Source organism: Agromyces badenianii (genome assembly GCF_003070885.1).
Taxonomy (GTDB): Bacteria; Actinomycetota; Actinomycetes; order Actinomycetales; family Microbacteriaceae; genus Agromyces; species Agromyces badenianii.
Genome location: NZ_CP028913.1, coordinates 2,615,136 through 2,728,432 on the forward strand (window position 1 = coordinate 2,615,136; position 113,297 = coordinate 2,728,432).

The following is a 113,297-nucleotide window of genomic DNA, read 5'->3' on the forward strand; positions in this document are numbered from 1 at the left end:
CTCGTCTCGTGCGTCGTCGATGAGGGGCTCGGCCGGGCGCGATCGGTGCAGCCGACGGATGAATCGGCGCCCGGGCCCGAACTCCTGAACGCGTCACTGCTGCACTCGGCGCACTCGGGTCTGAGCGCGGAAGTGCTCGATCCCGTGCTCGCCGAGCTTCGGCCGGCCGAGGAGACGCTGGAGCGAGCCCTCCGAGTGCTGCAGCCCGCCCTCGAGGCGAGCGGCGACCTGGAGCTCGTGCGCGACGGATTCGAGCGACTGCTGCGCGACGGCACGGGGGCCGCGCGCCAGCGCACTGCCTTCGCCGCGAACGGCCTGCCAGGCCTGCGAGCGTTGTACGAGCCGACCTTCGCCGCCTCGCGCTAGCAGCCGGGGCCCGACGGGTTGGCCTTGCAGTCGCCGTTGGTCAGCACCGTGTCGAACGTGCCGACGAGCACGCGTTGGGCCTCGCCAGCCACGGCGAGCGTGCCGGCGATCGACCGCCAGCCCGAGCCCGCGAACCGGTACTCGGCGCGCAGCACGACGTCGAGCGCGACGGTGTACTCGCCGGATTCCGCGTAGACGTGGCTCGTGTCGGTCGCGCTGAACTCGCGCTGCCCGAGCGCCGACCACGGAGCACCGGGGCCCCCACTTTCGACGAGGGCGCCGTCGCTGTGCGACCACCGGTAGCCGACGGGCGTGAACCGCACATCGGCGGGCTGGCCGAGCAGCGTGCCCGACACCACCTGCACGGATGCCGCCGCCACGAAGTTCGCCGGGAGGTCTTCGACCGCCCAACCGCCCGGCTCCATGCCGTTGCCGGGCTTCGCTGGCACGAACGACGCGATGTCGCGAAGAGTCACGACGACCGCCGGAGCGGGTGCCGTCGGCTCCGGCTCCGCCGCCGGCAGCCCTGCACACAACGCCCAATTCAGCGGGCTGCAGTTCTCCGATATCGTCCGCTGCGGCGCGTCGTCACGCGAACTGACCTCATTCGTGGTCGCCTCGTCGCTCGACCCAATCGGGGAAGATTCGCCTGGACTGCCCGGCTCGGAGTTTTCAAGTTCCGCGTAAAGCTCTGTATGACTACCTTCATTGGAGCCCCCGCACGCCCCAGCCATCGCTTCCCAGTCTTCACAACCGGCGCTGGTAGCTACCGCGCCATACGACGACAGGAGCGCTGCAACTATCAGCAGCCGTCCGAGTTGTCCCATAGCTCCGTCGAATCTACGAGAAGGCGCTTCGATCCCTCAGACTCACCGACGAGGCGAACGAGCGATCTGGTTAGCGGCTGGCGGCCCTCAGGAGTAACGAACTGTCCTGATGAATTCACGATCCCTGATTGTGAGTAGTCGACACACACGTACATCTGGACATCAGCAACGGGCCCAGGAGTCTCTGCGCTCTGTGCCAGCTCGAAGTCGCGCCGCTCGATTGTTCCTGTCGTCCTCAGCCCCGCGGCGTGGAACTCAGCGAGCGAGGCAATGAAGTCTGGTGCGTAACGAGGAGTGGTGACCGACTCGATCGCCGAGGAGTCGGCAGTAGGATTCGCGCTTAGTCCGTCTGACACGAGCGCGAAGTCTTCATACGCCTCGACCGCAGCCGCGAGGGCCTCCTCGTCGGAGGCGAAGATCGGCTCCGCAGCGTCAGGCGAAGACGTCTGCGACGGCGCCGGATCGCCGCTCGTGCACCCGCTCAACAGCAGCGCGAGGGCCCCGGCTGCGGCGAGCGCGGCGACGGTGCTGCGACCGTGCCGGGTCGCGGAGCGAGAGAGGGACATGGCGAATACCCTAGGCGAGCCGGCCCGCCGCTCGAGGGGTTATCCACAGCCTGCATCGCGCGCAGGCAGACGCACTCCGGCGCCCATTCCCGCCGTTCATCGCCCTGACGCAACGAACGCGCGCCAAAGCGCCGGTCGTCGAGGATTTCGCCCTCGGTGAACGCAGGCGATGGATGCCCCGTGGCGCTTGCGTCTCATCGCGCCCCATGTGAGGCTGAATCGCTGCGATGTCGTACGGGGGTGCGATGCTGCAGGTCGAGCGAGGGGCGCGGCTGCCCTGGCCGATACCGCGCGTGCAAGAACGCGCCGCGGGTGCCGGTGTCCGCTCGATTTCCCTGAGTCCTCGCGATGGAGACGCCATGCTCGGAAAAATCCTCGTCCGATACCTGAAACCTTACAAATGGCTCCTGCTCGGTGTGCTGGTGTTCCAGTTCATCTCGGCGCTGGCCAGCCTCTACCTGCCGAGCCTGAACGCCGACATCATCGACCAGGGCGTCTCGAAGGGCGACACGGCGTACATCTGGTCGACCGGCACGTTCATGCTCGCGATCTCGCTCGCGCAGATCGTCGCCGCGATCATCGCCACCTACTTCGCGGCGAAGGCCGCGATGCGCGTCGGTCGCGACATCCGCAATGACATCTTCGACAAGGTCAGCGCCTTCTCGGAGCGCGAGGTGTCGCACTTCGGCCCGGGCTCGCTCATCACCCGCAACACGAACGATGTGCAGCAGGTGCAGATGCTGGCCATGACCGGCGCCACCATGCTCGTGAGCGCGCCGCTGCTCGCGATCGGCGGCATCATCATGGCGCTGCGGCAAGACCTCGGACTCAGCTGGCTGATCTGGACGGCGGTGCTCATCATCCTCGTCGTCGCCGTCTTCGTGATCAGCCGCATGGTGCCGCTGTTCCGCAGCTTCCAGGCCAAGCTCGACGCGGTGAACCGGGTGCTGCGCGAGCAGCTCACCGGCATCCGCGTGGTGCGGGCATTCGTGCGCGAGAACATCGAAGAGGAGCGCTTCCGCGGGGCGAACACCGACATCATGGACGTCGGCCGTCGTGTGGGCACGCTCTTCATCACGCTGTTCCCGCTCTTCATGCTCGTGCTCAACGTCACGGTCATCGGCGTGATCTGGTTCGGCGCGGTCGAGGTCGACGAGGGCAACGTGCAGATCGGCACGCTCTTCGCGTTCATGCAGTACGTCGGCATCATCCTCGGCGGCGTGCTCATGGCCGCGTTCACGACGATCATGATCCCGCGCGCCGCGGTGTCGGGCGAGCGCATCGGCGAGGTGCTCGCGAGCGAGTCCACGCTCACGCGGCCCGCCGATCCGGTGACGCAGTTCTCGGCGCCCGGCACGGTCGAGTACCGCGACGTCGAGTTCGCCTACCCCGGCGCTCAGCACCCCGTGCTCGCGGGCATCTCGTTCCGCGCCGACCGCGGTGAGACCGTCGCGATCGTCGGCTCGACGGGCGCAGGCAAGACGACGCTCGTCTCGCTCATCCCGCGCCTCTTCGACGCGACCGGCGGCTCCGTGCTCGTCAACGGCGTCGACGTGCGCGACGCCGACCTCGACCGGCTCTGGGCGACGATCGGCCTCGTGCCGCAGCGTCCCTTCCTGTTCGCCGGCACCGTGGCATCCAACCTGCGATTCGGTCGTGAGGATGCCACGGACGAAGAGCTCTGGAAGGCGCTCGAGATCGCGCAGGGTCGCGACTTCGTCGCCGAGATGGAGGGCGGCCTGAACGCCCGCATCGCGCAGGGCGGCACCAACGTGTCGGGCGGCCAGCGCCAGCGGCTCGCGATCGCGCGAGCGATCGTGCACAACCCCGGCATCCTCGTCTTCGACGACTCGTTCTCGGCGCTCGACCTCACGACCGACGCGAGACTGCGGCAAGCGCTCTGGCGGGAGCTGCCGGAGGTGACGAAGATCGTCGTGGCACAGCGCGTGTCGACGATCACCGACGCAGACCGCATCATCGTGCTCGACGACGGAGGCATGGTCGGCATCGGCACGCACGACGAGCTCCTCGGAACGTGCGAGACGTACCGCCAGATCGTCGAATCGCAGCTCGGAGTGGAGGCACAGGCATGAGCACCGACACCAACGACCGGAAGCCCCGCCGCGAGCGCGGGTCGGGCCGCGGGGCCGGCAAGGCCGGCACCCGTGACGCCGTCGGCACCGCCGAGCCGAAGGAGATGACCGAAGAGGAGCGCATCGAGTTCGAGCTCGCCGAGCAGGCGCGCCTGAACTCGGGCGACTGGGACAGCGTCGCGCCGGGCAAGGCGTCGAACTTCGGCGCGAGCTTCCGCCGCATGCTGGGGCTGCTGGCCCCCTGGAAGTGGTCGTTCGCGTTCGTCTCGCTGCTCGGTGCCATCGGCGTCGTGCTCACGGTCATCGCACCGAAGCTGCTCGGTGAGGCGACGAACATCATCTTCGAGGGCTTCATCTCGCTGCAGCTGCCGGCGGGCGTCTCCCAGGAGCAGATCGTCGAGCAGCTGCGGGCGTCGGGGCAAGACGACCTCGCGAACATCGTGGGCGCGGCGACCCTGACCCCGGGCGAGGGCATCGACTTCGTGGCACTCAGCCAGGTCGTGATCCTGGTGCTCGTGCTGTATCTCGTGGCCTCGGTGCTCTCGTGGGTGCAGGGCTACGTCATCAACGTCATCATGGTGCGGGCGATGTGGCGCCTGCGCGAAGACGTCGAGGCCAAGGTGCACCGCCTGCCGCTCAGCTACTTCGACAAGACGCAGCGGGGCGAGCTCATCTCGCGGGTCACGAACGACATCGACAACATCACGCAGACGATGCAGCAGTCGCTCTCGAGCGCGCTCACGAGCGTGCTGACCGTGATCGGCGTGCTCGTCATGATGTTCTCGATCTCATGGCAGCTCGCCCTCGTGACTCTCGTCTCGTTGCCGCTCATGGCCGTCATCTTCGGCGTCATCGGGCCGAAGTCGCAGGCCGCGTTCGGGGTGCAGTGGAAGAAGGTCGGCCGACTGAACGCGCGCGTCGAGGAGTCGTTCTCGGGGCACGCGCTCGTCAAGGTGTTCGGCCGCGAGCGCGACGCGAGCGAGAAGTTCCGCGCCGAGAACGAGGAGCTCTACGACGCCGCGTTCAAGGCTCAATTCCTCTCGGGCACGATCATGCCCGGCATGATGTTCATCGGAAACCTGACCTACGTGGGCATCGCGGTGCTCGGAGGCCTCATGGTCGCGAGCGGCCAGCTCCGCCTCGGCGACGTGCAGGCGTTCATCCAGTACTCGCAGCAGTTCACGCAGCCGCTCTCGCAGCTCGGCGGCATGGCGGCGGTCGTGCAATCGGGCACCGCCTCGGCCGAGCGCGTCTTCGAGTTGCTCGACGCCGACGAGCAGGAGCCCGACGCGGCCAACGCGCCGGCGCCGGTCGACGGCGACGGCACGATCGAGTTCGTGAACGTCTCGTTCTCGTACACGCCGGAGCGTCCGCTCATCCGCGACCTGTCGTTCCGGGTCGAGCCCGGGCAGACGGTCGCGATCGTCGGCCCGACGGGCGCCGGCAAGACGACGCTCGTCAACCTCATCATGCGGTTCTACGAGCTCGACGGCGGGCGCATCCTGCTCGACGGCCAGGACATCGCCGAGCTGACCCGGCACGACGTGCGGGCCCGCACCGGCATGGTGCTGCAGGACCCGTGGCTGTTCGCGGGCACGATTCGCGAGAACATCCGGTACGGGCGCCAATCGGCGACCGACGACGAGATTCTCGAGGCCGCCCAGGCGACCTACGTCGACCGCTTCGTGCACTCGCTGCCCGACGGCTACGACACGGTGCTCGACGAGGAGGCGTCGAACGTCTCCGCCGGTGAGAAGCAGCTCATCACGATCGCGCGAGCGTTCGTGGCGCGGCCCTCGGTGCTCATCCTCGACGAGGCGACCTCGTCGGTCGACACCCGCACCGAACTGCTGCTGCAGCACGCGATGGCCGCACTGCGCGAGGGTCGCACCTCGTTCGTCATCGCGCACCGCCTGTCGACGATCCGCGACGCCGACCTCATCCTCGTGATGGAGCACGGCGACATCGTCGAGAAGGGCACCCACGAGGAGCTCATCGCCGCGAAGGGCGCGTACTACCGCCTCTACAACTCGCAGTTCGAGCAGGCGGCGACCGACCTCGACGCCGAGCTCGGCGAGCTGCAGGAGGCCAATACGACGCGACCGGCACCTCGCCCCCTCGAGGAGGTCGTCGAGGAGGCGGCCGAGGCCGAGTTCGAGCTGTAGTCGCACTGCCACGCAGGTGAACGAGCGGATGTCCCGGGGTCGGGGCATCCGCTCGTTCGTTGTGTCGGCGCCGCGACAGGCTGCCCCGCCCGGTCGGCGGTGCGCCCGCGCCGGGAGAGGATGGAGGGGTGACGATCGCGCCCCAGCCCGTGCACCCCTGGCGTCTCTGGTTGGTGTGGGGCGTCGGCGTCGCCGCCTACATGCTGTCGGTGACGAATCGCACCTCGCTCTCGGCGGTGGGCGTCGACGCCGCGGTGCGATTCGATGCGGATGCCTCGACCCTGTCGATGTTCGCCGTCATCCAGCTCTTCGTCTACGGGGCGATGCAGATTCCCGTGGGCATCCTGCTCGACCGCTTCGGCGCGCGGCCGATCATCACGGCGGGCATGTTCCTCATGGCGGTCGGGCAGCTCGTGATGGCGTTCGCGCCCGACGTCGGCACCGCCATCCTCGCCCGCATGCTGCTCGGCGCGGGCGACGCGGCGATCTTCCCGAGCGTGCTGCGCGTGGTGGCCGTCTGGTTCCCCGAGCGGCAGGCGCCGTTCATGGTGCAGCTCACCGGCATCGTCGGGCAGGCCGGGCAGCTGCTCGCGATCCTGCCGATGGCGGCCCTGCTGCACGCGACGAGCTGGACCGTCGCGTTCGGCAGCCTCGCCGGGCTGGGCGTGCTCTTCAGTGTGCTGACCTTCGCCGTGATCCGGAACCGCCCGCCCGGCCGCGACCGCGACGTGTCGGTCGACACCGCCACCGGCGCCATGCACGTCGTCACGTCATCGGCCGACCTCCGCCAGGGCTTCCGCGAGTCGTGGGCGCACCCGGCGACGCGCCTCGCGTTCTGGTCGCACTTCACCACGCCGTTCTCGGGCACCGCCTTCATCCTGCTGTGGGGGTTCCCGTTCCTGACGGTCGGCGAGGGCCTCTCCCCCGCGATGGCGTCGCTCATCTTCAGCGTCTACGTCATCGCCGGCATGCTGATCGGGCCGGTCATCGGTGCGCTCTCGAGCCGCCATCCGATGCGGCGATCGAGCATGCTCGTGCTGCCGATCGTCGCCCTCCAGGTGGTCGCGTGGCTCGCGGTCATCCTGTGGCCCGGCACGTCGCCGCTGTGGCTGCTCTTCGTGCTCGCCCTCGCCCTCAGCACGGGCGGCCCGGCCTCGATGATCGGCTTCGACCACGCGCGCACCTTCAACCCGAGCCACCGGCTCAGCACGGCGACGGGCATTGTGAACGTCGGCGGGTTCCTCGCCGCGCTGCTCGCCATCCTGCTGATCGGCATGGCGATGGACGCGCAGGGCGCCGGCACTCCCGAGACCTACAGCCTCGAGGCGTTCCGCCTCGCGTTCCTCACCCAGGTGCCGCTCTGGGCGATCGGCGCGGCGTTCATCGTCTTCGAGCGCAAGCGCACCCGCGTGCACCTCGGGCTCGACGAGCCGCGCAAGCGCCGCCGCGAGCCTCCCGAGAGCTGAGCGGCGAGCCACCGCAGAGCTGAGCACGAGACGACGACAGACGGATGCCGCGTCGCGATCACTTCGCGACGCGGCATCCGTCTGCTCACGACTCGGGGGCGGCGCTGACGCCGCCGCCGGTCACTCGCCCTTCGGGTAGCTGTAGAAGCCCTCGCCCGTGGCGACGCCGAGCTTGCCCTGGTCGATGTAGCGCTCCTTGATGAGCGCGGCGAACGCCTGCTGCTTCGGGCCGCCCATCATCGAGATGTTGTAGGCGGTCGTGAGGCCGACGATGTCGTAGATCTGGAACGGGCCCATGGGCGCGCCGGTGCCGATGCGCCAGGTCTTGTCGATCGCCTCGGGTTCGGCGATGCCGTCGACGAGCAGCTCGCCGCCCGCCTGCAGGAACGGCACGAGCAGGGAGTTCAGCAGGTAGCCCGCCTTCTCCTTCTTGATCTCGATCGGCACCATGCCGATCTGCTCTGCGAAGCGGACGACGGCCTGGTAGACCTCGGGGCTCGTGGCCTCGGTGCCCATGATCTCGGCGGTGTTGTGCGCCCAGACCCGGTTCGCAAAGTGCAGCGCGAGGAACCGGTCGGCGCGGCCGGTGAACGACGCGAGGTCGCTCGGCAGCAGGGTCGAGGAGTTGGTGGCGAAGATCGTGTGCTCGGGCGCGAGCGTGGCGAGCTTCTCGTACGTGTCGCGCTTCAGCTCGAGGTTCTCGGGGATCGCCTCGATCACGAGGTCGGCGTTCGCGACGGCTTCGCCGAGGTCGGCCGAGAGGGTGATGCGGGCGAGGGCCTCTTGGGCCTTGCCGTCGGCGGCGCCCTCGACGCCCTCCGTCACGTAGGTGCCGGCGAGACCGTCGAAGCGCTGCTTCGCGGTCGCGAGGGCCGCGTCGTCGATGTCGTAGGCGACGACGTCGAACCCGCGATAGGCGGTCTGGTACGCGATCTGCGAGCCGAGCACTCCGGTGCCGAGCACGGTGATGTTGCGCAGTTCGGTCATTGCTGTTCCTTCTTTCCTTCTGTCCCTTGTGGGGCGTTTCCTGCTGCGCCTTGTGGGGCGTCGCGGTTGAAGCGCTGCAGGTCGTGCGCGAAGCGCGCGACCTCGGCGTCGGTCCAGCCGTCGAGGTGCTCGTCGACGACGCCCTGCAAGACGCCGATGGCCTCGTCGTAGGCGGCCCACCCCGGGTCGGTGAGTTCGAGCGGGCGGCCGCGGCCCGCGGCATCCGTCGCCTCGCGCACGACGCCGAGCTGCATGAGCTCGGCGAGCTGGCGCGAGACGGTCGAGCGGTTCAGGCGGAACGCCTGCGCGATGTCTACCGAGCGGCTGCCGGGATGGTCGACGATGTAGCCGAGGATCGACTGGTCGGTCATGCTCAGGCTGAGGTTCGCGATGCGGGCGTCGGCGACGCCGCGACGGCTGATGACGATGAGGGCGCGCAGGATGCCGGCCGCATCGGCCGGCCGCTGCGCACGACCCGGCACGGGCTGGTCTCGCATGGTCATCCCCTCATCGTTCTGTTGCTTAATGCAACGCTACGACCCCGTGTTGCATTCCGCAACACCGCATCGAACTCGCAATCGGGAGGTTCGCCGGGTCGCGGAGGCCGCTCGATTCCGACGCGGCGCGCCCCCCTTGACGCCCCGGGACCCGACGAGAAAGATGAGGAAGGTTCATTCGCGTACGAGGGAGTTCGCCGTGTTCCGTGTCAGCATCGCCCGTCAGCTCGCCGCAGCCACCGCCGCGGCCCTGATCCTCACGGCCGTCAGCGCCGCGCCGGCCGTCGCGAAACCCGCGCCGCCGACGGGCGACGACCATCTCGCGGTGTATTCGGGCACCGTCGATGCCGACGGGCTCGCAGCGATCGTCGACCTCGGCGTCGACCGCCGTGACATCGTCGCAGCACCGAGCGACGGCGACCCGAACCAGCTCGCCGTCGAGGTGATCATCTCGGGCGAGCAGGCCGAGGAACTCGCCGAGATGGGCACCGAACTGGAGCAGAAGGCGCCGGATGCCTCGCAGCGCTCGTTGCAGGCCGACCCCACCGTGTTCCGGCGCTATTCGGGCGCGGGCGGGCTGCAGGAGGAACTGCAGGCGCAGGCCGCGGCGCATCCGACCATCGCCGAGCTCGAGGTGATCGGCCAGACCGTCAACGGGCAGGACATCAACGCCGTGCGGGTGACGAAGAACCCCGCACGCGCGAAGGACGGCAAGCTGCCGACGACGGTGTTTGTCGCCGCGCAGCACGCTCGCGAGTGGATCACGCCCGAGATGGTGCGGCGACTGCTCGACCAGGTGCTGAACTCCTACGGATCCGACCCGCGCATCACGCAGCTCGTCAACACGACCGAGATGTGGTTCATCCCGGTGGCGAACCCCGACGGCTACGACTTCACCTTCGAGGAGGACCAGCGGCTCTGGCGCAAGAACCTGCGCGACAACAACGGCGACGGCGTCATCACGGTCGGCGACGGCGTCGACCTGAACCGCAACTACCCGACTCGATGGGGCTACGACAACGAGGGCTCGTCGCCGAACCCGGCGAGTGAGACCTACCGCGGCCCCGCGCCGGCCTCCGAGCCCGAGACGCAGGCGCTCGACTCGCTGTTCGCGCGCATCACGCCCGAGTTCTTCGTGAACTACCACTCGGCCGCCGAGCTGCTGCTGCACGGCCTCGGCTGGCAGGTCGCGACCCCGTCGCCCGACGACGTGATCTACGAGGCGATGGTCGGCGACGACGCGAACCCGGCCGTGCCGGGCTACGACCCCGACATCTCGGCCGAGCTCTACGTGACGAACGGCGACACCGACGGGCACATGCAGGAGGCGTACGGCTCCCTCGGCTTCACGCCCGAGATGGCGACGTGCGAATCGGCGTCGGAGTCGATCCCCGACGACCAGTGGGAGGCCGACGACTGCGAGAGCGGCTTCAACTTCCCCGACGACGAGGGGCTGATCCAGGCCGAGTTCGAGAAGAACGTGCCCTTCGCGCTCTCGGTGGCGGAGTCGGCGCTCGACCCGAACGACCCGGTCTCGGTCGTCGATCGCGAGGCGGCCGACTTCACGGTCGACTCGTTCGACGTCTCGTACGGCGACTCGCAGCCCGTGGCCGTCGTCGCCAAGCGCGACCTGATCGCGAAGTTCATGAACTACCGCATCAACGGCGGTCGCAGCCAGCTCGCGCTCGTGAAGGAGTGGCAGGGCGGCGAACGCTACGGCGACGAGAACGACGACTACCTCGCCGAGTACCGCGGTACCGTACGGGGCGCGAGCCCGGGCGACTCCGTCGAGGTCTGGTTCTCGGCGTTCCCGCCGATTCGCGACGTGCTGAAGGGCGAGAAGTTCCGCAAGATCGAGAGCGAGCACTTCACGTACACGCTCGCGCAAGACACCGGCAACGAGGTGCTCGTGATCGCCAACGAGGACTACACGGGCGTGAACCCGACGTACCCGGCCGGCACGACCGCGCCGAAGTACCTCGACGAGCACGTCGCCGCCCTTGAGGCGAACGGCGTGACCCCCGATGTCTGGGATGTCGACGCCCAAGGCGTGCCGCACGACCTCGCGGTGCTCAGCCACTACGACACCGTGCTCTGGTACCTCGGCGACAACCGATTGACCCAGGATCCGGAGGACGAACTCACCGAGGTCGGCAGCGGCGCGCTGCCCGACCTGTCGGTGGCCGAGCGCACGCAATACCTCACGATCGCGGTGCGCGACTTCCTCAACGAGGGCGGCAAGCTCGCGTACACGGGCGAGACCACCGGCTACTACGGAGTGCTCGCCGGCACGCTCGGCGGTCTGTACTACGGCCTGAACGGAGCGCCCGAGCAGCCGTGCGCCGTCACCGAAGACCTCTTCAGCGACTGCCTGCTGTACGCCGACGACTTCACGCAGTACTGGCTCGGCGCCTACAACCGCACGTCGCTCGCGGCGGGCGGCGTGCTCGGCACCGCTCTTCCGCTCGACGGGTTCGAGTCGCTCTTCGGCGGGCCCGCGACAGCCGACAACGCCGTGGATGAGGCGGGTGCGCTCGCCCCGACGAGCGAGGTGCTGCCCGTCGACGAGTTCCCGCAGTTCGAGAGCGCGGCGATCGCCGACTACCTCGACCCGCAGGGGCCGTTCATCGCGATCGAGGGCGAGTGGGCGATGGCCGCCTCGCACATCGACGACGGCTACCAGCGTCTCGGCCGAACCTTCGACCTCACGGGCGTGACGGCGGCGGATGTCCCGGCATTCGAGGCCCAGATCTCGTTCTCGACCGAGGAGGCGTACGACCACGTGATCGTCGAGGCGCGCCAGGTGGGCACGGATGCCTGGACGACGCTGCCCGACGCGAACGGCGGCACGACGTCCGACCTGCCGGCCGAGTGCGAGGTGGGCTTCCTCGTCGACGAGCATCCGCAGCTCGAGCACTACCTGACGGTCGCCGACCCGTGCCTGCCGACCGGCACGACCGGCGAGTGGAACTCGTTCACGACGACGTCGGATGGCTGGGTGCCGGTGTCGTTCGATCTCAGCGCCTTCGCCGGTCAAGAGGTCGAGATCGTCGTGAGCTACGTGACCGACCCGTCGACGGGCGAGACCGGGCTCATCGTCGATGACACGCGGCTCGTCGTCGCCGGCGCACCGACCGAGGCCGAGGGCTTCGAGGCCGGGCTCGGCGCCTGGACGGTGCTCGGAGCTCCCGAGACGAGCCCGGGCAACGTGACCGACTTCGAGCGCACGCGCGGCCTCGGCGGGATCGTCTCGGCCGTGCGCGCGGCCGACTCGATCATGCTCGGCTTCGGACTCGAACAGCTCGAGTCCGATGCCGCACGGGCCGACGCGGTCGGGCGGATCCTGGCGTACCTGCAGGACTGACCGCACCGAGAGGCCGCGTGGATGCCGCGTGGATGCCGCGTCGCGAGGTTGATCGCGACGCGGCATCCGCTCTGTCGCCCCGCGCGCTGTCGCGCTGTCGCTCTGTCGCTCCGGTAGGTCGGTACTTCGGTACCGGCCCGGCGCGCACGTCAGCGGTCGCGACCGCTGAGCACTGATCACCGGCGTCGCTTCCGACACATCGCGTCTGCACGCCATGTCGTCTCGTAGTCTCGGTCTGACAGAACGACGACGACGCGATGACGACCTCGGAAGGAGCGCAATGGCCGACGCCACGCTGCTCACGCTCGACCCCTCGAACGACGTGCACACCCGCGCGATCGCGCGCCTCGAACGCGAGCGCATCGCCTGGTTCACGAGCACGAGCCGAAGCGGGTTTCCGCACGCCGTGCCCGTCTGGTACCTCTGGCACGAGGGTGCCGTGGTCGTGCTGAGCGAGCCCGCCGCGGTGAAGGTCGCGAACGCGAAGCGCGACCCGCAGGTGCTCGTGCACCTCGAGTCGGGCGCCGACGAAGAGCAGCTCACCGTGCTGCAGGGCACCGTCGAGGTGCTCGACGGCGCCGCATCCGAGTGGATCACCCGCATCGGCGAGGCCTACCTCGCGAAGTACGCCGCCGACCTGCCGCCGCTCGACCTCACCCTCGAGTCGATGGCCCGGCGCTACAGCACCGTGCTTCGAGTGACGCCGGTGAAGCTCATCGCCTGGTGAGCGCGGGCCGCTACTGCGTGGCCCAGACCCCGAGCTCATTGCCGCTCGGATCGGTGAAGTGGAAGCGCCGGCCGCCGGGGAACTCGTAGGGGCCGTTGACCACCTCGCCGCCCGCGGCGGTGACGGCCGCGACCGTGGCGTCGAGATCGTCGCTGAAGAGCAGCACGAGCGGGCCGCCCCTCGTGACCTCTGCGGCGAGCGCGAGGCCGCCGGCCTCTTCGCCGTCGGCTTCGGCGGTCGTGCGGATGCCCGCGTACTCGGCGCCGTACGAGGTGAACTGCCAGCCGAAGGCCGCGCCGTAGAACGCCTGCGCGGCGGCCATGTCGGTGACCGGGATCTCGATGTAATCGATGCTCAGCGGAATGAGATGCTCATGCGTTGCCATGCGCGCAGGTTCCCACCGACCACCGACAGTGCCGGCTCCGACAGCGCGGGCTACCGACAGCGCGCTCCAACGACGTTTCGCTAGCATTCACGGATGCAGGTCACACGCCTCCGGGTCTATCCGGTGAAGTCCTTCGCCGGATACGACGTCGATTCGGCCGAGGTGCTGCCGTGGGGTCTCGCCGGCGACCGGCGCTGGGGTGTCGTCGATGCATCCGGTGCCCCCGTGACGGCTCGCGAGCGGAACGGGCTGCTCTCCCTGACGGCCGAGCCGCTCGCCGACGGCGGCCTCCTGCTCGGTGAACGCAGGCCCGGCGCCGGCGACCCGCTTCGCGTCGACCGGCCGACGGATGCCGAACCGATCATCGTCGGTCATTCGCGCCAGGGCACGGCCCTGCCCGCGGGCGCCGAAGCCGATGCGTGGCTGAGCGCACGGCTCGGCATCGACGCGCGACTCGTGTGGCAGCCCGACCCCCGCGAGCGCACGGTCAACCCGCGCAACGGCGGCCTGCCCGACGATCGGCTGTCGCTGGCGGATGCCGGCCCGGTGCTGCTCGCGAGCGAGGCATCCCTCGCCCAGCTCGACGCCTGGACCGACGAGTCGACGTCGCCGCTCGACATGCTGCGGTTCCGGCCGAACATCGTGATCGACGGCGATGAGCCGTTCGCCGAAGACGCCTGGCCGTTCGTCGAGCTCGGCGAGGTGCGGTTCCGCATCACGAAGGTGTGCGATCGCTGCGTGATGACCCTCATCGACCCCGAGACGCTCGCGCGCGGCAAGGAGCCGATTCGCACGCTCGCGAAGCATCGCCGCTGGAGCGGCCAGACCTGGTTCGGCGTGCTCATGGTGCCGGTGTCGGGAGGCTCGATCGCCGTCGGCGACGCGGTGCAGCCGGACTAGCCGCGGTGCGTCCGCGACGACCGTTCGGCAGAACCGACAGCGCCGAGTTTGCGGCTAGAAGAGCCTCGCCTGCGCGACGACCGGCGCACCCTCGAGTTCGAGCAGGAATCGCTTGCGTTCGAGACCGCCGGCGTAGCCGGTGAGCGACCCGTCGGCCCCGACGACCCGGTGGCACGGCACGATGATGCTGAGCGGGTTGCGCCCGACGGCACTGCCGACCCGGCGGGCGAGGTTGCGGTCGCCGAGACGGGCCGCGAGCTCGCCGTAACTCGTCGTCGCGCCGTGCGGGATGTCGCGGAGCATCGCCCACACCGCGTGCTGGAACTCATCGCCAGTGGGCGCCGTCGGCACGTCGAACGTCGTGCGCCCGCCCGCGAGGTACTCGTCGAGCTCGACCCCGAGTCGCGTGATGAGCTCGTCATCGCGGGCGACGACCTCGACCCCGATCGAGCCCGCGACCGGCGGATGCCAGTGCTCGGGGAAGTAGATGCCGACGAGCGCGTCGCCGTCTGCGACGACCAGCAGATCGCCGAGTGGCGTCGTCAGGGTCGCGTGGCGTCGGGACATGGCTCCATCATCGCCCCGATCGCCGCGGGCGACGACCGTGTCGAGCGCGGGAATCGGACTTCGTCGTCGAGAGGAGCCTCGCGGCCCCGTCACCGCCGCGCGCGACCCGTCAGCGCCGCTCGGTTCGCCTCGTACTTCGGCTTGCCGATCAGGCGCCAGATGAGCCGCACCGGGCCGGGCAGGTGCGCGCGCTGCCACTCGACGCCGCCATCGGGCTGTGCGGCGAGGATCGCACCGAGTTGCTCGAAGGTCTTGCCCTTCGGCGTCGCCTTGCGCCCGTGTTCGGAAAGCGCATCGATCTCTTTCGGCGTGAGCGTCACCTCCATGACCGGCACGATGTTCGCCTCTTCATCGGGCAGGTGCGCGGCGAGCGCGGCCGTGATGCCGTCGAGTGCGAAGAGCACGCCCGCGGCATCCGCAGATCGGCCGCTCGCGCGCCACGCGGGAAGTGCCGCGTCGAGCTCGTTGAGGTGCACGAGCAGCGCGGCATGCTGCTCCTTCATGCGGGCGACGTGCACGGCGCACGACGGCGCCCGGGTCTCGAGCGTGCCCCACAGCATGGTGTCTTCGCCCTCGTGGTGGGCGTGCAAGCCGACCGAGAGCAGCTCGAGGTGGTCGCCGACGACGTCGGCGTGCGCGGCATCCGACTCGGCGACACCCTCGACGAGCGCCCGGCTCTCACCGAACCCGGCGCGGAAGAACCGGTGGATCTCGGCCATGCCGCTCGCGTCGCAGGTCTTCGCCGTGCCGGGCGCCGGGCCAGGTGTGCCGGGCGTGCGGCCGGGCTCGCGGCCGGGCGCGCGACCGGGCGTGCGGCCGGGCTCATCGCCGCTCGAGGGAAGCGCAGTGGCGGGCATGTCGACTCCGATCATCGATGAATGGAGCAGTCGCACGCGACCCTACGACTTGACGGATGCCGCGGCAAGACCCCGCCCGAGTGGCCGATCCCATCACGCGGCGCGCGGAGTCGCGACGTCGTGCCGGTCGGCGAGCCTCGTCGGCGACTTGGTGACGACACGCCAGCCTCCGCCGGGATCGAGCCACGCGGGTGGCCTCACGTGCGGCACCCCGCGGATCATACGGATGCCCCAGCCCGAGGTGTCGATCGTGCGGTGGTGGAACCAGCAGAGCAGGGCGCCGTTGTCGGGATGCGTCGGGCCGCCTTCGGCGTCGGGCACGACGTGGTGGATCTCGCACCAGGCGGCGGGCACGGTGCATCCCGGAATCAGGCAACCGCCGTCGCGCAGCGTGATCGCCCGCCGTTGGTGCGCGGTGAAACAGCGCTCGGGCGAGCCGAGCTGCATGATGCTGCCCGCGTCGTCGAGCACGACGGTCTGCACGCCGCCGGTGCACATCATGTGCCGCGCGGCACGCAGCGAGATCGGCACGTCGAGACCGTCGGCATGCGCAGCGCCGCGACCGGCCTCGAGGTCGCGCGCCCGCACGCTCACGAGCACGGTCGGCGCGGCGCCCCCGATCGACGGATGCTCGCCCGAGCGCGCCGCGGTGTCGATCACCGCGGCGAGCACGTCGTGGCGTTGCTGCTCGCCGGTGCGGGTCTCGGCCTGCACGGCGAGGTCGGCACGCTGGGCATCGGTGAGAAAGCCGCCGCCCGAACGCGGCGACAGGTGCGCGTCGAAGAGGCGCACGAGCTTGGCCGCGACCTCTGGCATGAGCTCGCCGGTCAGCGGAACGAGCCCGTCGCGCGGGCGGCCGAGCCGCACTCCGCGGCGACGCATGGCGCGCTCGTCGTCGGGCTCGGGCCCGTCTTGGTCGAGAAAGGTCGCCCACGCCCGCGCCTGCACGAGCAGCTCGTCGGCGGTGCACCGCACCGGGGCACCGTCACCCCGGCCGGTGGCCTCGGCGACGAGCGCGCGTTCGGCCGCATCGACCGCGGCGGGGTCGGCGACGCTGCGACCGCGCTCGAGTTCGCGGGCCGTCGTGCTTGCCGCATCGACCCCGAGATCGCCCGCGGCGAGGGCGGCCGCCACATGCGGAAACCGCGGCTCGAGCACCTCACCGGTGAACCCCTGGCGCGGCCGAGTCGCGGCCCCCAAAGCGAGTCGACGCCGGGCCTCGGCGCTCGAGACCTGGGTGACCCGCTCGACGAGCTCTGCCGCGGAACGGCACCCTTTGCGCGACGACAACCGCTCGCTGCCCAGCTCGACGCGCGACCGCTCGCCGATCTCACCGGCGTAGGCCACCCGGCGCGCATCGACGAGCCGGCCGAGGCGTTCGATCACGCCGGTAATCGTCAGCAATTCGTCGTCGGAGCAGCGCACGGCATCATCGAATCGCCGCGCGTCGACGAGCGTCGAGCAGAGCTGCTCGAGCAGGGCGCGGGTTTCGTTCATGCATTGATTCTCGTGCCACCCACCGACATCCGCTGCGCTCGGAAACCCCAGATCAGCCTGTGGAAAACCCGCGCTTAAGTGCGCCTGTGGAGGACGAGTCGAAGCCGCAGAGAACCGGCCGACAAGATCCCCTTCCCAGCTTCGACCCATTCGGCAACCATGGAACCATCCGCTCGCAGGAACACGCAGGAACACGCAGGAACTCGCAGTGAAGGGGCACGAACATGCGCAAGATCTCCGTGACGAACAACATCTCGCTCGACGGCGTCATGCAGGCGCCCTTGTCTGCCGACGAAGACACCCGCGGCGGCTTCACCCTCGGCGGCTGGGCGCTCGGTGGCAGCAGCGACCCCGAGCTCGGCGCCGAGATGGCCGAGGGCATGGCGAACACCGGCGCCATGCTCTTCGGCCACCGCACCTACGACCACATGGAGGCCTTCTGGCCCCACCAGACCGACGGCAACCCCTTCACCGAGCACCTCAACACCACCGAGAAGTTCGTCGTGACCCGCGACCCCTCACTCGAACTCGGTTGGCAGAACTCCACCGTCGTCGCGGGCGACGCCGTCGAGACGGTCGCCGAGCTCAAGGCGGGGGATGCCGGTGACCTCTCGATCCTCGGCAGCGGCGAGCTCGTGCGCGCTCTCGCGTCGGCGAGGCTCATCGACGAGTACGTGCTGATCATCCATCCGGTGCTGCTCGGCAGCGGCCAGCGCATGTTCGAGGGAGTGCACCAGCAGCTGCGACTCGTGAGCAGTCTCGCGACGTCGACGGGCATCACGCTGGCCCGGTACGCGCCCGCGAACTGAGCGCCGCGGCGCGGCCGCGGGTAGCATCGCGGCATGCGTATCCGCTTCACCGCCGAGATCTACGAATGGTCGGCGCGCAGGAACTGGTTCTTCGTCGACGTTCCGCCCGAGCCGAGCGCCGACATCTCAGACCGGCCGCGGATGCCTCGTGGCTTCGGCTCCGTGCGCGTGATCGCGACGATCGGCGGCACGACGTGGAGCACCTCGATCTTTCCCAGCGGCGACACCTACGCGCTGCCGATCAAGAAGGCGGTGCTGAAGGCCGAGGGCGTCGGTCAGGGCGACGAGATCACGGTCGACCTCGACGCGCTCGACGGGTAGGGCGGCGACGCGGCGACGCAGTGACGCGGCGAGCCAGCGACCCGGCGCGCAGCGCCGCGGCGCGCAGCGCCGCGGCGACAACACCCCCTACCCCCGCGCACCCCGACCTCCTAGGCTGACCCCATGGCCGGCCAACTGCGGGACCCGGTTCGTCACATGCTCGAGTCGGTGCTCGACGATGTGCGAGCGCTGAGCACCGGCGCGGTCGCCTCCTACATCCCCGAGCTCGCGATGGTCGACCCCGAGCGGCTCGGCGCAGCGCTCGTCAGCACCCACGGCGTGGTGCACGAAACCGGCGACAGCGACGCCGAGTTCACGATCCAGTCGGTGTCGAAGCCCTTCGTGTTCGCGCTCGCGGTCGACGCGCTCGGTCTCGCCGAGGTGACCCGGCATGTCGGCCTCGAGCCGAGCGGCGAGCCGTTCAACGCCATCAGTCTCGAAGCGACATCCGGCCGCCCCCTGAACCCGATGATCAATGCCGGCGCGATCGTGACGACCTCCCTCATGCGCGGCGATACGGCCGAGGAGAAGTTCGCCCTGGTGCGCGCGGGACTCGAGCGCTTCGCGGGCCGCGACCTCACGGTCGACGACGACGTGTTCACCTCCGAGGCATCCACCGGCGACCGCAACCGGGCGCTCGCCTACCTGACCCGCTCGGCGGGCACGCTCGCGTCGACGGCCGAGGTGGCGACGACCGCCTACTTCCGCCAGTGCTCGCTCACCGTGAACGCCCGCGACCTCGCGATCATGGCCGCGACGCTCGCGACCGGCGGCGTGAACCCGGTGACGGGCGAACGCGTGATCAGCGAAGACGCCGCCCGCTGGACCATGGCCGTCATGACGAGCTGCGGCATGTACGACGCGTCGGGCGACTGGCTCGTGCGCGTCGGACTGCCGGCGAAGAGCGGCGTCGGCGGCGGCATCGTGGCGGTGCAGCCCGGGCAGTTCGGCATCGGCACGTTCAGCCCCCGCCTCGACGAGCGCGGCAACAGCGTGCGCGGCGTCGCGACGCTCGAACTGCTGTCGGAACGCCACGGCCTGCACATGCTGCAGCACCACGGCGCACCCCTCTCGCCGATCGCGTCGCTCAAGCGCGACGGCGCCGACACCGTGGCCATGCTGCGCGGCGAGATCTTCTTCGCCGGCGCCGAGGAGGTGCTCACCCGTCTCTCCCCCTTCGTGAGCGACGAGGGATGCCTCGTGCTCGACTTCTCGGGCGTGACCCGGGTCGGCGACGGGTCGAAGCCCGTGTTCGCGACGGCGCCGACGCTCGTGGGGCTGGCGCCCGACGGGCACGCGCGCGTGGTCGTGCGCGATCCCGAGGGCGTGCTCGGCGAGTGAATCGAGCGGATGCCGCGGGCCGCCGCGGCATCGCACCGCACCTGCCTGCCTGCCTGCCTGCCTGCCTGCCTGCCTGCCGCACTGTGCCGGCACTGTCGGAGGCACCCGCTACCGTCGCTGCATGACTGCAGTGCAGCGGTTCGAACTCCACGTTTCCGATGAAGTCGTCGACGATCTGCGCGCCCGCCTCGCTCGCACCCGCTTGCTCGACGACTCGCCGCGCAAGCCGCCCTCGGGCATGAGCTCGGCATACCTGCGCGAGCTCATCGACGAGTGGATCGACTGGGACTGGCGCGCCCGCGAGTCGTGGCTCAACGGGCATCCGCAGTTCATCGCGCAGATCGACGACGCGGCCGTGCACTTCGTGCACCGGCGATCAGGGCGAGCGGATGCCCCGGCGGTGCTCATCATGCACGGCTGGCCGCACACCTTCGCACTGCAGCTCGAGTTCGCCGACCGCCTGCCCGACTTCGATGTCGTGGTCGCGAGCCTGCCGGGCTTCGCATTCTCGTCGCCCTACGCCGAGGGCCCGATGTCGGAGCGACGGCTCGCCGCGACGATGCACGCACTCATGACCGAGGTGCTCGGCTACGAGCGATACATCACTTACGGCGAAGACGTCACGGCCAACGTGAGCGACCTCATCGCGGCGAGCTACCCCGGCCACGTCGCCGGCATCGTCGCCACGCACGCGCACTTTCCCACGAGCGACGAGCGCGCCGCCCTCACTGAATCGGGCGAAGTCGCGTTCTTCGCCGGGCTCGCCGAGCGGCACGAGACCGACGGCGCCTACGGGCACGTGCAGGCGACCCGGCCCGACACGCTCGCCACGGCGCTCAACGACTCCCCCGCCGGGCTGCTCGCCTGGCTGGCCGAGAAGCTCGTGGAGTGGAGCGACACGCCGCCGGGCGATCCGCGCGCGGTCGAGCGGCGCATCTCGCGCGAGCAGATCCTCACTGAGGCGATGATCTACTGGGTCACCCAGACGATCGGGTCGTCGTTCCGCCCGTACTTCGAGGGCGCCGACCAGCCCGACCCGATTCCGCCGACCTCGGTGCCCGCGGCGGTGTTCATCCAGCGGCACGAGGCGGCGTATCCCGAGTCGCTCGCTCGCCGGCACTACCTCGACCTGCGCGTGTTCGACCGCCTGCCGCAGGGCGGCCACTTCACGGCCGCCGAGGTGCCCGACGAACTCGCGGCACGCCTGCGCGAGTTCGTTGGGTCCCTGGGCTGACGGGGTTCACCTCCCCGAGTCACTTGCCGGTCGTCGGCGACAGGTCGTCGTCGACCACCTCGGTTTCGGTGCAGAGCCCTTCGGGAGCCCGGTCGCGGATGTACGCGGGCAGGTGGCACACCTCCGTCGACGACATCTTCACCTGGGTCGATCCGGCGCCGGCACCCGCGCCGCCGTCGGTCTGGCCGCATCCGGCCAGCACGCCCACGGCCAGAACGGCCGGGACGACGAGGAACGCGCGAACGTTCATGATCCTTGTCCTTCCGTGATGCGGGCTCCTGAACGAGCGCCGCTGGCCTCACGGTAGAAAGGGCGCGAGCGCGCCACATGACGAGGGCCGCCCATCTTCGCGCGTACGCGGGCGTAGTCAATTCGGGTCATCGCCGCGCGCACGGGCTCGCACTATCGTGAGGGGATGCGGGAATGGTCCGCCCCGGCGCTGCCGGCGGGTTGGACGACCTCCGGCCAGCCACCGTTCGTCGCTCGACACGAAGAGGTCGCCGCGCTCGACGCGGCGTGGACCGATGCGCTCGCGGGCGCCGGCCGCGCGGTCTTCGTGAGCGGCGAGGCGGGCTCTGGCAAGTCGCGGCTCGTGAGCGAGGTCTGCACCCGGCTGAGCGCCGACGGCGCGGCGGTGCTCACGGGCTCGTGCATCCAGGAGTTCGGGGCGCCGTTCGAGCCGTTCGACGAGCCCCTGCGCGTGCTGCTGCCCGCGTACCGAGAGGATGCCGCCGAGGCATCCGCTGTCGAAACGGTCGAGTTGCTCGAACGCGTGCTCGAACGCACCGGTCAGGATGCCGCGGACCGCTCGATCGGCCAGGAGCGCGTGTTCGCCGCGGTGGTCGAGGTGCTGCGCGCGGCCGCGACGAGCCGCCCGCTCGTGCTGGCGCTCGACGACCTGCACTGGGCGGGGCCGGCGGCGGTGCAGCTGCTCGGCCGGGTCGTCGAGGGCACGACCGATGCCCGCGTGCTGCTGCTCGGCACCCTGCGCAACTCGCCCCCCGACCGCTCCGACACGCTCGCCGATTCCCTTGCACCGCTCACCCGACTGACCGGGGTGCACCGCGTCGAACTCGTTCCCTTCACCGTTGAGGAGATCGCCGACTACGTCGAGATCCGCGCCGGCATCTCGCGCGCCGGCGCTCGCGAGTCGGCCGAGGTGCTGCGCGAGCTCACGGGCGGCAACCCGTTCCTGCTGCGGGCGATGTGGCGCCCGGTCGTCGAGGCCGAGCGGCAGGGCAGCCGCCGCGTCATCGAGCTGCCCGACTCCGCCGGCGATCTGGTGAGATCGCGCATCGCGCTGCTCGACCCCGCGCAGCGAACGGTGCTGCAGCTCGCGGCCGTGCTCGGCCAGGAGGTCGATGCGGGCGAGATGATCGGCATCAGCGAGACATCCGTCGATGTCACGCTCGAGGCGCTGGATGCGGCGGCGCGCGCCGGCCTGATCGAGGCGCCGCGCGAGGCGGGCGACCGCTACCGGTTCCCGCACGCGATCGCGCGCCAGGCGGTCATCGAGCTCATCCCGAACGCGCTGGTGCTGCGCACGCACGCCCGGATCGCGCAAGTGCTCGAGGCGGACTTCCCGACCGCGCCCCGGTTGATCCAGAGGCTCGCCTACCACTACACCGCCGCGCGGGCCCTGGGGTTCGGCGACCGTGCCGTCACCTACCTCACCCGGGCCGCCGAACTCGCCGAGGGCCGCTTCGCCTACGAGGACTCCGGTCGCCTGTTCGAGCACGCGGCCGAGATCTCGCCCGACACCGACGAGCGAGCCGAGCTGCTGCTGCGGGCGGCCGACAATTGGGATCTCGCGGCCGACACCGCGAGATCGCGCGCGATCTGCGAGCAGGTGCTCGCCGCGGGCACGCCGCGGCTGCGTCTTCGTGCGGCGATCAGGTTCGAGGATGCCTCGTGGCGGCCGGGCCTGCCAGGCCATCGCGCGCTCGACCTGCTGTCGTCGGCACTCGCGGGGATTCCGCACGACGACGGCGATCCGCTGTACATCGAGGCACTCGGCTCGCTCGCGCGCGCGACCGCATTCACCGGCGCGGTCGACGAGGGTGAGCGCATCGGCGACCGAGCAGTCGCCCTCGCCCGCGGCCACGGCGACGCCCAGGTGCTCGCCGCGAACCTCCGCGCGACGGCGACACTGACGCTCCGACCTCGTGAGCTCACGAAGCGGCTCGCGCGCACGACAGAGCTGACCCGACTGGTTCGACCGGTCGGCACGGAGTGGCTCGGCGCCGCGGCCCTGTGGCGCGCGGGGCTCTCGTACCTAACCGGTGATCGCGCCGGAATGGACGAGTCGGAGCGCGATCTCGTCGAGGTCAACCGGCGTTGGGGGCGGCACTGGGAGTACTGGGACGCGTGCCTGCGCTACGCGAGGGCATTCGTCGCGGGCCGCCTCGACGAGGCTGCAACCGCGTGCCGGCGCGCGCAGCGTCAGGAGACCGCGTTCCGGGGCGATGCGACCTCCACGGCGAGCGCGGTGCAGAGCTACATGGTGCGCCGCGAGTCGGGCGGGCTCGAGCGCTTGCGCGGCCTCATCACCGGCGAGGAGTCACCGGCCGACCGCTGGGCGCCCGGACTGCTCGCGATCTACACCGAGCTCGAACTCGACAGCCCCGCACAGCGCCTGCTCGATTGGATGCTCGAGCACAGCGGCCCCGACGCGGCCGACTCGAGCGACTGGCCCGCGCGTCTCGCGTTCATGGCCGAGGCCGCGCTTCGGCTCGGCGACCGCGCGGCGGCCGAGCGCCTGCATCCGTGGCTCGAGGAGTATGCCGGGCTGAACCTCATGTCGGGCATGTTCGTCGCCCTCTTCGGCGGCGCCGACTGCTATCTCGGCGAGATCGAGTCGCTCTGCGGCACCGGTTCGCCGATCGAGCGCTTCGACGCAGCCCTCGACCTCGCCGAGCGCGCCGAGGCACCGCTGCACGTCGCGGAGGCGCTCGCGGCGAAGGCCGCTCACCTACGCCGGTCCGATCCCGCCTCGCCCGCCGCGCAGGCGCTCGCGAGCCGCGCACTGGCGATCGCCGAGCCCGCTGGCCTGGTGCGAGTGATGCGATCACTCGGCGTCGGCGGGGCGGCATCCGCTCGCCTTGCCGGCGGGCTCACCGATCGGGAACGGGAGGTCATCGGGCTCATCGCCGAGGGGCGCAGCAATCGCGACATCGCCGCGGCGCTCGTGATCAGCGAGCACACGGCGGCGAACCACGTGCGCAACATCCTCACGAAGACCGGTGCGGTCAATCGCACGCAGGCGGCGATGTTCGCGCGCGAGCACGGGCTCGCGGGCGGCGGGCTCGCGGGCGGTTAGCTCACCGCGGCGAGGTTGCCGGTCGGCATCATGCGACCGTCGACTTCGGTGATGACGTCGGCGGGCATGCCGGCGCGCACGGCCGCCGCGCGGATCGCCTCCATCGACGCCGCCTCGTAGAGGCAGTAGCTCTTGCGACGGTCGACCGACAGGAAGGAGTAGAGCCACCGCACGTCTTCTTCATCGTTGATGAGGTTGATGTCGGCGGCGGCCTCGAGCGGCACCGGAACGTCTTCGGCGTAGTTGCGCTCGATGATGAAGTACGGCATCGGTGTTCCCCCTTTGCGCGTGTGGGGCACAGGCTACTCCTGATGCGGCGTGGCGGCTCCCCCTGCCGTTGCCGGCTCAGCTGCGGGCTCAGCCGCCACCACCACCACCGTCGCCACCGAACCCGCCGCCGTCGAAGCCGCCGCTGAAACCACCACCGCCATCGAAGCCGCCACCGCCGTCGACGAAGCCGCCGCCGCCCCCGTCGCCGAACGCGGTCGCACCGCCGCCTGCGAGATATCCCCCGCCCCACCCCCCGTGGTCGAAGAGCAGCGGCACCCCGAATCGGGAGTCGTCGCGCCGCTGCAGCAGCCCGCCGCCCACCCTGATCGGCTGCGCCAGCTCGCGGGCGACGATCGCGAGGCACGACGCGAGGCGCTCCGCCGAGATCGGCGCGGTCGAGCGGTACCAGGCCGGTGCGGTGCCAGTCTTCGCCGCGACCTCGGCGAAACGGTGAATCACGGATGCCTCGTCGAACAGCACCGCCCACGGCAGCAGCTGCTCCCCCGCGGCGAGCGTCGAGAAGTCCGCGTTCGCCACGGACTCGCGCCGCCGATTCGCCCGATCGCGCAGCTCGAGTCCGGCCGCATTCAGCGGGATCAACCGGGGCAGGAGCATCCGGAACCCGAGCGCAACGGCGCCGATGACGATCGCGCTCCAGGCGATCGATTTCGAGGGGTCGTCGGGAAGCCCGAGGCTGACGAAGCCCAGCACGATTCCGACTCCGCCCCCGAACGTGGCCGCACGGAAGCGCGCGGCCGGGCGCCGCTCGCGGTACCAGTCGGCCGCGTCGCGGAACCCGTCTCGCGTGACGGCGAGCAGCTGCCCGTTGTTCTGCACGACCCGGTCGACGTCGACGCTCGCGCCGCGCTCGAGCCTGCGCGAGCCGCTCGAGAGCCCGGGCGAGAGCAGCGCGTTCACCGTGCCGTCGGCGCCCTCGGAGTCGACGTCGGCGCGAGCGGCCAGCGGATACTCGCCGTCGAAGACGAGGTGGAGGTCTTCGGCGCTGCCCACGTCGCCGTCGCGCAGGTCGGCGGGGTCGCGTTGCGCGCGGATGTCGCGGCGGTCGTGAATCGCGATGACGCCGTTGACGGCGAGCTGCATGACCGTCGCCGGCAGCCACCGGCTCGATGCCGTGCCCGATACGAACCCGACGGGCAGCAGCCCCGCGACTTCGGGATCGACGACCGCCAGCGCGCTGCCCGGCTCGGGCCTGCGCAGCCACGCGACGATGAGCGTGCCGACGCAGACCGCGGCGATCAGCGATGCGGCGAGCGCGATGATCGGCAGCACGGCCGTGCTGAGGCCAGTGCTCGCGGATGCCGCGAGTGGGTCAGCGCCGGCGCCGGTCAGGTCGACGACGAGCTGCGGGAATGCCGAAACGATGGGGGTTCGCCACATGGGTGGAGGTTACTCCGGTTGAGGCGTCTCGGGCATTAGTCCGGCGAAGCGGCCTCAGCTGCGGGCCGTTCAGTCGTTGCGCGGCGTGCGGTGGCCGCCACCCGTGTCGAGGTCATCCCCGCCCTCGAGATCGGGGCCGTCGCTCTCGGTGATGTTCGCCCCCTCGAAGAACGGATCGACGCCGAGCTCGCGTGCGTGCTCGGCGCGCAAGCGCTGCTGCTCGTTCGCGTCGTCGGCGAAGTCCCGGTCGTCGCGGCCCGTGGTGTCGCGGCCCGTGGTGTCGCTCATGGTCGTCCCCTCGATCGATGCGTTCAGGCTAGTTCGCCCTCCGCGCCGCCGCACGGGGTTGCGCTCCGGGTGTCGGCGAGCCACCCGCACCTGCCCGGCGCATGGGCCATAGCCTGAGCTGGTGACTCGACTGACCGCTCGAACCGGCCGCGTGGGCGACGACGACCCGCCGACGCTCACACTCGAGCCCGGGGCATCCGTCGCCGCTGCCCTGACCGCCGTGAACATCGACCCCGACGGCGGCCCGCTCGACGACTGCCCTGTCGTGCAGGGCAGCGACTACCTCGTGTACCCGCCGCACAGCTTCACGGGCGTCACTGTGTCGACCGGCGAGCCGGTGCCGGCCTGCGAGAGCTCGGCGGAGTTCCTGCATGTGGGGCCGGTGCAGCAGCAGGGCTGAGCCTTGCATTGCTTCGCATCCCGGTACGGGTTTCCGCAAGAGGGCAGCACAGCACGTCAGTGCGAAAGCGGCGGCGACGCCGGAAGCCGCGCGCCATCGCCGAGGCCATCGAGCAGCTCCCGCAGCGCCGCGGTCGAACTGTGGCGGGGCTCCCACCCGAGCACCGAGCGCGCCCGCTCGGTCGACATCACCGGCACGTTCGTGGCGATGTCGATCCAGCCCGGGTCGGATGCCTGCAGGCGGAGCTTCCACGTCACCCACATGATCGACCGAAGCACCGCGAGGCGCAGCGGGATGACCTTCCGAGCGCCGAGCACCCCCGCGAGTGCCTCGGGATCGAGCACCGGCTCGCCCGCGATGTTGAACGCCCCGCCGGCGAGCCGCTCGATGATGCGCGCGAACGCGTCGGCGAGGTCGTCGGCGTGCACCGCTTGCGACACCACCTGCACGGGAACCGGCAGCACGGGCGTTCGAATCCGCCCGAGCCACCGCGTCGGGAAGTGCGCGCCGAGGAACAGCCGCCCGACCTCGCTCGCCGCGCCGCGCTGGAAGACGAGCCCCGGCCGCACGCGAGACACCACGATCTGCGGATGCCTCGCCTCGAACTCGTCGAGCGCCCGTTCGTTGGCGGCCTTATGCCGGCTGTAGTGCGAGGTGTGCACGCCGCCCGTCGGCCAGTCCTCGCCGACGCGCGACCCCTTCGGCCCGCGACTGTACGCACCCACTGAGGAGGACACGATCACGTGCGGCACGCCGGCGGATGCCGCGGCGGCCAGCACGTTGCGCAGTCCGACGACGTTGGTCGCCCACATCACGCGTTCACGGTGGTTCGGCTGCAGCAGCCAGGCGAGGTGCACGACGGCATCGGCGCCGGTGAGGATGCCGGCGAGGCGTTCAATGGCGTCGGGCGCGGAGACATCCGCTTCGTGCCAGTCGACGCCTGCGTAGGGTGTGACCGTCTCGTCAGGGCGGCGGCGCGCGACGCCGACGAGCTCGTGGGCGTCGGCGGCCGCTCCTGGGCCGGCGATGTCGCTGCCTAACGTGTGGCGGCCCTGACTTTCGCCGCCTTGGTGCAGTCGCCGCAGGATCGCGGTGCCGATGTTGCCGGTCGCTCCGACGATGACGATGCGCATGGATGCCTCCGTTCGCGTAGACGGCACGCTACGTCACGGGGCGGCAGCGTGCGCGGGGTTGACGAGTGGGCACGCACCCGTCTTGGAGCGGATGCCGCGTGGCTTGCGCGCCGGGGTAGAGCTCGTCGAGTAGCCCGAGCGCGCGCACATCATGTACATCTTTGTGTACATGATGAACTATTCTTGGTCTCATGACCAAGACCGCACCGACCAGTGCCGAGGTCGTGCCGGTAGCTGAGGCGCGCGCCGCACTCTCGGGTGTCCTTCGCGAGTTCCGCGATCGCGGGGCGGATGCCGCCCCGGTGATCATCGGCTCGCACCGCCGACCCGAGGCGGTGCTCGTGCCCTACGAGCGATTCGTAGCAGACCTGCTCGGCGTCGAGCGTGCCTCATCAGCTGAGTTCGAGCGAGGAGAAGGCCACCTGCTCGACGATCTCCGTCGCCGCCGATCGCTCGTCGAACGCCTCGCGCGCGCCAACCGCATCGCGTCAGTCCGAGTCTTCGGTTCAGTCGCACGTGGCGACGAGACGTCGTCGAGTGACGTCGATCTCCTGGTCGAGCCGCAAGATGACGCGTCGCTGTTCGATCTCGCTCAGTTCGAACTCGACATGGAGTCACTGTTCGAACGGCCGGTTGACGTGGTCTCCCGCCGCTCGCTCGACGCCGTCCGTGATCGAGCCATATTCGACGAAGCGATCGCTCTGTGAGACGCGCCGATCGCGTCGACCGCTGGCTCGCCGACTTGAACGCCACGCTCGACGCCGCGGCCGATTTGGTCGCCCGGGGACGCGAGGAGTTCGACGGTGACCCCGCTCTGCCGCTCGCTTTCGAGGCGCTCTCCAACCGAGTCGGCGACCTTTCGAAGCGCCTGACCGCCGCCGACCCAGCACGTTTCGACGATCCGATGTGGCCCCAGGCGGCCCGCAGCCGCGATTTTGTCGTGCACCACTACGACCGTGTCGACGCGCACACGCTCTGGATCACGGTGTCGCGGAGCTTCCCCGAGCTGCGCCGACTCCTCGAGCGCCTGTCGCTTTCGCCGTGATACGCCTCTGACCCGCCGTCGGTTCCGTGTCGGTGTCCAAGTGCCCCCAGAACAGGGGCACTTTGCTCATCAAGGTCGGGCGCTCGCCGTATGCTCCTCATGCGCGAGCAAAGCGCGTCTACCGAGGAGAGCTGTGGAAGCGATTGCCGTTGTCATATCGACGTTGAGCCTTACCCTCACCGTTGTCGTACTCATCGTTGTCTTGCGTAAGCAGCGCGTCACGAGCTCAAACGCCGACCTGGAGATCCTTTCCGCACTGCGCGAGGAGGCCCGCGTTGGATGGAACGACATCCGACCGGAGTTCACGAACCAGCGCACCGAACTCCGCCAGCTCTTCACCGAGCTCGATGGGCGAATGGCGACCGCGTCAACGGCTCAATCCACCGAGTTCGCCCGAGAGCGTGAATCCCGTCTGCAGTCCAGCAATGACCTGCGAACTGCCGTCCACGCGGGTCTCGGTGACCTGGGCGAGAAGTTCAATGCCTCCTCACATGAAGCACTCCTCGCACAGGGAGCACTGAAAGCCACCGTTGAGGAGCGATTCGAAATACTCCGTGCTGCAAACGAGGCCAAGCTCGAACAGGTACGGGTGACCGTTGAAAAGCTGAAGACTTCGCTCGATGAGGCACTGCGCCAAAACGCAGAACGGATCCAGGCGCTCTCCGCATCGAACGTCGAGAAGCACACCGAGCTGCAGGCGTCGATGCGCCAGGAACTCGACAAGCTTCGCGCTGGCAATGAGACGAAGCTCGAGCAGATGCGAGCGACCGTCGACGAGAAGCTGCAGGGAACTCTCGAAAAGAGACTGGGCGAATCGTTCGAGCTCGTCAGCCAGCGTCTCGAACAGGTTCAGAGCGGGCTCGGAGAGATGAAGAGTCTCGCCACCGATGTGGGCGGCTTGAAGCGCGTACTCACCAATGTGAAGAGTCGAGGAACGTGGGGTGAAGTGCAGCTCGCACGACAGCTCGAGGACCTGCTGACACCCGAACAGTACGAGCAGAACGTCACGATTCGACCCGACTCCCGAGACAATGTGGAGTTTGCCATCAAGATGCCCGGTCGTAACGATGACGATCGTGCCATCTATTTGGCGATCGACTCGAAGTTTCCGCAAGAGGACTACGAACGATTGTTGGATGCCCACGACGTGGGAGACAAGGTCGAAATCGAAACCTCAGCGAAGGCGCTCGAGCGCGCAATCCTGTCACAGGCAAAATCAATCGCGTCCAAGTACATCGAGCCGCCGTTCAGCACCGACTTCGCAATCATGTACTTGCCAACTGAGGGCCTGTTCGCGGAAGTGGCGCGACGCCCTGGCCTCGCGACAAAACTGCAGAACGAGCTCCACGTCTTGGTAACTGGCCCAACAACGCTCGCTTCTCTCCTCAATAGTCTGCAGATGGGCTTCCGGACCTTGGCGATCGAGAAGCGAAGTTCTGAGGTATGGCAGGTTCTCGGAGCCGCAAAGGCCGAATTCCAGAAGTATGGGTTGGTCTGGTCGAGGCTCGAGAAGCAACTTCAGACCGCGCAGAACACCGTCGCTGACGCGGGACGCCGAACTCGAGCGGTGGAGCGAAAGCTGCGCAACGTCGAGACGATCGAGCTCAGCTCTGGCGGGCAGACTCAGCTGATCGATGGGATCTTCCCGGATGGAGACGATGACGAATTCGGACTCGACGAGGCGAGCTGATCGGGATAATCTGCACTCCGCGCAACCTCGTGTTCCGGGGCCGGAAGCGCTCGATGTGAACCGGACCTTGCGCGTCGAGATCCTCGCCGCGCCGACGTCGCGCCCGAGTAGCGTGCGCGAGAGCGTCGTCTTGCCCGCCTTGGTGTGCGAGATGAGCGAGAGCGAGACGGTGCCGGCATCGAGGCCCAGGATGTCGGTGCGGTCGCGCTGCGATTGCATCACGCCGTCGGGCCGAGCGGATGCCGCGTGCTCGCTCACCCGTTAAGGGGCAGCGCAAAGAGGCGCCGGAGGGGTGAATCCGGCTGTGACGTTGGCTTGGCTACACCGACTTCGGAGCCGGTGCGACGGAGGCAGCGACGCTGAATCCGACGCGGCGCTCAGCCCTCGAGGTTGGGAAGCACCGACTTCCGCGCTGGCGCCGCAATCACGCCACGCTTGGTACGGCGGTCTCCTTGATATGGCGCAGTGTGCCCACGATGACCTCGATGTCGCTGCTGGGGAATACGTAGTCCGGGCCGGTCGGAGCGTGGTCGGTGTAAGGAGACTCGAAGAGGCGGCCTGGTTCCATGACGCCGTTCTTCGTCAGTTCGTCGACTATGAGGCTCACGAAGCGGACCTGATCGGCCGTGAACCGCGTGCTGTCCAGGTAGCCCTCGAACGCCTCGATGGCAGTGGAGCGGTCGAGTCCAACCAACTGTCGGACGAATAGCCCGAGCCCGCCCTGCTCGGTGGCCCAGACGATGTCTACCGGCTGGCCGCCGGAAGCGACCAGCATCCCCTCCAACTCGGTGAGGTCGTCGGGTGTAAGTTGCCTGTTGCGTCGAAGGCGCTGCAGCGCGACATTGTCGAGGTGTTCGCGGAGATAGGCCTCGGCCTTGGAGCGGAAGCGTTCGAAATTCGTGCCAGGTGTCACCCGAGGCAGTACCACCTCGACACCTTCGCCGAGGGTGTCTTCGAAGTCGGTGTACACGGGGTTGCGGACGGTCTTCTCGATGAAGCGCACCAATCCGCGGACGCGCAGGCGCGCGAGCTCGAGCAGTGGGAGGGTGACGTCGATCCACCAATCGTCGCCTGCCACCGATTCCAGCAGCACCGCTTGTTCGGCAACGGACGGGATTGTCGTCTTGCCAACGAGAGTGGATGCGATCTGCTGGATGGTCTCTCGCACCCGTTCCGCGATCACGGCGTCGCCCTCAAGTTGCGCGAGCTGGCGGCGCAGGATCAGCAGGTCGAACCGCTTGGCGTCCTCATCGTTGTCTCGAACAGTGGACGGGAGGCCGGCCAGGGTCAACAGCGCGCCCGAGTCCTCACGAGTCGCGGATGTCCATGCCTTGGCGTCTGAGTACTTCTCGACGGTCCGTCGATGCGGACGCACCATGAAATTGTCGAGGGTCATGCCGGCGACGATCTCGTGCAACGTGGACACAGTCGACACGCGAAGCTCCGGGTCCGATTCCCCGAGGGTGGTGACGAGCCCGAGGCGTGCTTCGAAGATCCGCTGAGACAGGGACTTCTGTGTCTGGCCTTGCGAGCCGGGAAAATCCTGGCTGAAGTACTCGAGATTGCCGCAGAAGTCGAAGACGAGGAAATCCTGCTTGTCCTGGCCCGGATCGAACACGTCGGGGCACAGCCTGGTGCCGCGACCGATCATCTGCCAGAACTTCGACTTCGAGTGGACTGTCTTGAAGAACACGAGGTTGAGCACCTCAGGGACATCGATGCCGGTGTCGAGCATGTCGACGCTAATCGCAATGTGCGGGGCCTTGTCCTTGATTGAGAAGTCGTCGATGAGGGATTGCGCGTAGGGGGTGCCGTGGGTGATCACGCGGGCGAAGCGTCCGGCAAGTTCGGGGAAGGCGATGTCGAATCGCTTCTGAATGAACTCGGCGTGCTTCTGATTCTTCGCGAAGATGATCGTCTTGCCCAGCCGGTCGTTGCCGGCAACCTTGTACCCCTGTGTCATAAGGGTCTCGAGCACCTTATCGACGGTGTCTTCGTTGAAGAGGAATCGGTTGAGTTCCTCAGCGCCGATCTCCTCGGGCGCGCCGTCCTCGCCCCAGTCGAGGGCGTCCCACTCGTACTTCTCCTCTTCGCTGAGTTCGTTGTACCGGATGCCGGAGCGGAGGAACTTGGTGCCGACGCTGATTCCCTTCGGCGGGACGAGGTAGCCAGCGTCGACGGCTTCGTCGAGGGAGTAGTTATCGGTTGGGATTCCGTCTTCAAGGTGGAACAGACGGTAGGTGTTGTGGTCGACCTCGTCTTTCGGCGTCGCTGTCAGCCCCACGAGCATGGCGTCGAAGAAGTCGAAGATCGCGCCGTACTTCGCGTATACGGATCGGTGAGCCTCGTCGATCACGATGAGGTCGAAGTGTCCCGGTCCGAACCGCCGTTTTCCCTCGCCGTCCGCGTTGATGAGGTTCATCATCGTCGGATAGGTCGAGACGTAGACGCGTCCCTCGGCGGCCTTTTCGGTGACGAGATTCACGGTGGTGGACCCGGGCAGATTCTCCTTTAATGCGTTGGCGGCTTGCCTAACGAGCGCGGTGCGATCGGCAAGGAACAGCACCCGTTTGACCCAGTTCGCCTTCTGCAGCAGGTCGACGAGCGCGATGGTGGTGCGCGTCTTGCCCGACCCGGTCGCCATGACCAACAGCGCCTCCCGCTGCCTACGATCGAAGACGTCTCCAACGGCCTTGATGGCGCGCACCTGATACGGGCGGCCCGCGATATCCGTGTTTACCTCTGCCATGGACAGCGCCGATTTCGTCTGCCGGCGCTGGATGAGAAGCTCAAGTTCGTCGGAGGTATAGAAGCCCTGGGTCTCCCGGGGAGGGTAACCTCCAGCATCATCCCAGATCCGGTGCTCGTACCCGTTAGTGAAGAAGATCACCGGGCGGCGACCGAACTGCGCCTCGAGACGATCGGCATACAACTTCGCCTGCTGCTGACCGATCTCTGGCGACTTCGATGTGCGCTTGGCCTCCACGACCGCCAGCGGCAGGCCGTCAGCCCCCCACAGTACGTAGTCGACAAATCCCGAGCCGCCGGCGTTGGGCATGCCGGTGACTTCGTACTCACGGTCACGATCCTGGTCCAGTGGCCAGCCTGCTTCATGGAGCAAGACGTCGATGAAGAGATCGCGCGCGGCAGCTTCGTCGTACTCGCGAGTGTCGGGGGCGACAGATGCCTGGGCGGCTGCGATCCGCTCCTGCAGCTCCGTGATCTGTGCCTCGTGCGCGGCGAGGCGATCGTCCTTCTCCGCTAGAGCGCGGGCGTGAGCTTCGTCCTGCTCGCGGAACTTCGCCGCGAGGCGAGTGATCTCCTCGCGAGACAGGGGCGCCGCCTTTGCCGCCAGGGCTGGATCGAACTCCGCCCGCAGCGGGACGACGTCAGGGCGAGCGGAATGGTGGTACGACGCCCATACGGCGACGTGTAACAGTTCACGCAGAACGGCAAGTGACACGTCTGCGCCAATCTGGCGGCTGTCATGCACCGCCGTGTTGGCGATGCGGCGGATAGCCGTCAGCTTCTGCGTGATGCGCGGCGGCACTTCGGTCCTGAAGGCCGCGTCGCTGATCTTGGCCGCGAGATCGTCGCGGTAGGGCGCCCGCAGTGAGAGCACGTCGTAGAGGTAATCGACAAGCCTCTCGATGACACGGCGGCTGTAGAAGCAGGCAGACCGGGGATCCGACGACAAATACGACTCAGCGCGGGCGCAATCGTCGTGTAGCGACGGCACTGTCGCTCGAACGAAGTCGAAATTCCCCATACGAATGCTCACTCACCGTCGGTGTGGATGTCGAACTGCTGACCGAGTCGATCCAGAGTGAACTCCTGCCGAAGCTTGCAGGCGCTGTTCTGGTTCGCGAAAAGTCCCTTCTCCCAGTACGCGTCCTTCTCAGGGACCGTGTCGATCCACTCGACTGGCACGACCCACTCGTCGTCGTCATTAGTCTCGGCGTCGCGATGCGGGTACGAACCGACGAGGGACTGCGTCGCGAGCGGCACCGGCACGCCTTCCCCCCCTACTCGCGCGTCGCTGAAGCGGGCCGCTGGCCCCACGACCGTGCCGACGCCGACGTATCCGGTCTGCGGGATGTTGACCCATACCCGCGCCCCTTCCGGAAGGGCACGGATCGTCTGTGTATAGAATTTTCCGCCTCCGGCGGAGACGAAGCCGAGCCGGCGGGCGTCGTCCCACGACCGGTCTCCACCGAACGACACGTACCAGTCGAGCCCGTTCCACGTTGCACGCTTCGACGTCGACTTCGTGATGCTGCCGGAGGATCTCTCGTCGGATGCCGCGAGCCACGACCGCGCGAGATACCGTCGGTCTTCGTCCTCGATGTAAGTGAAGAACACGGCGTTGATTGGTACACCGAATCCGCGCAGATACGAGACGATGCGCTCCGAACTGGCGTCCAGGGCGGAGGCGACCACAGTGAGCTGCAACTCACCATTGAGTTCGTCCGGCGGTGCGACGCCGAACGCCTCCTCGAACGACGCTTCGAACGGCTGGCCAAGGTACTTCTCGGCGATATCGATGACATCCTCACGGGAGAGCGTCGACACCCATGAGCCATAGTCAAGCACCTGAGCGACGACCTCTCGCGGCGTGCGATCGCGCTTGAGTTCGAGCACGTGCAGATTTCCGTCGGCATCAATGGCCAGCAGATCCAGTCGCTTCCCGTATGGTGTGATGACCTCACTGCCGATGACTAGCAGCGCCGTTCCCAGCAATGACGGGTCCTGCCTGAGAAACTGATGGAGTTCGCTCTCCGTATGAAGCGCGGCCGCCGTCAGCGGCTTCGGGCTTTCGCCGTCGATGCGCCACATCCTCATCTCAACGGGCATTGATCACACCTCCCCTCGGAAAACGCGGGACTCGAGAGATGCAAAGAGCGCCTCGTCGGCGGCGAGGGCCCGTTGGACGGCGGCACGCTGCCTAATGACCGCCCCGACACGGTCAGCGTATCTGCGCTGCAACTCAATCGGTGGGGCGAGCACCGTGACTGATTTGAAGGCCGATTTGCTGACGAGACCCTTCATTCCCCCTGTTGACTTCGCCCGAATGAGTTCTGGGGCGGTCTTGAGCTGTCCGAGAAGGAAGGCCGTGTTGACCCTGGGTGTTGGCAGGATCGCGTTGATCTGCTGGTTGAAGGCAACGTCACGATCGGTGAGTGAGGCCTTGCCGATACTGCCTGGGCTGCCGGCGATGCAGGTCACGAGGATCGAGCCTGCCGGAGCAACCCGACCACGCTTCCTCCCGACGAGAGATAGTCCCTCGGAAGCCCGCGTAGGAAGGTCCCCACCGAGGTTGTCAGACTTTATCCACTCGATGTCATGTCCGAAGTTGCTCGAATCAGCTCTTAAAGGCGAGTTTCCGGTCATCACCTGAGTTAGCGCTCCGATCGTCTTCTGCGGAAGCCCCCGGTTGTTCAGGACCGGGTCGCCGAACATATCGCGGAAGATTGCCTGGGTAAGGTAGTCAAGGTGTGAGAGAACCTGACGGTGCTTGGCGCGGATGGCGTCGGCCTGGTCGAGGATTGCGGCGATCCGCCGCTGCTCGTGGAGCGGCGGGAGCGGCACCGGAAACTTCACCAGCTCTGTCGGACTCAGTCGCGGCAAGTTGGCGCCAGACGTCCGCGAGGCTGCGAAATCGACCATGCTCGGCTGCGCCAAGTAGCGAGCAAGGTACCCGCGATCGAGGTCTCTTCCGGGGCGAATTGGAAGGATATCGGTGCTACAAACCCCAGCAAAGGTGGGGCGGCTGACCTTACCGAGATTGGGGCGGAGCTTTCCAAAGAGGACGTGCTCGGACGTGAACCGGAACTTTGTGCTCGTGGGCCTTGCGCCACCGACAGTGTCGTGGCCGATGATCCGGCCGCCTCGCTCGATGTGCTCCAAGCCAATGTAGACGGTGTCGGGAGCGACGGATCCGGGGTCGACTCCCTCTCGGTCGATGGTGGCGACATCGCCCAATTCGACGGTTCTCACGCGAGCATCGCCTTCAGCTCTGCAAGACCCTGGGCAATTTCGGCATCCAACTGCTCGATGTCGGTGATGATGTCGATCGGCGCGCGGTGCTCAATCTCGTCGTGGACGATTTCCTTGTAACGATTGAGCGAGAGGTCATACCCCTGGCCGACGATGTCGGACTTCGGCACGAGGAAGCTCTGCGCCGTGCGGGCGCGACCCTTCTCGGCGGCCCGATCCTGCCACCGTGCGAGCACGTCGGGAAGATCGTTCGCCTCAACAGGGTTGCGCTTGTCGTCGAGGGAGAACCCGTCGGCCTGCACGTCGTAAAACCAGACGTCGTCGGTGCCCCCCGAGTTCGTCTTGGTGAAGAACAGTATCGCGGTGGACACCCCCGCATAGGGGCGAAAGATTCCAGTGGGGAGCTTGATAACCGCCTCCAGCTTCTGGTCCTCGACTAACGTCTTGCGCAGCACCTTGTGAGCGGTCGTCGACCCGAACAGCACGCCGTCCGGAACGATTACGGCCGCGCGCCCTCCAGGCTTGAGGAGCTTCAGGAATAGGGCGAGAAAGAGCAGTTCAGTCTTCTTTGTCTTCACCGTGCGCTGCAGATCCTTCGCGGTCGACTCGTGGTCGAGCGAGCCGGTGAACGGCGGGTTGGCGAGGATAAGCGTGTACTTCTCGGCGTCCGCTGCCGCGCCTTCGGAGAGCGAGTCGCGGTATCGGATGTCGGGGGCCTCTATACCGTGCATCAGCATGTTCATGCTGCCGATACGGAGCATGGTGGAGTCGAAGTCGTACCCGTGGAACATCGACTGGTGGAAGTGCGACCGTTGCACGGCGTCAAGGAGTGCGTCGGCATGGTTGTCGCGGACGTACTCGCTCGCGGCGACGAGGAACCCGGCAGTGCCACAGGCTGGATCGCATATCTCGTCATTGGGCTGCGGGGCGGTCATCCTGACCATGAGCGCGACGATGTGACGCGGGGTACGGAACTGGCCGTTCTTGCCTGCAGAAGCAATCTGAGAGAGCAGGTACTCGTATAGGTCGCCGTTGGTGTCGCGGTCGGCCATCGGGATGTCGTCCAGCATGTCGACGACCTTCGACAGCAGCGCTGGTTTCTGGATGGTTAAGCGGGCGTCCTTCATGTGCTCGCTGTAGGTGGTGCCGTCGCCGAGCCCGCGAAGGAACGGGAACACCTCGTCGGCGATCGTCTTGTGCAGGACCTCCGGTTTGGTGTTCTTGAAACGGCTCCATCGCAACTTTTCCTGGTCAGGGCGAAATACTGGATTCTCGATCCCGCTACCGGTTACGCGAGCCTTCTTCTCCGCGAGGGTCTGGATGTCGTCGAGGCGGCGGATGAACAGCAGGTACGTGATCTGCTCGATGACCTCAAGCGGGTTGCTAATGCCCCCGGACCAGAAGGTGTTCCAGACGTGGTCGATCTTGCTCTTCAGTTCCCCAGTGATCACAGGAGCCACATTAGTTGGGGCGGCTGGTATTGCGGACGCTGGGGCTTCCTTGCCGCGGAGGATCTGGGCAGCTCATTCTCCTATCCGGCTTCTGTCGAGACATGCATTCACTGAAGCTAGTCGAAGCCGCCGTCTAGATAACATGTCCGCCGAGGGTGCCGCCAGCAGGTCGCTCGAGCCGCCGCGGCGACCGGCCCCCGAGGCCTTCCCGTCCCACTGGTCGGGGCCATGCTGCGGGCGTGAGGCGTCGACGTCGCGCTGCGCGAGCTGAAGGGCCTCGCCCGCGAGGTAGGCGACGCGACGGGCGATCGCCATGGCCTCCTCGCGGTGGTCTTCGCCGATGACGGTGACGGTCGCCGCGGGCGCGCCGAGGAGGATGAAGCGACGTGATCAGCAAAACGGCGGCGCACCTACTTATTCGGGACGACGGGACGCGGCGAGTTCCCGCGCCCCCTTCATCTTGGCTTTCGGTGGTGGGTACGAGGCGTGAAGACTGACCCTAGGACTGGGGTGTCCTTTCCCGGCTGGATCACGCAAAGGCCCCAGATTGGGGACAACCACGCCGCAGCTTTGAGTCATGGATGGTGCAGGCTGGCTGAGTGAGCAGGTTCTTCGGTACCCCCGACGGCGTTCAAGTAGGCCAGTTCTTCATCGACCGCCGCGAGCTTCAGCATGCACAGGTGCATCGGCCGGGGCAGGCAGGAATCAGTGGCACCGGCAAAGAAGGCTCTGATTCGATCGTCGTTTCGGGCGGATACCCGGAGGACGTGGATCATGGTTCCTACATCATCTACACCGGGCACGGGGGGCAGGATCAGAGAACGCGGCGCCAGATAGCCGACCAACGTATCGATGCCCCGGGAAACGCAGGCCTCATAACGAGCATGGTGCGAGGCCTGCCGGTGCGGGTGATTCGCGGCTATCAAGCTCGCACGGTCTTCTCACCGCCGGCAGGTTACGTGTATTCCGGGCTTTACACGGTCACCTCCTGGCAGACCGTGAAGGGCCGAGACGGCTTTCAACTCATCATGTTCAGACTCGATCAGATCGAGGATCACGTCTCTGTAGAGCCTGCACCTCTCGTGGAATCTGACGCAGAGTTCCGTCAGACGACCATTTCGCGCCGGATCCGTGACAGCGCGATCGCCCGAGAGGTCAAGAGCCTGTACTCGAACGCCTGCCAGGTGTGCGACATACAGATCGAAGGATTCGGAGGTCGCTCCTACTCGGAGGGGGCGCATATCCGACCGCTCGGTCGGCCCCACCTCGGCGCAGATTCGAGAGCGAATCTCCTTTGCCTCTGTCCGAATCACCATACGCAGCTCGATATCGGAGGCATGTACATTTCAAACGACATGGTGGCAATGGATGCGGCCTCGGGCCAATCCATCTCCCTCCTTCGATGGCGCAAAGACCATCGAGTCGATCCTGCAAACATCGCGTATCACCGGTCACTCTGGATACCCGAACTGAGCGGCCCGCGATGATACCTGTCGTCCTAGAGGTTGTCGCGGCAGCCATCATTCTGGATGACCGGATCTTCGCTTGTCGACGTGCGCCGGGCCGAGCCTCTGCCGGCTGTTGGGAGCTGCCCGGAGGAAAGGTGGAGCCTGGCGAATCACCGCGCGACGCCCTCAGACGGGAGATTGCGGAAGAACTCAGCGTCACCATCGTGACCGGGGCGCTCATCGATCGGAGCCAGACAACTGTCGGCGATCAGGTCATTGACCTCGCCACATACGAATCTCGCATCATTGGGTCTCTCCCCACCAGAAGCACCGATCACGACGAGCTCGGGTGGTTCACTCGGTCCGAACTCCGAGGTCTTCAGTGGGCGGCACCAGACCTGCCGGCTGTCGTTGTGCTGGCCTCCAACGGCAATCCTGGCTAGGCGCCTGCGCTGTTCACGCCGACCGACTCGAACGTCTCCACCGCATCGAGGATGCACCGCCGCGCGGCGCAGCGCTTCCGTCGATGCCTCGAGTACGAGGTTGCCATGCCCTGCCCCGCTCTGTCGCATCGACACTCGCTCGAGCTTGTGATGCCACCCTTTAGCTGACCGATCCCGCCGACGGGGGGGTCGAGTCTCGGCTGTCGAGTCGACGCGCTGTTCACGCCAAAGACACGCGGCGAGCACGCGACCGGTCGCGACCCTGCCACCGGCGCGCATCGTTATCGCGCCGGGCGAGGTGCAGAGCCTCGCTCGCGAGAGACGCGACACGCAGGGCCATCGCAATCATCTGCTCTCGGTCATCACGCCCCGTGACCTTGACCGTCGCCGCCGAGATGCCGAGCGAGTGGCTGAGGTCGACGCGGATGCGCTCGGACTCGGCCAGCCGCGTCAGGGCCTCGGCGCCGATCCAGCCCGGGCGACCGACGACGACGTCGCGGGCCATGTCGAGCTGACGATCCGCGGCCTCGATCGCACGGCGCACCTGGGTCATCGAAGGAACCGGATGCGTGGCACGCTCGCGGGCCGCCGCGGTCGCGGCATCCAGCACCGCGTGCGCCTCGCGCAATCGGCGCAAGTGCGCGAACGGGTCGGTGTTGACGCCGACCGCCGGGAGGGAGGCGAGCGCCGCCTGCAGCTCGGCGATCGCGTTCGCGACGCCGCGGGAGCGGGGCTCCTCGAGCGCGACGGCGAGGTCCCGACGGGATGCCTCGACGATTGCAGCCAGCGTGGCCTCCGCTCGCAACGCCTCGACCTCGAAGGTCTCCACCGCATCGAGCAGGGTCGCTGCTCGCCGCACCGCTTGCGTAGACGCCTCGAGCGCGAGGTGGGCCTGCTCGCGCCGCCCGGCCTCACGCCGTCGCTCGGCCACGCCCACGCTGTGCTCGGCGAATCCGAGCAGCTGCTCGGCCTCTGTGGGGTGGGCCTCCACATGGGTGAGCGCCTCTCGCGCATAGCGGGCGGCAAGCCGTTCGATGGTCTCGCGCGCGTCAGGGATGCGGGTGCGCAGGTGCGCGGCATCCGCTCGCACGCCGGCGATGATCTCGGGAGCCTGCCGCGCTCGCGCGACCCGGTCGGCGAGCGCGGAGGCCTGCTCATCGAGTGCGTGCTCGGCCCGCTCGCACAGCTGGAGGATGCGCACGTTGCGCGCCCGCACCTCGTCGGCAGTGCCGGGGATCGCATCGTGATTGAGCCGGTTCAACCGGAACGCGTCACCCAGGCTCCTGCGCGCTGAGACCAGCGCCGCTGCCGCCATCGCGGTCGACGCGGAACCCAGCTCCGCCTCGGCGAAGCCGAGCTCGTCGGAGGTGACCCGGATGCGCTCGTCGGCGGCGAGCAGGGCGGATGCAGCCCGCTTCGCCAGCTCGGCGTCGTGGACTTCGAGTTCGTGCGCACCGAGTCGGCGCCTGACCTTGAACCCGGCCATGCTCCGATCCTATGTTCGCCGCTCGGCGCCCGCTACGGACCGGGGAAACCGCGATCGACCAGTGCGGTGCGCCGCCCGCTCTGTCACCATCGAGATATGAGCGACCCGACGAGGGCGCCCGCCGGGTGGTACGAAGACGGAACCGGCGGGCGGCGGTACTGGGACGGCGACGCCTGGACGCAGTATGTGGCGCCCGGCCCCGAGACCGTGCCGCCGTCGCAGCTCGGGCCCGAGACGGCGGCCACCGAGGTCTTGCCGACGGGCGGTGACGGCCCGACGATTCCGTTCGTGTGGGGGTCGCAGGGGTCGGATGCCGCGGGGTACGACTCCGGCGACGCCGCGACCACCCCGTACGCGGCGACCACGCAGGCCGCTCCGGCCGCTCCGTACGCCGCGACCGCGCCGACCACCCCGTACGCCGTCGCGCTCGGGCACCCCGATGCGACGACGCAGAGCTACGGCGCACCTTCGACGACGGTGCTGCCGGGGCATCCGTTCACCGAGCCGTCGAGCCCCGGGCCGAACGTAGTGGGCATCATCGCACTCGTGATCGCCGTCGTGGGGCTCGTGTTCGCGTTCATCCCCGCCGTGAGCGGCGTCGCCTGGATCCTGGTGGGCGTCGCGTTCGTGCTCTCGATCATCGGCTTGTTCGTGCGCGGTGTGAAGTGGCCTGCGGTCACGGGGCTCGTCGTGTCGATCATCGCCGCGGTCGTCGGGCTCGTGATGTTCGTCGCCTTCCTCATCGGGTCGGTCGGCAACGCGATCGACGACATCGACGAGGCGATTCCCGACGTGCCGGCGCTTCCGCTACCCGAGCCCGAGCCCCAGCAACCCGAGGCGCCCGTCGCGGGCGAGCTCGCATTCGGCGAGACGATGACCTGGGACGATGGCGTCGCGCTCACGGTCTCTGCGCCCGAGCCGTACACCCCGAGCGACTTCGCGGTCGGCGCGACGCAGGCGAACCACGTCGTGTTCACCCTGACGATCACCAACAACTCGACGGCGGATCTACAGGCCCTGCCGCTCCCGACCGTATCGTCGGGCGATCAGAGCGTGAGCCAGATCTTCGATATCGGCAGCGAGGTCTTCGCCTCAGGCGACGACGTCGGCTTCCCTCCGGCCACCGCGATCGAGCCGGGCGCATCCGTCAGCTGGCGGGCCGCCTGGTCGGTCGACGACCCGAGCTCCCTTACGATGCAGGCCGCGCCGAGTCTCCTGTATCCGGCCGCGACCTTCACGAACGCACCGTAGCGAGCGTTCCCGGCTTATTCGACCGCGCGCTCCCGGTTCGACGGCTCGGTGCCCGGCTCTGCGCCGACCGCCTCCGGCCCCGCCGGTGCGTCGGGCGCGGTCGGTTCGAGTCGACGGCGCGTCACGAGGAACGAGCCGAGCAGCACGAAGACGAACCCGACGATCGTCCACACGGTGATGCGCTCCCCGAGCACCAACACGCCGGCGGCGACGGCCACGGCCGGGTTCACGTAGGTGATCGTCGTCGCCTTGACCGGCCCGATCTCCGCGATCAACCCGACCATGAGCAGGAACGCGAGGGCGCTGCAGACCACGGCGAGCACGATGATCGACACGATCACCGCGGGGGACGGCATCTCGGTCGGCCAGCCGCCGGTGAACAGCACGAACGGGATGTAGATGACGGCGGTGGCCGCCAGCGACACGGCGACGACCCCGACGCCCGGCAGGTCCGACATCCACCGTGCCAGGATCGCCGGACCCAGCGCGTAGCCGACGACCACGACGGCGATCTCGGCGACAGCCCCGAGGTCGGACCCCGCGACATCCAGTCCCACCAGGGCCGCGACACCGAGCATGCCGAGCGCGATGCCCAGCCAGTTGACACGCGAGAGCCGAGCAGGCCGGCCCATCGCGAACGCGACGGCGACACCGGCGAGCGGCACGGCGGCGAGCAGCAGTCCAGCGGTCGAACTCGGCAGGCGCTGCTCGGCCGAACTGAGGAAGTACCACGGCAGCACGATCTCGACGATCGTGTAGGCGAGCATCGGCTTCCACCGCCGCACCACCGTCACCACCTCGCGCCGGAAGAACGCGAGCGGCATCAGCAGGATGGCCGCGAGACCCGCCCGCGCGAGCACCACCATCCCAGGCTCTAGCTCGCCCACCGCCACCTTGATGAAGAGGTAGGGGATGCCCCAGGCGATGCCGAGCGAAACGAACAGGATGAGTCCGCGACGAGTCACTCGCCCATTCTGATGGGTGCCGCCGACAGCCGCCGGCGCGGTGCTGCCGAGTGAGCGCGAATTCCTGCCGAGACGGTCAGTCGAACATGCCGTCGAGGAGGCCGCCGATGACGAGTCCCCCGAGGATTCCGCCCATGACGTCGGATCCGCCGCCGCCGCGTCGACCGCCGCCCCAGCCCTGGCCGCCCCACTGCCCGGGGTCTTGCGGGCGCGACGAGTCGATGTCTCGCTGCGCGAGCTGCAGCGCTTCAGCCGCGAGGTACGCGACCCGTCGGGCCATCGCCATCGCCTGCTCTCGGTGATCCTCATCGATGACGGTGGCGGCGGCCGCTGACGTGCCGAGATAGCGGTCGAGGTCGATGCGGATGCGCTCGGACTCGGCGAGCCGGGTGCGCGCGTCGGCGCCGATCCAGCCGCGGTGACCGGCGATGACGTCGCGGGCGACCGCGAGCTGCCGGTCGGCGTCGTCGATGGCGTGGCGCACGTGCTCGAGCGGCGGAATCGGGCGCGCCGCGCGCTCGCGGGCCGCCGCGATCGCGGCATCCAGGCCGGCATTCGCGTCGCGCAACGTGCTCAGCTGGGCGAACGGATCGGTGTTCACACCGCCCGGCGGAAGGGTGGCGAGAGCGGCTCGAAGCTCGGCGATCGCGGTCGTGACGCCGGGCGTCTGAGGTTCCTTGAGCGCGACGACGAGGTCGCCGCGGGAATCCTCGACGATCGCCGCCAACGTCGACTCGGCCCGCAGCGCCTCGACCTCGAAGGTCTCCACCGCATCGAGCAGGGTCGCCGCCCGGCGCACCGATTCGGTGGATGCCTCGAGCGCGAGGTTGGCCTGCTCGCGCTGCCCGGCCTCACGCCGTCGCTCGGCCACGCTCGCACTGTGCTCGGCGAATCCGAGCAGCTGCTCGGCCTCGGCGGGGTTGGCCTCCACCTGGGCGAGCGCCTCTCGCGCGTAGCGGGCGGCGAGCCGTTCGACGGTGTCGCGGGCGTGCGGAATGCGGGCGCGGAGGCGCGCGGCATCCGCTCGCACGCCGGCGATGATCTCGGGAGCCCGGCGCGCTCGCGCGATCTTGTCGGCGAGGGCCGAAGTGCGCTCGTCGAGCACGTCTTGCGCCCACTCGCACAGCTGCGCGATGCGTGCGTTGCGGCTCCGCAGCTCTTCGGCGGTGTCGGGAATCTCATCGTGATTGAGCTGGTTCAAGCGGAACGCCTCGCCCAAGTGCTGCCGCACCGCACTGAGTGCCACGCGCAGCTCCGCGGTCGCGTCGGGCCCGAGCTCGGCCTCGGCGAACACGAGTTCGTCGGTGGTGACGCGCACTCGCTCGTCGGCGGCGACGAGGGCGGAACCAGCCCGTTTCGCCAGGTCGGCGTCTTGGGCTTGGAGCTCTTGCTCGTCGCGTTTTCGCTTGCCCCAGAACCCAGCCATGCCTCGATCTTAAGGCCACCGCTGGGAGGCTGCTGATGCCATTCGCAAGCGACCGGCCAGTTCCGTCGAGCGACGCGACGACGCATCGCTCGACGGCTCACCTGGAGCGCGGCAGCTCAGTCACCCGCGTCACTCCCCGCCGAGCGCCGCCCGCGCGCGCCGGTACTTCTCCGCAAGCCGCACCTGCGCGTCGTGACGCAGCCGCCGCACCCGCCACGGCGCGCTGTCGTCATCCAGCGCGGCGAGCTTCACCCGACGCGCCACCGGGTGCCGGCGGATGCGCGCGTAGTACTCGTCGTCCGAGGCATCCGGAGCGCGGGTGAGCAGCCAGACGATCTCGACGATCTCGAGCAGCACGCCGGCCCCGAGCAGTTCCCGCGCGGTGACCCCGGTGTCTTCGAGCACGTCGTGCAGCCATGCCGCCGCAGCCGGCACCGGTTCGGCAACCGGATCGAAACGCTCGGCCACCCGCCCAGGGTGATCGATGAACTCGGCGCCGACCAGGTCGAACTGACCGCGGTGCGCGGCGAAGGCGATGCCCTTCGCAAGCTCCACCTGCGAGTCGACGTCCGGCCGAGACTGCGGTACAACCGTGTCGGCCGCTGCAGCGGCCGACACGGCGACGCGAATCCTGGTTACGGTCGCATGCACCGCGCAAACCTCCGGCTCGACATAGCTGCCCCCATCACCACGTCCTGCCGTCGATCCCCGGCGAGCGCGCTCGCCCGGTGCGGGTCGCGCGGGGGGAAAGACCCGAACTCTCCCCCCCACGCCCCACCCATCGCATCCACGGCACTCTGACCACGACCGTCCCCCAACGGTGGGTCCACCACGGATGTGATGTTGCTGCTGTGCAGCCACGCAACTCTGTCGCGTGATGGCCACGCTACGGGGCTGTCGCTCACATGACAACGGCTGAGATTTCAGATAATGAACTGTTCAACCGAGGGCGTTCTCGTGGGCGTGCACAGCGCGCCGGAATACCCGGTCAGCGGCCGATTCGGCGCATCCAATTCAGCCGGGTTCTCGACAGGGATCCTACTGAACGATGCGGTCGGCGCCGACCTGCAGCGAGAGCTTCGCGGCGGCGGCGCGGAGTTCGAGTGCGAGCGCGTCGTTGAGGGCCGCCGAGGCGTGCGTCGGCACCGCGACACCGAGCGACGCCGTGATGCCCCCCGCCCGCACCGGCACAGCGATGCAGGTGTCGCCGATCGAGTACTCCTCGCGATCGAAGGTCTTCTCGCGCGAGCGCTCGAGCTGGTCGAACAGCACCCGACGGTCGCGAATCGTATTCTGCGTGAGTTCGGCGAGCGGATGCCTCGACACATAGTCGAGCCGGTCCTCCTCGGGCAGCACCGCGAGAATCTGCTTTCCGAGCGCCGTCGCGTGCGCGCTGCTCTGCAGCCCGACCCAGAAGTCGACTCGCGGGTTGAGCTCGACATCGACGATGTCGACGAGCTCGACCTCGCCGTCGTCGAAGCGCGTGAGGTACGTGGTCAGTCCGAGCTCTTCGCTGACGCCGCGCAACGCCGTGCGCACACGCGAGACGAACACGCCCTGCGGCGACGTATCCCCCTCGCGGAATGCGGGGAATCGATCGCCGAGCAGCAGCCCGTCGGGTTCACGCGCGAGGTACCCCTCGTGCACGAGCGTGCGCACCAGGTTGTAGGTCGTGCCGTGCGTGAGCCCGCTCACCGAGGCGAGGGCCTTCACGGGCATCGGTCGCGATGCATTCGCGATGATGTCGACCAAGCGCAGTGCGCGCTGGACGGAACCGATCAACGTCGGATCCGATTCTCGAGCTCTCGACATCGCTGCTCCCCCTTTGGCACATCGTAGCGCGCGTTCAAGCCGATGAAGCGGCAATCATTCCGCCGCCCATCGCCCCCCGAGGAATCGCGGTGCGATCAGGCTATTCGCCGTCGAGCGCTTCACGTGCATGGCGGTACTTCTCGGCAAGACGCACCTGCTCCTCGTAACCGAGACGACGCACCCGCCACGGTGCAGAATTGTCATCGATATCGGCGATTTTCACGCGCCGGGCCACCGGGTGACGACGGATTCGTGCGAAATACTCGTCGTCTGCGACATCCGGCGTTCGGGTGATCAACTGCACGACCTCGACGATCTCGGGCAGCACGCCCGCCTCGAGCAGCTCCTGCACGGTCACCGAGGTGTCTTCGAGCACGTCGTGCAACCACCCCGCGGCCGCCGAAACCGAATCGGTCAGCGGGTCGAATCGCTCGGCCACGCGGCCCGGATGGTCGATGTACTCGGCGCCGACCCGGTCGACCTGGCCGCGGTGCGCGACGAACGCGATGCCCTTCGCGAGCGACACCTGCGCGGCGGCATCGGCCGCGCGGGTCGAGTCCGGGGCGAGCGCGGCGGCGCGGGCGGGCGGCGCGGCGTGGGCGGGCACGTGCGTGTGCGCGGCCGGATGCGTCGAGGCGTGCGCCACCGCCGACAGCGCGACGGGCATCGGGGTGACATTGGTCGGCATCACGGATGCCTCGGGCTCGACCTGCTCGAACCTGCTCGATCCCATCACCGCGTGGTACTCCTCGGTCGTCTCGTCGTCATCGTCTTCTTCGTCTTCAGCTTCGGCTTCTTCGTCTTCAGCTTCGGTTCCATCTGGTGGTTCGAGGGCGGCGGCCGTGGTCATTTCGGGCTCGGGCTCGGCCGCTGCCGCCTCGGCGAGCGGATCGCGCCCGAGCACGGGGCGCACGAAGTTCAGCTCGGCCTGCAGCTCGGCCATCTCGCGCGAGTCGAGCTCGAGCAGCGATCGGGCGTTGCCCTCACGCCGGCGCACGAAGTAGTCCTCGTCGACCTCGGTCAGGCGCTCGCCGTCGCTCGTCGTGAAGTAGCGGCGCCGTCCGTCATCGGTCACCGGGATGATCACCTCGACGAACTCTCCGCTCGGCTCCTCGCTGCACAGGTAGTAGCGCTGCACATCTCGCGGAGAGGGGTGCCTCCCCCACTCCGGTGCCGGAATCCGCCGCGGGCGCAGCGTGCCTCCGTCGTCGGCGCTGCGGCGACCAGCCCGCGACGCGAGTTCGTCGGCGGACGCACCGAGCCCGGGTAACGGCTGGTCGTCAGCATGGGTCGTCACTCGGGCTCCTGGGCTGCGCACCGACGGTGGGAATTCGACTCGGGCGACGTCGGGTGGGGGTGCCGGTGCGTTCCTCCGATGGTAGGGCGGTTCGCCGCCGGGCGCATGTCTCACTTGATGCCACCGGCGCTGTCGATGAGTGTGCCGAACGCGATATGCCAGTTCCCCCTCAGTGATGAGGGGGAACTGGCATATCGGATTCCTGAAGCATGAGCGCGTTTCTGAGCACAAGAGCACATGAGAGCGCGAGTGCATGAGCGCACGTGCGGAAGAGCGGGCGCGGCATCCGACACCGTTGCCACACGCGGAGCGCCGCGGCATCAGTGATGCCCGCGGAATCCGTGATGCCCGCAGCATCCGCTCAGCGCACGACGTCGAAGACCTGCTTGATCACGCCGTTGGAGTAGGCCTCGCACTCGACGAGGTCGAGGCGCGTGTGCGGGTCGCCGCTGCCGAAGAGGCGCTTGCCGTCGCCGAGCAGGATCGGGAAGACGAGCAGGTGGTAGCGATCGACCAGCCCAGCAGCGGCGAGGCCCTGGGCGAGGGTCGCGCTGCCGTGCACGAGGATCGGGGCTCCGTCGCCCTGCTTGAGCTTCGCGACGTCGTCGAGCGAGCGCAGCACGTGGGTGTTGTGCCACTCGGGGTTCGACAGGGTGCTCGACACGACGTACTTCGGCATCTCGTTGTACTCCGCGAAGTCGTCCATCGACGGCCAGACCGGCGCGAACTCGTCGTAGCTGACGCGGCCGATGAGCATCGCGCCCGCTTCCAACTGCTCGCGCCCCTTGATCTCGTAGGCCTCCTCGACGAACGGAACATCCTTGAACGTCCAGCCGGCCCGCGGGTGCGAACCGCCACCGGGAGAATCGATGACGCCGTCGAGGCTGATGAACTCGGTGACGATGAGAGTGCGCATGATGATGAAGTCCTTCCGAGTCGGTATCTCCGCTCTCATTCTGACGTCGAACGAGAACGCGCGAGATCGACATCTGCGCGCATTCCGCAGCTCATGAGCCGACGTCGCCCGAACGCAGCAACTCCCCGATCACGCGTGCCGTGACCGGGGAGCCTTGACGATGCCAGACGAGCTGATGCCAGACGAGTTACTGATGCTGAACGCGACGACGCGCGATCGTGAGCACGGAAATGGCGGCACCGGCCAGCAGCAGGATCGCCGCGACCAGACCAGAGTGCAAGGGAGCGACGCCAGTCTCAGCGAGCTCGGCCGATGCACCCTTCGCCGTGGCCGGAGCCACGACCTCGACGGTGACCGATGCGGTCACCCCGCCGATCGTCGCAGTGATCGTGTGCGGACTCGCCGTCGGGAAGGTGACGGTCTGCCCGTTGACGACATCGGTGCCGACCGAGCTCGTGAGGACGGCGGCGCTGCCGTCGATCGGTGTGCCCCAATCGTCGACGCCGGTCACTGTGAACGTGAGCGACCCACCCTTCGCGACGCTCGGCGCGCTCGGCGTGATCTGCAGTGCGACCGGGTCACCGACGACGGTGAGCTCCGTCACGCCGTACTGGGCGCCCGATCGAACGAACACGGCGCGCGGCCCGGAGGATGTGGCCGTCACGGTCAGACCGTCCACAACGTCACCGGCAGCGTCGGTGCCGAGGGTGTAGGTCAGCTCCGGCTGGGGATCGAGCGGCGCACCTCCCTCGCTCGCGAGGACGGTGACCTCGAACGTCACCGGCACACCGGGCTTCGTGACGGCATCGCTTGGCGAAAGCAGGAGCGTATTGGTCTCTTCGACCGGCGGGCTCGGAGGCGGCGAGGGGAAGCCGGGGAACTCCTCGGCCGATGCCGGTGCGCCGAAGGCACCGAGACTGAGGAGGGCGGCGAGGCCGAGGGCGAGGGCGGGCGCGACGATGCGACGTGAGATCACGGGCGGAGGGTTCCTTTCGGAGAATCGGTCAACCGAAGCTACCCGACGCGGGTTCGCCGCGTATGCCCCTCGAGGTGGGGGGTGCCGCGGCTCGCGCGCCTCCGCAGAGACACGCGAGCCGCGGCATCCGCTCGCTCGGTGATCAGTCGCCCTTCACGTTGACGAGCTGCCGAAGCGTGTGCCGCACGGTCACGAGTGACGCGGCATCGGCCATCACCCGGTCGATCGGCTTGTACGCCTGCGGGATCTCGTCGATGAACGCGTCGGTGTCGCGGAACTCGATGCCGACCATCGCCTCACGCAACTGCTCGTGCGTGAAGCTCTGCCTGGCCTTCGTTCGCGAGAACGAACGCCCGGCACCGTGCGGCGAGGAGTTCAGCGACATCGGATGCCCGAGCCCCTCGACCACGTACGACGCGGTGCCCATCGAGCCGGGGATCAACCCGGGCCGACCGGCATCCGCCTGGATCGCCCCCTTGCGGGAGACCCACACGCGCTTGCCGAAGTGCATCTCGCTCTCGGTGAAGTTGTGGTGGCAGTTGATGCGCTCCTGCTCCTCGACCGCCGTGCCGACCCACTCGCTCACCTGGCGGATGACGCGGTCCATCATCTCCTCCCGGTTGAGGAGGGCGAAGTGCTGCGCCCACCGGAGCTCGGCGATGTACCGGGTGAACTCGGGCGTGCCCTCGACGAGGTACGCGAGGTCGGGGTCGGGCAGCTCGATCCACCACTGCTTCGCGAAGCGCTGGGCGACCTTGATGTGGTGCTGGGCGATCTTGTTGCCGACGCCCCGGCTGCCCGAGTGCAGGAAGAGCCACACCCGGTCGGTCTCGTCGACCGACACCTCGATGAAGTGGTTGCCGCTGCCGAGCGAACCGAGCTGCTCGCGCCAGTTGCCCGCGTACGCGGCCGGGTCGAAGCCCTTCGCCTCGGCGAGCTCCTCGAGCTCCGCGATGCGCGGCTCGGCGGTCGCGACGATCTTGCGGTTGACCTTGCCCGCCGAGAGCGGGATGGCGCGCTCGATCTGCTCCCGCACCGCCCGCCGGTCGGCGGGCAGCGCGGAGCCGGCGAACTGAGTCTTGACCGCGATCATGCCGCAGCCGATGTCGACCCCGACGGCCGCGGGGATGATCGCCCCGAGCGTCGGGATGACCGACCCGACCGTGGCGCCGAGCCCGAGGTGGGCATCGGGCATGAGCGCGAGATGCGGGTAGATGAACGGCATCGTCGACGAGGTGCGGGCCTGCTCGACGGTCTTCTCGTCGATCAGGCTCGCCCACGAGACGAGCCGCTTCGTGATGGTCTCCATGTTCCTTTCCTGTCTTGCGTGTGCGTTGCGTTGATCCGGGGGCCCGAGGCTCCCCGTCGCGCGCAGACAGAGAAACACCCCGGGCCTCGACCGGCACGGGGTGACGAGAATCGCGGGCGTATGCCGCGTCGGCGTCAGTGTGCCGGGTCGAGAACCTGGTCGAGTTCGCGATTGAACAGGGTGCGCTGAATGAACAGGGCGCGCTGCGGGGTCGCGGGCTCGATGTAGGAGGCCTCGCTCGTGCGCTGCAGAGACACGGTCATGGCCTTCCTCTCAGATTCCGGGGATGCCGCGCGGAGTGCGCAGCCTTCGAACACTAGTGGGCGGGATGCCTCGAGTGCAATGCCGGATTTCGGTCGCGCGAATCCGTGTCGACCCGGCACCGTACGACCTGCGTGCAGCGGGCGATCCGCTCTACGATCGCATCATGGGCTATACCCGGGATCCTGACTGGTCAGACGGCGCGGATCGACCCGACGGGCCGTGGTGGACCGGCGACGACGTGGGCGGCATCGGCTTCGCCCGATTCTTCGCCTACACGGGGCTGCTCATGGCGATCGCCTCCCTCGTGCTGGCCATCGTCGCGCCGCTCGCAGGCGACGCGCTGCGCACCGTCTGGATCACCGGCTTCGCCGCGGCATCGATGTGGCTCGCGTTCATGGCGATCCCCCGGTATCGGGCGGAGCTCGTGCGCGTCTCGTGGGCCGTGCCGACCACGATGGCGCTCGGCGGGCTGACGATCGCGATCATGATCTACGCGTTCGCCGCGATCGCGTTCGCGTCGGTGGGCGTGCAGCTGCCCGCTCCGGGGCACTGGTTCGGCGAGCCGGCCGGCCCGACCGGCATCACGGCCTGAGCGGCGCCGACGCGCGGCTTGTCACCGACGCCCTGCAGGCGGATACTGACGCCATGTCCCCGGTCGGCGCGGCGCAGGTCATCGACTGGGTCGCCCGCTCCGACGAGCTCACGGCCCGCCGAGCCGAACTCTCCGCCGTCGAACTCGACGAGTTGGGTCTCGCGGCCTGGTTCCTGGGGCGCGAGGCCGACTGCGAGCGAGCATGGGATGCCGCACACCTCGCCTACCTCGACGAGGGCGAGACGGATGCCGCGATCCGCTGCGCGTTCTGGCTGGGCTTCACGCTCGGCGACCGCGGCGAAGCGGTGCGAGCGGGCGCGTGGATGTCGCGGCTCTTCGAACTCTGCGACACGAGCGTGCCCAGCGCGCGCAGTGCGGCGATCGCGGGCCTCTGCCGGGCGATCGGCGCGTACGCGAGCGGTCAGCTCGAGGCATCCGTCGACCTCGGCGAGCGCGCGGTGCAACTCGCCCGCACCGCTCGGGACGCCGACGTCGAAGTGCTCGCGACCATGACGCTCGGGCGGTCGCTCGTGCAGCACGGCCGCATGCGCGAGGGCTTCGAGTGCATGGATCTCGTGATGCTCGCCATCTCGTCGGGCCGGGTCAGCGATCGTGCCGCCGGCCCGGCGTACTGCGCGGTCATCGCGAGCTGCCTCGATCGGTGGGACGTCGAGCGCGCCCGCGTGTGGACCCGCGACCTCAGCGACTGGTGCGACGCCCAGAGCGGACTCGAGACGTTCCGCGGCGAGTGCTCGGTGCATCGCGCGGGAGTGCTGCAGCTCCTCGGCGAGTGGGACGAGGCGACCGCGACACTCACCGCCGTCTGCGAGCGCGAGCGCCGAGCCGAAACCCTCGAGCACGCGTACTACGCACTCGGCGAGCTGTGCCGGCTGATCGGCCGTCGCGCCGACGCCGAGACCGCCTACCGACGCGCATCGGAGCTCGGGCTCGAGGTGCAGCCGGGTCTCGCGCTCCTGCGCCGCGACGAGGGCCGCACACCCGCGGCGCGCGCCGGCATCGCGCGGGCGCTCAACGCCTCGCCGTCACCCGGCGTGCGCGCCCAGCTGCTCGCCGCGCAGGTCGAGCTCGAGGTCGACGGCGGCGACTGGGAGCTCGCCGCCCGCGCAGGATCCGAGCTGCGCGAGATGGCCGACGCGCTCGGCACCGCCTACCTCGATGCGCAGGCCGACCGCGCCGAGGCCAGGCTCCTGATCGGGGCGGATGAATCGGAGCAGGCCCTGCCGCTGCTGCGCCGGTCGTGGGCGGTCTGGCGCCGACTCGAGGCACCCTACGAGGCAGCGGTCACGCGGGTGCTCATGGGCCGCGCGAACCGCGCCTTCGGCGACGAGGAGGCCGCCCAGCTCGAGTTCGACGCCGCCCGCACCGTGCTCGCCGGGCTCGGCGCTGTGGCCGACCTCGACCGGCTCGAACGGGTGGCGGCCGGGGGCGAGCGCTCCGCGGCATCCGCCGGGCTCACGCGGCGCGAGCTCGAAGTGCTGCGCCTCGTCGCGAGCGGCCGGTCGAACCGGCAGATCGCGGGCGACTTGTTCCTCAGCGAGCGCACGGTGGCGCGGCACGTCAGCAACATCCTCGGCAAGCTCGGGCTCGGCAGCCGAACGGCCGCGACGGCGTTCGCGTTCGAGCACGGGCTGACCACCGCGAGCTGAGCGCAATTGGGCATTTCTGCCGACGCGGCCGCCCCGCGGCATCCGTAGTGTCACGCGGAAAAGGAGGCCGCCATGTCCACCACCGTCATCGACACCGCCGTCATCGGCGCGGGAGCCGCGGGGCTCACCGTCGGCAAGCGCCTCGCCGAGCGCGGCGCGAGTCTCGAACTGTTCGACGAGCATGCGCGCGTCGGCGACCCCTGGCGCGAGCGTTACCGTTCGCTGCGCCTGTTCACCCCGCGCCCGTTCATCAGCCTGCCCGGCCTGCGGCTCGACGAGGGCCGGTTCGCGTATCCGTCCGGCGCGCAGATGGGCGACTACCTCGAGCGCTACGCGCGGCACTTCGAGTTGCCCGTGCGCACCTCGTCGCGGGTCATCGCGATGACCCGCGACAGCGACGGCCGGTTCCGGCTCGAGCTCGCGAGCGGTGACGAGGTGCGCGCGGAGCGGGTCGTCGTGACGACCGGCGCGCACCGCATCCCCGTCGTGCCCGCCTTCGCGCGGGAGCTCGATCCGGCGATCCGCCAGCTCCATTCGCTCGACTACCTCGGGCCCGAACAGCTCGCCGACGGCCCGGTGCTCGTCGTCGGCGCTGCGAACTCGGGCACGGATGTCGCGCTCGAAGCCGCCCGCAACGGCCACGCCGTCACCCTCGCCGGTCGGCACCCGGGGCATGTGCCCGTCGACATCGACACCCCGCTCGGCAACCTCATGGCCGGATTCTTCGTCAGTCGCTTGCGCCGGAGGACCATCGACAGCCCGAAGGGGCGCGCGATGCGGGCCGCCGTGCTCGCCCACGGCGTGATGCTCGTGCGCAACAAGCCGGCAGCGCTCGATCGCGCCGGCATCGTGCAACTCGGACGGGTCACCGGGGTCGAGGGCGGCCGACCGGTCACGGCCGACGGCACGGGGGTCGACGCGGCGACCGTCGTCTGGTGCACGGGGTCGCGCCCCGACCTCGGCTGGATCGACATCGACGGCGTGGTCGGCGACGACGGGCGACCGCTCGAGGTGCGCGGCATCGCCACCGGATGCCCCGGGCTCGCGTTCGTGGGCATGCCGTTCCAGTACTCCGTGGCATCCTCGACCCTGATGGGCATGGACCGCGACGCCCGGTTCGTCGTGGAGGCGCTGAGCCGCGCTGGGCACCCGACGCCGGCGACCGTGTAGGCGGCGCTCGAAGCTCGTCGCCTGCTCAGCCGGCGAGGAGGCCGAGCGAATCCACGACGCGGTTCGAGAAGCCCCACTCGTTGTCGTACCAAGCGACGACCTTCACATGCCTGCCGTGCACGCGAGTGAGGGCGGCGTCGAAGATCGACGAGTGCGGGTCGCCCTCGATGTCGCTCGAGACGATCGGGTCGTCGACATAGGCGAGCACTCCCGCGAGCGGCCCCTCGGCGGCGGCGCGGTACGCGGCGAGCACCTCGTCGAGCGAGACCTCCCTCGACACCGTGGTGTTGAGCTCGACGATCGAGCCGACCGGCACGGGCACGCGGATCGAGTCGCCCTGCAGCTTGCCGTCGAGGCCCGGCAGCACGAGGCCGATGGCCTTCGCGGCGCCGGTCGAGGTCGGCACGATGTTCACGCCGGCGGCACGGGCGCGGCGCAGGTCGCGGTGCGGGCCGTCTTGCAGGTTCTGCTCCTGCGTGTAGGCGTGCACGGTGGTCATGAACCCGTGCTCGATGCCGGCCAGGTCGTCGAGCACCTTCGCGAGCGGTGCGAGGGCGTTCGTCGTGCACGAGGCGTTCGACACGACGACGTGCGTCGCCGGGTCGTACTCGGCGTGGTTCACCCCGTACGCGATCGTGAGGTCGGCGCCGTCGGACGGCGCGGAGACGAGCACGCGCCGCGCGCCGGCGTCGAGGTGCGCACGAGCGGCGTCGGCCGAGGTGAAGCGTCCGGTCGACTCGAGCACGATCTCGACGTCGAGCTCGCCCCAGGGCAGCTTCGCGGGGTCGCGCTCGGCGAGCACGCGGATGCGGCGGCCGTCGACCACGAGCACGTCGCCGTCGACCGACACCGGGCGGCCGAAGCGGCCGAGCGAGCTGTCGTACCTGAGCAGGTGGGCGAGCGCGTCGGGGGCGGTGAGGTCGTTGATCGCGACGACCTCGAAGTCGGCGTCGCGTTCGACGAGCGCGCGCAGTACGTTGCGGCCGATACGGCCGAAGCCGTTGATGGCGATGCGGGTGGTCATGGCGGAGGGGTTCCTTTCGATCCGGACGCCTTCCACCTTCGTCGTCGCGACGGCGCCGCGGGAGTGGCGTGCAGGTCAGCATCCGCAAGGATCTCGCCAGATCTCTCGCCAGATCTCCTCGACCGCGCTCCTCGACCGCCGCTACTCCCCCGCCGTTACTCCCCCGCCGTTACTCCCCCGCGGCGAAGGTGTGCCGGTAGTCGCTCGGCGAGACTCCGAGGATGCGCTGGAAGTGCAGCCGCAGGTTCGCGCCGGTGCCGAGACCGGCCCGCGCGGCGATCTGCTCGACCCCGAGGTCGCTGCGCTCGAGCAGCTCTCGTGCCATGTCGACCCGGGCCCGCAGCACCCACTGCATCGGGGTGTACCCGGTGTCCTCCACGAAGCGACGCGAGAACGTGCGCGGCGAGACGTTGGCGTTGCGGGCGAGCGCATCGAGGGTGAGCGGTTCGTCGAGCCGCCGCAGCGCCCACTCGCGGGTCGCCGCGAACACCGGGCCGAGCTCGGGCGGCAGGCTGCGCGGCACGTACTGCGCCTGGCCGCCGCTGCGGTACGGCGCGGCGACGAGCCGCCGGGCGGCGTGGTTGGCGACGGCGACACCGTGGTCGCGGCGCACGAGGTGCAGGCAGAGGTCGATGCCCGATGCCGCCCCGGCCGAGGTCAGCACCGCGCCCTCGTCGACGAACAGCACGTTCGTGTCGACCCAGATGAGCGGATGCCTCGCGGCGAGCGCCTCCGTGTAGTGCCAGTGCGTCGTGGCCCGACGCCCGTCGAGCAACCCGGTCGCTGCGAGGGCGAACGCCCCCGTCGAGATCGCGGCGAGCCGCGCCCCCCGCGCGTGCGCCGCCCGCAGCGCGTCGACGACCGCCACCGGCGGCTCGTCCCGATCGGGGTGACGGTAACCGGGGATGAAGACCGTCTCGGCCCACTCGAGCGCGTCGAGGCCGTCGGCCACGTGGTACGAGAGCCCGTCGCCGCCCGTCACGAGTCCGGGCGCCGCGCCGCACACCCGCACCTCGTAGGGCATGCTCGCCCGCGTCGAGAACACCTGTGCCGGGATTCCGACGTCGAGCGGCTTCGCCCCCGGCAGCACGAGCACGGCGACGCGATGATTGCGGCGAGTCATTCGGCCAGAATGCCACGCTCCGCAAGAATTCAGCCATGCCGACAGCGCCGCGCGCGTCGGCGGCCAGTTGTAGGGTCGAGAATCCGCCCGGCTCAGCCGGCCCGATCGAACTCGAGGTGGCGATGAGCCAGACGAACTCCGACGTACAGCACTCCCCCGAGCACACGATGACCGACGATCCGGTGGCCGTCGTGAGCCCGACCCGGCAGCTGCGCACGTGGCAGCTCTTTCTGATCGGCGTCGGCTCGGCCGCTCTCGGCCTGCTGCCGTGGCTCATCACCGGCATGCGCCTGCCGCTGCAGAACCTCTGGGCGAGCGAGACGCTTCCCGACGACATGCCGCTCGTGCTGCTGCCGTTCAGCCAGTACTCCTTGTCGCTCATCGCCAGCCTCGTCATCATCGGCGCCGCGATCGCCGGCCTCGTGGGGCGGGCGACCCGCGCATGGACGCATCGCGGCGGGTTCGCGCTGCTCCTCGCCGGAGTGCTCCTCGTCGACGCCGTCGCGATCGGCCAGACCGCCACCGCCGTCGGCGGGGGCCTTCGCGACGACGACTGGTCGGTGCTCTACCTCTGGGCCGTCGTCGCCGTCGCGATCCTCGCCGTCATCGTCGGAGTCGGCGTGCTCTGGCTCATCGCCAGGGCACCGCGGGCCGGCGCGGTCATCGGCTTCACGATCGCGGCGATCCTCTCCGCCGGCTGGCTGCACGCGCTCCTCTCCCCGCAGGGTCCCGCGTTCGCAGGCGAGCCGGCCTGGCTCTGGGCGGCCGTGCGCTGGGTGCCGGCCGTGCTCGTCGGTGCGGCGATCGCCTGGGGCGGCATCGACACCGTCGGCCGCATCGTCGCAGCGATCGCGAGCCTCGTGATGCTCTGGGTGGGGCCGACGCTGATCACCGCAGTGTCGGCCGCGGCCGGCACCCGGGTGCTCGCCAAGTACCCCGGCGAGATGGTCGACTACGGCGTCGGGGTGTTCCGCATGGCACTCACCGATCCGGGCCTCGTCGTCGCGCCGCTCGTCATGGCGATCGTCGTCGCCGCGATCGGACTCGTCGCGCGCACCCTGATCGGTCGCTCGGCGGCGGCGCGCCGCGAGGCATCCGCCGCCTGAGCGTCAGGCGAGCGCGTCGAGGGCTGTGAGCACCCGCGACACCGCGCCCCCGAGGTTCCACTCCGTCGCGAGCTCCTCGAGGGCTTCCCTGCGCACTCCCGTGACGGGGCGCAGCCGGGAGTCGAACTCGCCGAGGTCGAGATCGCGCACGACCTCGACGACGGTGGGCGCGACGTCGAGGTAGTCGGCAGCGGCCGTGAACTTCGCCCGCACGCTCGCCGACATCGGTGCCGAGGCATCCGCTGCCGCCGCCCTGATGCCATCGAGGTCGACGAACTCCTGCAGAAGCGACGCAGCCGTCTTCTCGCCCACTCCGGCGACGCCCGGCAGCCCGTCGGAGCTGTCGCCGCGCATCACCGCGAAGTCGGCGTACTGCTCGGGCAGCACCCCGTACTTCGCCACGACCGACGCGTCGGTCAGCACCTCGAGCTTGCTCATGCCCCGAGCGGTGTAGATGACCCGCACGGATGCGTCGTCGTCGACGAGCTGGAACAGGTCGCGGTCGCCCGTGACGACGTCGACCGGCATCGTCGCGCCCGTCGCGAGGGTGCCGATGACGTCGTCGGCCTCGTGCTCGGGGGCACCCACGACGGCGATGCCGAGGAGGCCGAGCACCTCGCGGATGCGCGGAATCTGCACGATCAGCCCGGCCGGGGTCTCTTCGACGTCGACGCCGCCGGGCACGGCACGCTCGACGCGGTGCGCCTTGTAGCTCGGAATCAGCTCGACCCGCCAGGCCGGGCGCCAGTCGTCGTCCCAGCAGGCGACGAGGTGGGTCGCCTCGAAGTCGGTGACGAGGCGCGCGATCATGTCGAGCAGCCCGCGCACGGCATTGACGGGCGTGCCGTCGGGCGCCGTGATCGAGTCGGGCACGCCGTAGAACGCGCGGAAGTAGAGCGAGGCGGTGTCGAGGAGCATCAGTCGGTCGGCCACAGGCCGATCATGGCACGATGCCGCCCGCGCGCCCACCCCTGCGCGGCCGAGCCCGGCGCGTGCGGCGCGTGCGGCGCGGGTCGGCGCGCTCGTGCATCGGTCTCGATACCGTGGGTCCATGAGCGGGACGTCGAACGAACCGGCCGAGCAGACCGAGCACAGCGAGCACACGACCGGCTCCGAACATCCTGCGATCACGGCGGATGCACCGGCCGCGACTCGACCGCACCGATCCCTGCCGCCCGTGCAGCGCTGGGTGTTCTGGCCCGCCGCGATCGTCGTCGTGCTGTTCGTCGCGTTCGCCCTGATCGCGCCGGGCGCTGCGGAATCGATGTTCGGTGCGATCCAGACCGGAATCGTCAACACCTTCAACTGGTACTACGTGCTCATCGCCGCCTTCTTCGTGGCCTTCTGCCTGTTCGTCGGGTTCAGCCGCTTCGGCGACATCAAGCTCGGGCGAGACGACGACGAACCCGAGTTCTCGCTGTTGTCGTGGTTCTCGCTGCTCTTCGCGGCGGGCATGGGCATCGGGCTCGTGTTCTACGGCGTGAGCGAGCCGCTCAGCCACTTCGTGTCGCCGCGACCCGGCGTCACCGGCACTCCCGCCGCGCTCGCGCAGCAGGCGCTCAGCCAGACCTACCTGCACTGGGGTGTTCAGGCGTGGTCGATCTACGTCGTCGTCGGGCTCGGGCTCGCCTACGCGATCCACCGCCGGCGCCGGCCGATCTCCATCCGGTGGACCCTCGAGCCGCTGCTCGGCACACGGGTCCAGGGCGGCTGGGGCCACACGATCGACGTCATCGCTCTCGTCGGCACGCTCTTCGGCGTCGCGACCTCGCTCGGGCTCGGCGTGCTGCAGATCAGCGCCGGCCTCGACTACGCCGGCATCCTCGAGCCGACGGCGCTCAGCGAGGTCGTGATCATCCTCGTCATCTCGGTCTTCGTGCTGTGGTCGGTGCTCTCGGGGGTCACGAAGGGCATGAAGTGGCTCTCGACCGCGAACCTCGTGTTCGCCGGCATCCTCGTGATCTACGTGCTCGCGATGGGGCCGACCGAGTTCCTGTTGCGCGAGTTCGTGCAGTCGATCGGCAACTACATCCAGAACTTCATCGGGCTCTCCTTCAATGTGAACGCCTTCCAGGGCACGGCGGGCGAAGAGTGGCAGGCGTCGTGGACCTCGTTCTACTGGGGCTGGTGGATCTCGTGGGCCCCGTTCGTCGGCATCTTCATCGCCCGCGTCTCGAAGGGACGCACCGTGCGTCAGTTCGTCACGGGCGTCATCCTCGTGCCCACGCTCATCGGCATCCTCTGGTTCGCGGTGCTCGGCGGATCGGCGCTCGCGATCGAACTCGCAGACCCGGGAGCGCTCACTCAGGCCGACGGCAGCGTGAACGTCGAGGCCGCGCTCTTCGAACTGCTCACCTACCTGCCCGGCACTCCGCTGCTGACGGTCGGCGTGATCCTGCTCATCACGATCTTCTTCGTCACCTCGGCCGATTCCGGAGCGCTCGTGATGGGCATGATCGCCACGGGCGGGCAGCTGAACCCGAAGCGCTGGGTACGCACCTTCTTCACCGCGATCACGGCGCTGCTCGCGATCGCACTGCTGCTCAGCGGCGGGCTGAAGGCCCTGCAGACCGCGGCGATCATCATCGCGCTGCCGTTCAGCATCGTGATGCTGCTGATCTGCTGGTCGACGATCATCGCCTTCACCCGAGAGCGACGCGCGTACGCGAAGGCCGAACGCGCGGCGTTCATCGAACACATCGGCGAACACTACGGGCTCGAGGTCGAGGCGCCACTCGACGGCCCTGTCGCTGGTCGACCCGCGTGGGTGCGCGGGCTGCTCGGGCGGCTGCGCCTCGGCACGGATGCCGCGGCGATGTCGCGGCGCATCTCACCGGCGCTGCTCGCCGAGGAGAACGCCATGCCCGACTCGGTGCCGACCGCCGACGTCGACGAGATCGTCGACCACGACCCGCTCTCGGATCGTGACGACCACGACATCCCCGAGCACGGCGAGGACGACCCGCGCTCGCTTCCTCGATGAACATGCACGGCGAGGGCGATCGGGCCGGTTCTGCGCGCAAGAGGAGGATCATGGGCGTCACGGACACCTTCCGCGCCTCGAAGCGCGTGCCCATCCTGCAGGTCGCGAAGGCCTCGGCCGCGACGATCGCCGCCTGGCTCGTCGCGGGGTGGCTGATCCCGGCGCAACTGCCCGTCTTCGCCGCGATCGCGGCGCTGCTCGTGGTGCAGCCGAGCGTAAACCAGTCGTTCGGCAAAGCGATCGAGCGCTCGATCGGCGTGATCCTCGGCGTGCTCATCGCGACCGTCGCCTCCCTCGCGTTCGGGCAGAACAGCTGGATCATCCTCGTCACGATCGTCATCGCCATGCTCGTCGCGTGGGCGCTGAAGATCACACCGGGCACGTCGAACCAGGTCGCGATCAGCGCGATGCTCGTGCTGGCCCTCGGCTCCTCCTCGCCCGAGTACGCCCTCGACCGCATCATCGAGACGCTCATCGGCGCCGCGATCGGCATCGTCGTCAACGCGCTCATCGTGCCGCCCGTGGCGGTCGCCCCGGCCCGACGCGACCTCTCACTGCTCGGCGGCGAGCTCGCGGCATCCCTCGACCGCCTCGCGAGCGCCCTCGAGAGCCCGCAACGGCCCGGCGACCTGCAGCGCCTCATGGTCGAGGCGCGCCTCATGCGACCGATGCGCGATGCAGCGGATGCCTCGATCACGACGGGCGAGGAATCGCTGACGCTGAATCCCCGGCGCTCGGTGCACCGCACCGAGCTCGTCGAGATGCGCACCCTGCTCGAGCAGCTGAGCCCGATCGTGACGCAGGTGATCGGCATGACCCGGGCGGTCTTCGACCACTACGACGCGGCCCTCGCCGATGAACCGACCGTGCGCGCGATCGCCGACCAGTTGCGCCGGGCCGCCCACGACGTGCGGCTCGCCGTGCACCTCGCCGACGTCGACCCCGAGCCGCTCGACTCGATCGAGCCCGCCCTGACCGCGCCGCTCGTCGTGGCCCCGCCGCAATCGGGGCACTGGATCCTGATCGGCTCGCTCATGGAAGACCTCCGGCGCATCCGCGCCGAACTCGTCGACGCGTAGGCGGGGTCGGACGCATCAATCGGAAGTTCGACGCGGCGCAACCGCCGCCCCTCTAGTCTGGGCAGAGCTCGACCGAGATCCACCAGACGACGGAGAAGCAGATGATGATGACGACCACGAAACGACCGGCCACCACCGTGGCGGGCAGCGATGTCGCACGACAGCTCACCGTCGCGGTGAGCGCGGTGCTGGCGGTGATCGGCTCGTTCATCGGGTCGGGCGCCGCTGGGGGCACTCCCATTCAAGACGCCGCCGGCGGGGCGCTCGCGGCGGACGCGACCCTGGTGGCACCGGGCGGGGGCGCCTTCTCGATCTGGACGCTCATCTACCTCGGCCTCCTCGTCTACGCGGTCTGGCAGTTCCTGCCCTCGCAGCGGGAGGAGACCCGCCACCGCCGGCTCGGCTATCCGATCGCCGCGTCACTGCTGCTGAACGCCGCGTGGATCCTCAGCATCCAGTTCGACGTGCTGTGGCTGAGCGTGCCGGTCATCGTGCTGCTGCTCGTGGTGCTGATCGTCGCCTTCCGCATCTGCCGGGCGACGGCGCCGACCTCGCGTGTCGACGCGGTCGTCACCGACGGCACCGTCGGGCTCTACCTCGGCTGGGTCTGCGTCGCCACCGCCGCCAACATCACGGCCGCGCTCGTCGCCGCCGGCTTCGACGGTTGGGGCATCGCACCCGAGGTGTGGTCGGTGATCGTCGTCTCGATCGCAGGCATCATCGGCATCGCGCTCGCGATCTGGGATCGCGGACGAATCGCCCCGACCCTTTCGCTCGGCTGGGGGCTCGCCTGGGTCGCGATCGCGCGACTGACGGATGCCCCGCAGTCGACGGTGACGGGCGTCGCGGCGATCATCGCCGTGGTCGCCGTCGTCATCGCGACGGTGTGGGCCCGCATCGCCTCACGCGACGTCGCCGACGCTTAGCCGACGCGCGGGCCGGCGCGCGGCGCGGAGCCGACATACGTGTGTGCCTGCGGGCCGGCGCGCGACGTCAGGCCAGCAGGTCGCGCACGGCGGCGCCCCACTCGAAGCCGCACTCACGGCAATCGAAGATCGGCGCGTCGTCGAGGGCGACGGCGCTCGGCGCGACCGTCGCCTCGACCTCGAAGTCGAGCGGGCCGTAGACGATCGCGCGCACCGCGAGGGAATCGCAGCGCGGACACGGCTCGTCGATCACCAGGTGCGGTGCGTTGTGCTGCATCTGCTTCGTCATGGTGGTCACGGTACGCCGGGCCACCGACATCCCCGGTACCGCATGGGCGTTTCGCCGCAAACCGACTCCTTCGCGCGAACAGCAGACTCCCTAAACTGGGTGCGTGCTGACCGCCGTGCTCGTGTTCGCGATCGTGCCCGCCTTCCTCATCCTCGGATTCGGGTTCGTCGCACGCACCATCGCCGCCCAGCGCGTGACCCCGCGCGTGGTGCAGTACTCGCCCGAACGCGGTTCGACGGTGCTGCGGGATGCGCTGCTCGTCGACGCCGATCGGCGTGCGGCATCCGCTGCCCTCATCGACCTCGCGGTGAAGCGCAAGGTGCGACTCATCGCCGGCAGCGGCAAGCGCAAGCGCAGGCCCGTCGCCGTCGAGCTCGCCCCCGACGTCGCGCTCACCGCCGAAGAAGCCGCCCTGCTCGAGGCGCTGTTCGGTCGCGAGCACTCGGGCGCCGACGTGCGCCGGTTCTCAGCCGACCGCCGCGCGCTCGCCGGCCGCGTGAAGAGCCTGCTGCTGAACATCGAGCACGCCCTCGCCCGCGAAGGGCTCATCGCCGACCGCCGCGTGACGTGGCCGAGCGTCACCCTCACCGTGTTCGCCTACCTCGGCATGCTCGTCGAGGTGGCGTTCCTCGCCGTCGCGACCGTCGCGGCCGACTGGCCCGCGGCCATCGCGACGCTCGTCGCCGTCGCCGCCACGATCGCGACGATCTTCGTGGCCCCGCCCGCGTGGCGCAAATTCCTGCCCGCGGCGACGGCTCACCGTGAACACCTCGCCGGCCTTCGGCAGTACATCGAGCTCGCCGAGGCCGAGCGGCTGCGGGTGCTGCAGTCGCCGAGCGGGGCCGAGCTTCGCGCGACGGATGCCTCGGGGCATGCCGCCGCCGAAGCCGACGGGCCCGCAGCGCGGTTCCATCTGCACGAGCGGCTGCTGCCCTACGCCGTGCTCTTCGGCCTCGAACGCGAGTGGATGGCGAAGCTCAAGCTCGAGTACGCGGAGCTCGGCCAGAGCAGCATCGACACCCTCGGCGGGCTCGTCGACATCACCGGTGACCTCGACCTCGCGATCGAGGCCGCGGGCGGCGTCGCCCAGCTGGCCGCGGATGTCGGCGACCTCGCGGATGCCGCCGGCAACGTCATCGACGGCGTCGGCGGCGCGTTCGAGCTGTTCAACTCGTAGAGCGGGGGGCGCCGGCTCGTCGCAGGCGGTGGGCCGCAGCGCTGGTCCGGGACAGCGGGCCGAGGCCGCAGGCCGCGAAGCGCGGGCCGATGCGGCACGATGGATGCATGACCGCTGACGAGCAGACGCTCACGATCGACGTCGACGGCGTACCCGTCTCGGCCGTGTACGCCCGGCCGCCGGCCGCGTCGGCCACGATCGCCGTCGCCCATGGGGCGGGCGCCGGCATGGAGCATCCGTTCATGACGGGCTTCACGCGCGCGCTGAACGACGCCGGCGTCGCGACGCTTCGGTTCAACTTCCCGTACCGCGAGGCGGGGCGGCGGTTCCCCGACCGGCCGCCGGTCGCGATCGCGACCTGGCGCGCGGTGATGGATGCCGCGGCCGCACGTGCCGCCGAGGCAGGGCGCCCGGGCGAGCCGATCTGGGCGGCGGGCAAGTCGTTCGCCGGGCGCATGGCGTCGATGGCGGTGGCCGACGGCATGCCTGCGGCCGGGCTCGTCTTCCTCGGCTACCCGCTGCACGCTCCGGGCAAGCCCGAGAAGCCGCGCGACGAGCACCTGCCCGGCATCAGCGTGCCGATGCTCTTCCTGCAGGGGCGCACCGATCCCTTCGCGAATCCGAACGAGCAGCTCGACGACGTCGTGCACCGCATCGGGTCGAACGCGACCCTCGAGTGGATCGACGACGCCAACCACAGCTTCGAGGTGAAGGGGAGGAAGCGCCCCGCGGCCGAGATCGGCGCCGCTCTCGCAGCGCCGGTCGCGGAGTTCGTGCGGGCTCACTCGGCGGGCTGAGCCCGCGACTCGGAGCCCGGCGACCCCGACCGCGCAGACGGCCGGGGTCACGCTGCTCAGCTCGGGTCGGCCCAGCCCCAGATGTCGTCGCCGCGGAGCGACGCGTCGGCTCCGCCGTCGATGTAGATCGTCTGGCCCGTGACGTGCGTGTTCTCCTCGCTCGTGAGCCAGGCCAGCAGGCGCGCGATCACGACCGCGTCGGAGTGCCCGTTGAGCGGCATCGGCACGGCGGCGTCGACCATGGCCCGGCCCTCTTCGGTCGCGAGCAGCGGCGCGGTCATCGGGGTGACGACGGTGCCCGGGGCGACCGCGTTGACCGGAATGCCGGCACCCGCGTAGCGCGGCGTGATCGACTCGCGGCGCACCCAGCGGCTGAGCGCGCGCTTCGACGACGGGTAGTTGAGGTAGCCCGCCTCGGGCCCCTGCTCGGCGAGTGCGGCACCGACCTCGAGGGCCTTCGCCTCGTCGCCCGCGAGCAGCGCGTCGACGAGCTCGGGCGAGTTCGGCTGCAGGCTCGCCATGGAACTGACGACGGCGATGCGCGGCGCCTCGGACTTCGCGAGCGTCGGTGCGAGCGCGTCGAGGAACCCGGTGACGCCGAAGAAGTTCACGGCCACGGTCAGCGGGATCGGCGCGGAGATGCCCGCCGCCGCGATGACGGCGTCGATCTTGCCGCCGGATGCCTCGACGACGGCCGCTGCGGCATCCGCTCGGCCCTCGGGCTTCGAGAGGTCGGCGGTGATGTCGGCCCCCTTCAGGTCGACGCCGATGACGCGGTTACCGCGCTCGGTGAGGAGTGCCGCCGCGGCTGCTCCGATGCCTGATCCTGCTCCGGTGATGACATACGTTCTGCTCATGCTTTCGACGTTACGCCTCTCTTCGGCGCTCCCGGGCGAAGAGCAGATCGACCTGATTTTCCGCTGTGAACGTCAGGCGCCGACGTAGGCGCGCAGGTGCGTGCCGGTGAGCGTCGCGGCATCCGTGGCGGCCGCCTCGACGAGCTCGCGGGGGGTACCCTCGAACACGATGCGACCGCCGTCGTGGCCGGCGCCGGGGCCGAGGTCGATGATCCAGTCGGCGTGCGCCATCACGGCCTGGTGGTGCTCGATCACGATCACCGAGTTGCCGTCTTCGACGAGGCGATCGAGCAGGCCGAGCAGCTTGTCGACGTCGGCCAGGTGCAGGCCGGTCGTCGGCTCGTCGAGAACGTACACCGAGCCCTTCTTGGCCATGTTGATCGCGAGCTTCAGCCGCTGGCGCTCGCCGCCCGAGAGGGTGTTGAGGGCCTGGCCGATGCCGAGGTAGCCCAGCCCGACCTCGGAGAGCCGGGTGAGGATCGCCCGTGCGGGCTTCTCTTCAAAGAACGCCAGCGCGTCGTCGACCGAGAGGTCGAGCACCTCGCTGATGTTCTTGTCGCGCAGCGTGTACTCGAGCACTTCGGCGGTGAACCGCTTGCCGCCGCATTCCTCGCACACGCTCGAGACCGTCGACAGCGGGCCGAGGTCGGTGAAGACCCGCCCGAGGCCCTTGCAGTTGGGGCAGGCGCCCGCCGAGTTCGCGCTGAAGAGCGCGGGCTTGACGCCGTTGGCCTTCGCGAAGGTCGTGCGGATCGTGTCGAGCAGCCCCGTGTACGTCGCCGGGTTCGACCGGCTCGAACCGCGGATCGCGGACTGGTCGACGACGACGACCTCGTCGAGCTTCGCGAGGTTGCCGTGGATGAGCGAGGACTTGCCCGAACCGGCGACCCCGGTGACGACGGTGAGCACGCCGAGCGGCACGTCGACGTCGACGCCCTTCAGGTTGTGCTGGCGGGCATCGCGGATCTGCAATGCCTTCGACGACCGTCGCACCTCGTCGCGCAGCTGCGCCCGGTCGTCGAGGTGCCGGCCGGTGACCGTGTCGGAGGCGCGCAGCTCGTCGACGCTGCCCGTGAAGCAGATCGTGCCGCCCGCGGTGCCCGCCCCCGGGCCGAGGTCGACGACGTGGTCGGCGATCTCGATGACCTCGGGCTTGTGCTCGACGACGAGCACGGTGTTGCCCTTGTCGCGCAGGTTCACGAGCAGCTCGTTCATGCGCTGGATGTCGTGCGGATGCAGGCCGACGCTCGGCTCATCGAAGACGTAGGTGATGTCGGTGAGCGCCGAGCCGAGGTGGCGGATCATCTTGACCCGCTGCGCCTCGCCGCCGGAGAGGGTTCCGGAGGCACGATCGAGGCTGAGGTAGCCGAGGCCGATGTCGACGAAGGAGTCGGCGAGCGCCCGCAGGTTCGCGATGAGCGGCGCGACCGACGGATCGGTGATCGCGGCGAGCCAGTCGGCGAGGTCGGAGACCTGCATCGCCGCGGCATCCGCGATGTTGACGCCCGCGATCTTCGACGACAGGGCCGCCCGGCTGAGCCGGGTGCCGCCGCACTCGGGGCACGTCGTGAAGGCGACGGCACGATCGACGAAGGCGCGGATGTGCGGCTGCATCGCGTCGCGATCCTTCGAGAGCATGCTCTTCTGCACCTTCGGCACGAGCCCCTCGTAGGTCATGTTGATGCCCGCGATCTTGACCTTCACCGGCTCTTTGTAGAGCAGGTCGGCGAGCTCCTGCTCGGAGTAGTCGCGGATCTTCTTGGCGGGGTCGACGAAGCCCGACTCCCCGTACATGCGCACGGCCCAGCCGTCGGCCGTGTACCCGGGGATGGTGATGGCCCCCTCGGCGAGGGACTTGTCGCGGTCGACCAGCTGATCGACGTCGATCTCGTTGGTCTGCCCCATGCCCTCGCAGCGCGGGCACATGCCGCCGAGCATCGTGAAGTTCTCTTCGAGCTTCTTGCTGTCGGCGCCGCGGTCGACGGTGACGGCGCGGCTGCCCGAGACGGAGGGGACGTTGAACGAGAAGGCGTTCGACGAGCCGATGTGGGGGTCGCCGAGGCGGGAGAACAGGATGCGCAGCATCGCGTGCGCATCGGTCACGGTGCCGACGGTCGACCGCGAGTTCGCGCCCATGCGCTCCTGGTCGACGAGGATCGCCGCCGAGACGTTGCGCAGGCTGTCGACCTCGGGCCGCGAGGGCGAACCCATGAAGGACTGCACGAACGACGGGTAGGTCTCGTTGATGAGGCGTTGCGATTCGGCCGCGATCGTGCCGAACACGAGGCTCGACTTGCCCGAGCCCGAGACGCCGGTGAAGACGGTGAGACGGCGCTTCGGCAGGTCGACGTCGATGCCGCGCAGGTTGTTCTCGCGCGCGCCGCGGACCTGGATGAGGTCGTGCCGGTCGGCGACGTGCTCGCCGGCGGCCCGGTCGGTCGCGGTCTGATCTGTCGCGGTCTGGTCGGTCGCGGTCATTCGGCTGCTCCCCTCGTCGCGGGCGCGGGCCCGCGACTCACGATTCTGACACGCGGCGGTGACATCCGGGCGAGCGGATGCCGCTCCGGTCGCCGTCGTCCGACGAGCGTACGCTGTGCGCATGCCCGAGACGAGCGATCCCGCCCGCGGGTGGCTGCTGCCCGCGACGGCGGGCGCGGCATCCGTCGCCTTCGGCGCGGGCATCGGCGAACTCGCCGCGGCCGTGATCGCCCCGTCGTCGAGTCCGTTCGTGGTGGTCGGGGCGCTGCTCATCGACCTCGCGCCGCCGTGGGCGAAAGATGCCGCGATCGCGCTCTTCGGCACGGCCGACAAGGCCGCGCTGCTCGTGGGCATCGGCATCGTGCTGCTCGCCGTGGCGGGCTCGGCCGGCGTGCTCGAGGCACGGCGACCGCCGTGGGGCCAAGTGCTCATCGGAATCCTCGGCGTGGTCGGCGCCGTCGCCGCGTCGACCCGGGCGAACGCCCCGATGCTCGCGGTCGCCCCGTCGGCACTCGCGGCGATCGCGGCGGTGATCGCGCTGCGGCTGCTCGTGCTGCGGCTTTCGCCCTCGCCGACGCCGACGCCGACGCCGACGCCGCCGGGGTCGAGCGCGGAGCCGGCCCATGGCGTCGACCGCCGCCGCTTCCTCGGCTGGGCGGGCGGCGCCGTGGCGCTCGGCGCCCTCGCCGCGCTCGGCGGCTATGCACTGCAGGCGGGCTCCCGCGCGGTGACCGCGGTGCGCGACGCCATCACGCTGCCGAAGGCGGCGACCACCGCCACGGTGCCCGCGAGCGCCGAACTCGGCATCGACGGGCTCGCCCCGGTCGTCACCCCGAACGGCGAGTTCTACCGCATCGACACCGCACTCGCCGTGCCCGCGGTCGATCCGGCCGACTGGAGCCTCCGCATCCACGGCCTCGTCGATCGCGAGGTGACGCTGAGCTGGAACGAACTGCTCGCCCTCCCCCTCGAAGAGAGCATCACGACCCTCGCATGCGTCTCGAACGAGGTCGGCGGCGGGCTCATCGGCAACGCCGTGTGGCTCGGCTACCCGATCCGCGAGCTGCTCGCTCGCGCGTCGCCCGCGGCCGACGCCGACATGGTGCTCTCTCGCAGCGTCGACGGATTCACGGCGTCGACGCCGCTCGCCGTGCTGCAAGACGATCGCAACGCGATCCTCGCCGTCGGCATGAACGGCGCGCCGCTGCCCGCCGAGCACGGGTTCCCGGTGCGCATGGTCGTGCCCGGGCTCTACGGCTACGTCTCGGCGACCAAGTGGGTCGTCGACCTCGAGGTGACCCGGTTCGACGCGGCATCCGCCTACTGGACCGACCGCGGCTGGAGCGCGCGCGGGCCGATCAAGATCTCGTCGCGCATCGACGTGCCGCGCAGCGGCCAGTCGGTCTCCGCCGATTCCGCCGTGCTCGCGGGCGTCGCGTGGTACCAGCACGTCGGCATCGCGGCCGTCGAGGTGCAGATCGACGACGGCGACTGGCGCGCGGCCGAACTCGCGACGGCGATCTCGGACGACACGTGGGTGCAGTGGAGCTACCAGTGGTCGGATGCCTCGGCGGGCTCGCACACCGTGCGGGTGCGCGCCCTCGGCGCCGACGGCGAGGTGCAGACGGCGAAGCGACAGGGCGTCGTTCCCGACGGCGCCACGGGCCTGCACGAGATCACGGTCGAGGTGCGCTGAGCGCACCGCACCCGCGGCCGTCAGTCCGACGCGGCATCCGGAGCAGGGAACCGCAGGGCGAGCGCCACGCCGATCTCGCGGTGCCGCAGCAGGAAGGCGCGCTCGTCGAGTTGCTTCCGACGCAACCACGAGGTGACCTCGTCGTTGGACTTGCTCGCGTTGCACGATCCGCACGCGGGAACCACGTTGGCCAGTGTGTAGCGACCGCCGCGCGAGATCGGCTGCACGCAATCGCGCTGCAGCGGCCGATCGCTCGCACCGCAGTACGCGCACCCCTGCCATTCCGCCGCGAGCGCCGCCCACTGCTCGTCGCTGAGGTCGTGCGTGTGCTGCGCCATGCGACGCTTGCGCCGACGTGCGTAGACCGCCGTACGGCTCCGACTGACCGCCATGGCGTCAGACTAACCCGAGCAGCGCCGGGCGACCGGGCGCCGCGCCCCGCTCAGAGCGAGGGCGTGCGCGGCGGCGGAACGCGCCTCGCGGTCGGGGTCGGCAGAGCCTCGAACGCCGCAGCGAGCGCGAGCAGCGCCGAGTCGTCGTAGGCCCGTCCGGCGAAGGTGAGGCCAACGGGCATCCGGATGTCGCGCATGAGCCCCATCGGCACGGTGACGGTCGGGATGCCGAGGTGGCGCGGCACGAGGTTGCCGTTCGCGACCCAGACGCCGTTGCGCCAGCCGAGATCGGCGGAGGCCTCGTTCACGTCCATGTCGGCGGGGCCGACGTCGGCGACCGCCGGGAAGGCGACGGCGTCGAGGCCGAGCTCGTCCATCCACTGCTCGAGGTCGATGCGCCGCGTCTGCTCGAGTCCCTTCAGCCCCGCCTCGAGCTCGGGCATGTCGGCGAGGCCGGCATCCGGGTGCGCCCGCGCCCACTCGGGGTACTCGGCGATGTCGTCGTCGAAGCCCGTGTACCGGTCGGGCAGGGCGCCCTCGGGGTGCGGGAAGATGCGCGCACCGTCGACGTCGGCGAGCGCGTGCAGCGCGGGGTCGCCGTTCGCGTCGAGGAAGTCGTTCCACGCCCACGCCGAGAGGTCGACGATCTCGCGGCGCAGGTATTCGGGGTTCACGAGCCCGCGCGTCGCGATGGTCGGCTTTCCCGGCCGGTCGCCCTCGTAGTTCGAGACGACCGGGAAGTCGACGAGCACGACCTCGGCGCCCGCCCGCTCGAGGTCGCGGCGGGCCGCCTCCCAGAGCTCGATGACGGTCGCGCGGGTCTCGATGCGCTGCCCCGTCGAGCCGCCGATGCCGGGGGTGCGCCCGGGCAGGGCGGTGCCGGCCTCTGGGTCGGCGTTCACGTACATGCGCGGCACCCCGATGCGCGCACCCGCGAGCGGGGGCGCGTCGGACGCGGCATCCGTCACCGCACCCGTCGCCAGCGCCGTGTACGAGACCGGTCGAACAGCGGATGCCGCGGGCAGCTGGATCCACGGCTGCACCCGCCAGAAGTCGCCGCGCGTCTCGGTGTCGTCGGCGACGATCACGTCGAGCACCTCGAAGAGGTCGGCCATCGTGCGGGCGTGCGGCACGACGACATCCATCGTGGGCACGAGCGGCCAGTTGCCCCGCACCGAGATGACGCCCCGCGACGGCGTGTACGCGCAGAGCCCGTTGTTCGAGGCGGGCGCCCGACCCGACGACCAGGTCTCCTCGCCGAGGCCGAACGCCGCGAACGACGCCGCGGTCGCGGTGCCCGAGCCGTTCGACGAGCCCGAGCCGAACGCGGCGGTGAGGTAGTCGGCGTTGTACGGACTCTCGGCCCGGCCGTAGACGCCGCGCTGCATGCCGCCGTTCGCCATCGGCGGCATGTTCGTGAGCCCGAGGAGCACGGCGCCGCCCGCGCGCAGGCGCTCGATCGTGAAGGCATCCCGCTGGGCGACGAGGTGCTCGAACGCGGGCGAGCCCGCCGCCGCCGTGAGACCGCGTGCGAGGTAGCTGTCCTTCGCGGTGTACGGGATGCCGTCGAGCGGGCCGAGCACGCGCCCCGCGGCGCGACGCGCGTCGGAGGCACGCGCATCGGCGAGCGCCTCGGGGTTCGAGACGACGAGCGCGTTCAGGGCGGTCGCCGTGCCGGGCCGGTCGTACGCCGCGATGCGCGCGAGGTACGTCTCGACGAGACCGACGCTCGTCACCCGGCCCGACTCGAGCGCGCTGCGCAGCTCGGCGATCGACGCCTCGACGACGTCGAACGAGGTCGCGGGTCGGGGAGGCCGGCTCACGATCCCACCACGGGTTGCTGCTGGGTGATGCAGTGGATGCCGCCGCCGCGCGCGAAGATCGGCCGGGAGTCGACGGTGACGACCCGGCGCCCCGGGTAGACGGACTCGAGGATCTCGCGCGCCGCGGCATCCGCTCGCTCGTCGCCGAAGCCGCACGCGACGACGCCGTCGTTGACGACGAGATGGTTGACATAGCTCCAGTCGACGAAGCCCTCGTCGTCGCGAAGCGTCTCGGGCGCGGGTAACTCGACGATCTCGAAGCGGCGGCCCGCGGCATCCGTCGCCTGCGACAGCAGCGCGCGCAGCTCTCGCGTGACCTCGAAATCGGGGTGCTCGGGGTTGCCCTGCGCGTGCAGCAGCAGCGTGCCCGGCGACGGGATCGTCGCGACGATGTCGACGTGCCCGTTGGTGCCGAAGTCGTCGTAGTCGCGGGTGAGGCCGCGCGGCAGCCAGACGGCGTGGGTCGCACCGATCGTGCGCGCGAGCTCGGCCTCGACGCGCGCCCGGTCGGCGTAGGGGTTGCGACGCGGGTCGAGCTGCACGGTCTCGGTGACGAGCACCGTGCCCTCGCCGTCGACGTGGATGCCGCCGCCCTCGTTCACGAGCATCGAGCTCACGAGCTCGGCGCCGACCCGGTCGGCGACGAAGCGGGCGATCTCGGCCGACTTGCGCCACTCCGCCCACGCGGGAGCGCCCCAGCCGTTGAAGATCCAGTCGACCGCGCCGAGCACGCCGGGGCGCTCGTCGTCGACGACGAAGGTGGGGCCGAAGTCGCGCATCCAGAACTCGTCGAGGGGTGCTTCGACGAGCTCGATCTCGGAGCCGAGCATGCGCCGGGCGCGCTCGATCTCGCTCGGGTCGACGACCATCGCGACGGGCTCGAACTCGGCGACCGCGTGGGCGACCGCGGTCCACGTCGCGTAGCCCTCCTCGCGCTCGGCGGCCCCATCGCCGAGGGTGACGCCCTCACGGGGGAACGCCATCCAGGTGCGCTCGTGCGGTGCGGTCTCTGCGGGCATGCGCCAGCTCATGCGTTCCTCCTGGTTGCCGGACTCGGGCGCCACGCGGCATCCATCGTCTTTTTATTGATCGGGTGATCAACAACACTGCCGAAACTACATAGACTGGGCACACCATGTCAAGACCCGAGCGCACGACCGAGCGCAAGAAGACCGAGCGCACAGGCGATTCGGCCCCGGCCGAGCGCACGACCGAGCGCAAGAAGACCGAGCGCAAGAGCCCGGCAGAGCGTTCCACCGAGATCGCGGATGCCGCGCGGTCGCTCGCGCTCGACGAGGGCCTGTCGGCCATCACGCTGCGGGCCGTCGCCGCCCGCATCGACGTGGCGCCGGCACTCGTCGCCCACTACCAGCCGAGCATGGAGGCGCTCGTCGCCGCGACGTTCGACGCCATCGTGGGAGCGGAGATCGACGAGGTCGTCGCCCTGCTCGCCGCGCAGTCGACGCAGCGCGCCCGGCTCGCCGCCCTGCTCGAGACCCTGCTCGACGGCACCCGCGACGACGTCACGGTCGTATGGGTCGAGTCGTGGGTGCTCGGCCGGCGCAACGACGCCCTCGCGGCGAGCGTGCGCGAGCAGATGGACGCGTGGCGAAGGGTCATCCGCAACATCGTCGACGACGGGGTCGCGGCGGGCGAGTTCGAAACGGATGACGCGGCATCCGTCGCCTGGCAACTGCTCGGCATGATCGACGGGCTGAATGCGCACGCGCTCGTGCACTGGGAGGACTCCGGCCACCGCGGCTCACGCCTGAACCACGCCGTCGAGGGCATGCTCGGGCTGCGCCGCGGGGCGCTCGCCGCGACAGCCGCCGACTGAGACGTCGCGCACCTCGATGTCGGCGGCCGCCGCTACGGTGAGAGCCAGACGGCGAAAGGGGCCCGGATGTATCTGGTCGACGGTTCGGTCGTCACGAGCGCGAGCGATCTGAAGAAGGCGTCCGAGTGCGAGTTCGCCTTCCTGCGTGCGCTCGACGCGAAACTCGGCCGCATCGAGCGCGTGCCCGACCCCGAAGACGCGATGCTCGAGCGCTCGGGCCGCATGGGCGACGCGCACGAGCACCGTGTGCTCGAGGCGTACCGCGCGGCGCTCGGCGACGGCGTCGTCGAGATCGAGCGCCCCGATGTGCGCGACCAGGCCGCGGTCGCGGCGGCGGTCGAGGCCACGCAAGCGGCCTTCACGGCGGGGGCGCCGGTCGTCTTCCAGGCGACGTTCGCCGACGAGGGCTTCATCGGCTTCGCCGACTTCATCGTGCGCCAGCCCGACGGCCGCTACCTCGTGCAAGACTCCAAGCTCGCGCGCCGAGCTCGGGTCACGGCACTGCTCCAGCTCGCCGCGTACGCCGAGCAGCTGCAGCGCATGGGCGTGCCCTGCGCCGACACCGTCGAGCTGCTGCTCGGCGACGGTTCGACGAGCGTGCACCGTCTCGACGACATCGCACCCGTCTACCGGCTGCGCCGCGAGCGGCTCGAGCTGATCGTCGCCGAGCGGCTCGCCGAGGCGGGCCCGGTCGAGTGGGGCGATCCGCGGTACTCCCTCGACGGGCGATGCCCGACGTGCGACCTCGAGGTGCAGGGTCACCGCGACGTGCTGCTCGTCGCCGGGCTGCGGGTCACCCAGCGCGCCGCCCTCTTCGAGGCGGGCATCACGACGATCGACGCGCTCGCGGCATCCGTCGGCCCGGTGCCCGGCGTGCTCGACGCCACGATCGACAACCTGCGGATGCAGGCGCGTCTGCAGCTCGAGGCCGAAGCGGCCGAGGCGGCGGCGGATGCCTCGGGGCTCCGGTCGCCCGACGACCCGCCGCTGCCCCCGCCGGTCGTCGTGCGCGACGCCGCGTCGCTCGCCGCGATCCCCGAGCCCGACGCCGGCGACCTCTTCTTCGACTTCGAGGGCGACCCGCTCTACACCGAGGGCGCCGCCGAAGACTGGGGCCTCGACTACCTCTTCGGCATGGTCGACACCGCCGAGCAGTTCACGCCGCTCTGGGCGCACTCATTCGCCGAAGAGCGGGTGGCGCTCGAGCGCTTCCTCGACCTCGTGGCACTGCGCCGGGCCGCCCATCCGAACATGCACATCTACCACTACGCGAGCTACGAGCGCACGCACCTGCTCGCGATGGCCGCCCGGCACGGCGTCGGCGAAGCCGCGGTCGACCAGTTGCTCTCCGACGGCGTCTTCGTCGACCTCTACCCGATCGTGAAGCGCGCGGTGCGCGTCGGCAGCCGCTCGTACTCGATCAAGAAGCTCGAACCGCTCTACATGGGCACCGAGCTGCGCGAGGCCGATGTGAAGTCGGGCGGCGACTCGATCCTCGAGTACGTGCGGGCCCGTGAGCTCGCGGCCACCGGCGAGACCGATCCCGTCACCGGCCTCTCCGGCACCGCGGCCGCGCAGCACGTGCTCGACGACCTCGCCGACTACAACCGCTACGACTGCGTCTCGACACTGCGACTGCGCGACTGGCTGCTCGGCCTCGCCCGGAGCGCCGGCGTCGAACCCGTGCCCGAGTCCCTCATCGTCGAGGCGGCGAAGGCCGCGGGCAAGATCTACGAGCCCACGCCGCTCGCGCGCCACCTGCAGGCCGTCGCCGGCCCGCCCGACGATCCCGACCGCGACGCCGACCACACCGCCCTGGCGCTCGCTGCGGCCGCCATCGACTACCACGACCGTGAGGCGAAGAGCTTCTGGTGGTCGCACTACTTCCGCATCGAGCAGCCGCTCGAGGCGTGGGAAGACCACCGCGACGTGCTCGTGGTCGACCCCGCGGCATCCGCCGTGGTGCAGCGCTGGTACCGCGAAGACCACCATCGCGTCGACCGACGGCACGTGCTGCTGCGCGGCCGCATCGCGCCCGGGTCGCGCTTCGGCGTCGGCGGCGAGCCGATCGCACTCTACGAACCGCCGGCGCCGTTTCCGAGCAACTCGCTGCGGCCGGGGTCGCGTGCGTGGCATTCGGTGCGGGTGCTCGAGGTGCTCGACGACGGGGTGCTCATCGAAGAGACCGCGGTCGCCGGTGTCACCTGGCACGAGCTGCCCTTCGCCATCGCGCCGGGCATGCCGCCGCAGGCCGGGCGACAGCAGGGCGCGATCCTCGAGTGGGCACAGCGCGTCGACCGCGCCTTCCCGCGCTGGCCGGCGAACCCCGCCGTCGACGTGCTGCGACGCATCCCGCCGCGCACCCGCAGCGGCAGCGGACTCATGCCGCTCGGGCCCGACCACGACTACGTCGCGGCCGTCACCGCGTCGCTCCGCGACCTCGACGACTCCTACCTCGCGGTGCAGGGCCCGCCCGGCACCGGCAAGACCTATCTCGCCTCGCACGTCATCACCGAACTCGTGAGCCGGCACGCCTGGAAGATCGGCGTCGTCGCCCAGTCGCACGCCGTGGTCGAGAACGTGCTCGACGCCGTCGTAGCGGCCCGCCTCGACCCCGAGCTCGTCGCGAAGGCACCGAAAGACCCGAAAGAGCCCGGCGACCACGAGTACACCCTCATCGCGAAGAACGGCGTGGCCGACTACACCGCCGCGCACCAGTCTTCGGGCTACGTGATCGGCGGCACCGCCTGGGACTTCTCGAACGAGAGCCGGGTGCCACGCGGTTCGCTCGACCTGCTCGTCATCGACGAGGCCGGGCAGTTCTCGCTCGCCTCGACGATCGCCGCATCGGTCGGCGCGCGCAACCTGCTGCTGCTCGGCGATCCGCAGCAGCTGCCGCAGGTGAGCCAGGGCAACCACCCCGAGCCCATCGACACCTCGGCCCTCGGCTGGATCACCGACGGCCACGACGTGCTGCCGGCCGAGTTCGGCTACTTCCTCGCCGAGAGTCGTCGCATGCACCCCGCGATCGCCCGCCCGGTGTCGCGCCTCTCGTACGAGGGCGAACTGCATTCCCACCCGGTGGCCTCGCAGCGCGCGCTCGACGGCGTCGCACCCGGGCTCACCGCGCTGCCGATCGAGCACGAGGGAAACACGACTTCGTCACCCGAAGAGGCGCTGGCCGTCGTCGACCTGGCGATCTCGCTGCTCGGGCGCGACTGGGTGGAGTCCGCCGGGTCGACGGATGCCGCGGCATCTGCTCGCTCACGGCCGCTCGCGCAGCGCGACCTCATCGTCGTGACGCCGTACAACGCGCAGCTCACCGTCGTGCGCGCAGCGCTCGACGCCGCCGGGCTCACCGAGGTGCCCGTCGGCACCGTCGACAAGTTCCAGGGGCAGGAGGCCGTGGTCGCGATCGTCTCGCTCGCGGCGTCATCGGCGGCGGCGGCACCCCGCGGCGTCGAGTTCCTGCTGCTCAAGAACCGCCTGAACGTGGCGATCTCACGGGCGAAGTGGGCGGCATACCTGCTCTACTCGCCGGGGCTGCTCGACGCGCTGCCCTACACGCCCGAGGGCGTGGCGCAGCTCAGCGCGTTCATCCGGCTCGTCGGCGCACCGGCCGTCGCCTCGGCGGCCAGCCCGCCGGGCGCGCTCGTCAGCCGCTGAGCTTCGACACGAGGCCGAGGGAACGACCCTGGGAATACTGCACAGGGTATGCACGTAGGTTCTTCATATGACAACCCCTGCATCCGACCTGAACCCTGCCCGCGTCACGATGTACGGCGCCGAGTGGTGCATCGACTGCCGCCGCTCGAAGGCGCTGCTCGACCGCCGCGGCGTCGACTACGACTACGTCGACCTCGAGACCGTGATCGACGGCGCCGACCGCGCCAAGGCGATCAGCGGCCGCACGCAGATCCCGGTGGTGGTCTTTCCCGACGGCACGCACTTCACCGAGCCGAGCGATGCAGAACTCGCGGCGAAGCTCGACGAGGCCGTCGCCGCATAGGCAGCACGCCGGCGTCACCCGGCGCGCGATCGGTTGGCAGCACTCGCACCGCGACTACCGCAGCGCGGGAATGACCTCCGCCGCGAAGAGCTCGAGCCCCGAACGGTCGTAGGCCGCCTCGGGGAAGTAGTGGATCGCGTAGCCGAGACCGAGCTCGCGTCGCTCGGCGAGCTTCGCGACGACCTGCGAGGGGGTGCCGACGGCCGCGTTCGGTGCGTGGAAGTCGGCGAGGTACGCGGCGGTCTTCTCGGGACCGAGGAACGGCGCGACCCGCGCCTCGATGACGTCGAGGCGCCGCGCGACATCCGCCTCGTCGACACCGACGACCGTGTTGAAGTTCGACGAACGCGTGATCGCCTCGAAGTCGGTGCCGAGGTTCTCGCAGTGCGCGCGCAGCACCTCGCTCTTGTGGGTGAACTCCTCGGGGGTACCGGTGAAGTTCGTGTACGAGGCGTACTTCGCCGCGATGCGGAGGGTCACCTTCTCGCCGCCGCCGGCGATCCAGAAGGGGATGCCGCCCGGCTGCACCGGTTGGGGCTGCACGACGGCCCCGTCGACCTGGTAGTACGCGCCGTCGAGCGTCGCCGAACCGGTGGACCAGGCCTGGTGCATGATCTCGACGCCCTCGCGCAGCCGCCCGAGGCGCTCGGGGATCGACGGGAACCCGTAGCCGTAGGCGCGCCACTCGTGCTCGTACCAGCCGCCGCCGATGCCCATCTCGAGGCGGCCGCCCGACACGATGTCGACGGTCGCCGCGACCTTGGCGAGGTAGGCGGGATTGCGGTAGCCCATGCACGTGCACATCTGGCCGAGCCGCACGCGCGTGGTCGAGGCGGCGTAGGCCGCCATCAGGCTCCACGCCTCGTGGGTCGCCTCGGTTGACGAGGGGGTGGGCACGGTGTGGAAGTGGTCGTAGACCCAGATCGATTCCCACGGCGAGTCGGGCGCATCGGCGTGCTCGGCGAGCGAGCGCATCGTCTGCCAGTGCTCGGCCGGCTCGATGCCGACGAGGTCGTGACGCCAGCCCTGTGGAACGAACATTCCGAATCGCATGCGATCAGCCTATGGGCGGGCCGAGGCGTTCCCGTGCGCGCCGACTCTCAGTGTCACCCCTGACGCAGACTCGCGCCCGAGCGCGTATCTTCACCCGAATGAGCGACCAGCCGTCCTGTGAATACTCCGCTTCGGACTTCGAGGCGCGCGTCAGCGAGGGCGGCGGGATCCGGATCATCCAGGTCACGGGATGGGGACGCTGCCCGAGCGCCGGCTGGAGGCTCGGCCTCGTCGCCGCCAACCCGGGCGTCGTGCCGCACCCCGAGAGCCTCTGGCTCGAGATCCGCGAGACGCCGCCACGCGGCGAACGAGCCCGAGTGCGCACCCAGACGCCCATCGAGGCGATCATCGAGGACTCCCGCGCGCAGCGGATCGTCGTGCGGTTGCAGGGACGCGAGGGCTTCGTGATTCCCCTGCGCGACCGCGTCGGCTCGATGCGCTGAGCGCCGGCGTGGGCGCCCGGCCGGGCGCCGGTCGGCAGCCGGCGTGGGCGTAGCGGAGTTCGGCAACCGGGCGCCGGCCGCTACGCCAGCGCGAAGCGGAGTTCGGCCATCGCCGGCCCCGACCAGACGGTGCCGTCGAGATCGGCGCTGCGCACCGTGACGACCTTGCCGCCCTTCGACATGACGAGCAGCGCGAGCTGCGGCAGCAGGTCGCCGGCGTGCGTCCCGTCGCTGAGCCGCTCCTCGGCGCCGTGCCCGCTCGCGAACTCGATCGCGCCCGACTCACGGTCGAGCGTGCCGTTCACCGACGTCGTGAAGTCGAACCAGAACACCTCGACCGCGCCGTCGGCCGCCTCGCGGGCGATCGCCGCGAGATCGCGTTCGACGCGGCCCGCGGTGCCCTCGGTGAGTTCGCGCAAGGCTCCGTCGGCCTCGTCGATGTTGAGCCGGCCGAGCTGTTCGCGCAGCGCCTCGTCGATCTCGGCCGCACCGAGCCGGTCGGGGGCCCCGGCGACCGCAACGAGCCTGCGGCCGTTGCGAACGCGATCGATGAAGAGGCTGAGCAGCGGCTCGGCGGCGAAGACGAAGAGCGGCACGCGGTCGTCGGGGTCGCGTCGCATGAGTTCCTGGCGGGTGGCGTCGGCGACCCGTTTCGCGTAGAGCTCCGAGAAGCCCTTGCGGCGTTCGTCGCCGCTGACCCCGCGATCGCCGTGCTTGCCGCCCCGCGGCTTGTCGTCGTTCTCGGGGTCGCGGTTGATGGCGTCGTCGAGGCTCTTGTCGTGCGACTCGTCGACGTCGAGGGGCACGGCCCGATCGGTCGGCGTCGCGTGCCACAGCGTCCACTCGTTGGCCGAGAGGGTGAGGGCGAAGGCCTCCTGGTCTTGGCTCGGCGCGCGCAGCAGTTGGCCGAGCGTGAAGTGCGATCCGACGTGCACGGCGTCGTCGAGCTGGTTCGGCAGCACGAACACCTCGCTGAAGCCGGGCGCGACGAAGATCGCGATCGACCGGGCGAGCCCGGCCCACAGCTGCTGGTCGCCGATCACCGCGTCGCGCTCGCGGCGGAGCGCCTCGAGTTCGGCGTTCGGGGCGCCCGAGGCCTTGACCAGCTCGATCGCCTCGTCGAACGAGCTCTTCACCGCGACCTCGGCACGCTCCCGCTCGCTCACGACCGGAGAGGTCGACGCGTAGATCGTGATCGCCGGATGATGCGCACCCGCCAACACGGTGAAATCTGCCGCAGTGGGCAATGCGTAATGTACGGTCATCGTTCCTCCCCCAAGGTCGCGCGACGACGGTGTCGCTGCACCCAGCCTATGAAGACGGAGGCGCGAGCGACACCCCCAAGCTCAGCCGACGGGATGGTTCGCCAAGAGGCGGGCCGAGGGGGTGGGCGAGGGCGACGATCGCCTCGATCACGTTTGCAGCCGATCGTCGCGCGATGTCGAATCCGGAATACGGCGCCCCTCTGCCTGGTTTCCGAAAGGGATGACTCCTTCACCCCGCCTCTCCGTGCTCGACCTCATTCCGGTGCGCAGCGGCCAGACGAGCACGGGCGCGCTCGCGGCATCCGTGCGCCTCGCCCAGGTGGCCGACCGGCTCGGCTTCACGCGCTACTGGTTCGCCGAGCACCACAACATGCCGTCGGTCGCGTCGACGACGCCGCCGGTGCTGATCGCCGCGATCGCGGCGAAGACCGAGCGCATCAGAGTCGGCTCGGGCGGGGTCATGCTGCCGAACCACGCCCCGCTCGTCGTGGCCGAGCAGTTCGCGGCACTCGAGGCGTTCGCGCCCGGCCGCATCGACCTCGGCATCGGCCGAGCTCCCGGCAGCGATCCCGTCATCACGCAGCTGCTGCGCATCTCCGGACCGACGGCCGACGTCGACCGCTTCCCCGACCACATCGCCGACATCCTCTCGCTGCTCTCCCCCGACGGCGCATCGCTGCGCCTCACGAGCGGCCGCGAGTACGCGATCACGGCCACGCCCGCGGCGACGGGGGTGCCGACGCTCTGGCTGCTCGGCTCGAGCGACTACTCGGCGAAGCTGGCAGCCTCGCTCGGCCTGCCGTACGTCTTCGCCAACCACTTCTCGGGCGACGGCCTCGAGCGGGCGCTCGAGCTCTACCGCACCGAGTACCAGCCGAGCGAGGCGCACCCCGCGCCCGAGACGTTCCTCACCGTCAACGCCTCGGTCGCGCCGACGGTCGAAGAGGCCCGCGCGAGGGCGCTGCCCCAACTGCACTCGATGGCACGGCTCCGCACCAACCGGCCGATGCGACCGCTCGAGACCGTCGAAGAGGCGCTCGCCGCGCCCACGGACTCGATCGGCGACGAGATCATCGCCGCGATGGAGCGACGCTGGATCATCGCGGATGCCGCGAGCGCCGCCGCCGAGCTGCGCGCGCTCGCCGCTCGCCACGGCATCGACGAGGTCATGCTCGCGCCGATCAGCGGCTCATACGACGGCGAGCCGGCCGACGCGACGCCCGGTCGGGAGCAGACACTCGAGCTGCTCGCGGGCGAGCTGCTGCCCGCCGAGTAGCGTTCGCTCGGATCCGTTCGAGCGACGGACCACCACGTGCTGTGCGACGTCAACCCGGCGTTCGCCGGTGCGACATCTGCGGTGCCTACGGTACGGGCAATACCCCCACAACCGAAGGACCGACCACATGTGCGACAACACCGGAGCCGACTGCTCCCAACCCCACGACGCCGACGCCGAACTCGCGCGACTCGGATTCTCACGCCGCAGCATGCTCCGCACGGCGGGCATCGCCCTCGCCGCCGGAGCCGTCGTCAGCGCCGAGGTGATCGGTGCTCCCGCCGCCACGGCGAGCGTTCCGAGCCGCAACAAGGGCGATGACGCCCAGCTCACCTGGCTGGTCGGCGACCACCACGTGCACACCCAGTACAGCCACGACGCGAAGTACCGAGTCGCCCAGCAGCTCGATGCCGCCCAGCGCTACGGCGTCGACTGGCTCGCCTTCACCGAGCACAGCAACTTCGCACACGGCGACAAGGGCGTGTTCGCGGAGCTCGAGCAGATCCAGCAGGAACGCGACAGCCGCCAGCTGCTGATCTTCCAGGGCCTCGAATGGTACATCCCGGCCGCCGAGCACGGCTCGGTGCTCATCGCCCCCGGGCCCGAGTCGGCCCGCGTGCTGCGCGCCTTCGAACTGGCGTGGGACGGCAGGCTCAACCGCTGGGAGCGACCCGCGAATGCCGCCCAGGCCGCCGAGTGGGAGCGCCGCGCCGCCGAGGCCATCGCCTGGCTCGGCGCCCAGAAGCGCAGCGGCGTCATCGAAGACGCCGTCGTGCTCGCGAACCACCCGCTGCGACTCGGCATCGATTCGCCGCACGAGCTGCGCGCCTGGCGCGACGCCGACCCCGAGATCATGGTGGGCATGGAGGGCGCGCCGGGTGCGCAGGGCTGCGCGATCAGCCAGAACACGAGCCCCGGCGACCAGCGCGGCGAGTACGTCAACTCGCCTCGCGCCGACAGCTGGCCGGGCTTCCCCGCCGACGCCTACCGCCCGTATGGCGGCTTCGACTGGGCGACGGCGACGGTCGGCGGCCTCTGGGACGCGATGCTGGCCGAGGGCAAGCCCTTCTGGATCACGTCGAACTCCGACAACCACCTCACCGTGAAGGACACCTGGGCCATCGGCGCCTACCCCGCGGGTGAACCGTACTCGAACCTGTCGAGCGAGTTCGACAAGTGGTCGGTGCTCGGCAAGCGCCCCGACCCCGTCGACACCGGCGTGCCCCAGGGCGGCAGCGACTTCTGGCCGGGCCAGTTCTCGCGTCTGCACACGGGCGTCACCACGCGCAGCTACGGCGGCGTGCTCGAGGCGATGCGCCGCGGCCGCATGTGGGTCGACCACGGGCACCTCCTGCAGGGCTTCGACGTGCGCGTGCAGGCCACCATGCCGGGCAAGGGTCGCGGCCGCGGCAACGGCAACGGCCACGGCTGGGGCAACGCCGCCGGCATCGGCGCGACGCTCGGCGGACGGGTCGAGGCCCGACGCGGTCAAGACGTCGAGGTGACCATCACCGTCACGGCGACGGACTACGCGAACTCCGCCGGCATCCGGCCGCAGCTCGCGCACGTCGACGTCATCGCCGGACCGGTCACCGGACCCTCGGCCGATCCCGACGCCGTCCGCGCGCCCGAGACCCGGGTGGTCAAGCAGTTCGACACCACGACGCGAGGGGGCACCTACACCCTGACGTACGTCTTCGAAGACGTCGACCGCCCGTTCTACGTGCGATTCCGCGGCAGCGACGGCAAGCGTCATGGCGCCGGCTACCACGGTGCTGCCGTCGACCCCGCCGGCCCGCTGCGGCACGGCAACGGCGAGGGCGACCCGTGGCAGGACACCTGGTTCTACGCGAACCCGGTCTTCGTCGACGTGCGCTGAGTCGGGAGGGAGCGGAGCGCGCGGGGTCGTGCTCCGCTCCCTTCCACTCACCGACACCGCCGACTTCGAGGGCGCCGAGAGAGGTCTCATCGGCGCCCTCGTTCCGGTGGTCGTGCCGGAGCGGGAGCCGTCGACGTGCCGCTAGATGCGGCGGCGGCGGCCGGGCGTGATCGCAGCGCCGACCACGGCGGCCTTCGCGACCGGGGCGGGGCCCGGACGCACGGCCGCGCCGACGACGGCCGCCCGCGCGACCGGCGCACCGACCACGCCGACGCGTCCCACTCGTGCAGCTCTCAACGGCATGTCATGCTCCTCTTCCCTCGGGGGTGTCATCGGCCTCGAGCGAGGCGATGATCGCCTGGATGGGGATGCGCCCGCTCGCGACCAACTGCCCGCCCGCACGCCGCGCCGCGGCCGCGAACGGCGCCGCCCAGAGGTTCTCGTACACGAGCACGCCGGCGACGCTGCCCGGCTCCATCGCGTTCGCGAGCCGGTCCACGTCTTCTGCGGCGAGCAGTTCGGCGAGTTCGGTCTCGAGCTCGACGAGCGGGCCGAGGTCGCCGATGTCGGCGAGTTCGGCCGCTTCGACCGAGCCGTCGTCATCCTTCGTCAGCACGATCGCGTCGATGAGCCGGATCGTGCCGGCCTCCACGAGACGCACGAGTTCCTCGCCGATCTCGCCGGTGAAGTCCGCCTGCTCGGCGGGGAACTCGATGACCAGATAGTCGACCGGTCCGAGTTCGTCCACTGCCCGCTCCGTCATCTCGCACCCCGATCCGTGGCCGGGCGACCGAGTGTCGCGCCTCTCGCCAGCCTCAGAGTCGTCGCACGAGGCGCGGCTCGCATCATGCGATCTGCGTGATTCGGCATCGCATGCGATTCGGTACCGTGACCCGGTGTCACCCGCTGACCTCGTCGGCCGTGGCGACTGACGCCGCACCCGCACCGACATCGACTGACGCCGAACCCGCACCGACATGGGGGAATGTCATGAATCCAGATCGCCACGCCCGCTCCATGCTCCCGATTCCGGATCTGCCGGCGCCGGGGCTCACGACCTATGACGCGAAGGATCCCGACACGGCGTATCCGCCGATCGAGCCGCTGCTGCCGCCCGAGGGCGCACCGAATGTGTTGATCGTGCTGATCGATGACACCGGGTTCGGCGCGTCGAGCGCGTTCGGCGGCCCCTGCGCCACGCCGAATGCCGAGAAGCTCGCGGCCGGGGGCTTGAAGTACAACCGCTTCCACACCACCGCGTTGTGTGCGCCGACCCGGCAGGCGATGCTGACCGGGCGCAATCACCACTCGGTCGGCATGGGCAGCATCACCGAGAGTGCGACGTCGGCGCCGGGCAACAGCTCGTTGCGGCCGAACACGAAGGCGCCGCTGGCGATGACGTTGAAGCTCAACGGGTACTCGACGGCGCAGTTCGGCAAGTGCCACGAGGTGCCGGTGTGGCAGGCGTCGCCCATGGGTCCGTTCGACGCGTGGCCGTCGGGCGGCGGCGGCTTCGAGACGTTCTACGGCTTCATCGGCGGTGAGAACAACCAGTGGGATCCCGCGCTCTATAACGGTACGACTCCGGTCGAGCCGCCGGCGACGCCCGAGGAGGGCTACCACCTGACCGAAGACCTCGCCGACCATGCCGTGAGCTGGATCCGCAGCCAGAAGGCGTTGATGCCCGATAAGCCGTTCTTCGTCTACTTCGCGCCCGGCGCCACGCACGCGCCGCACCATGTGCCGAAGGAGTGGGCTGACAAGTACCGGGGCGCCTTCGCCGACGGCTGGGACGTGCAGCGCGAGCGCACCTTCGCCCGGCAGAAGGAGATGGGCGTCATTCCCGCCGACGCGGAGCTGACCGCGCGGCACGCCGAGATCCCGGCGTGGGACGACATGCCCGACGACCTGAAGCCGGTGCTCGAGCGTGAGATGGAGGTCTACGCCGGGTTCCTCGAGCACACCGACCACCACGTCGGCCGGGTGATCGACGCGATCGACGACCTCGGGGCGCTCGAGAACACCCTGATCTACTACATCATCGGCGACAACGGGGCATCCGCTGAAGGCACCCTGAACGGCGCGTTCAACGAGATGGCGAACTTCAACGGCATGGCCGCGCTCGAGACGCCCGAGTTCATGCGCTCGAAGATGGACGAGTTCGGCACGCCGAGCTCGTACAACCACTACGCGGTCGGCTGGGCCCACGCGATGGACACCCCGTTCCAGTGGACCAAGCAGGTCGCCTCGCACTGGGGCGGCACCCGCAACGGCACCATCGTGCACTGGCCCGCGGGCATCACGGAGCAGGGCGGGCTGCGCAGCCAGTTCACGCACTGCATCGACGTCGCCCCCACCATCCTCGAAGCCGCCGGCCTGCCCGAGCCCACCATGGTCAACGGCGTGCTCCAGTCACCGATGGAGGGCACCTCCATGCTCTACAGCTTCAGGGAGCCGGATGCGCCTGAGCGGCACGAGCTGCAGTACTTCGAGATGTTCGGCAACCGCGGTCTCTACTTCAAGGGCTGGAGCGCGGTGACCAAGCACCGCACACCGTGGGTGCTGGTCGGCGGCACGATCCCGGCGTTCGATGACGACGTGTGGGAGCTCTACGACGGCAGCACCGACTACAGCCAGGCGCGCGATCTCGCCGCCGAGCACCCTGACAAGCTCCACGAACTGCAGCGGCTCTGGTTGATCGAGGCGGTCAAGTACGACGTGCTGCCGATCGACGATCGCACCGCTGAACGACTCAACCCCGACCTGGCGGGCAGACCGACCCTCATCCACGGGAACTCGCAGCAGTTCTTCCCGGGAATGGGGCGGCTCTCGGAGAACAGCGTGGTGAGTATCAAGAACAAGTCGTTCTCGGTCACCGCTGAAGTCGACGTGCCGGAGGGCGGGGCCAACGGCGTCATCATCGCCCAGGGCGGCCGCTTCGGCGGATGGAGCGTCTACCTGACCGGCGGCGCGGCGAAGTTCGTCTACAACGTGCTCGGCATCCAGGAGTTCGCCATCGAGGCCGACCGGCTGGTGCCGGCAGGAACACACCAGGTGCGCGTCGAGTTCGCCTACGACGGCGGCGGCCTCGGCAAGGGCGGCGACGTCACGCTCTACTACGACGGCGACGCCGTCGGCACGGGCCGTGTCGGCGCCACCCAGGCGCTGATCTTCTCCGCCGACGAGACCACCGATGTGGGGTACGAATCCGGTACCGCAGTGAGCCCCGACTACACCCCGCGAAGCAGCAGGTTCACGGGCCGCATCAACTGGGTGCAGATCGACCTCGGCGACGATGACCACGACCACCTGATCGATCCCGACGAGCGCATGCGCATCGCCATGGCGCGCCAATAGCTCACCGTCCGGCCGGTACTGCCGGCCGGACAGTCGATTCGGCTCAGGCGGCGAGGCCGAGCCGGCGCAGGTCGTCGCTCGACGCGCGGTACTCATCGCCGTCGGCGATGGTGTGCTCGCGCGGCACGCGCGCGCCGTTCTGCACCTTCGCGTCGCGCCCGATGGTGGCATACGGGCCGACGACGGCATTGCGACCGACGACGGCGCGACGGCCGACATGCGCGTTCACGCCCACGACGGCGCGCTCGGCGACGATCGCCTCGCCTTCCACCCAGCCGCCCGGGCCGATCCGCGCGCCGCGCTGCACCTCGGCACCCGGGTCGACATAGGCCGTCGGATCGACGAACGCGGTCGGGTCGACCTTGGCGGTCGTGGCGACGAGGCCCCGGCCGTTCACGTGCTTGCGGTAGCGACGCAGGATCCCGGCTTCGTCCTCGAACTCGACATAGCTGATTCCCACGTTCTCCTCCTCCCGGTGCGGTGGCTCCACACCCGAACACTGATACAACATCGCAGCTGACCGGGGAATTCCCGCGCTGCCGAACCGGCGAGGGGTCGCGGTTCGCCGCACCCCGACGGCGGCGTCGCAGCGGCCGAGGTTAGGCTGTCCTCAGCACTACGGATGCCGCGTCGCGGGCCGTCCGCCGACCATGATTCCGCCCAGGCCCAGCCATGCCCCACGTACCGCTCCTCGAGCTCGACCGCGTGAGCATCCGCCACGAGGGCGCTGAACGGGCCACGCCGGTCGACGTGTCGTTCGAGGTCGCGCGCGGCGAGGTCGTGCTGATCCTCGGCCCGAGCGGATGCGGCAAGTCGACGCTCACCCTCGCGCTCGACGGGCTCGTCCCCCACGCCGTGCCCGCGGCGCTCGAGGGCACCGTGCGCATCGCCGGCCTCGACACGCGCGAACACCCCGTCGGCGTGCTCAGCGAGCACGTCGGCATGGTCTTCCAAGACCCCGACGCCCAGATCGTCACCGGCACGGTGCTCGACGAAGTGTGTTTCGCGCCCGAGAACCAGCTCGTCGAGGCATCCGAGGTGCTCGAACGCGCCGAGCGGGCGCTGAAGCTCGTCGGCCTCTGGGACCGCCGCGCCGAGAACCCCGACACGCTCTCGGGCGGCGGGCGGCAACGCCTCGCCATCGCGTGCGCGCTCGCCATGTCGGCGCCCGTGCTCGTGCTCGACGAGCCGACCGCGAACCTCGACCCGGCCGGCATCGACGAGGTCTACGCCGTGCTGCGCGAACTCGCGAGCGACCGCGACCACGCGGTGGTGCTCGTCGAGCACAACCTCGACGCGGCCGTCGACCTCGTCGACCGGGTGATCGTGCTCGACGCCGACGGCCGGCTCGTCATCGACGGCCCCGCCCGCGAGACCCTGCGCGACCGCGCCGACGAGCTCGTCGCCCTCGGCGTCTGGCTGCCGGTGTCGACGCTCGCCGCGCTGCGACTGCGCGACGCCGGCGTCGTGCTCGAGCCGCTCCCCCTCTCGCCCGCCGAGCTCGCCGCGGCGCTCGACGCCCAGCCGAGCCTGCCGGCGCCGCTCAGCGCATCCTCGCCCGTGCGCTCGACGGCCCTGTCGCCGCGGCCGACACTCGCGACCGGCGGCCAGACCGGCACCGCCACCGGCGGGCACGCCGTCGCCGGTGAGCACGCCATCCGGGCACGGGCGCTCTCGGTGCGACGCGGCGGGCGACGCGGCCCGGTCGTGATCGAGGGGGTCGACCTCGAGGTGGCGCGAGCCGACTTCCTCGCGATCGTCGGCACGAACGGCGCCGGAAAGACCTCGCTGCTGCAGGCACTCGCCGGAGTGATCCCCGCGCCTCCCGGAACCGTCGACGTGCTCGGCGTCGACCCCGCGCGCTGCGATGCCGGCGAGCGCGCCCGGCGCATCGGCTTCGTCTTCCAGAACCCCGAGCACCAGTTCATCGCGCCGACGGTCGCCGAAGAGCTCGCCCAGAGCCTGCAGCTGCACGGGGCCGGCGATGTCGAGCCGCGAGTCGGGGCGATGCTGCGGCGGTTCGGACTCGAGGCGCTGCGCGACCAGCATCCGTTCCTGCTGTCGGGCGGCCAGAAGCGACGCCTCTCCGTCGGCACCGCGCTCATCGCCGGTGCGCCGGTGCTCGCCCTCGACGAGCCGACGTTCGGGCAGGACCGCGCCCGCGCCTCCGAGCTGCTCGACATGCTGCGCACCCTCAACGACGACGGCACCACGGTGCTGGTCGTCACCCACGACCTGCAGCTCGTCGCCGACTACGCCAGCCACATCGCCGTCATGGGCGACGGGCGGCTGCTCGGCGTCGGCCCCGCCGGCGAGGTGCTCGCCGGCCCCCTCATCGAGCAGTCGGGCCTGCGGCATCCGCCCCTCGCCCGGGCGACCCGCGGACTGCAGCGCCACCCCGACTGGCACACGGTGACACGGATGTCGCAGCTGCCCGTCTCCTCCAAGGGCGACTCGTGAGCGGGGTCGGCGCGGGCGGCGCGGGCCCCGCCACCGGCACCAGCACCGGCCCCACCACTGGCAACGCCACCGGCACCGGGTCGACGGTCGCCCTCGACCCCTTCGCCGAGCATCGCGCGCGGCGACCCGCCCGCTTCCTGTACGCGCTGAACCCGCTGGCCAAACTCGCGGCACCGCTGCCGGTCATGGTGCTCGTCGTGTTCAGCCGGGGCATCGCGGTGCCGCTCGCATTCACCGTCTTCGCGGCCGCGGTGCTGCTCGTCGGCGCCCGGCTGCCGGGGCGAGCCGTCGCAGCGCTGCTCCTCGGCACTCCCGTCGCCGCGCTCGTGCTCGGCGTGACGTTCGGCGTGTGGATCGATCCGGCGAGCGTGGCGGGCGAGCCCGCGGCATCCATCGCCCTGATCTCGATCGGCGACTGGAGCTTCACGCTCGCCGCCTACCTCACGGGGCTCGCGACGGGCCTGCGCATCCTCGCGATCCTGCTGCTCTCGCTCATCGCCGGCGTCACGTCGACCGGGCCCGAGTTCGTGCGCTCGATGGTGCAGAACCTGCGGGTGCCGTATCGCCTCGGCTACACGGCCCTCGCGGCGCTGCGGTTCGTGCCGAGGTTCGGCCACGAGCTCGAGATCATCAGGGCCGCCCACCGGGTGCGCGGCACCGATGCCGGGCGCGGTCCCGTCGCGGCGGTGCGGCGAGCGCTCGGCTACACGGTGCCGCTGCTCGCCTCGGCGATCCGGCACGCGGAGCGGGTCGCCCTCGCGATGGACGCCCGCGCCTTCGGCGCCCACCGCACGCGCACCGAGCGGCACCTGTCTCCGTGGCGGGCGCGCGACACGGTGTTCGTCGTGTGCTTCCTCGCGGCGACCGCGCTCATCGCGTGGCTGACCTGGGGGCGTTGAGCCGGCCCCTCCACGCGTGCCTCCAGCTCGCTGCTCCCCCGCCCGCGCGGGATGCCGCACCGGGAACGACGAAGGGCCCGACGGCATGCCGTCGGGCCCTTCGAGCAGTTCGCTATTCGGCTGCTTCGGTGCTCTCGATCTCGACGAGGAACACGAGGGTCTGCCCGCCGAGCTCGTGCGACCCGGCATCCGTGCCGTACGCGTACTCCGGCGGAATCGTCACGATGAGCTTCGTGCCGACCTTCTGGCCGACGAGTGCAGCACCGAAGCCCTGGATGACCCCATCGGTCGTGAACGTCGCCGGGTTGCCGCCGTAGCTCTGGTCGAAGATCTCGCCGGTGTTCCAGCTGGTGCCCTGGTACTGCACGGTGACGCTGTCGCCGGTCTGCACCTCGGCGCCGTCGCCCTCTTCGAGCACCTTCATCTGCAGCTCGGTCGACGGCTCGGTGTCGGGCAGGGTCACCGTGGGCGCTTCGCCTTCGGCCCCGAACTTCACCTCGGGCACGTCTTCGGTCCACTCGGCGGGCTCGAGGGGCTCCTGCTCCTCGACGACGTCGATGACGATGACGACCGTCTCGCCGGCGGCCACGCCGATGGTCTCATTGCCGGTGTCGCCGTAGAGCGTCGCCGCGGGCGCGACGGTCACGGTGCGCGAGCCCACGGGCACGCAGTCGATGCCGGCACGGAACGACTCGAAGACCTGCTCGTCGCCGACCTTGATCGTGGTGGGCTGCGAGAAGAGCGTCTCGCCGCTCGCGCCCGAGAACGCGGTGACGACGACGTTCATCGGGTCGCCCGCCGCCGTCGTGTCGCCGTCGCCCTCGATCGCGATCGTGCGCTCGAGCTCGTCGGCTTCGAGCGGGGTCGTGAAGGTGGCGCTCGGCGAACCCGCGAACTCGCCCTCGACCGTCACACCGTCGCTAAGTTCGCCGGACTCCACCTCCATGCACGCGGCGGCCGAGGGGGTCTCGGATGCCTCGGGGTCTGGGCCGCCGGAGCAACCGGCGAGAAGCAGGGCGGCCGCCGAGGCGAGCGCGATGGGCGCGGCGCGGCGCAGGGCACGGGTCATGGCAGGACGTCTCGATTCGATCGTGAGCTGTGTGGTTCCAGTGTGCACCGTTCTGCTTTCGATTGCCTGAGTCCGGCACCGGATTCCCGCCGCGACCACCGGAATCCGCCCGATCCGGGCCGATCGAGGCCAGAATGGGCGAATGGGGGACAAGTTGGGGGAACCTGATCTCGCTGGAGCATCCGCTGCCATGGCAGCGGCGTTCAGCGAGCTCGACGAGGTGCTGTGGAATCCGATCTCGACCGCGGCGGTGGCGAGGGCGCATCCGCGGTTCGACGAGCTCGTGCTCGACGCCTGCTGCGGCGATGGCGCAGCTGCACTGCCGACGGCCGAACTCGTGGGCCCCGGCGGCGTCGTCGACGCGGTCGACCTCTCGGAACCGCTCGTCGCGATCGCCAGCGAGCGAGCAGGCGAGCGGATGCGGCAGCTGCGCCTGCACGTCGCCGATGTCACGACTTGGGAGCCCACCGGGTACGACCTCGTGCAGTGCGTGCTCGGGGTCTCGTCGTTCGACGATCTCGAAGCCGGCACCCGTCACCTGATCGAGCGAGCACGCCCGGGCGGGCGGGTCGCGATCACGGTGTGGGCGCGCGGCGCGCTCGACCCGCTGCCCGAGGTGCTCGCCGCGGCGCTGCCCGACGGTGGCGCGATGCTCGATGCCGACGCGCCCGTGCTCTCGGCCGGCCTCGAGTCGATCGACACCGCCGGCAGCCTCGCCCAGTGGCTCACGCGCCTCGGGCTGGTCGGCGTGCGCGCGCACGCCGTGCAACGGCACCTCGACCTCACCGCCGAGCTCGCCTGGACCCTCGTGCTCGGCACACGGCTCCGGTTGCTGCTCGGCGAACTCGACGCGGCGGAGGTCGCGAGCGTGCGCGAACGCTACCTCGCGGTGCTCGAGGTTCGGGCGGTGACCTCGGTCGACGTGACGACCCTCATCGGCATCGGCCGCCGGGCGGCAGCCGCGCCGGTGGAGTAGCGCCGCGCCGACGCGACCGGCGTGCCGGCGTCGGGTCCGACCGCGACGGGGCGGGAGTCGTCGTTCGACCACTGACTCCACGAACCGAGGTAGAGCGCCGCGTCGATGCCCGCGATCGCGAGGGCGGCGACCTCGTGCGCGGCGGTGACGCCCGAACCGCAGTAGGCGGCGACGGGCGTGCCGTCGTCGATGCCGAGCTCGGCGAACCGCTCGCGCAGCGTCTCGGGCGGCAGGAACCGCCCGTCGGCGTCGAGGCTGTCGCCGCTCGGCGCCGAGTGCGCGCCGGGAATGTGCCCGGCGCGCGGATCGATGGGCTCGACCTCGCCCCGGTACCGCGCGGCGGCCCGGGCGTCGAGCAGCACACCCCGCTCGGGGAACGCCGCGGCGGCGTCGATGTCGATCACCGGCATCGAGCCGAAGTGCGCGGTCGCGTCGCCCGGCTCGGGCGTGACGTCGCCGGTCTCGAGCGGATGCCCCGCCGCCCGCCATGCGGCGAGGCCGCCGTCGAGCATGCGCACGTCATCGGCACCCGCGTGCCGGAGCAGCCACCAGGCCCGGGCGGCGGACTGGTTGCCGAGGTCGTCCGTCACCACGACGGTGTCGCCGTCGCGCACGCCCCAGCGCCGCATCGCCTGCGTGAGCGTCGCCTCAGACGGCAGCGGATGCCGCCCCTCGCCGGTCACTCCGTGGTCGGCGAGCTCGTGATCGAGGTCGACGTACACGGCACCCGGGATGTGCCCTGCGCGGTGCGCCTCGGTTCCGTCGGGTGCGGCGAGCGACCAGCGCACGTCGAGCACGACCGTGCGCTGCCCCGAGGCGAGTCGATCGGCGAGTTCTGAGGCATCGATGAGGATGGACATGCCTCCATCCTGCCGCGCCCGGAGCTGTGGAAATGCTCGTTTCGCCGATGAATCGGGCGGCACGGGTTGACGTTCTGCTCGCAGCATCCACATCTCGGTTGCAGAACGACGCTTGCCAACCCCTGCTCACGCAACGTGTTTTCGACCTACCTGGGCGGGGCGGCGCCGCATCGCGCACCACCAGAACCCGACGCCGCATGCCCGTACCGGCGGGCGAGGCGAGCGAAGGCCTCCGCGAGCTCCGTCGGGCCGATGACCTCGATGTCGGCGTCGAAGCGGCCGAACGCCGCAGCGAGCGCCGTCCATGACCAGGAGCCGGCCACGAGCCGGCAACGACCCGGCGCGATCGCTTCGACGATGCCGTCTGCGGCGAAGGGCGCCACTTCGCGGGCCGAGAGGTCGAGCACCACCTCGCCGATGCACGGCCAGACATCGGCACCGTCGGAGCCCTTGAACCGAGCGGACAGGAAGGTGCCGATGTCGTTCCCGGGCAGCTCGCGAGGAGCGAACCGTGGACCGGTCGGGGTGCGCGGAGTGATCCGATCGGCGCGGAAGACGCGCCAGTCGCCCCGGTCGAGATCCCAGCCGACGAGATACCAGCGTCCGTCCCTCGTCACGACGTGGTGAGCCTCCACACGGCGCGGCGGCAGGGCGGGCGCCGCCCTGGAACGCTGCCGCGCGGCATCCGTGGTGTAGTCGAAGCGCAGCACGTGGCGTGCACGTACGGCGCCGCTGAGCGCGAGGAGCACGGCCGGCTCGACCTCCGTCGAGGCACCGCGCTCCGCGGAGGAGAGCGCCGTGACCTCGAGCTGGTCGAGACGATGACGCAGTCGTGCCGGCAGCACCTGCCGCACCGTGGTGAGGGCCCGCGCGGCCGCCTCTCCGATGCCGGCACCCGACGCGGTCGCCGTCTGCAGGGCGACGGCGAGCGCGACCGCCTGCTCATCGTCGAACAGGAGCGGCGGCAGCTCGGAACCGGCCTCGAGCCGATACCCGCCGTGCGGCCCCTTGATCGCCCGGATCCGGTAGCCCATCTCGCGCAGGTGATCGATGTCGCGGCGCAGCGTGCGCGGGCTGACCGCCACTCGCTCCGCGAGCGCCTGGCCGGGCCAGTCGCGCCCGAGCTGCAGCAGCGACAACACCAGCAGGAGCCGCGACGTGGCAGTGGTCATGGTCTCGAAGGTACCGAAAATAGCGGACGTGATCCGACCGCTTCTCCTGAGAACCTGACGGTGCGCCCGGGGCCTCCCGGCGCAACACCGTCCAGCAAGGAGCCCATCGTGACCGTCAACGTCACCCCTCACCTGAACTTCCGCGGCGACGCGCGAGCAGCACTGGAGTTCTACCAGTCCGTCTTCGGCGGCCACCTGGCCGTCATCACCTACGCAGACGCGAACAGCGTCTCGGCACCGGCTGAGGCCGACCAGGTCATGTGGGGCCAGCTCGTCTCCGAGGCGGGATTCCGCATCATGGCCTACGACGTGCCCTCGCACACGAGGCATGAGCGGGGCGTCATCCCGTTCTTCGTGTCCGTGCGCGGGGCCGACGCCGAGGAGATCACCTCGTACTGGGAGAAGCTCGTCGACGGCGCGACCGTCGTCGCCGCACTGGCGCCCGCCCAGTGGGCGCCCCTCTACGGGATGCTCGAGGATCGATACGGCATCACCTGGGTGCTCGACGTCGAGGTGCAGTGGCCCGCTTCCTGAACCGGCCCGGCTGGGCATCCGTCGCCGTCTCCGATTCCGCTCTCGGCATACGACTCGCCCCTGACGCGCCCTCGCCTCCCGGTAAACTCGGAGGACGGTGCGAGCGCGAGGAGGGTGAATTGATCGCCAGCCTCGCTGCCTTCACGGCGGTCGCGCTCATCACGCCCCTGCTCACGCGCTGGCTCGGCCGGCGCGTCTTCGCCGTGATCGCCCTGCTGCCCGCCGCGGTCTTCGTGCTCCTGCTCACCTGGCTGCCCGGCGTGCTGGCGGGCACCCCCGTCGTCGAGGTCGTGCCGTGGATCCCCGCGCTCGACATCGCGCTCAGCTTCCGGGTCGACGCCCTCGCCCTGCTCCTCGCGCTCATCGTCACGGGAGTCGGCGCTCTCGTGCTGCTCTACTGCGTGCACTACTTCGCCGACGACGAGCCCGCACTCGGCCGGTTCGCGGCGCTCCTGCTCGCCTTCGCAGGCGTCATGTTCGGCCTCGTCACCGCCGACGACGTGTTCATCCTGTTCACGTTCTGGGAGGCCACGAGCGTGCTCTCCTACCTCCTGATCGGCCACTACACGGGCCGCAAAGAGAGCCGCGGTGCCGCCCTGCAGGCGCTGACCGTGACCACGTTCGGCGGGCTCGCGATGCTCGTCGGCCTCGTCATCCTCGCCGTCGACGGCGGCACGACCTCGCTCGCCGAGCTCATCGCGAACCCCGTCACGGGCGCCGCGGGCGAGTGGGCGATCGCCCTCGTGCTGCTCGGCGCCATCTCGAAGAGCGCGCTCGTGCCGTTCCACTTCTGGCTGCCGGCCGCGATGGCCGCCCCCACGCCCGTCAGCGCCTACCTGCACGCGGCGGCGATGGTGAAGGCGGGCGTCTACCTCGTCGCGCGCCTCGCGCCCGGGTACGCCGACCTCGAGGTGTGGCATCCCATCGTCATCGGACTCGGCGCGCTCACGATGCTCGTCGGCGGCTGGCGAGCGCTCCGCCAGTACGACCTGAAGCTGCTCCTCGCTTACGGCACGGTGAGCCAGCTCGGCTTCCTCATCATGGTCACGGGCTTCGGCACGCGCGACGCCGCGCTCGCGGGCGTCGCCCTCCTGCTCGCGCACGCCCTGTTCAAGGCGGCGCTCTTCCTCGTCGTCGGCATCGTCGACCACGCCGCCGGCACCCGCGACTGGCGCAAGCTCTCGGGGCTCGGCCGCCGCATGCCGGTGATCGCGACGATCGCGTTCCTCGCCGCGGCATCGATGGCGGGCGTGCCGCCGCTCCTCGGCTTCGTCGCGAAAGAGGCCGTGTTCACCGCGTTCCTCGAGGCGGTCGCCGCCGGCGACGCGTGGGCATGGGTCGCCCTCATCGGCGCATTCACCGGCTCGGTGCTGACGGTCGCCTACACCGTGCGCTTCCTCTGGGGCGCCTTCTTCTCCAAGCGGGATGTCGCGGCGACGCCGCTGCACGCCGGGAACCCCGCGATCGCGACGGCGCCGGGGCTGCTCGCCGCCACGAGTCTCGCGGCGGCGTTCGCCGTGCCGTTCATCGAGCCGCTGCTCGCGGGCTACGCCGACGAACTGCCGGGCGGCCACGAGTACCACCTCGCCCTCTGGCACGGCTTCGAACCGGCCCTCGCGATCTCGGCGGTCGTGTTCGCGATCGGCGCGCTGCTCGTCTGGGGCCGGCAGCGCGTCGCCCGCCTGCAGGCGTCGGTGGCGCCGCTGCTCGACTCGGCCCGAGGCTATCTCGGCATCGTCTCGATCGTCGACCGGGTCGCGGCGTCGATCACGACGGCGGTCCAGTCCCGCGGCCTGCCCGGCTACCTCGCGATCATCATCGTGGTCTTCATCAGCGGCCTCGGCACCGTCTCGGTCATGAACACCTCGTGGCCGAGCGACATCCGGCCCTTCGACTACCCGGCGCAGCCGTTCCTCGCGCTCGTCATGGGCATCGCCGCGATCGCCGCAGCGACCGTGCGACAGCGCATGAGCGCGGTGCTGCTCGTGAGCGTCACCGGCTACGGACTCGTGCTGCTCTTCGGCATGTCGGGGGCGCCCGACCTCGCCCTCACGCAGGCCCTCGTCGAGACCATCGTGCTCGTGGTGTTCGTGCTCGTGCTGCGCCGCCTGCCGAAGCAGATCGCCCAGCGCAACCCACCGGTGCACCGGGTGGCCCGCGCCGTCATCGGCACCGTGGCCGGCATCGTCATGGCGGTGCTTGGCCTCGTCGCGCTCGGTGCCCGCATCCGGCCGACGATCGCCGAAGGTCTGCCCGCCCTCGCACTCGAGGCGCACGGCACGAACATCGTGAACGTGATGCTCGTCGACGTTCGCGCGTGGGACACCCTCGGCGAGATCTCGGTGCTCGTCGCGGTCGCGACGGGCGTCGCGAGCCTCATCTTCGTCTCGGGCCGCACCGGCGCTGCCCCCCGCCTCGACGCGGTCGCGGGCGTGAACCGGCGCGACCTGCTGCGGCCGGTGCCCGAGCCGGCCTGGAGCATCCGCGCACCCCGCACGAGCCTCGCCGACACTGCGGGCGAGACGGATGTCGCGGGCGAGGCCGCTGAGACCCGGCAGACCTGGCTCCTGGCGGGCCGCACGATCTCGCCGCGCAACCGCTCGATCCTCATCGAGGTGCTCGTGCGGCTGCTCTTCCACCCCGCGATCATCGTCTCGGTCTACCTGCTCTTCGTCGGGCACAACGCTCCCGGCGGCGGCTTCGCCGGTGGTCTTCTCGCGGGCCTCGCGCTCGTCGCGCGATACCTCGCCGGCGGTCGCTACGAGCTCGGCGAGGCGGCCCCGGTCGACGCAGGTCGCCTGCTCGGCACCGGCCTGCTGCTCGCCGCGGGCACCGCCGCGGGCGCCCTGCTCTTCGGCGGCCCGGTGTTCGAGTCCGCGTGGTTCGAGACCGAGGTGCCCGTGCTCGGCACGATCTCGATCGGCACTTCGACGCTCTTCGACATCGGCGTCTACCTCGTGGTCGTCGGCCTCGTGCTCGACATCCTGCGATCGCTCGGCGGCGAGGTCGATCGCCAAGAGGAGCGGCAACCCGACGACGAGGAGCTCGCCGAAGACGACGGGCGGTCCGAAGGACCGGAGTTCGCCGGCGGAGCGGAGTACGCCGACGGCGCGCACCTGCCGAACGCCGGATCGCAGCCGAACCGCGAACCGCAGCCGAACCCCGAGGAGGCCCGCCGATGACCGCCTCACTCACCCTCGTCGTGCTGATGGCCGTGCTGTTCGGCGCCGGCATCTCGATCATGCTCGAGCGCAGCCTCACCCGGGTGCTCATCGGGTTCCTACTCGTCGGCAACGCCGTGAACATCCTCATCTACGTCATGAGCGGCACCCCCGGACTCGCGCCGATCCTCGGCGAGGGCGTCGACGCCGACGACATCTCCGACCCGCTCCCCCAGGCCTTCGTGCTCACCGCGATCGTCATCAACCTCGGCATCACGGCGTTCATGCTCGCCCTCATCTACCGGTCGTGGTGGCTCGCGCAGCTCGGCGCGATGGGCGACCTCGTCGACGACGAGGCTGACATGGCCGAAGACGCCGAAGAGGCGGCCGACCTCATCCGCAGTTCCGCCGCCGACGACCAGGCCATCCAAGACCTCATCGACGCGAGCGACGAGGAGCCCGACGAAGAACTCGAGCTCGAGGCATCCGCTCGCGATGATCTCGATACCCGGCCAGGGGGTGCACCGTGACCGCCGTGCTCGTGCCGCTCGTGGTGCTGCTGCCCCTGCTCGGGGCGGCCTCCGCGCTGATCCTCGGCCGCCACCGCCGCGCGCAGATGGCGGTGAGCCTCGGCGTGCTCGCCGCGGTGACGGTGATCGCCGCCGTGCTGCTCGTCGCCGTCGACGCGACGGGCCCGGCCGTCGTCTACATCGGCGGGTGGGATGCCCCGTGGGGCATCACCCTCGTCGTCGACCGGCTCTCGGCGATCATGCTCGTGATCTCGGCGATCATGCTGCTCGTCGTGCTCGTGTACTCGGTCGGGCAGGGCATCGCCGACCAGCACCGCGAGACCCCGGTTTCGATCTTCCACCCGTCGTACCTGATCCTGTCGGCGGGCGTCTTCAACGCGTTCATCGCGGGCGACCTCTTCAACCTCTACGTCGGCTTCGAGATCCTGCTGTCGGCGAGCTACGTGCTGCTCACGCTCGGCGGCACCGGCGAACGCATCCGCGCGGGCGTCACGTACATCATCGTGAGCCTCGTCTCCTCGCTCTTCTTCCTGAGCGCCATCGCCCTCATCTACGGCGCGACCGGCACCGTGAACATCGCCCAGCTCTCGGTGCGGCTCGCCGAGCTGCCCGGCACCGTGCAGCTCATGCTCCACCTGCTGCTGCTCATCGCCTTCGGCATCAAGGCCGCGGTCTTCCCGCTCTCGTTCTGGCTGCCCGACTCGTACCCGACGGCCCCGGCACCGGTCACCGCCGTGTTCGCCGGCCTGCTCACGAAGGTCGGCGTCTACGCGATCATCCGCACCGAGACGGTGATCTTCACCGAGAGCGACGTGAGCGTGCTGCTCATGGTGATCGGCGGGCTCACCATGCTCATCGGCATTCTCGGCGCGCTCACCCAGGCCGACATCAAGCGACTGCTCTCGTTCACGCTCGTGAGCCACATCGGCTACATGATCTTCGGCATCGCCGTCGGCTCGCAGCTGGGGTACGCGGCGACCATCTACTACGTCGTGCACCACATCACGGTGCAGACGACCCTGTTCCTCACCACCGGACTCATCGAGCGCTTCGGCGGCGCGACGTCGATCAACCGGCTCGCCGGGCTTCTGAAGGCGTCACCGCTGCTCGGGGTGCTGTTCTTCATCCCCGCACTGAACCTCGGCGGCATCCCGCCGTTCTCCGGATTCCTCGGCAAGACCGGCCTCTTCCTCGCGGGCGCCGAGGGCGCGACCGGCGCCGACGCCTGGCTCAGCTGGGTCGTCATCGGCGTCGGCGCGATCACCTCGCTCATCACCCTGTACGCCCTGACGCGGTTCTGGAACATGGCGTTCTGGCGCGGCCGCTCCGAGCTCGAGGGCTACGAGTCGGTGCTGCTCGGCTCGGTGCTCGAGGCGCCCGAGGGCGCCACGGTCACCGCGACCCGCACGACGCCCGTGCTGATGGTCGTCGCGACGAGCGCCCTCGTGATGCTCACGATCTGCCTCACCGTGTTCGCCGGGCCGATCTTCGACCTCGCGGGGCGCGCATCGGCCGACCTGCTCGACCCCGGCGCCTACGTCTCCCTGATCTTCCCGGGAGGCATCCGATGACGCACGCTGCAGCGGATGTCTCGCGGTGGCGCTCGGTCTGGCGCCAGCTGCCGCTCATCGTCGCCCTCGTGCTGCTCTGGGTGTTCCTGTGGGATCAGGTGACGGTGCTCACGGTGGTCACCGGGGTGCTGCTCGCGCTCGGCGTGACGAGGGTGCTGTACCTGCCGCCCGTGCTGCTCAGCGGCCGCTTCAACCCCTGGCGGGGGCTGCTGCTCGGCCTCCGCATGATGTACGACGTCACGATCGCCTCGATGGAGGTCGCGGTGCTCGCGATCGACCCCCGATGGAAGCCGCTGAACTCGATCATCGCCGTGCAGCTGCTGACCCGCTCCGACCTCGTCACGACGCTCACCGCCGAAGCGATCTCGGTCGTGCCCGGCACCGTCGTCGTCGACATCGACCGCGAGCGCGGCCTGCTCTACCTGCACGCCCTCGGCACCCGCACCGAAGCCGACATCGACCGGGTGCGGCGTGCCGTGCTCGGCACGGAGGAGCGCATCGTGCTCGCCATCGGCAGCCGCGCGCAGGCGGCATCCGTGCGCGCTGCCCGCCGTGAACGCCGTGCCAACGACGCTCGCTCGAAGGGAGCACCAGCGTGACATTCCTCGAGATCGTCAGCATCATCGCCGGCGTCATGTTCGGCATCGGCGCCATCGCCGCGGTCTACCGCATCATCCGCGGACCGTCGATCCTCGACCGCGCCCTCGCCACCGACGTGCTGCTCGCCATCGCGATCTGCGCACTCGGCGCCGAGATGGCCATCAACAAGCACATCGACACCCTCGTGGTCATGCTCGTGCTCGCGATGTTCGCGGTCGTCGGCTCGATCTCGATCGCGCGGTTCATGGCGAAGCAGGATGCATCGTGAGCGCCGCCGGGATTCGCGCCGTGTCACCGGCTGCTCGCCTCGGGAGCCTGCAATGAGCGCCGCCGAGATCGCGGTCGGTCTGCTCATCCTCGTGAGCGGGTTCCTGTCGATGGCCGCGGGCATCGGCATCATCCGCTTCCCCGACGTGCTCACTCGCCTGCACGCCGCGACGAAGCCGCAGGTGCTCGGGCTCGCGACCGTGCTCGCCGCGATCGTCGTGCAGGTGCCGACGTGGGGCGTGCTCACGACGGCCGTGCTCATCATGACGTTCCAGTTGCTCACGCAACCGATGACGGCCCACATGCTCGGGCGTGCGGCGTACCGCTCCGATCACGTGCGCCGCGACCTGCTCATCGAAGACGACCTCGATCGCGACATCGCCGAGCACGACCAGACGGGCCACTGAGCCCTCTGGCGTCCTCGCCATCCCGCCCGGTCAGGGCCGGCCGGTGAACTCGGGCATCCGCTTCTGCTGGAACGCCGCGAAGCCCTCGCGGTAGTCGGCGGTGTCGCAGAGCGCCGCCTGCGCACGGTTCTCCTCGGCCATCGACGCCCAGAGCCCGAGCCGGTCGTCGCGGAGTGCGGCGACGAGCCGCTTCGAGGCGACGAAGGCCTGGGTCGCGCCGGATGCCGCGGCACGAGCCGCGGAGCGGGCGGCATCCGTCACCTCGTCGGCGGCGAAGACCTGCGAGAACAGGCCGGCCGCGACCGCCTCGGCGCCCGACATGAGCCGGCCCGTGACGATGAGGTCCATCGTCTTGTGCGCGCCGAGGCGCTCGAAGAAGAGTGCGTGGCCCCCCGAGTCGAGGGTTGCGCCGAGGTTCGCGAACGGCGAGCCGATCTTCGCCGTGTCGGCGACATAGACGATGTCCGACGCGATGAGCAGGCCGAGGCCGACGCCGAGGCACGCGCCGTGCGCGACGGCGAAGGTCGGCGCCGGGAATCCGGCCATGCGCTGCAGCAGCGGCTCGACGAGCCCGCCGAGGTAGCCGAGCACGTCGTCTTCGCGCGGGTCGACGCCCGAGATGTCACGCCCGGCGCAGAATGCGCGGCCCTCGCCGCGCAGCACGAGCGCCCGCACGTCGCCGAGCTGCGCCATCCGCTCGGCGTCGACGTAGGCCGCCGAGAGCTCGGCGATCGCCGCGGGGTCGAGCGCGTTGAGCTTCTCGGGCGCGTTCAGCACGATCTCGGCGATGCCGTCGTGCACGTTCAGTTCGATCATGCTGCACTTCTCCCCATCGTCTTCGGCCTCATCGCCGGCCGCGCTGTCGGCGCCGGCCGCCGTGTCGGCGCATCACACGTCGTAGTCGACGACGACCCGCTCGGACTTCGGATGCGACTGGCACGTGAGCACGTAGCCGCGTTCGAGCTCGTCGGGTTCGAGTGCGTAGTTCTCGGTCATCGCGACGCTGCCCTCGATCACGCGTGCGCGGCACGTGCCGCACACCCCGCCGGCGCACGCGAACGGCACGTCGGGCCGCACCCGCAGCGCCGCGTTCAGGATCGACTCGTGCGCGCTCACCGGGCTGTCGACGGTCGTCGACTGGCCGTCGAGCGTGAACTCGATCGCCACGGTCGGCTCTCCGCGCTCGACCACGACGGGCCGCCCGTGCCGCGGCTCGATCCGGTCGGCGTCGGTCGTGAAGAGCTCGTACCGCACGTGCTTCGGCGGCACACCGCGCGCCTCGAGGGTGTCGCGGGCGAGCTGCACGAGCTCGAACGGCCCGCAGAGGAACCACTCGTCGACCGTCTCGGGCCTGATGAGCACGTCGAGCATGCGCTCGAGCTTCTCGCCGTCGATGCGCCCCGAGAGGAGCGGCGCGGTGCGCTGCTCGCGCGAGAGCACGTGGTGCAGCGCGAGCCGCGCCGGGTAGCGGTCCTTCAGTTCGGCGAGTTCTTCGAGGAACATCACGTCGAGCGTCGACCGGTTCGTGTAGACGAGCTCGAACTCGGATGTCGCGGAGCGGGCGAGCACCGTGTGGGCGAGCGCCATGAGCGGGGTGATGCCCGAGCCGGCGGCGATGCCGACGACGTGCTTTCCGTCGAGGGCGTCGAGGGTCGAGGTGAACGTGCCCTGCGGGCTCATCACGTCGAGGGTGTCGCCGGCGGTCAGCTCGGAGGTCGCCCAGGTCGAGAACCGGCCGCCGAGGTCGCGCTTGATCGCGACCGAGATGCTCCCGTGCACGGGAGGCCGGCAGATCGAGTAGCTGCGCCGCAGTTCGTGGCCGTCGAAGTCCTTGCGCAGGGCGACGTACTGCCCGGGCATGAACGCGTAGTCGTCGGCGAGGGCGTCGGGCACCGCGAAGGTGACCTCGACCGCGTCGGCGGTGAGCGGGCGCACCTCGGCGACCTCGAGCGTGTGGAACCGCGCGCGGCGGCGGCTCGGGCTCGGCGCCTCGTCGGAGATCGACGTCTCGCCGCCGACGGTGCTCCGGAGGAAGGCGGAGGCGATCGCGGCATCCGCCGGCACGGCCTGGTGCTGCTGGGTCGTCGTCGACCCCAGGTTGCGGGCGGCCATCAGAGCACCTTGAAGTAGTCGAAGGGCTCGAGGCAGGCGCGGCACTCGTAGAGGGCCTTGCACGACGTCGAGCCGAAGCGGGCGAGTTCACGCGTGTCGAGCGAATTGCAGCGCGGGCACTTCACGGCGAGTTGCACCCGCACCGGGCCCGAGCCGCGCGCGGCCGCATGGCCCGTCGGCGCCTGGATGCCGTAGCGACGCAGCTTCTGCTTGCCCGCCTCGCTCATCCAGTCGGTCGACCACGCGGGAGCGAGCACGAGGTCGACCCGCACCTCGTCGTACCCGGCGTGCGTGAGCGCGAGCAGCACGTCGTCGCGCATGGCGTCGAGCGCGGGGCATCCGCTGTACGTCGGAGTCAGTTGCACGCGAACGGCGCCGCCCTCGCCGATCTCGACCGAGCGCAGCACGCCGAGGTCTTCGATGGTGAGCACCGGGATCTCGGGGTCGGTCACGGTCGCCGCGACCTGCCACGCGCGCCGCGCCGCCGGATCGGCGGGCACGGGCCGCGCGACGCGGTCGTCGGCTTCGACCGTCGGCGCGGTCACCACGATGCTCCCGGGTGCGCGCGGGCGAGCACCTGCATCTCGGCGAGGAGCGGACCGAGGTGCTCGGTGTGGCGCCCCTCGCGGCCGCCGCCCGAGGCGATGAACGCCGTGCGCCCGGCGGGCCGCTCGAGTGCGGCCTCGGCGAAGACCTCGTCGATCACGGCGTCGAACGCCGGCCACAGCGTCGAGGGCAGCACCGCGATGCCGGCGGCGGCGAGCCGCTCGACGAGCGCATCGTCGGCGACGAGCTCGTCGACGTACGGCCAGGTGTCGGCGATCGCCACGATCATGCGGCGGCGCGACTCCTCGGTGCCGCCGGCGAGCCGCAGCACCCACTGGGTCGCGTGGTCGCGGTGGTAGTCGACCTCCTTCACCGACTTCGCAGCGATCGCCGCGATCGTCGGATCGGCCGAGTCGACGAGCCGCGAATACAGCTCGAACAGGAAGACGGATGCCACGAGCTGACGCGCGATCGTGTGCGCGAAGTCGCCGTTGGGCTGCTCGAAGAGCCAGGCATTGCGCCACTCCGGCTCGTCGCGCCAGTAGGCGAGCTCGTCTTCGCTGCGCCCGCTCGCGGTGCCGGCGTAGTGCAGCAGCGAACGGGCATGGCCGACGAGGTCGAGGGCGATGTTGCCGAGGGCGACGTCCTCCTCGAGCTCGGGCGCGCGGGCGATCCACATGCCGAGCTGCTGGGCCAGCACGAGGGCGTCGTCGCCGAGGCGCAGCGCGTACTCCGCGGCATCCGGAGTCGCGACCGCACCCGACCCGTCGGCCGCGGTGCCCGCGAGCTCCTCGGCAAGCGCGAGCCGGTCGACCGAGACGTCGCCGTGGTGATCCTCGACGCTCACAGGTGCTTCACCCCTTCGCTCTTCGTGTAGTAGACGGCGTGGCGGTAGTTCTTGCCGGCCGGGCTCTCGAAGAACGCGCCCTTCGCATCGGGGTCGCTCGTCGTGATCGCGTCGGCGGGCACGACCCAGATCGAGATGCCCTCGCCCCGGCGGGTGTACAGGTCGCGGGCGTTGCGCACGGCCATGTCGGAGTCGGGGGCGTGCAGCGACCCCACGTGCACGTGGGAGAGGCCGCGGTTCGCGCGCACGAAGACCTCCCACAGGGGCCAGGCCTCGGTGCCCGTCTCGCCGGGAGTCGACATCACGCCACCGCCCCGGATGCCGCGAGCGCGCGCCCGGCCTGCTTGCGCGCGTACTCTGCGGCGGCTTCGCGCACCCAGGCACCGTCGTCGTGGGCCTCGCGCCGGCGGCGCAGCCGCTCGGCGTTCGCGGGCCCCCGCCCGGCGAGCACCTCGTTGAACTCGTCCCAGTCGATCTCGCTCATCTCGTACCTGCCCGTCTGCTCGTCGAAACGCAGCTCCGGGTCGGGCAGCGTGACCCCGAGCACCTCGGCCTGCGGCACGAGCATGCCGACGAAGCGCTGGCGCAGATCGTCATTCGAGAAGCGCTTGATGTTCCACGCCATCGACTGCGCCGAGTTCGGCGATTCGTCGTCGGGCGGCCCGAACATCATGAGCGAGGGCCAGTACCAGCGGTTCACCGCGTCTTGGGCCATCTGCCGCTGGGCGTCGCTTCCCTGCATGAGTTCGAGCAGGATCTCGAAGCCCTGTCGCTGGTGGAACGACTCCTCTTTGCAGATGCGCACCATCGCTCGGCCGTACGGTCCGTACGACGCACGGCACAGCGGCACCTGGTTGCAGATGGCGGCGCCGTCGACGAGCCAGCCGATGGCGCCCATGTCGGCCCACGTCGGCGTCGGGTAGTTGAAGATCGAGGAGTACCGCGCCTTGCCCTCGATGAGCTGCGTCGTCATCTCCTCGCGAGAGATGCCGAGCGTCTGTGCTGCGGAATAGAGGTAGAGCCCGTGGCCGGCCTCGTCTTGCACCTTGGCCATCAGGATCGCCTTGCGCTTCAGGCTCGGCGCGCGCGTGATCCAGTTCGACTCGGGCTGCATGCCGATGATCTCGGAGTGCGCGTGCTGCGAGATCTGCCGGATGAGCGTCTTGCGGTAGGCGTCGGGCATCCAGTCGCGCGGCTCGATGCGGGAGTCGGCGGCGATGAGGTCGCTGAACCGGGCCTCCTCGGCGGAGAGCTCGGGGTCGACCACGCTGAGGTCTGCTGGAGAGGTCATCGTCGACTCCTGTGTGTTGTGCGGTGGCGTTCTGGGCCTGCCCGCCGGCATTCGGTCGCCCGCGGCATCCAGTATTACTAACCGATCGTTCAGTTAGTATATGCTCAGATCGAGCGTCGCAGCAACGGCGCACGAACGCATGGACTCGACGAGGAGCTTCAGATGACGGATGCCGCGACCGCAGCCGGCGCACCGAACCGGGCGATGATGGATCGCGATCTCGCCTCCGCCGCGCTCGGAATGGTCGTCGAGCTCGACGAGCCGGGGCACGCCGTCGTCTCGATGATCGTGCGCGACGACATGACCAACGGGTTCCACATCACCCACGGCGGGCTCGTCTTCACCCTCGCCGACACCGCCTTCGCCATCGCCTGCAACGAAGACGACACCGTCACGGTCGCGGCGGGCGCCGACATCACGTTCCTGAAGTCCACCGTCGCGGGGCAGACCCTCACCGCGACGGCCGTCCGCCGGGCCCGATCGGGCCGTACCGGACTCTACGACGTCACGGTCGTCGACGAACAGGGCGACGCCGTCGCCGAGTTCCGCGGCCGCTCGATCTCCACCAACCGCACCATCTGACCGCGCCACCAGGAGCACCCGTGTCGACGACGACTTCCCGCACCATCTCCGGCCTCGCCCCTGCGGCGCTCGCCGAACTCGACCCCGAAGAGCGCATGAGCCGCTCCGAGATCGAGAGCCTGCAACTCGAGCGACTGCAGCAGACCGTGCAGCACGCCTATGAGCACGTGCCGCTGTACACGGCGAAGTTCGACGCGGCGGGCGTGAATCCGCGCGACATTCGCTCGCTCGACGACGTCGTCAAGCTGCCCTTCACGACGAAGGAGGACCTGCGCCAGACCTACCCGTTCGGCATGTTCGCCGTGCCGATGGAACAGGTCGCGCGCATCCATGCCTCGAGCGGCACCACGGGCCGGCCGACCGTCGTGGGCTACACGAAGGGCGACCTCGACCGCTGGGCGACGCTCATCGCCCGGTCACTCCGCGCCGGCGGCATCCGCCCCGGCATGAAGGTGCACAACGCCTACGGCTACGGCCTCTTCACGGGCGGCCTCGGCGCGCACGCCGGCATCGAGAAGCTCGGGGCCACCGTCATCCCGATGTCGGGCGGGCAGACCGCACGCCAGGTGCAGCTCATCAACGACTTCGAGCCCGACGCGATCCTCTGCACCCCGAGCTACCTGCTGACGATCGCCGACAGCATGGTCGAGCAGGGCATCGATCCCCGATCGACGAGCCTCAAGGTCGCCGTGCTCGGTGCCGAGCCGTGGACGAACGAGATGCGACACGAGCTCGAGCAGCGTCTGGGCGTCGACGCGCTCGATATCTACGGCCTCAGCGAGGTCATGGGGCCCGGCGTCGGCAGCGAGTGCGTCGAGACGAAAGACGGGCCGCACATCTGGGAGGACCACTTCCTGCCCGAGATCATCGACGGCGAGACCGGCGCGCGGCTCGCCGACGGCGCGCGCGGCGAGCTCGTCTTCACCTCGCTCACGAAAGAGGCGTTCCCCGTCATCCGCTACCGCACGCGCGACCTCACCCGGCTGCTGCCCGGCACCGCCCGCCCCGGCATGCGCCGCATCGAGAAGATCACGGGCCGCAACGACGACATGATCATCCTGCGCGGCGTGAACCTGTTCCCCACGCAGATCGAGGAGATCGTGCTCGGCATCGAGCAGCTCACCCCGCACTTCATCCTCGAATTGCGCCGCACCGGCACGATGGACGACCTGACGGTGCGCATCGAGCGGCATCCCGACCTCTCGGTCGAGGTGTGCCAGGCCGCCACGGTCGTGCTGGCGAAGCGCATCAAGGAGGGCATCGGGTCGTCCGTCGCCGTGGTGCTCGAGGAGCCGGGGGCGCTCCCCCGCAGCGAAGGCAAGTACCAGCGCGTCTACGACCTGCGCGCGAAGTGAGCCGGCGACCCTCGGGTCGACCCGCGGGTCGCAAGGTGACGCCGATTCACGTCGTGTCGAGACGGCACCGGCCGAGAATGGAAGACTGAGGCAGATGTCAGAGAACGGATCACTTCGACGCGGGCGCCCCGGCTACGACCAGCAGGGCATCCTCGAGGTCGCTGTCGCCGCCTTCAACCAGTACGGCTACGACGCGACCTCGATGGGCGTGCTCGCCGACCGCCTCGGGTTGTCGAAGTCGGCGATCTACCACCACTTCGCCTCGAAAGACGAGATCCTCGAACGCGCACTCGACGATGCGCTCGGCGCGCTCGAGGGCGTCTTGAGCGAAGCGGATGCCGCGGGCGGACGCGCGGCCGACCGGGTCGACCACGTGCTCCGCGGCGCCGTGCGGGTGCTCGTCGCGAAGCTCTCCTCCGTGACCCTGCTGCTGAGGGTGCGCGGCAACACCGAAGTCGAACGCCGCGCGCTCGCCCGGCGTCGTGCCTTCGACAAGGCCGTCACCGCACTCGTCGAGGAGGCGCAGGCCGAGGGCACGCTGCGCTCCGACATCGACGCGAGCGTCGTCGCGCGCCTGACATTCGGCATGATCAACTCGATCGTCGAGTGGTACCGCCCGGGCGGCCGCGAAGACGCCGACAAGCTCGCCGACGACGTCATCGCCGTCGCGCTCGACGGGCTGCGCATGCCGACCTCGAACCGCGTCGACGAGCTGCTCGGCTGAGCTGCCCGCTCGAGCTGCTCGGCTGAGCTGCCCGGTCGAGCCGTCCTCCGCGCCCGTCAGCCCCTGCCGGCGCGGGCCCACGCCGTTGCGGAGCCGCCCAGGCTCGGGTCGACGGCCCGACGGATGCCGCGATGCGACGCCGCTCGTCGAGCCCGACGCCCCATCGGCGACGCCTCCTCCGCGCGCCGCTCGTCGACGATCCGGCGCCGCTCCAGTTCCTCGGCGAGGCGCTCGTCGCTCGCTGCGATCAGGTGGGGAAAGCTGACTTCCGAGATGAACATGGCGACTCCTGGTTCTCTCTGTGTGTCGAGGCTGTCTCTGTGTCGAGGCTGTCTCTGCGTCGTTCGTATGCGTCGAGTTCGTATGCGTCGAGATTCCTCGCTAAGGCGGGCCTGCGGCATCCGCTGATCGCCGTATTCCTCACCACGGCCCGGCTGCCGGATACCCACCTCCTTCCTCACCCCTCCTTCCTCACCCCTCCTTCCTCACCCCTCCTTCCTCACCGCACTGAGATCGATGCACCTCGTGCTCCCCAATCGGTATGCCAGTTCCGCCTCATCGATGAGGCGAAACTGGCATACCGAATCCGCGTCTGACATGGGCTCGTGTCCGACCCGGCCCCCGTGTTCGACATGGACTCCGTATCCGAGATGGATTCAGCGTCTACGTGGAATCAGCGTCTGAGGTGGAAAAAATCGCGCGAAATGAGAACGGCGGGCGAGCTGTCAGCGGCATCCGCAATGCTGGGGGGATGACGCCGATCGCGACCGACACCCAGAGCGCCGCACTCGCCGCGCTGCGCGAACTCGTAGGGCGTGATGACGCGGGCTTCCACGACGGCCAGTTCGAGGCGATCGAGGCCCTCGTCGAAGGGCGTCGACGCGCGCTCGTCGTGCAACGCACCGGGTGGGGAAAGTCGGCGGTGTACTTCGTCGCGACCCTGCTGCTGCGTCGGCGGGGCGCGGGCCCGACGGTGCTCGTCTCGCCACTGCTCGCGCTCATGCGCGACCAGATCGCCGCGGCGGAGCGCGCCGGCGTGCGCGCGGTGGCGATCAATTCGACCAATGCACACGAGTGGGGCGACGTGCTCGCCCAGCTCGACCGCGACGAGGTCGACGTGCTGCTCGTCTCGCCCGAGCGGCTCAACAACCCGAGCTTCCGTGAAGAGCAGCTGCCCGCGCTCGTGCGCCGCATCGGCATGCTCGTCGTCGACGAGGCGCACTGCATCAGCGACTGGGGGCACGACTTCCGGCCCGACTACCGGCGGCTGCGCGAGCTCATCTCGCAGATGCCCGCCGAAGTGCCGGTGCTCGCCACGACGGCGACCGCCAACAGCCGGGTCGTGGCGGATGTCGCGGAGCAGCTCGGCACCGGTGCGGCCGAGGGCTCGGCCGACGGCTCCGGGGCGGGCACCGACGCGGGCACCGGCGTGCTCACGATTCGCGGGCCGCTAGCGAGGTCTTCGCTGCGACTCGGGGTGCTGCGGCTGCCCGACGCTCCGAGCCGCCTGGCGTGGCTGCTCAGCCACCTCGACGACCTTCCCGGTTCGGGCATCATCTACACCCTGACCGTCGCCGCCGCCAACGACACGGCTCGACTGCTGCGCGAGCGCGGCCATGAGGTGCGCGCCTACACGGGCCAGACCGACACCGACGAACGCGCGGAGTCCGAGGGCATGCTGAAGCGCAACGAGGTGAAGGCGCTCATCGCGACGAGCGCGCTCGGCATGGGCTTCGACAAGCCAGACCTCGGCTTCGTGCTGCACCTCGGCGCCCCGTCGTCGCCCGTCGCCTACTACCAGCAGGTCGGGCGCGCCGGGCGCGCGAGCGAGAGCGCCGACGTGCTTCTCCTCCCCGGCACCGAAGACGGCGCCATCTGGCACTACTTCGCGACGGCGTCGATGCCCGATCAGGAGCGTGCCGAGCGCGTCATCGGCGCCCTCTCCGACGTGCCGATGTCCACACCCGCGCTCGAGGCGATGGTCGACATCCGCCGCACACCGCTCGAGCTGCTGCTCAAGGTGCTCGACGTCGACGGCGCCGTGCGCCGGGTGCGGGGCGGCTGGGTCTCGACCGGCACCCCGTGGGTCTACGACGCCGAACGCTACGAGCGCATCGCCGCCGAGCGCCTCGCCGAGCAGCAGCACATGATCGACTACGAGCAGACCGACGGATGCCGCATGGAGTTCCTGCAGCGATCGCTCGACGACGACACGGCCGCGCCCTGCGGGCGGTGCGACAACTGCGCGGGCGTCTGGTATCCACGTGAGATCGCGGCATCCGCGAGCGCCACCGCCGCCGAATCACTCGACCGCGTCGGCGTGCCCATCGAACCGCGCCGCGCGTGGCCGACGGGTGCCGACCGTCTCGGGGTGCACGTGAAGGGCCGCATCGCCCCGGCCGAGCAGGCAGGCGAAGGGCGCGCGCTCGCCCGACTCACCGACCTCGGCTGGGGCGGCACCCTGCGCGAGCTCTTCGCGCCGGGCTCCCCCGACGCCCCCGTGTCACCGCAGGTGCTCGCCGCGTGCGTGCGCGTGCTCGCCGGCTGGGGCTGGGCCGAGCGCCCGGTCGCGGTCGTCGCCATGCCGTCGCGCTCGCGCCCGCTGCTCGTCGACTCCCTCGCCCGTGGCCTCGCCGAGGTCGGGCGACTCCCCTACCTCGGCGCGCTCGAGCACGACAACGGCGGCCCGAGCGGTGAGCCGGGCGGCAACAGCGCGTTCCGGCTCGCCGGGCTGTGGAATCGCTTCTCGGCCGACGGCCTCGCCATGCCGCCCGGGGGCGTGCTGCTCGTCGACGATCAGGCCGACAGCCGGTGGACCCTCACGATCGCCGCGCGCGAGCTGCGCCGGGCGGGCGCAACCGAGGTGCTGCCCTTCGTGCTCGCGCTGCGCGGCTGATCCGCGTCGCTTCGCTTAGCATCGTCGTGATGAGATCGAAGCGTCTTGGTCATCACCGTGTCGCGTCGACGGTGGCGCCGTTCGCTGCGGTCGTCGCCCTGCTGCTCACCGCGTGCAGCTCGCCGCCCGTGCCTTCTGCGAGTTCCGCCGCCTCCCCGACGGCGCCCACGCCCCCCGCGGCGGCCGCCACGCTCTCCCCGTCGCGCCTCGCCGAGGGTGCCGAGGTCCTGATCATCGGCGACTCCTTCACCGAGGGGTACGGAATCGCTCCCGGCACCGACTGGGCCCATCTCGTCGCCGACGATCGTGGATGGCAGGCCACGATCGACGGTGTCAGCGGCACCGGGTTCACCCAGGGCCTCGCCGCCGACGGCCGAACGGGGCTCGACTACGCGAATCGGGTTCGCAGGCACGCCGAGGCCGGGGGCGCCTACGACCTCGTCATCCTGCAGGGCGGCCTCAACGACCTCCTCGTGCCGGCCGCCACCGAACGGGCCAACGTCGCCGCGACGGTGCAGGCAGCACGCACGGCATGGCCCGATGCCGACGTGATCGTCTTCGGCCCGACCGCTCCATTCGGCGGCGGC

General features: G+C 70.0%; 102 protein-coding genes (2 of these 102 cut by a window edge). 51 read left to right on the forward strand and 51 right to left on the reverse strand.

Annotation, left to right across the window (positions count from 1 at the left end):
• A protein-coding gene (locus DCE93_RS12365) for a carboxylate-amine ligase (protein ID WP_108596141.1) crosses the window boundary here: on the forward strand, positions 1 to 366 show its end. Its footprint begins 759 nt before the window's first position; only the last 366 of its 1,125 coding nucleotides appear in the window; the start codon falls outside the window, past its left edge; its stop codon occupies positions 364 to 366.
• On the opposite strand, the gene DCE93_RS12370 is transcribed toward DCE93_RS12365, so the two are convergent.
• Together DCE93_RS12370 and DCE93_RS12375 are read right to left on the reverse strand one after the other, a co-directional pair.
• Positions 363 to 842, reverse strand: coding sequence for a hypothetical protein (locus DCE93_RS12370; RefSeq protein WP_108596142.1), 480 nt, complete (start codon positions 840 to 842; stop codon positions 363 to 365). The two genes, DCE93_RS12365 and DCE93_RS12370, sit on opposite strands and share 4 nt — an antisense overlap.
• 326 nt (positions 843 to 1,168) lie before the next feature.
• On the reverse strand, positions 1,169 to 1,759 hold the full coding sequence (locus DCE93_RS12375) for a hypothetical protein (protein ID WP_108596143.1): 591 nt from the start codon (positions 1,757 to 1,759) through the stop codon (positions 1,169 to 1,171).
• 359 nt (positions 1,760 to 2,118) lie between these two features.
• Between DCE93_RS12375 and DCE93_RS12380 the strand changes: the two genes are divergently transcribed.
• The 3 genes from DCE93_RS12380 to DCE93_RS12390 all read left to right on the forward strand — a co-directional run bounded on the left by DCE93_RS12380 (position 2,119) and on the right by DCE93_RS12390 (position 7,483).
• A complete protein-coding gene (locus DCE93_RS12380) occupies positions 2,119 to 3,852 on the forward strand; it encodes an ABC transporter ATP-binding protein (protein ID WP_108596144.1) in 1,734 nt (577 codons plus the stop codon).
• 104 nt (positions 3,853 to 3,956) lie between these two features.
• Positions 3,957 to 6,017: an ABC transporter ATP-binding protein gene (locus DCE93_RS12385; RefSeq protein WP_108596767.1), complete on the forward strand. Its 2,061-nt coding sequence runs from the start codon at positions 3,957 to 3,959 to the stop codon at positions 6,015 to 6,017.
• A 200-nt stretch (positions 6,018 to 6,217) separates the two neighbouring features.
• The gene (locus tag DCE93_RS12390) at positions 6,218 to 7,483 is read left to right on the forward strand and encodes an MFS transporter (RefSeq protein ID WP_108596768.1); all 1,266 of its coding nucleotides are present in this window, start codon (positions 6,218 to 6,220) and stop codon (positions 7,481 to 7,483) included.
• Positions 7,484 to 7,603: 120 nt separating this feature from the next.
• On the opposite strand, the gene DCE93_RS12395 is transcribed toward DCE93_RS12390, so the two are convergent.
• Positions 7,604 to 8,470 (reverse strand): 3-hydroxyacyl-CoA dehydrogenase, encoded by an 867-nt coding sequence (locus DCE93_RS12395; protein ID WP_108596145.1) that lies wholly within the window; start codon positions 8,468 to 8,470, stop codon positions 7,604 to 7,606.
• Positions 8,467 to 8,967: a MarR family winged helix-turn-helix transcriptional regulator gene (locus DCE93_RS12400; RefSeq protein ID WP_168186224.1), complete on the reverse strand. Its 501-nt coding sequence runs from the start codon at positions 8,965 to 8,967 to the stop codon at positions 8,467 to 8,469. Before DCE93_RS12400 ends, DCE93_RS12395 begins: the two co-directional genes overlap by 4 nt.
• 199 nt (positions 8,968 to 9,166) lie before the next feature.
• Between DCE93_RS12400 and DCE93_RS12405 the strand changes: the two genes are divergently transcribed.
• Both DCE93_RS12405 and DCE93_RS12410 read left to right on the forward strand, forming a co-directional pair.
• Positions 9,167 to 12,331, forward strand: coding sequence for a M14 family metallopeptidase (locus DCE93_RS12405; protein ID WP_205647434.1), 3,165 nt, complete (start codon positions 9,167 to 9,169; stop codon positions 12,329 to 12,331).
• A 280-nt stretch (positions 12,332 to 12,611) separates the two neighbouring features.
• Complete coding sequence (locus tag DCE93_RS12410) at positions 12,612 to 13,058, forward strand: pyridoxamine 5'-phosphate oxidase family protein (RefSeq protein WP_165906024.1); 447 nt, start codon at positions 12,612 to 12,614, stop codon at positions 13,056 to 13,058.
• A gap of 10 nt (positions 13,059 to 13,068) precedes the next feature.
• Here DCE93_RS12410 and DCE93_RS12415 read toward each other — a convergent pair whose 3' ends face one another.
• Positions 13,069 to 13,443, reverse strand: coding sequence for a VOC family protein (locus DCE93_RS12415; RefSeq protein ID WP_108596149.1), 375 nt, complete (start codon positions 13,441 to 13,443; stop codon positions 13,069 to 13,071).
• A gap of 93 nt (positions 13,444 to 13,536) precedes the next feature.
• Here DCE93_RS12415 and DCE93_RS12420 point away from each other — a divergent pair, with 93 nt between their 5' ends.
• Complete coding sequence (locus DCE93_RS12420) at positions 13,537 to 14,343, forward strand: MOSC domain-containing protein (RefSeq protein WP_108596150.1); 807 nt, start codon at positions 13,537 to 13,539, stop codon at positions 14,341 to 14,343.
• A gap of 54 nt (positions 14,344 to 14,397) precedes the next feature.
• Here the strand turns inward: DCE93_RS12420 and DCE93_RS12425 are convergent, their stop codons facing one another.
• The 3 genes from DCE93_RS12425 to DCE93_RS12435 form a co-directional block, all read right to left on the reverse strand.
• Complete coding sequence (locus DCE93_RS12425; protein ID WP_108596151.1) at positions 14,398 to 14,910, reverse strand: methylated-DNA--[protein]-cysteine S-methyltransferase; 513 nt, start codon at positions 14,908 to 14,910, stop codon at positions 14,398 to 14,400.
• 89 nt (positions 14,911 to 14,999) lie between these two features.
• Positions 15,000 to 15,767, reverse strand: a complete 768-nt coding sequence (locus DCE93_RS12430; protein ID WP_108596769.1) for a hemerythrin domain-containing protein — start codon at positions 15,765 to 15,767, stop codon at positions 15,000 to 15,002.
• A gap of 93 nt (positions 15,768 to 15,860) precedes the next feature.
• Positions 15,861 to 17,264, reverse strand: coding sequence for an HNH endonuclease signature motif containing protein (locus DCE93_RS12435; RefSeq protein ID WP_168186225.1), 1,404 nt, complete (start codon positions 17,262 to 17,264; stop codon positions 15,861 to 15,863).
• Between the two features lie 224 nt (positions 17,265 to 17,488).
• Here DCE93_RS12435 and DCE93_RS12440 point away from each other — a divergent pair, with 224 nt between their 5' ends.
• From DCE93_RS12440 to DCE93_RS12455, 4 genes are all read left to right on the forward strand, one after another.
• Complete coding sequence (locus DCE93_RS12440; protein WP_108596153.1) at positions 17,489 to 18,073, forward strand: dihydrofolate reductase family protein; 585 nt, start codon at positions 17,489 to 17,491, stop codon at positions 18,071 to 18,073.
• A 33-nt stretch (positions 18,074 to 18,106) separates the two neighbouring features.
• Complete coding sequence (locus DCE93_RS12445) at positions 18,107 to 18,394, forward strand: DUF1905 domain-containing protein (protein WP_108596154.1); 288 nt, start codon at positions 18,107 to 18,109, stop codon at positions 18,392 to 18,394.
• Between the two features lie 123 nt (positions 18,395 to 18,517).
• Positions 18,518 to 19,735 carry a glutaminase A gene (glsA, locus tag DCE93_RS12450; protein WP_108596155.1) on the forward strand — a complete coding sequence of 406 codons (1,218 nt, stop codon included), beginning with the start codon at positions 18,518 to 18,520 and terminating at the stop codon, positions 19,733 to 19,735.
• A 121-nt stretch (positions 19,736 to 19,856) separates the two neighbouring features.
• Complete coding sequence (locus DCE93_RS12455) at positions 19,857 to 20,969, forward strand: epoxide hydrolase family protein (protein ID WP_108596156.1); 1,113 nt, start codon at positions 19,857 to 19,859, stop codon at positions 20,967 to 20,969.
• 19 nt (positions 20,970 to 20,988) lie between these two features.
• On the opposite strand, the gene DCE93_RS12460 is transcribed toward DCE93_RS12455, so the two are convergent.
• Positions 20,989 to 21,219, reverse strand: a complete 231-nt coding sequence (locus DCE93_RS12460) for a hypothetical protein (protein WP_108596157.1) — start codon at positions 21,217 to 21,219, stop codon at positions 20,989 to 20,991.
• Positions 21,220 to 21,384: 165 nt separating this feature from the next.
• On the opposite strand from DCE93_RS12460, the gene DCE93_RS12465 reads away from it, so the two are divergent.
• Positions 21,385 to 24,288 carry an ATP-binding protein gene (locus DCE93_RS12465; protein ID WP_108596158.1) on the forward strand — a complete coding sequence of 968 codons (2,904 nt, stop codon included), beginning with the start codon at positions 21,385 to 21,387 and terminating at the stop codon, positions 24,286 to 24,288.
• Here the strand turns inward: DCE93_RS12465 and DCE93_RS12470 are convergent.
• From DCE93_RS12470 to DCE93_RS12480, 3 genes are all read right to left on the reverse strand, one after another.
• Positions 24,285 to 24,557 (reverse strand): DUF4242 domain-containing protein, encoded by a 273-nt coding sequence (locus DCE93_RS12470; protein ID WP_108596159.1) that lies wholly within the window; start codon positions 24,555 to 24,557, stop codon positions 24,285 to 24,287. The genes DCE93_RS12465 and DCE93_RS12470 overlap by 4 nt on opposite strands.
• Before the next feature lie 88 nt (positions 24,558 to 24,645).
• Positions 24,646 to 25,956 (reverse strand): hypothetical protein, encoded by a 1,311-nt coding sequence (locus DCE93_RS14700; RefSeq protein ID WP_108596160.1) that lies wholly within the window; start codon positions 25,954 to 25,956, stop codon positions 24,646 to 24,648.
• 69 nt (positions 25,957 to 26,025) lie between these two features.
• Positions 26,026 to 26,244 carry a hypothetical protein gene (locus DCE93_RS12480; protein ID WP_108596161.1) on the reverse strand — a complete coding sequence of 73 codons (219 nt, stop codon included), beginning with the start codon at positions 26,242 to 26,244 and terminating at the stop codon, positions 26,026 to 26,028.
• 121 nt (positions 26,245 to 26,365) lie between these two features.
• Here DCE93_RS12480 and DCE93_RS12485 point away from each other — a divergent pair, with 121 nt between their 5' ends.
• Positions 26,366 to 26,644: a DUF4232 domain-containing protein gene (locus DCE93_RS12485; protein ID WP_146185000.1), complete on the forward strand. Its 279-nt coding sequence runs from the start codon at positions 26,366 to 26,368 to the stop codon at positions 26,642 to 26,644.
• A gap of 56 nt (positions 26,645 to 26,700) precedes the next feature.
• Here DCE93_RS12485 and DCE93_RS12490 read toward each other — a convergent pair whose 3' ends face one another.
• Complete coding sequence (locus tag DCE93_RS12490) at positions 26,701 to 27,777, reverse strand: NAD-dependent epimerase/dehydratase family protein (RefSeq protein WP_108596163.1); 1,077 nt, start codon at positions 27,775 to 27,777, stop codon at positions 26,701 to 26,703.
• A 191-nt stretch (positions 27,778 to 27,968) separates the two neighbouring features.
• Here DCE93_RS12490 and DCE93_RS12495 point away from each other — a divergent pair, with 191 nt between their 5' ends.
• The 3 genes from DCE93_RS12495 to DCE93_RS12505 all read left to right on the forward strand — a co-directional run bounded on the left by DCE93_RS12495 (position 27,969) and on the right by DCE93_RS12505 (position 30,512).
• Positions 27,969 to 28,484 (forward strand): nucleotidyltransferase domain-containing protein, encoded by a 516-nt coding sequence (locus tag DCE93_RS12495; RefSeq protein ID WP_108596164.1) that lies wholly within the window; start codon positions 27,969 to 27,971, stop codon positions 28,482 to 28,484.
• 35 nt (positions 28,485 to 28,519) lie between these two features.
• A complete protein-coding gene (locus tag DCE93_RS12500; RefSeq protein ID WP_146185001.1) occupies positions 28,520 to 28,822 on the forward strand; it encodes a HepT-like ribonuclease domain-containing protein in 303 nt (100 codons plus the stop codon).
• Positions 28,823 to 28,955: 133 nt separating this feature from the next.
• Positions 28,956 to 30,512: a DNA recombination protein RmuC gene (locus DCE93_RS12505; RefSeq protein ID WP_244284168.1), complete on the forward strand. Its 1,557-nt coding sequence runs from the start codon at positions 28,956 to 28,958 to the stop codon at positions 30,510 to 30,512.
• A gap of 424 nt (positions 30,513 to 30,936) precedes the next feature.
• Here DCE93_RS12505 and DCE93_RS12515 read toward each other — a convergent pair whose 3' ends face one another.
• Genes DCE93_RS12515 through DCE93_RS12530 form a run of 4 tightly spaced genes read right to left on the reverse strand, consistent with a single transcriptional unit; the run spans position 30,937 to position 37,960 of the window.
• A complete protein-coding gene (locus tag DCE93_RS12515) occupies positions 30,937 to 34,281 on the reverse strand; it encodes a DEAD/DEAH box helicase family protein (RefSeq protein ID WP_108596771.1) in 3,345 nt (1,114 codons plus the stop codon).
• An 8-nt stretch (positions 34,282 to 34,289) separates the two neighbouring features.
• Positions 34,290 to 35,366 carry a PDDEXK family nuclease gene (locus DCE93_RS12520; RefSeq protein WP_108596167.1) on the reverse strand — a complete coding sequence of 359 codons (1,077 nt, stop codon included), beginning with the start codon at positions 35,364 to 35,366 and terminating at the stop codon, positions 34,290 to 34,292.
• A gap of 3 nt (positions 35,367 to 35,369) precedes the next feature.
• Positions 35,370 to 36,509 (reverse strand): restriction endonuclease subunit S, encoded by a 1,140-nt coding sequence (locus DCE93_RS12525; RefSeq protein ID WP_108596168.1) that lies wholly within the window; start codon positions 36,507 to 36,509, stop codon positions 35,370 to 35,372.
• Positions 36,506 to 37,960: a type I restriction-modification system subunit M gene (locus DCE93_RS12530; protein ID WP_108596169.1), complete on the reverse strand. Its 1,455-nt coding sequence runs from the start codon at positions 37,958 to 37,960 to the stop codon at positions 36,506 to 36,508. Before DCE93_RS12530 ends, DCE93_RS12525 begins: the two co-directional genes overlap by 4 nt.
• 599 nt (positions 37,961 to 38,559) lie before the next feature.
• Between DCE93_RS12530 and DCE93_RS12540 the strand changes: the two genes are divergently transcribed.
• Positions 38,560 to 39,447 (forward strand): YDG/SRA domain-containing protein, encoded by an 888-nt coding sequence (locus DCE93_RS12540; protein ID WP_108596171.1) that lies wholly within the window; start codon positions 38,560 to 38,562, stop codon positions 39,445 to 39,447.
• Positions 39,444 to 39,851, forward strand: a complete 408-nt coding sequence (locus tag DCE93_RS12545) for a (deoxy)nucleoside triphosphate pyrophosphohydrolase (RefSeq protein WP_108596172.1) — start codon at positions 39,444 to 39,446, stop codon at positions 39,849 to 39,851. Before DCE93_RS12540 ends, DCE93_RS12545 begins: the two co-directional genes overlap by 4 nt.
• Positions 39,852 to 40,071: 220 nt before the next feature.
• Here DCE93_RS12545 and DCE93_RS12550 read toward each other — a convergent pair whose 3' ends face one another.
• On the reverse strand, positions 40,072 to 41,337 hold the full coding sequence (locus DCE93_RS12550; protein ID WP_108596173.1) for a coiled-coil domain-containing protein: 1,266 nt from the start codon (positions 41,335 to 41,337) through the stop codon (positions 40,072 to 40,074).
• Positions 41,338 to 41,433: 96 nt separating this feature from the next.
• Here DCE93_RS12550 and DCE93_RS12555 point away from each other — a divergent pair, with 96 nt between their 5' ends.
• Complete coding sequence (locus DCE93_RS12555) at positions 41,434 to 42,588, forward strand: DUF2510 domain-containing protein (RefSeq protein ID WP_108596174.1); 1,155 nt, start codon at positions 41,434 to 41,436, stop codon at positions 42,586 to 42,588.
• Between the two features lie 14 nt (positions 42,589 to 42,602).
• On the opposite strand, the gene DCE93_RS12560 is transcribed toward DCE93_RS12555, so the two are convergent.
• The 9 genes from DCE93_RS12560 to DCE93_RS14930 form a co-directional block, all read right to left on the reverse strand.
• On the reverse strand, positions 42,603 to 43,553 hold the full coding sequence (locus tag DCE93_RS12560; protein ID WP_108596175.1) for a DMT family transporter: 951 nt from the start codon (positions 43,551 to 43,553) through the stop codon (positions 42,603 to 42,605).
• A 76-nt stretch (positions 43,554 to 43,629) separates the two neighbouring features.
• Positions 43,630 to 44,979 carry a coiled-coil domain-containing protein gene (locus DCE93_RS12565; RefSeq protein ID WP_108596176.1) on the reverse strand — a complete coding sequence of 450 codons (1,350 nt, stop codon included), beginning with the start codon at positions 44,977 to 44,979 and terminating at the stop codon, positions 43,630 to 43,632.
• Positions 44,980 to 45,108: 129 nt separating this feature from the next.
• A complete protein-coding gene (locus DCE93_RS12570) occupies positions 45,109 to 45,534 on the reverse strand; it encodes a guanosine-3',5'-bis(diphosphate) 3'-pyrophosphohydrolase (protein WP_108596177.1) in 426 nt (141 codons plus the stop codon).
• Positions 45,535 to 46,017: 483 nt separating this feature from the next.
• Positions 46,018 to 46,761, reverse strand: coding sequence for an IclR family transcriptional regulator (locus DCE93_RS12575; RefSeq protein WP_244284169.1), 744 nt, complete (start codon positions 46,759 to 46,761; stop codon positions 46,018 to 46,020).
• 130 nt (positions 46,762 to 46,891) lie between these two features.
• On the reverse strand, positions 46,892 to 48,088 hold the full coding sequence (locus DCE93_RS14830; RefSeq protein ID WP_244284170.1) for a hypothetical protein: 1,197 nt from the start codon (positions 48,086 to 48,088) through the stop codon (positions 46,892 to 46,894).
• A gap of 361 nt (positions 48,089 to 48,449) precedes the next feature.
• On the reverse strand, positions 48,450 to 49,004 hold the full coding sequence (locus tag DCE93_RS12585; protein WP_108596773.1) for a dihydrofolate reductase family protein: 555 nt from the start codon (positions 49,002 to 49,004) through the stop codon (positions 48,450 to 48,452).
• A gap of 187 nt (positions 49,005 to 49,191) precedes the next feature.
• Entirely contained in the window at positions 49,192 to 49,980 is a 789-nt protein-coding gene (locus DCE93_RS12590) for a hypothetical protein (RefSeq protein WP_108596179.1), read from the reverse strand.
• A gap of 142 nt (positions 49,981 to 50,122) precedes the next feature.
• Entirely contained in the window at positions 50,123 to 51,289 is a 1,167-nt protein-coding gene (locus DCE93_RS12595; protein ID WP_108596180.1) for an RtcB family protein, read from the reverse strand.
• Positions 51,290 to 51,423: 134 nt separating this feature from the next.
• Positions 51,424 to 51,552 carry a hypothetical protein gene (locus DCE93_RS14930; protein ID WP_276329503.1) on the reverse strand — a complete coding sequence of 43 codons (129 nt, stop codon included), beginning with the start codon at positions 51,550 to 51,552 and terminating at the stop codon, positions 51,424 to 51,426.
• Positions 51,553 to 51,716: 164 nt separating this feature from the next.
• Here DCE93_RS14930 and DCE93_RS12600 point away from each other — a divergent pair, with 164 nt between their 5' ends.
• From DCE93_RS12600 to DCE93_RS12610, 3 genes are all read left to right on the forward strand, one after another.
• A complete protein-coding gene (locus DCE93_RS12600) occupies positions 51,717 to 52,145 on the forward strand; it encodes a hypothetical protein (RefSeq protein WP_146185002.1) in 429 nt (142 codons plus the stop codon).
• Between the two features lie 53 nt (positions 52,146 to 52,198).
• Positions 52,199 to 53,812 carry a helix-turn-helix transcriptional regulator gene (locus DCE93_RS14705; protein ID WP_108596182.1) on the forward strand — a complete coding sequence of 538 codons (1,614 nt, stop codon included), beginning with the start codon at positions 52,199 to 52,201 and terminating at the stop codon, positions 53,810 to 53,812.
• A gap of 72 nt (positions 53,813 to 53,884) precedes the next feature.
• Positions 53,885 to 54,982 (forward strand): flavin-containing monooxygenase, encoded by a 1,098-nt coding sequence (locus tag DCE93_RS12610; protein WP_108596183.1) that lies wholly within the window; start codon positions 53,885 to 53,887, stop codon positions 54,980 to 54,982.
• Between the two features lie 25 nt (positions 54,983 to 55,007).
• Here DCE93_RS12610 and gap read toward each other — a convergent pair whose 3' ends face one another.
• Together gap and DCE93_RS12620 are read right to left on the reverse strand one after the other, a co-directional pair.
• The gene (gene gap / locus DCE93_RS12615) at positions 55,008 to 56,006 is read right to left on the reverse strand and encodes a type I glyceraldehyde-3-phosphate dehydrogenase (protein ID WP_108596184.1); all 999 of its coding nucleotides are present in this window, start codon (positions 56,004 to 56,006) and stop codon (positions 55,008 to 55,010) included.
• 169 nt (positions 56,007 to 56,175) lie between these two features.
• Positions 56,176 to 57,129, reverse strand: coding sequence for a GlxA family transcriptional regulator (locus tag DCE93_RS12620; protein WP_108596185.1), 954 nt, complete (start codon positions 57,127 to 57,129; stop codon positions 56,176 to 56,178).
• Between the two features lie 35 nt (positions 57,130 to 57,164).
• Here DCE93_RS12620 and DCE93_RS12625 point away from each other — a divergent pair, with 35 nt between their 5' ends.
• A complete protein-coding gene (locus DCE93_RS12625) occupies positions 57,165 to 58,235 on the forward strand; it encodes a hypothetical protein (protein ID WP_146185003.1) in 1,071 nt (356 codons plus the stop codon).
• A 3-nt stretch (positions 58,236 to 58,238) separates the two neighbouring features.
• Here the strand turns inward: DCE93_RS12625 and DCE93_RS12630 are convergent, their stop codons facing one another.
• The gene (locus DCE93_RS12630) at positions 58,239 to 59,168 is read right to left on the reverse strand and encodes a 5'-3' exonuclease (RefSeq protein WP_244284171.1); all 930 of its coding nucleotides are present in this window, start codon (positions 59,166 to 59,168) and stop codon (positions 58,239 to 58,241) included.
• A gap of 118 nt (positions 59,169 to 59,286) precedes the next feature.
• On the opposite strand from DCE93_RS12630, the gene DCE93_RS12635 reads away from it, so the two are divergent.
• From DCE93_RS12635 to DCE93_RS12645, 3 genes are all read left to right on the forward strand, one after another.
• Positions 59,287 to 61,218 (forward strand): BCCT family transporter, encoded by a 1,932-nt coding sequence (locus DCE93_RS12635; protein WP_108596187.1) that lies wholly within the window; start codon positions 59,287 to 59,289, stop codon positions 61,216 to 61,218.
• Between the two features lie 50 nt (positions 61,219 to 61,268).
• Positions 61,269 to 62,297, forward strand: coding sequence for an FUSC family protein (locus DCE93_RS12640; RefSeq protein ID WP_108596775.1), 1,029 nt, complete (start codon positions 61,269 to 61,271; stop codon positions 62,295 to 62,297).
• 107 nt (positions 62,298 to 62,404) lie between these two features.
• Entirely contained in the window at positions 62,405 to 63,223 is an 819-nt protein-coding gene (locus DCE93_RS12645; RefSeq protein WP_108596776.1) for a tryptophan-rich sensory protein, read from the forward strand.
• A 67-nt stretch (positions 63,224 to 63,290) separates the two neighbouring features.
• On the opposite strand, the gene DCE93_RS12650 is transcribed toward DCE93_RS12645, so the two are convergent.
• Positions 63,291 to 63,512, reverse strand: coding sequence for a hypothetical protein (locus DCE93_RS12650; protein ID WP_146185004.1), 222 nt, complete (start codon positions 63,510 to 63,512; stop codon positions 63,291 to 63,293).
• Between the two features lie 103 nt (positions 63,513 to 63,615).
• On the opposite strand from DCE93_RS12650, the gene DCE93_RS12655 reads away from it, so the two are divergent.
• Together DCE93_RS12655 and DCE93_RS12660 are read left to right on the forward strand one after the other, a co-directional pair.
• Complete coding sequence (locus DCE93_RS12655; protein WP_108596189.1) at positions 63,616 to 64,689, forward strand: DUF2207 family protein; 1,074 nt, start codon at positions 63,616 to 63,618, stop codon at positions 64,687 to 64,689.
• Between the two features lie 107 nt (positions 64,690 to 64,796).
• Entirely contained in the window at positions 64,797 to 65,486 is a 690-nt protein-coding gene (locus DCE93_RS12660) for an alpha/beta hydrolase family protein (protein WP_108596190.1), read from the forward strand.
• 56 nt (positions 65,487 to 65,542) lie between these two features.
• Here the strand turns inward: DCE93_RS12660 and DCE93_RS12665 are convergent, their stop codons facing one another.
• Both DCE93_RS12665 and DCE93_RS12670 read right to left on the reverse strand, forming a co-directional pair.
• Entirely contained in the window at positions 65,543 to 66,343 is an 801-nt protein-coding gene (locus DCE93_RS12665; RefSeq protein ID WP_108596191.1) for an SDR family oxidoreductase, read from the reverse strand.
• Positions 66,344 to 66,415: 72 nt separating this feature from the next.
• On the reverse strand, positions 66,416 to 68,821 hold the full coding sequence (locus DCE93_RS12670) for an ATP-binding cassette domain-containing protein (protein ID WP_108596192.1): 2,406 nt from the start codon (positions 68,819 to 68,821) through the stop codon (positions 66,416 to 66,418).
• A gap of 121 nt (positions 68,822 to 68,942) precedes the next feature.
• Between DCE93_RS12670 and DCE93_RS12675 the strand changes: the two genes are divergently transcribed.
• Positions 68,943 to 70,517, forward strand: a complete 1,575-nt coding sequence (locus DCE93_RS12675; RefSeq protein WP_108596193.1) for a molybdopterin-dependent oxidoreductase — start codon at positions 68,943 to 68,945, stop codon at positions 70,515 to 70,517.
• A gap of 20 nt (positions 70,518 to 70,537) precedes the next feature.
• On the opposite strand, the gene DCE93_RS12680 is transcribed toward DCE93_RS12675, so the two are convergent.
• Genes DCE93_RS12680 through DCE93_RS12690 form a run of 3 tightly spaced genes read right to left on the reverse strand, consistent with a single transcriptional unit; the run spans position 70,538 to position 73,763 of the window.
• The gene (locus tag DCE93_RS12680; protein ID WP_108596194.1) at positions 70,538 to 70,909 is read right to left on the reverse strand and encodes an HNH endonuclease; all 372 of its coding nucleotides are present in this window, start codon (positions 70,907 to 70,909) and stop codon (positions 70,538 to 70,540) included.
• A gap of 50 nt (positions 70,910 to 70,959) precedes the next feature.
• Positions 70,960 to 72,732, reverse strand: a complete 1,773-nt coding sequence (locus DCE93_RS12685; RefSeq protein WP_108596195.1) for an amidase — start codon at positions 72,730 to 72,732, stop codon at positions 70,960 to 70,962.
• Positions 72,729 to 73,763 (reverse strand): agmatine deiminase family protein, encoded by a 1,035-nt coding sequence (locus tag DCE93_RS12690; protein ID WP_108596777.1) that lies wholly within the window; start codon positions 73,761 to 73,763, stop codon positions 72,729 to 72,731. The genes DCE93_RS12685 and DCE93_RS12690 overlap by 4 nt, the downstream gene beginning before the upstream one ends.
• 104 nt (positions 73,764 to 73,867) lie before the next feature.
• Between DCE93_RS12690 and DCE93_RS12695 the strand changes: the two genes are divergently transcribed.
• The 3 genes from DCE93_RS12695 (at position 73,868) to DCE93_RS12705 (ending at position 78,578) form a co-directional block, all read left to right on the forward strand.
• Positions 73,868 to 74,569 (forward strand): TetR/AcrR family transcriptional regulator, encoded by a 702-nt coding sequence (locus DCE93_RS12695; protein ID WP_108596196.1) that lies wholly within the window; start codon positions 73,868 to 73,870, stop codon positions 74,567 to 74,569.
• 66 nt (positions 74,570 to 74,635) lie between these two features.
• Entirely contained in the window at positions 74,636 to 78,235 is a 3,600-nt protein-coding gene (locus tag DCE93_RS12700) for a TM0106 family RecB-like putative nuclease (protein ID WP_108596197.1), read from the forward strand.
• A gap of 67 nt (positions 78,236 to 78,302) precedes the next feature.
• Entirely contained in the window at positions 78,303 to 78,578 is a 276-nt protein-coding gene (locus DCE93_RS12705; RefSeq protein ID WP_108596198.1) for a glutaredoxin family protein, read from the forward strand.
• A 54-nt stretch (positions 78,579 to 78,632) separates the two neighbouring features.
• Here the strand turns inward: DCE93_RS12705 and DCE93_RS12710 are convergent, their stop codons facing one another.
• Entirely contained in the window at positions 78,633 to 79,631 is a 999-nt protein-coding gene (locus tag DCE93_RS12710) for an LLM class F420-dependent oxidoreductase (protein ID WP_108596199.1), read from the reverse strand.
• Between the two features lie 98 nt (positions 79,632 to 79,729).
• On the opposite strand from DCE93_RS12710, the gene DCE93_RS12715 reads away from it, so the two are divergent.
• Positions 79,730 to 80,074: a hypothetical protein gene (locus DCE93_RS12715; RefSeq protein WP_108596200.1), complete on the forward strand. Its 345-nt coding sequence runs from the start codon at positions 79,730 to 79,732 to the stop codon at positions 80,072 to 80,074.
• An 80-nt stretch (positions 80,075 to 80,154) separates the two neighbouring features.
• Here DCE93_RS12715 and DCE93_RS12720 read toward each other — a convergent pair whose 3' ends face one another.
• The gene (locus tag DCE93_RS12720) at positions 80,155 to 81,339 is read right to left on the reverse strand and encodes a baeRF11 domain-containing protein (protein WP_146185005.1); all 1,185 of its coding nucleotides are present in this window, start codon (positions 81,337 to 81,339) and stop codon (positions 80,155 to 80,157) included.
• Positions 81,340 to 81,559: 220 nt separating this feature from the next.
• Here DCE93_RS12720 and DCE93_RS12725 point away from each other — a divergent pair, with 220 nt between their 5' ends.
• Complete coding sequence (locus DCE93_RS12725) at positions 81,560 to 82,615, forward strand: LLM class flavin-dependent oxidoreductase (RefSeq protein ID WP_108596202.1); 1,056 nt, start codon at positions 81,560 to 81,562, stop codon at positions 82,613 to 82,615.
• 127 nt (positions 82,616 to 82,742) lie between these two features.
• Positions 82,743 to 84,494: a PHP domain-containing protein gene (locus DCE93_RS12730; RefSeq protein ID WP_108596203.1), complete on the forward strand. Its 1,752-nt coding sequence runs from the start codon at positions 82,743 to 82,745 to the stop codon at positions 84,492 to 84,494.
• Positions 84,495 to 84,635: 141 nt separating this feature from the next.
• Here the strand turns inward: DCE93_RS12730 and DCE93_RS14660 are convergent, their stop codons facing one another.
• Both DCE93_RS14660 and DCE93_RS12735 read right to left on the reverse strand, forming a co-directional pair.
• On the reverse strand, positions 84,636 to 84,797 hold the full coding sequence (locus DCE93_RS14660) for a hypothetical protein (RefSeq protein ID WP_165906030.1): 162 nt from the start codon (positions 84,795 to 84,797) through the stop codon (positions 84,636 to 84,638).
• Position 84,798: 1 nt separating this feature from the next.
• On the reverse strand, positions 84,799 to 85,242 hold the full coding sequence (locus DCE93_RS12735; RefSeq protein ID WP_235825148.1) for a DUF6325 family protein: 444 nt from the start codon (positions 85,240 to 85,242) through the stop codon (positions 84,799 to 84,801).
• Between the two features lie 242 nt (positions 85,243 to 85,484).
• On the opposite strand from DCE93_RS12735, the gene DCE93_RS12740 reads away from it, so the two are divergent.
• Entirely contained in the window at positions 85,485 to 87,851 is a 2,367-nt protein-coding gene (locus DCE93_RS12740) for an arylsulfatase (RefSeq protein ID WP_108596205.1), read from the forward strand.
• Between the two features lie 43 nt (positions 87,852 to 87,894).
• Here the strand turns inward: DCE93_RS12740 and DCE93_RS12745 are convergent, their stop codons facing one another.
• The gene (locus tag DCE93_RS12745; protein ID WP_168186226.1) at positions 87,895 to 88,311 is read right to left on the reverse strand and encodes a transferase; all 417 of its coding nucleotides are present in this window, start codon (positions 88,309 to 88,311) and stop codon (positions 87,895 to 87,897) included.
• Between the two features lie 212 nt (positions 88,312 to 88,523).
• Between DCE93_RS12745 and DCE93_RS12750 the strand changes: the two genes are divergently transcribed.
• Entirely contained in the window at positions 88,524 to 90,311 is a 1,788-nt protein-coding gene (locus DCE93_RS12750; RefSeq protein ID WP_108596207.1) for an ABC transporter ATP-binding protein, read from the forward strand.
• Positions 90,308 to 91,210 (forward strand): energy-coupling factor transporter transmembrane component T family protein, encoded by a 903-nt coding sequence (locus tag DCE93_RS12755; protein ID WP_108596208.1) that lies wholly within the window; start codon positions 90,308 to 90,310, stop codon positions 91,208 to 91,210. Before DCE93_RS12750 ends, DCE93_RS12755 begins: the two co-directional genes overlap by 4 nt.
• A 112-nt stretch (positions 91,211 to 91,322) precedes the next feature.
• On the opposite strand, the gene DCE93_RS12760 is transcribed toward DCE93_RS12755, so the two are convergent.
• Positions 91,323 to 92,279 carry an FKBP-type peptidyl-prolyl cis-trans isomerase gene (locus DCE93_RS12760; RefSeq protein ID WP_133411784.1) on the reverse strand — a complete coding sequence of 319 codons (957 nt, stop codon included), beginning with the start codon at positions 92,277 to 92,279 and terminating at the stop codon, positions 91,323 to 91,325.
• A 190-nt stretch (positions 92,280 to 92,469) separates the two neighbouring features.
• Here DCE93_RS12760 and DCE93_RS12765 point away from each other — a divergent pair, with 190 nt between their 5' ends.
• Positions 92,470 to 93,255, forward strand: coding sequence for a class I SAM-dependent methyltransferase (locus DCE93_RS12765; protein WP_168186227.1), 786 nt, complete (start codon positions 92,470 to 92,472; stop codon positions 93,253 to 93,255).
• On the opposite strand, the gene DCE93_RS12770 is transcribed toward DCE93_RS12765, so the two are convergent.
• The gene (locus tag DCE93_RS12770; RefSeq protein ID WP_108596210.1) at positions 93,159 to 94,115 is read right to left on the reverse strand and encodes a sulfurtransferase; all 957 of its coding nucleotides are present in this window, start codon (positions 94,113 to 94,115) and stop codon (positions 93,159 to 93,161) included. The genes DCE93_RS12765 and DCE93_RS12770 overlap by 97 nt on opposite strands.
• Before the next feature lie 146 nt (positions 94,116 to 94,261).
• Positions 94,262 to 95,287 (reverse strand): helix-turn-helix transcriptional regulator, encoded by a 1,026-nt coding sequence (locus DCE93_RS12775; protein WP_108596211.1) that lies wholly within the window; start codon positions 95,285 to 95,287, stop codon positions 94,262 to 94,264.
• Between the two features lie 108 nt (positions 95,288 to 95,395).
• Here DCE93_RS12775 and DCE93_RS12780 point away from each other — a divergent pair, with 108 nt between their 5' ends.
• The 7 genes from DCE93_RS12780 to mnhG all read left to right on the forward strand — a co-directional run bounded on the left by DCE93_RS12780 (position 95,396) and on the right by mnhG (position 102,357).
• Complete coding sequence (locus tag DCE93_RS12780) at positions 95,396 to 95,821, forward strand: VOC family protein (RefSeq protein ID WP_108596212.1); 426 nt, start codon at positions 95,396 to 95,398, stop codon at positions 95,819 to 95,821.
• A 119-nt stretch (positions 95,822 to 95,940) separates the two neighbouring features.
• Complete coding sequence (locus DCE93_RS12785) at positions 95,941 to 99,003, forward strand: Na+/H+ antiporter subunit A (protein ID WP_108596213.1); 3,063 nt, start codon at positions 95,941 to 95,943, stop codon at positions 99,001 to 99,003.
• Positions 99,000 to 99,512: an NADH-quinone oxidoreductase subunit K gene (locus DCE93_RS12790; protein WP_108596214.1), complete on the forward strand. Its 513-nt coding sequence runs from the start codon at positions 99,000 to 99,002 to the stop codon at positions 99,510 to 99,512. The genes DCE93_RS12785 and DCE93_RS12790 overlap by 4 nt, the downstream gene beginning before the upstream one ends.
• On the forward strand, positions 99,509 to 101,083 hold the full coding sequence (locus DCE93_RS12795) for a Na+/H+ antiporter subunit D (RefSeq protein WP_108596215.1): 1,575 nt from the start codon (positions 99,509 to 99,511) through the stop codon (positions 101,081 to 101,083). Before DCE93_RS12790 ends, DCE93_RS12795 begins: the two co-directional genes overlap by 4 nt.
• Positions 101,080 to 101,682: a Na+/H+ antiporter subunit E gene (locus DCE93_RS12800; RefSeq protein WP_108596216.1), complete on the forward strand. Its 603-nt coding sequence runs from the start codon at positions 101,080 to 101,082 to the stop codon at positions 101,680 to 101,682. The genes DCE93_RS12795 and DCE93_RS12800 overlap by 4 nt, the downstream gene beginning before the upstream one ends.
• A complete protein-coding gene (locus DCE93_RS12805; protein ID WP_235825149.1) occupies positions 101,679 to 101,951 on the forward strand; it encodes an MrpF/PhaF family protein in 273 nt (90 codons plus the stop codon). The genes DCE93_RS12800 and DCE93_RS12805 overlap by 4 nt, the downstream gene beginning before the upstream one ends.
• A gap of 52 nt (positions 101,952 to 102,003) precedes the next feature.
• Complete coding sequence (mnhG, locus tag DCE93_RS12810; RefSeq protein WP_108596217.1) at positions 102,004 to 102,357, forward strand: monovalent cation/H(+) antiporter subunit G; 354 nt, start codon at positions 102,004 to 102,006, stop codon at positions 102,355 to 102,357.
• Between the two features lie 30 nt (positions 102,358 to 102,387).
• Here mnhG and DCE93_RS12815 read toward each other — a convergent pair whose 3' ends face one another.
• From DCE93_RS12815 to paaA, 6 genes are all read right to left on the reverse strand, one after another.
• Complete coding sequence (locus tag DCE93_RS12815; protein ID WP_108596218.1) at positions 102,388 to 103,173, reverse strand: enoyl-CoA hydratase/isomerase family protein; 786 nt, start codon at positions 103,171 to 103,173, stop codon at positions 102,388 to 102,390.
• A gap of 72 nt (positions 103,174 to 103,245) precedes the next feature.
• Positions 103,246 to 104,358 carry a 1,2-phenylacetyl-CoA epoxidase subunit PaaE gene (gene paaE / locus DCE93_RS12820; RefSeq protein ID WP_244284299.1) on the reverse strand — a complete coding sequence of 371 codons (1,113 nt, stop codon included), beginning with the start codon at positions 104,356 to 104,358 and terminating at the stop codon, positions 103,246 to 103,248.
• Positions 104,359 to 104,468: 110 nt separating this feature from the next.
• A complete protein-coding gene (gene paaD, locus DCE93_RS12825; protein ID WP_108596780.1) occupies positions 104,469 to 104,969 on the reverse strand; it encodes a 1,2-phenylacetyl-CoA epoxidase subunit PaaD in 501 nt (166 codons plus the stop codon).
• A gap of 41 nt (positions 104,970 to 105,010) precedes the next feature.
• Complete coding sequence (gene paaC / locus DCE93_RS12830; RefSeq protein ID WP_108596220.1) at positions 105,011 to 105,862, reverse strand: 1,2-phenylacetyl-CoA epoxidase subunit PaaC; 852 nt, start codon at positions 105,860 to 105,862, stop codon at positions 105,011 to 105,013.
• Entirely contained in the window at positions 105,859 to 106,164 is a 306-nt protein-coding gene (paaB, locus tag DCE93_RS12835; RefSeq protein WP_108596221.1) for a 1,2-phenylacetyl-CoA epoxidase subunit PaaB, read from the reverse strand. Before paaB ends, paaC begins: the two co-directional genes overlap by 4 nt.
• Positions 106,164 to 107,153 carry a 1,2-phenylacetyl-CoA epoxidase subunit PaaA gene (gene paaA / locus DCE93_RS12840; RefSeq protein WP_108596222.1) on the reverse strand — a complete coding sequence of 330 codons (990 nt, stop codon included), beginning with the start codon at positions 107,151 to 107,153 and terminating at the stop codon, positions 106,164 to 106,166. The genes paaB and paaA overlap by 1 nt, the downstream gene beginning before the upstream one ends.
• A gap of 162 nt (positions 107,154 to 107,315) precedes the next feature.
• On the opposite strand from paaA, the gene paaI reads away from it, so the two are divergent.
• The 3 genes from paaI to DCE93_RS12855 all read left to right on the forward strand — a co-directional run bounded on the left by paaI (position 107,316) and on the right by DCE93_RS12855 (position 109,814).
• On the forward strand, positions 107,316 to 107,735 hold the full coding sequence (gene paaI / locus DCE93_RS12845) for a hydroxyphenylacetyl-CoA thioesterase PaaI (RefSeq protein ID WP_108596223.1): 420 nt from the start codon (positions 107,316 to 107,318) through the stop codon (positions 107,733 to 107,735).
• Positions 107,736 to 107,830: 95 nt separating this feature from the next.
• Complete coding sequence (gene paaK, locus DCE93_RS12850) at positions 107,831 to 109,090, forward strand: phenylacetate--CoA ligase PaaK (RefSeq protein WP_108596781.1); 1,260 nt, start codon at positions 107,831 to 107,833, stop codon at positions 109,088 to 109,090.
• A gap of 94 nt (positions 109,091 to 109,184) precedes the next feature.
• Positions 109,185 to 109,814: a TetR/AcrR family transcriptional regulator gene (locus tag DCE93_RS12855; RefSeq protein ID WP_108596224.1), complete on the forward strand. Its 630-nt coding sequence runs from the start codon at positions 109,185 to 109,187 to the stop codon at positions 109,812 to 109,814.
• Between the two features lie 56 nt (positions 109,815 to 109,870).
• On the opposite strand, the gene DCE93_RS12860 is transcribed toward DCE93_RS12855, so the two are convergent.
• Positions 109,871 to 110,095, reverse strand: coding sequence for a hypothetical protein (locus DCE93_RS12860; protein ID WP_108596225.1), 225 nt, complete (start codon positions 110,093 to 110,095; stop codon positions 109,871 to 109,873).
• 470 nt (positions 110,096 to 110,565) lie between these two features.
• Here DCE93_RS12860 and DCE93_RS12865 point away from each other — a divergent pair, with 470 nt between their 5' ends.
• Together DCE93_RS12865 and DCE93_RS12870 are read left to right on the forward strand one after the other, a co-directional pair.
• Positions 110,566 to 112,710: a RecQ family ATP-dependent DNA helicase gene (locus tag DCE93_RS12865; protein ID WP_108596226.1), complete on the forward strand. Its 2,145-nt coding sequence runs from the start codon at positions 110,566 to 110,568 to the stop codon at positions 112,708 to 112,710.
• A gap of 29 nt (positions 112,711 to 112,739) precedes the next feature.
• A protein-coding gene (locus DCE93_RS12870; RefSeq protein ID WP_108596227.1) for an SGNH/GDSL hydrolase family protein crosses the window boundary here: on the forward strand, positions 112,740 to 113,297 show its 5' portion. 204 nt of this gene lie beyond the right edge of the window; 558 of the gene's 762 nt are visible here — the first part of the coding sequence; its start codon is at positions 112,740 to 112,742; the stop codon falls past the right edge of the window.

Excerpts from the sequence above, each read along its gene's own strand:
- DCE93_RS12725 (WP_108596202.1), top strand. The coding sequence starts at position 81,560 with ATGACTCCTTCACCCCGCCTCTCCGTGCTCGACCTCATTCCGGTGCGC.
- DCE93_RS12470 (WP_108596159.1), bottom strand. The coding sequence starts at position 24,557 with ATGCCGTACTTCATCATCGAGCGCAACTACGCCGAAGACGTTCCGGTG.
- DCE93_RS12675 (WP_108596193.1), top strand. The coding sequence starts at position 68,943 with ATGCCCGAGACGAGCGATCCCGCCCGCGGGTGGCTGCTGCCCGCGACG.
- DCE93_RS12445 (WP_108596154.1), top strand. The coding sequence starts at position 18,107 with ATGCGTATCCGCTTCACCGCCGAGATCTACGAATGGTCGGCGCGCAGG.
- DCE93_RS12595 (WP_108596180.1), bottom strand. The coding sequence starts at position 51,289 with ATGGAGACCATCACGAAGCGGCTCGTCTCGTGGGCGAGCCTGATCGAC.
- DCE93_RS14660 (WP_165906030.1), bottom strand. The coding sequence starts at position 84,797 with ATGCCGTTGAGAGCTGCACGAGTGGGACGCGTCGGCGTGGTCGGTGCG.
- DCE93_RS12460 (WP_108596157.1), bottom strand. The coding sequence starts at position 21,219 with ATGAACGTTCGCGCGTTCCTCGTCGTCCCGGCCGTTCTGGCCGTGGGC.
- DCE93_RS12585 (WP_108596773.1), bottom strand. The coding sequence starts at position 49,004 with ATGCGCACTCTCATCGTCACCGAGTTCATCAGCCTCGACGGCGTCATC.
- DCE93_RS12620 (WP_108596185.1), bottom strand. The coding sequence starts at position 57,129 with ATGACTCGCCGCAATCATCGCGTCGCCGTGCTCGTGCTGCCGGGGGCG.
- DCE93_RS12715 (WP_108596200.1), top strand. The coding sequence starts at position 79,730 with ATGAGCGACCAGCCGTCCTGTGAATACTCCGCTTCGGACTTCGAGGCG.
- DCE93_RS12385 (WP_108596767.1), top strand. The coding sequence starts at position 3,957 with ATGACCGAAGAGGAGCGCATCGAGTTCGAGCTCGCCGAGCAGGCGCGC.
- DCE93_RS12555 (WP_108596174.1), top strand. The coding sequence starts at position 41,434 with ATGAGCGACCCGACGAGGGCGCCCGCCGGGTGGTACGAAGACGGAACC.
- DCE93_RS12670 (WP_108596192.1), bottom strand. The coding sequence starts at position 68,821 with ATGACCGCGACCGACCAGACCGCGACAGATCAGACCGCGACCGACCGG.
- DCE93_RS12515 (WP_108596771.1), bottom strand. The coding sequence starts at position 34,281 with ATGGGGAATTTCGACTTCGTTCGAGCGACAGTGCCGTCGCTACACGAC.
- DCE93_RS12410 (WP_165906024.1), top strand. The coding sequence starts at position 12,612 with ATGGCCGACGCCACGCTGCTCACGCTCGACCCCTCGAACGACGTGCAC.
- DCE93_RS14700 (WP_108596160.1), bottom strand. The coding sequence starts at position 25,956 with ATGTGGCGAACCCCCATCGTTTCGGCATTCCCGCAGCTCGTCGTCGAC.
- DCE93_RS12760 (WP_133411784.1), bottom strand. The coding sequence starts at position 92,279 with ATGACCCGTGCCCTGCGCCGCGCCGCGCCCATCGCGCTCGCCTCGGCG.
- DCE93_RS12375 (WP_108596143.1), bottom strand. The coding sequence starts at position 1,759 with ATGTCCCTCTCTCGCTCCGCGACCCGGCACGGTCGCAGCACCGTCGCC.
- DCE93_RS12775 (WP_108596211.1), bottom strand. The coding sequence starts at position 95,287 with ATGACCACTGCCACGTCGCGGCTCCTGCTGGTGTTGTCGCTGCTGCAG.
- DCE93_RS12790 (WP_108596214.1), top strand. The coding sequence starts at position 99,000 with ATGACCGCCTCACTCACCCTCGTCGTGCTGATGGCCGTGCTGTTCGGC.
- DCE93_RS12455 (WP_108596156.1), top strand. The coding sequence starts at position 19,857 with ATGACTGCAGTGCAGCGGTTCGAACTCCACGTTTCCGATGAAGTCGTC.
- DCE93_RS12710 (WP_108596199.1), bottom strand. The coding sequence starts at position 79,631 with ATGCGATTCGGAATGTTCGTTCCACAGGGCTGGCGTCACGACCTCGTC.
- glsA (WP_108596155.1), top strand. The coding sequence starts at position 18,518 with ATGGCCGGCCAACTGCGGGACCCGGTTCGTCACATGCTCGAGTCGGTG.
- DCE93_RS12440 (WP_108596153.1), top strand. The coding sequence starts at position 17,489 with ATGCGCAAGATCTCCGTGACGAACAACATCTCGCTCGACGGCGTCATG.
- DCE93_RS12740 (WP_108596205.1), top strand. The coding sequence starts at position 85,485 with ATGAATCCAGATCGCCACGCCCGCTCCATGCTCCCGATTCCGGATCTG.
- DCE93_RS12400 (WP_168186224.1), bottom strand. The coding sequence starts at position 8,967 with ATGCGAGACCAGCCCGTGCCGGGTCGTGCGCAGCGGCCGGCCGATGCG.
- DCE93_RS12705 (WP_108596198.1), top strand. The coding sequence starts at position 78,303 with ATGACAACCCCTGCATCCGACCTGAACCCTGCCCGCGTCACGATGTAC.
- DCE93_RS12640 (WP_108596775.1), top strand. The coding sequence starts at position 61,269 with ATGGGCGTCACGGACACCTTCCGCGCCTCGAAGCGCGTGCCCATCCTG.
- DCE93_RS12600 (WP_146185002.1), top strand. The coding sequence starts at position 51,717 with ATGGGCTATACCCGGGATCCTGACTGGTCAGACGGCGCGGATCGACCC.
- DCE93_RS12665 (WP_108596191.1), bottom strand. The coding sequence starts at position 66,343 with ATGAGCAGAACGTATGTCATCACCGGAGCAGGATCAGGCATCGGAGCA.
- DCE93_RS12425 (WP_108596151.1), bottom strand. The coding sequence starts at position 14,910 with ATGTCCCGACGCCACGCGACCCTGACGACGCCACTCGGCGATCTGCTG.
- DCE93_RS12550 (WP_108596173.1), bottom strand. The coding sequence starts at position 41,337 with ATGGCCGGGTTCAAGGTCAGGCGCCGACTCGGTGCGCACGAACTCGAA.
- DCE93_RS12545 (WP_108596172.1), top strand. The coding sequence starts at position 39,444 with ATGATACCTGTCGTCCTAGAGGTTGTCGCGGCAGCCATCATTCTGGAT.
- DCE93_RS12815 (WP_108596218.1), bottom strand. The coding sequence starts at position 103,173 with ATGATCGAACTGAACGTGCACGACGGCATCGCCGAGATCGTGCTGAAC.
- DCE93_RS12680 (WP_108596194.1), bottom strand. The coding sequence starts at position 70,909 with ATGGCGGTCAGTCGGAGCCGTACGGCGGTCTACGCACGTCGGCGCAAG.
- DCE93_RS12855 (WP_108596224.1), top strand. The coding sequence starts at position 109,185 with ATGTCAGAGAACGGATCACTTCGACGCGGGCGCCCCGGCTACGACCAG.
- paaB (WP_108596221.1), bottom strand. The coding sequence starts at position 106,164 with ATGTCGACTCCCGGCGAGACGGGCACCGAGGCCTGGCCCCTGTGGGAG.
- DCE93_RS12380 (WP_108596144.1), top strand. The coding sequence starts at position 2,119 with ATGCTCGGAAAAATCCTCGTCCGATACCTGAAACCTTACAAATGGCTC.
- paaA (WP_108596222.1), bottom strand. The coding sequence starts at position 107,153 with ATGACCTCTCCAGCAGACCTCAGCGTGGTCGACCCCGAGCTCTCCGCC.
- DCE93_RS12700 (WP_108596197.1), top strand. The coding sequence starts at position 74,636 with ATGTATCTGGTCGACGGTTCGGTCGTCACGAGCGCGAGCGATCTGAAG.
- DCE93_RS12650 (WP_146185004.1), bottom strand. The coding sequence starts at position 63,512 with ATGACGAAGCAGATGCAGCACAACGCACCGCACCTGGTGATCGACGAG.
- DCE93_RS12490 (WP_108596163.1), bottom strand. The coding sequence starts at position 27,777 with ATGCGCATCGTCATCGTCGGAGCGACCGGCAACATCGGCACCGCGATC.
- DCE93_RS12865 (WP_108596226.1), top strand. The coding sequence starts at position 110,566 with ATGACGCCGATCGCGACCGACACCCAGAGCGCCGCACTCGCCGCGCTG.
- DCE93_RS12415 (WP_108596149.1), bottom strand. The coding sequence starts at position 13,443 with ATGGCAACGCATGAGCATCTCATTCCGCTGAGCATCGATTACATCGAG.
- paaI (WP_108596223.1), top strand. The coding sequence starts at position 107,316 with ATGACGGATGCCGCGACCGCAGCCGGCGCACCGAACCGGGCGATGATG.
- DCE93_RS12765 (WP_168186227.1), top strand. The coding sequence starts at position 92,470 with ATGGCAGCGGCGTTCAGCGAGCTCGACGAGGTGCTGTGGAATCCGATC.
- gap (WP_108596184.1), bottom strand. The coding sequence starts at position 56,006 with ATGACCACCCGCATCGCCATCAACGGCTTCGGCCGTATCGGCCGCAAC.
- mnhG (WP_108596217.1), top strand. The coding sequence starts at position 102,004 with ATGAGCGCCGCCGAGATCGCGGTCGGTCTGCTCATCCTCGTGAGCGGG.
- DCE93_RS12435 (WP_168186225.1), bottom strand. The coding sequence starts at position 17,264 with ATGAACGAAACCCGCGCCCTGCTCGAGCAGCTCTGCTCGACGCTCGTC.
- DCE93_RS12800 (WP_108596216.1), top strand. The coding sequence starts at position 101,080 with ATGACGCACGCTGCAGCGGATGTCTCGCGGTGGCGCTCGGTCTGGCGC.
- DCE93_RS12480 (WP_108596161.1), bottom strand. The coding sequence starts at position 26,244 with ATGAGCGACACCACGGGCCGCGACACCACGGGCCGCGACGACCGGGAC.
- DCE93_RS12750 (WP_108596207.1), top strand. The coding sequence starts at position 88,524 with ATGCCCCACGTACCGCTCCTCGAGCTCGACCGCGTGAGCATCCGCCAC.
- DCE93_RS14930 (WP_276329503.1), bottom strand. The coding sequence starts at position 51,552 with ATGACCGTGTCTCTGCAGCGCACGAGCGAGGCCTCCTACATCGAGCCC.
- DCE93_RS12495 (WP_108596164.1), top strand. The coding sequence starts at position 27,969 with ATGACCAAGACCGCACCGACCAGTGCCGAGGTCGTGCCGGTAGCTGAG.
- paaK (WP_108596781.1), top strand. The coding sequence starts at position 107,831 with ATGAGCCGCTCCGAGATCGAGAGCCTGCAACTCGAGCGACTGCAGCAG.
- DCE93_RS12860 (WP_108596225.1), bottom strand. The coding sequence starts at position 110,095 with ATGTTCATCTCGGAAGTCAGCTTTCCCCACCTGATCGCAGCGAGCGAC.
- DCE93_RS12645 (WP_108596776.1), top strand. The coding sequence starts at position 62,405 with ATGACGACCACGAAACGACCGGCCACCACCGTGGCGGGCAGCGATGTC.
- DCE93_RS12565 (WP_108596176.1), bottom strand. The coding sequence starts at position 44,979 with ATGGCTGGGTTCTGGGGCAAGCGAAAACGCGACGAGCAAGAGCTCCAA.
- DCE93_RS12390 (WP_108596768.1), top strand. The coding sequence starts at position 6,218 with ATGCTGTCGGTGACGAATCGCACCTCGCTCTCGGCGGTGGGCGTCGAC.
- DCE93_RS12610 (WP_108596183.1), top strand. The coding sequence starts at position 53,885 with ATGTCCACCACCGTCATCGACACCGCCGTCATCGGCGCGGGAGCCGCG.
- DCE93_RS12625 (WP_146185003.1), top strand. The coding sequence starts at position 57,165 with ATGCCGACAGCGCCGCGCGCGTCGGCGGCCAGTTGTAGGGTCGAGAAT.
- DCE93_RS12730 (WP_108596203.1), top strand. The coding sequence starts at position 82,743 with ATGTGCGACAACACCGGAGCCGACTGCTCCCAACCCCACGACGCCGAC.
- DCE93_RS12430 (WP_108596769.1), bottom strand. The coding sequence starts at position 15,767 with ATGCCCGCCACTGCGCTTCCCTCGAGCGGCGATGAGCCCGGCCGCACG.
- DCE93_RS12690 (WP_108596777.1), bottom strand. The coding sequence starts at position 73,763 with ATGAGCTGGCGCATGCCCGCAGAGACCGCACCGCACGAGCGCACCTGG.
- DCE93_RS12770 (WP_108596210.1), bottom strand. The coding sequence starts at position 94,115 with ATGTCCATCCTCATCGATGCCTCAGAACTCGCCGATCGACTCGCCTCG.
- DCE93_RS14705 (WP_108596182.1), top strand. The coding sequence starts at position 52,199 with ATGTCCCCGGTCGGCGCGGCGCAGGTCATCGACTGGGTCGCCCGCTCC.
- DCE93_RS12420 (WP_108596150.1), top strand. The coding sequence starts at position 13,537 with ATGCAGGTCACACGCCTCCGGGTCTATCCGGTGAAGTCCTTCGCCGGA.
- DCE93_RS12635 (WP_108596187.1), top strand. The coding sequence starts at position 59,287 with ATGAGCGGGACGTCGAACGAACCGGCCGAGCAGACCGAGCACAGCGAG.
- DCE93_RS12465 (WP_108596158.1), top strand. The coding sequence starts at position 21,385 with ATGCGGGAATGGTCCGCCCCGGCGCTGCCGGCGGGTTGGACGACCTCC.
- DCE93_RS12695 (WP_108596196.1), top strand. The coding sequence starts at position 73,868 with ATGTCAAGACCCGAGCGCACGACCGAGCGCAAGAAGACCGAGCGCACA.
- DCE93_RS12720 (WP_146185005.1), bottom strand. The coding sequence starts at position 81,339 with ATGACCGTACATTACGCATTGCCCACTGCGGCAGATTTCACCGTGTTG.
- DCE93_RS12660 (WP_108596190.1), top strand. The coding sequence starts at position 64,797 with ATGACCGCTGACGAGCAGACGCTCACGATCGACGTCGACGGCGTACCC.
- DCE93_RS12395 (WP_108596145.1), bottom strand. The coding sequence starts at position 8,470 with ATGACCGAACTGCGCAACATCACCGTGCTCGGCACCGGAGTGCTCGGC.
- DCE93_RS12520 (WP_108596167.1), bottom strand. The coding sequence starts at position 35,366 with ATGCCCGTTGAGATGAGGATGTGGCGCATCGACGGCGAAAGCCCGAAG.